Origin of the sequence: Acinetobacter lwoffii (genome assembly GCF_019048525.1) — a bacterium.
GTDB lineage: Bacteria > Pseudomonadota > Gammaproteobacteria > Pseudomonadales > Moraxellaceae > Acinetobacter > Acinetobacter lwoffii_K.
The window spans coordinates 1,038,087-1,153,429 of sequence record NZ_CP077369.1; the positions used below are offsets into that span (position 1 = coordinate 1,038,087).

Below are 115,343 nucleotides of genomic sequence, written 5' to 3' on the forward strand. Positions count from 1 at the left end.
AGTGCAAAAAAAAGTATTTTAAACGTCAAGTTATGTCGGTGATTGGTCAATTCATCACAACATTAAGAAACACAGCAGTCGATTGTCTAAATATTCAAAATCATCAGGTACAAGCTAAATACCTAACAAGCCGCTGCATAGCGGCGTTCAAAGATAGATTCAATCTCTTCAAAGCAGCGGTCACGTGGCACATCATGATGCAGACGTGCATAAAAATTCACTTCATTTTCCAGAATGTGAAGAAAGTCCTCATAGTCTTTTTGGAAAAAATCCAGGTCGAGCAAATCGTTACGGCGTGCCTGATGACAGCGATACTTTTCAATAAATTTCAGTAGATGTTTTTGGATATGCGTGTTGGTATGGTAAATCAGATAAGTGGCTGCCGAACCACAATCTAGGCAGCCTTGTTCCAGATAGATTTCTTCATTGTTGAACCAGCAACATTGCAGGGTAAAAAATGCCCGAATCGCTTCGGTGCCTAAAGTATTCATATCATCTGCCTCTTTCCGGGATTGATTTTATTAATTGATAATTATTCTCAATTATTGTGCGGCAATTTTGGGCTTATAGCTAGGTCTAGCGTACCGGCCCGTTCTATCCTTGTTTTTTTCAGACTAAGCCGTTTTTATGATCAATTCATGACAGTAGAAATTTTTTTAAACGGCTATAACCGAAAAGCCCTGTCTTAAACAGGGCTTTTTCTATTCGTCTTATTCATCCAGACCAGGCCACTGGCGTTGCTCAAAGGCACTATCCCAGAATAACCATTCCAGACGGGCCGCATGCGTATAAGCTGCATGCATTTTTTCTAGTGTATCGGCATCAACACGCGCCGCAACACGGTCAACGGTCGCAATCACATTCCGCACCGCAGTGTGGAATTCTTCTCCTGAATAGGTATCCACCCAAGCCTGATACGGATTATTCGGCGCAGAGTTGTCGACAATATCTTTACCAACTTCGGCATAAATCCAGAAACAAGGCAGCAACGAGGCTAGCACCACCGGGTAGCTTTCTGACCAGGCGGTCGAAGTCAGATAAGAAGTATAGTGATGACATGCCAGCGTCAACGGTGTCTGCTCAAATTGCTCTTTGCTAATGCCAAAATCTTGCATAAAGCCATCATGCAGGCTACGTTCCACCACAATCGCAATTTTGGCTGCCTCGGCAAACTGGATTACATCGTCCGCTTCAAAAGCTTTGGCGGCACACACGGCCAGTGCACGGCCATAGGCCAGTAAATAATGCGCATCCTGAATCACATAATGACTAAAGGCTTCACGGCTTAAAGTACCTTGCGCCAGTTGCTGATTAAAGGGCAGGGCCAGGGTCTTCTGATAAAGTCCGAGATTACGTTGCCATACCTCTTGTGAAAAACTCATGCTGAAAATCCTTTGCAGTTCAAGTTAAACCATGCGGCACTATAGCAAAGATCGGGCTGTTTAAAAGATCGGCAAATTTTAAAAACAGAAAATAAGATAAAACAGCTCAGGAAGTGCTTTGGTTTATGCGCTAAAAGTTTCATAATTAGCTTAACTTTTCCTATTCGTATAGCTGCTCTCTCGCAGCCATACATTTATTTAATTTATCCAAGGTCGTTGTGTATGTTGAAACATTTTGGTTTCTCGATTGCATTTTCGATCGTGTGTCTTGGTTTGTCTGCGTATTGGGGTTATACCCATGGTCCTGACGCAGGCCTGCAAACCATGCTCACAGCGCTGACCATTACCGCTATTCTGGCGATTATGGAAGTGTCGTTGTCCTTTGATAACGCGGTTGTCAATGCCTCAGTCCTACGGGGTTGGGATCATTTCTGGAAAATGCTGTTCCTGACAGTCGGTATTCTGATTGCAGTTTTCGGGATGCGTTTGATCTTCCCGGTGGTCATTGTTGCAGTGACTGCAGACCTGGGCTTTATGGAAGTGGTACGTCTGGCCCTGAATGATCCGAAAGAATATTCAGCACGTTTAATGGCACATCATCCTGAGATTGCTGCTTTTGGTGGTGCTTTCCTGTTGATGGTGTTCCTGAACTTCTTCCTGGATGAAGAAAAAGACACGCACTGGTTCAGACGGGTGGAACGCCGTCTGTCTAATCTGGCCAATGTGCCGGCAATGTCGGTGTTTATCGCACTGGTAGCCTTGTTAATCATGGCAGCCAATGTCGATGAAGCTAAGCGTCTGGCAGTGACTATGGCGGGGATCTGGGGCATCGTGATTTATATCGGGGTGCAGGTCCTGAGCCATATGCTCGGTGGTGAACCGGAAGTCGATGAAGAAGGCAATGCCATTCGTCATGATGAAAATGGCGTACCGACGGGTGTGGTGAAAGCCGGTATTGGTGGTTTCCTCTATCTAGAAGTCCTGGATGCCTCTTTCAGTTTTGATGGCGTGATCGGTGCCTTTGCGATTACCTCAGACGTGGTCATCATCATGCTGGGTCTGGCAATTGGTGCGATCTTTGTCCGTTCAATGACGATTTATCTGGTTGAGCAGGGCACATTGGATGCCTATATCTATCTGGAACATGGTGCGCATTATGCCATCGGTGCACTGGCTTTCATTATGATTGCCAGCGGAACCGGTCTGCATGTGCCAGAAGTGGTAACCGGTCTGATCGGTGTAGCCTTTATTGTCTGGGCAGTATTTGCCTCGATTCAATACAAAAAGCGTCAGGCGGCTTTAGACAAATAAAGCGCTGTTCCTGAATAAAAAGCGTAGCTCCGGCTGCGCTTTTTTGTTTTTAGATTGGCATCATCTTTATTTCAAATAAAATTCATGTCTTATTAATGAGCTGAATGTCCTATAATCTGGGCTCCAGATTAATTAACCCAATCGCCATAATTTATGATGAATGCTTTAGAACGTCGTTCAACCTTTGCCCTGAGCAGTATTTTTGCACTGCGCATGCTGGGGTTGTTTATGATTATCCCGGTGTTTTCTGTGGCAGGGCAGGCATATCAATATGCAACACCTGCACTGATCGGTTTGGCGGTCGGGGTCTATGGTCTGACCCAGGCTTTATTGCAGATTCCATTCAGCCTGATTGCCGACCGTTACAGCCGTAAGCCACTGGTGGTTTTAGGGCTGCTACTATTTGCGCTGGGCGGTGCAATTGCGGCCATGTCGGACACCATTTATGGCGTGATTATCGGCCGAGCGATCGCCGGTGGTGGTGCAGTATCTGCTGTGGTGATGGCGTTGCTGGCAGATGTCACCCGTGAAGAAAACCGCATGAAAGCCATGGCGATAATGGGCATGAGTATCGGCCTGTCTTTTGTGGTGGCCTTTAGTCTGGGGCCTTGGCTGACGGGTCTGGTTGGCATCTCGGGATTATTCTGGGTGACTACGGTGATGGGCCTGGCGGCGATTGCCATGCTGTTGATGGTGCCTAAAGTCACGCGGCATCATAAAAACTTTCAGCAAGGCTATCTGGCACAGTTGAAACAGGTAATCAAAATCGGAGATCTGAATCGTCTGCATGTGTCGGTTTTTACCCTGCATTTATTGCTCACCGCGATGTTTATCTATGTACCTTCGCAGCTGATCGAATTTGCTGATCTGCCACTGTCCAGTCATGGCTGGGTATATTTGCCGCTGTTGGTGCTGAGCCTGTTTTTTGCTTTTCCAAGTATTATCCTGGCAGAAAAATACCACAAAATGCGCGCGATTTTTCTGGTGGCCATTACTGGCATTATTCTGGGTTTGATAGTGATGGCATTTGGTTTTGAATCAAAATATGTCTTGCTGATTGGCCTAGGGCTGTTCTTCATTGCCTTTAATGTCATGGAGGCTCTGTTGCCGTCTTGGTTGTCGAAAGCGGCACCGATCCAGTCCAAAGCCACCGCGATGGGCGTAAATGCCAGCAGCCAGTTTTTAGGTGCTTTCTTTGGCGGTATGATTGGCGGACAATTATTACTGCTGAACAATACCTCGATGGGCTGGAGTATCCTGACAGGGATCGCGATAATCTGGCTGCTGATGAGTTTTGGCCTGGCTCAGCCACGCTATCTGTCATCACTGGTGTTGCGTTTGCCGGAAAGCAGACAAACTGACGAATGGACTTCTCAGCTTTTGGCGATTCGTGGTATTGAAGAGGTCGTGGTGATGTCTGAACAGCAAGTTGCCTATGTAAAAGTCGATAAAAAGCAGATTGATGATGCTTCGCGACAACAATTAACGCACTTGTTGGGTAAAGAGGTAGCCATTTAAGCATAACTCTTATAAAGTAAAATACAGAAATATATAGGAAGTAAACGGCAAATGCGTGGTGTAAATAAAGTTATTTTAGTGGGTACTTTGGGTAAAGATCCGGAAACCAAAACTTTTGCAAATGGTGGCTCTCTCACTCAATTCTCGATCGCAACCAGCGATTCGTGGACAGATAAAAGTACCGGTGAACGTAAAGAACAAACGGAATGGCACCGTATCGTGTTGCATAACCGTTTAGGTGAAATTGCGCAGCAATATCTTCGTAAAGGTTCAAAAGTATATATTGAAGGTTCATTACGTACCCGTCAGTGGACTGACCAGAATGGTCAGGAACGCTATACGACGGAAATTCGTGGTGAACAAATGCAGATGCTAGACTCTAGCCGTCCTCAAAATGATCAGGGCGAGAGCAGCTTTAACCAGCCACGCTTTAATAACAATAATCAGGCGAACAACAACCAGGGCGGTTATGGCAATAACCCGCAATCAGGTTATGGTTCAGCACCACAGCAAGGCGGTTTTAACAACAACCAGGGCGGCGGTTATGGCAACAATAACCCGAGTGGTTTTGCGCCAAAATCTGCACCTGCTCCAACAGCAGCACCTGCAGCAGATCTAGATGATGACCTTCCATTTTGATCTAGAACGGTAAATCATCATTAAAACCCACCTGAATGCGGTGGGTTTTTTATGTCTTGAAGATTGGTATTGAGTTTGCATAAAGCCCGACTTATTAGAAGAATCATAAGTGTTAAAGCATTATCTTGCTTTTGATCAGCACAACTCTGCATCGAGAAAATAAATGAGATTAACAATACTAATAGAAATTAATGATCTAAAAAAGCGATCATTTTTATAAAAACTTGCGGTTTTACCTATTTTGAAATTTTTCGTATTCTAGCTTCACAAGATAAGCAATCCCAGAAATAAGCCAGAGGAAATATCTCATGAGTTTAATCAATACTGAAATCAAATCATTCAATGCAACTGCTTACCACAATGGTCAGTTCATCGAAGTTTCTGAGCAAGACCTGAAAGGAAAATGGTCAGTGGTGTTTTTCTATCCTGCAGATTTCACCTTTGTTTGTCCAACTGAATTAGGCGATCTTGCTGATCAGTATGCTGAATTCCAGAAAATGGGTGTAGAAATCTATGGCGTGTCTACCGATACTCATTTCACCCATAAAGCTTGGCATGATACCTCTGACGTGATTGGTAAAATCCAGTATCCATTGATTGGTGATCCAACCTGGACTTTGTCTAAAAACTTCGAAGTATTGATTGAAGCTGAAGGTCTGGCAGATCGTGGTACTTTCGTGATTGATCCAGAAGGTAAAATCCAGATCATTGAAATCAACGCGGGTGGTATTGGCCGTGATGCACAAGAGCTTCTTCGTAAAGTGAAAGCTGCACAATATGTACATGCGCACCCAGGTGAAGTTTGTCCGGCAAAATGGAAAGAAGGTGAAGCAACACTAGCGCCGTCAATCGACCTGGTGGGTAAAATCTAATTCAAACCTAGTTCTTTGAAGCAAAAAATCCAGCACAAGTTGCTGGATTTTTTATTTTTTTAGTTTAGAGATTTATGAATTCTAGACAAAAACATCATGCCATTTGATTTCTATTTGAGAACAAAATGAGAATTGAGGAATTGCACTCTATGCTTTTTAAGCGGCTTATGCGAGGCAATCAAGTAAGCGCAATACCATGCTGAATGATTGACTAGGCCTGAAAACAAAGAAGCCTCTGCTTTCGCAGAGGCTTTTATTTTATAAGGCGCTGTAGTTTCTTGTCGTTTTAAACAATTTTCGCATAAACGCATCTGAATGGAACCGGATGAATTTATGGTTTTCTTATGCTGCGAATCATAGGTATTTAAAAAGTATTTGTCAACCAAGGATTATAAAAATGGTTAATTAAATTATTTGTTTTTAAAGCGAATTTTCAAGTTTTTAGATAAAAATATGAATAAAATCTTAGATTTGATGGAATTTTAACTAAGTCAGAAAAATGAATAAAAAGCAGGTGAAATTGAACAAAAAGGCCTTTACGAAAAACATATATTCTGGAAGATTTTAATAACCTGTTTGATTGGCGCATGGTACATAATTTCTGTAGTTTTTCAATGACGGATGATCAGTTTGGATATCGCAGTAATTGGTAGTGGCATGGCCGGACTGGCTACAGCCAGAATTCTCCAGGACGCAGGGCATCACATCACGATTTTTGAAGCACTTCCAGGTCGCGGCATGGACAGTCATAGCCTTGAATTTGAAGGGGGCCTGATTGACGCACCTTTACGTGTGATGAACCCCTATCTGTGGAAAAACACCCTGAGTCTAGCCACACATCTGGGCATTAAAACTTATCCGGTGCGGACCTATATGGCCTGCAGCTGGTTATTTGAAGATAAAACTGAAACCTGGCTGACCACATCGCGCAGCCGAATTGGCAATATCCCGATCATCAATAACCGGAAAGGCCTGCAACAATATGGCTGGCGTCTGGTCAAAGGCCTGTTGCAGTTAAAAGTTGCATTGACCAAATTCTTTAAATCGAAAAATCAGGACATCAGCCTGGCAGAATTTATCAATCGTAACGAGATTGAAGAAGTGTTCTGGCACGGTGCGGTGATGCCGGTGCTATATACCATCTGTACCTGCAATCCGAAAACCATTGGTGAATGGCCAGCTAAACCGTTGTTAATTTTTCTGCGTCAATTAACCGATGGCGATGCGTTACTGCGTCTGCAAGGCGGTACACCAGCGTTGGTCGATAAGCTGATTGAAGGCATTCAAATTGAAGACGGTTCAGCAATTACACTGGTACAAGAGCAGGGCGATCAGGTCAAAGTTGAAAATGCGGCCGGTTATTCAAAACTGTTTGACCGGGTGATTGTCGCGACACCGACCACCAAAATTGAGGAGTTCCTGGATCCGGTACAATTCGCCAGTGAAATTGAATTATTGAAGAAATTCAAATTCGAACAAGGCGAACTGGTGATTCATACCGATGCCAGCGTAATGCCGCCAAAACGTAAAGACTGGGCCGTACTCAGCTATATGATGGACCGTAAATTTACTCGTCAGCAATTTACCGTGTGGCTTAACTCGATTGAACCTTCTCTGGTCGGCAAGTCGGCCGTATTTCAGACCTGGCGTCCGGTAACCGAGATTGATCCGAAAAAAGTGATCAAATCGGTGATGCTAACGCGTGCAGTGGTCGATGCCAATACCGTAGCACTGAATAAGGAATTGCAGCAACGTCATCTGGATGCCAATCGTAAAGTCTTCTTCTGCGGTTCATGGTCATGTGACGGTTTGCCAATTCTGGAATCGGCAGTGACCTCAGCGATGAAAATTGCGGAAATTTTTGGTGCACCTTTACCATTTGAGGGTTTAAAACCTGTGGTCGAGGTTGCACCGCAACTGGGTTATTAATCCATGCAATGGCTTCAGGCACTGCGTCAGCGTCTTCCCCAGCACAAGTATGCAATTGATGCCGCTGTGTTGGGCGATCATGCGCAATTTCCCTGGAGCAATTTAGGGTATTGGCAAGCAGGTCAGCAGGATTATACGGCTGCCTGTCGTATGCTCACCGATCACCTTGCACAAACTGTAAATTTAAATTCAAAAGATAAACTGCTGGATTTAGGCTGCGGTCAGGGTGCAAGTTTGCTGTACTGGCAACAACACTATCAGGTGCAATATCTGGCGGGGGTTGAGCTGCAGGCTGCCTGTGTGGCTAATATTCAGCAACATTTGCCAGAACTGAATGCCATTTATCAGGCGTCATTTTTGCGTTTAAAAGAATTGCCATTTTCCCAGCGTTTTGATGTGGTGCTGTGTCTGGATGCGGCTTATCACAGTCCTGTGCCTTTATTCTTGGAGCAGATCCGTAGTGTTTTAAATTCAAATGCGCGGATTGGTTTTCATCATCTGGTTTTGTCCGAGCGCTGGGAAAATTTAAATGCCTTACAACGGCGTAAATATCAGTTTTTATTGAAATCTGCTGATGTGAATTTAAAAGATTTAATGACAGTGGGGGCACTGTTTGCCTGTCTGGATCGTTTTGAATTTAAAAATATCCAGATTCAGGATCTGTCCGAGCCGGTATTTTCCGGCTTCGCTGATTACGTGCAAAAAACTTTGAATTCAAAAGCATCAAATGATCAGGTTCAAGGCTCAAAACTGGATCATTTTAAAATTCAGATGACAGCGAAACTATGCCGAAAATTATATCAGGAAGGGATCATGAGATATGTGCAAGTGACGGCACAATCGAAGCACTAGAAAGTGTAAGAAGACTCAGCTGAAAATACCAAAACCCAGAAACATCAAAGCCTCACTAAAAAGCGAGGCTAAGATATGGTGCCGGCACACGGATTCGAACTGTGGACCTACTGATTACAAGTCAGTTGCTCTACCAACTGAGCTATGCCGGCATGGTGGAGTGCATTTTACAGATTTTTTTTGGCCACGCAAGCCAAAAAATAACCGTTCAATCAGTTTCGGCAGGATTTGTTTATTTTGACCAGATGGATGAAAAGTTCTGTTTTTGACTATGTGCAAAGAAATGGCCCATATGTGAAGATATGGGCGAGGGTGAAAGCACAGGAATGGTTATGGATATGAGTCGGTTATACGGTTTATCTGTTTTTCAGGATGCGATCTAATTCTTGTGCACATTCCTCTAAAGTAAAGGCCATATCAAACTGCATTTGAGGTTTGAGTTCTTGAGCGAGGCTTCTCCACTGTTCGATGAGTCTCAAGGCTTTTTGAATTTTATGTTTATTGATGTCCTTGGCAATGGTTGGGGTATAACCGCCACGTTTTGCATTTTTAATCTGTTTGGCATAGTTTGCGCTGTTATTCATGTTCACTCTCCGAATAGCAGTGTATCTATTTTTAACTTCAAATTTGAATGGCTCGGTTTACTTGGTTATTTCTTTCTATCCTGTGGTTTTTATTCTCCTTTTAGTTAATTTATAAGCAACATAACATAGCTTTGATGACAATAAAATTAAGCTATTTCTGTGCCAGTTTTTTGTTTGAACACATAAATAAAAACCTGAAATGAATGGCGTACAGAAACTACACAATTCATCAGTTTTTTGGTTGATGAAAAATGAAGATTTTTAAAAATAGAATTGAGCGTAAGTGTTGTGTTGCAAAAGATTTTTATGAACGAGGACTGGTATTAATTCAATGCCTTTGCCTAAGGCGATAGATAATAATATTTTAAGATCTAAGCAGATAATTTTTTTTACTGATGGGATGATGGATAAAATTAAATATAAAAAAACCCGAATCATGTGATTCGGGTTTTTAAATTCTGGCGGTGAGAGAGGGATTCGAACCCTCGAAACGCTATAAACGTTTACACACTTTCCAGGCGTGCTCCTTCAGCCACTCGGACACCTCACCATAGGCCGAGGATAATAGCGAAAAAAACCAGCTGTGCCAAGCTGAAACAATTGATTTGCGGAAAAACTTTTAATGCGGTGCTATGATTCGCAAAAATGCTTGTTAAAAACGAAGACAATATATGCAAAGCACTGCACAAAAGGCGGCTCTCCCGGTGATTACACTGGCTGCGCTTGGGGTCGTTTTCGGAGATATTGGTACCAGTCCGCTCTATGCACTGCGCCAATGCTTCCTCACCGCACATCTCGCCATTAGCGAAGCTTCTGTACTCGGTATCCTGTCCCTGATTTTCTGGTGCATGATGCTTACCATCAGCTTTAAATATGTCATGGTAATCATGCGTGCTGATAACAACGGCGAAGGCGGGATCATGTCACTGTTGGCATTAAACCTGCGTACCACACGAATCTCTGATCAAAAGAAAATATTCCTGATTGCTTTGGGCTTTGTCGGCGCATCGTTATTTTTCGGTGACGGGATTATTACCCCGGCAATCTCCGTGCTCTCAGCCATTGAAGGCCTGAGTATTGCCACACCCATTTTCAATCAGTGGCTGGTGCCTTTATCCATCGGGATTTTGGCCGGGCTGTTTATGGTTCAGCGACACGGCACAGCCACGATGGGCAAGTTTTTTGGACCTTTAACCATGCTCTGGTTTTTGTCGATTGGCGGTTTTGGTTTGTGGAGCATCATCCAGACCCCGTTTGTACTCTGGATGGTGAATCCCTACTGGGCCTATCATTTTGTGGTCGATCAGCCCTATGTGGCTTTTCTGACCATGGGGGCGGTGATTCTGACCATGACTGGGGGTGAAGCGATTTATGCCGATATGGGGCATTTTGGCCGTCTGCCGATTCGTCTGGCCTGGTTCATTATCGTCTTGCCATGTTTATTACTGAATTATGCCGGGCAAGGCGCCTTGTTACTGCGTAGTCCTGAAGCACTGGCGAATCCTTTCTATATGCTGCTGCCAGACTGGGCCTTGTTCCCGATGATTGGACTGGCGACTGCAGCGGCGGTGATTGCCTCACAGGCGGTCATTACTGGGGTATTTTCTATGGTCAATCAGGCCATTCAATTGCGTTATTTGCCGCGCCTGTCAGTCAAGCATACCTCTGCATTGGAGCGCGGCCAGATTTATCTGCCTTTTATTAACTGGATGCTGTTTATCTCGGTGCTGATCCTGATTTTACTGTTTGAAAATAGTGCCAATCTGGCCAGTGCTTATGGCGTTGCGGTGACCATGACTATGCTCTGCGGCACCATTTTGATTTCGATTCTAGCCTATGGTTTCTGGCGTTGGCCGGTCTGGAAAGTAGCTTTATTTGCTGTACCATTCCTGGCACTGGATTTGGTTTTTGTGGCCTCAACGTCCTTGAAAATCGCTTCGGGTGGCTGGGTGCCGATTCTGATTGGCGCGGTACTGTTTATGATTCTCATGACTTGGAAAGATGGGCGTGCGTTGGTACTGAACCGTTTGGAACAGGATGCCTTGCCGATTGATCTGTTTATTAAAAGTATTTCGATGGGGGAAGGCACCAAATTTGTGCCAGGCGATGCCATTTTCCTGACCGGCACACCAAATATTGTTCCGCATGCCATGTTGCATAATATTAAGCACAATAAGGTCTTGCATGAACGCAATATCATGTTGACGGTGATTACCCGGGATATTCCTTTTGTCGACAGACAGGACCGAATTGAACTGGAAAAACTGAGTGAGCATTTTTACCGGGTGTTTATCTATTATGGTTTTAAGGATCAGCCGAATATTCCGGAAGCTTTACAACAGGCCTATGAGCAATGGGATTTTGAATATGACCTGATGCAGATCAGTTTCTTTATTTCACGTGAACGGATTATGCATACTGTGGGTGAGGGCATGGCACCGTGGCGGGAAAAGCTGTTTATTTCTATGCAGCGCAATACCAGTCCGGTCAGTGATTTCTATCAGATTCCACCCAACCGTGTGGTCGAGCTGGGCACCCAGATTCAGATGTAAATAAAATAAAAAAGCATAAAAAAACCAGAGGCATACTCTGGTTTTTTTATGGGAGAAACAATAAATAAATGAGCTTCAGATTATTGCTCAAGTTCTACCGCAGCTGCTGGCATTTCAGGTGCAGCATTCAAAGGTTCTTCCATCAGTACTGGCTCTGCATCAGATTGAGCCGCAATTTCAGTCTGTTCATTGCTGACGTCTGCTTCAGTCAAAGCTGCTTGTTGCTGTGCTTCAGGCATCGGTTGTTCTGAGGCAATAGCTGCTTGCTGTTGCTCTTCAGACATTGCTGGTACGGCAGCTTGTTGTTCTTCTAGTGCTGGTTGTGTTTGAGGCATCGTCATAGACGTGCTGGCTTCTACTTCTGATTCAGTGGCTGGTTCAACCAGATTGGCCGGCAACTCTGATTCATTCATACCTGGTTCTGTGACAGGTGGTTGAGGGGAAACAGTGCCTGAATTTGGTGCCTGAGTCGTCGCTGGATCGTTGGGCATCGGTGCCTGTGTATTTGGCATGGCTGGTTGCGGTGCTGCTGTGCGCGGATCGACCAGACGGATCTGACCAGAATTCACCAAGCTTTCTAAAGAGGCTTCCTGACCATTCACCTTGGTACTGATTTTAGCTTTAGACAAGCTTTCAAGTGTTTCACCTGGTTGAACCGGTGGCTCGGCAAATGCAGCTACGCTGATCACACTTGTGACACACTTGTGAATAATCCTAAACCTAATGCTTTAGAGAGTTTGGAATTCATGATTGACACCATTGCTAATAATTGTACGAATTGAGATAGGCCGTTAGCTTTACACACTCAATCCATTGGGCCAAACAAAGCTACGCAAACACAGAGAAACCTCATTTAAAAAGAAATAAAATTAGACAGTTTGTTACAACTACCTAGGGTTTTAGATAGTTATTGTTTATTTAGTAAACGAATGGTAGAGCCAAGATATACTTCACTTATACAGCTTGTTAAGCTCGGTCAAAATCTGTATTGATCTAAAAGTACGTGTAAGAATGGCCAAGAAGCAGCGTAAATCCAAGAACTCTTTTTTTCAGTTTTTAAATGATAATAGTATTAAAGTCATTCTGGGCGTGGTGGCTTCGAGCAGCTTCGCCATCGCTTTTGGCCAGGAAAAAATCAGTCAGTGGGTGTCACTATCCTCTTCCAGCAATTCTGCCTGTCTGAACCAGTTTTATCGGGATGTGCCGCCATATTTGATAAAAGACAGTCTAAAAAAAGACAGCTATTCACTGTGTTTTAATGGCTTTAATGTCGGTTATTCCGGGGTATCTAAAACGCCACTTTGGGTTGCAGAAGCCTTAACGCCAGCACGCTTAAGCCAGAAAATTCCCCGTGAAGATAATTTTCATGAAGAAGATCGGGTCAGTGCGAAGCATCGTGCCACATTGGCAGATTATCGCGGTTCGGGTTATGACCGCGGTCATATGGCGCCGAATGCGGATATGCCTAACAAGGCTGCGCAGTCTGACAGTTTTTCATTGGCCAATATGGTGCCGCAAGCGCCCAAGAATAATCAGCAGGTCTGGCGTGAGCTGGAAGAGGCCACCCGTGCTATTGTGACCAAGCAGAAACAGGATGTTTATGTGGTGACCGGACCGGTCTTTGCCGGGAAGAAGCTGAAAACCATTGGCAATGGCGTGATTGTGCCGACCGCGGTCTATAAGGCGGTTTATATGCCGAAAACCGGTGCTATTGGTGCTTACTATGCACCGAATGACAATTCACTCAAAGTACGTATTGTCAGTGTCTGCTATCTGGAAGAACAGCTTGGAATTAACCTGTTCCCGCAGCTTACCGAAGAACAGAAACGCAATACCTATAAGCTGCCACTGACCGGAAATGCCGTAAAAGCCAACCAGAAAATTGAATACTCTAATTGGGATGCAGAAAGCCAGTGTGCCGAAGAGGTTTCCGAAGAAAACCTGCAGGCACTGCAACGCGAGTTTAAGTCTTCCGGTTCAGGCAGCTCGACCTCCTCAGCGACTGGCGGTGCGATAGACAATGCAACGCAAGATGCCATTGTGAAACAGCTGATTGATGCCTTGTTGCAATATATTTTGCAGCTGTTGAAATAAGCTTGCTGAAAAAACCGGGATTCGGGTAGCATCGACATCAGACGTTCATGGAAAAATAACAAAGACAGGTAGAAGAGGATATGTTTAAAGCATTTGAAAATGGCAGTGAATCCCATGCCATTCATGATCTGACTTTGGAAAATGATCTGGACTGTGTCAGTCTGTATGGCAACTTGCAAATCACCAAGGATCAGCAGGGACTGAAAGTGGCCAAAGCCTTGCAGGCTTTTCTGAATGATGTGGTACAACAACTTGAAAACACGCCGGACTTGCCAGAAAAAATTCAGCGTGATGATATGGATGAAATTGAAAATCCATTTTTATAAGCGTTTTTAAACGCGATGATCTGCATGTTCCATGTAAAACATGCAGAAAAACAGAATCTAGAAATCATGGCTTTTTAGAGGGTTTTTATTAAAAAGCCTAATTTTTTTGCTCCCGCAATATCTCCAAACACCAGCCAGAACGTGCCGAGTAATTCGGCAAGATATCTATCCATATTTTAAGTCCTTATTCTTATATTGATCATCAGGTCATAGGGGTAAGAGATTTAAATCATCAATGCTGCTTGAAGCCCGTATATCAAACCAACATACTGGTGGTTTAAGCAGCTGACATATTCTGTTGACGCCACTGCTGCGGCGTCAGTCGGGTCCATTGCTTAAACGCACGCTGAAATGCACTCTGTTCAGAATAACCGAGTAACATTGCGGTTTCTTGCAAGCTCAAGTGTGGATCTTTCAGGTATTGCATGGCCATCATGCAGCGGATTTCCTGCATCCGTTGCTGGTAGGTTTTGCCCTGTTTCTGCAAATGGCGCTGTAACTGGCGCACTGAAAAATTCATCTGCTCGGCAATATGTTCAATCTGGAACAGGTTTTTTTGCAGGCCAATCAGAATCGCCTGCTGTAATTTCTGGTCAATCTGGGTGGAATTGGGAATTGCTCCAGTAAAGCTTCCGCTTGTTGCTTGAGCAGCTTCTGTAAGGTCTGATCTCCCTGTTTTAAGGGCGTAGACAGTTCGCTGACAGGCAGCAAGACTTGGTTCTTGGCTTGGCCGAAACGAACCTTACAGCGAAAATACTGTTCATACAGCGCAATATTTTTAGGTGCTAGATGCTGAAAATGTACTTCGTACAGATGCAGATGATGGCTATCCAGAATATTTGATTTCATGAATTCAGTCATCAGCGCAATTGCGATTTCATCGGTCAATTGAGTATTGAGCTGAAACGGGACTTCGATCCAGCCAATCGAAAAATAATTGCCTTCTCCCTGAACCTGTAGCGGGCTGCCATCATAAATCAGGCGATGATAATCATGATAGCGCATGAAGGCTTCACCCAAGGTCTCACTTGAGAGTGCCAGATAGCCAATAATACCAAGGTGTTTAGCTTCAACCAGTTGGGCGATTTCCAGGCCTAAAGCTGGTCGTTGCAGCTGTTGATCAAGTGTTGTTAACAGATCACGCCATAGAGCGAAATCAAAGCGTTCCAGATTTTGAATGGCCAATAATTTCTCAGGGACTTCAAGCTGTTTCAACTGATAATAGTCCAAAAGTAAATGTCCTAAACCACCGTATACTGAACCTACGTAGTTTTTTAGAACCAGCATTTTTAATTCTTTTATTTTGTCGTATTTTGTCAATCATATTGAATATTTTGGTCAATTTCTAGTCTTTTATTTAGCCTATATTAAAAATAGACCAAGAGGTAAAAGATTATGTGGAAAGGTTTTCTGGCAGGACTTGTCGTCGCAAATGGATTTGAATGGTTTGCGCATAAATATGTATTGCATGGTGTTCACCGGCCGGGACAGAGCCGTTATAGTCCGGTACCCGAGAGTATGCGCTCACACTGGGAGCATCACCGGATTGTGCGAAAAACGGAATTTTCCGATTTCGGCTATGTAGAAGGACTGGATAACTGGCGTACCCGCAATGAAATTGCCTCACTGGCAGTGGTCGCGACCGTCTTTGGACTCAGTTTTTATCCCTTCTCCAAAGGCATGTCACTGGCCGCCCTATATAGTGCAGGCAACTATTATTATTTACATCGCCGGGCGCATCTGGAACCGGAATGGGCCAAAAAGAAATTGCCCTGGCATTATGATCATCATATGAATAGTAATCAGGATGCCAACTGGTGTGTGACCAAGCCTTGGTTTGACTATCTGCTCGGTACCCGGGTGATTTCCTCGGCAGATTTGCAGGAACAGAATCCTTTAGGTCTGAGCTTGCCTGCCCCGATCTCGAAAAAACTGAACCGCTGGGCAGCACAATATTTTCTGGTTAAATCGGCCGATGCTTTCTCTGAAATGACGAAAAATACTGCAAAAAATATGGCAATGAAGCAGTTAAATACGTAGGTCGTGGAATAAGACAGGGCTTTGTCGTGATTTGTCAATAAAATACGATTGTATTGTCAATATTGTCCTGCGGATTTCACTTATAGTTGCTCACGTCGGTGAGCAAAGCCTTATACTGATGATGTTTCTGGGGGGGATGAGTTCTTTTGAATACCAAGTGCTGTAGTCTTATCTTGGTTTTATAAGGAGTCGAAAGACTCCTTTTTTTTGTCCCGTATTTGCTGTGTTGTTTTATTTAAGGCATAAAAAAAGAGTGTTTATAAAAACACTCTTTAATTAAATCATCATCTAAAACGGCTTAAAGGCGCATTTCAATACCTTGGGCTGCCATATAGGCTTTGGCTTCCGGAATGGTGTGCTGGCCAAAATGGAAAATTGAAGCTGCCAGTACTGCATCAGCACCACCATGGATAATGCCGTCCGCCAAATGCTGTAAATTACCCACACCACCAGAAGCAATCGTCGGTACCGTGACGCGGTCATTGATGGCACGCATCAGGGCAATGTCGTAACCGGCTTTGGTGCCATCGGCATCCATCGAAGTAATCAGTAATTCACCTGCGCCGAAGTCAGCCATTTTCACAGCCCATTCAATCGCATCAATCCCGGTTTCTTTACGGCCACCGTGGGTGAAAATTTCCCATTTGTGGTCGCCAGTTTTTTTGGCATCAATTGCAACAACGATACACTGTGCGCCAAAGCGTTGAGACGCTTCCTGCACAAACTCGGGATTATAAATCGCAGCCGAGTTGATGCTGACTTTGTCTGCACCGGCATTGAGTAATAGACGGATATCTTCGACTTTACGTACACCGCCACCGACAGTCAGAGGTACAAAAACCGATTCAGCCATGCGTTCTACTGTGCGGTAAGTCGTGTCGCGTCCATGATGTGTAGCGGTAATATCAAGGAAAGTAATTTCATCGGCACCTTGTTCATTATAACGGCGCGCCACTTCGACCGGGTCACCCGCATCACGAATATCAAGGAACTGGACACCCTTGACCACGCGGCCGTTATCCACGTCCAGACAAGGAATAATACGTTTAGCTAGCATAAATTTTTCCAATTATTACAGCCGATTATGAAACTCACCCACGCAAGCGCTACACCTTGGCAGATGGAAACGGTATTCTAGCAAAATTATGTAAGTTTTTTCGCAGGTTTTCTATGTCGGTTTATACCACTTTGACTTTAAAGGAAGTTCAGGATTTTGCAGCGCCTTATGGTTTAAAGGCGATTGATCTGATTCCCATTCAAGGCGGTATTCAAAATACCAACTATTTTTTAGTCTGCGAAGATCAGCAATATGTGTTGACGGTGTTTGAAGATATGGATGAGCAGGCGGCAGGTGAACTGGTTCCTGTGCTGGAACATCTGGGTCGGGCCGGGTTGGCCGTTCCCGTGCCTTTGTCGCATTCAGGCAAGGCCATTCACAGCATTAAAGATAAACCGGCACAGATTGCACCACGCCTGATGGGTGAACATCCGATGCCATCTACCATCGCGCAAGTTGAAGCGATTGCTGTGGCTCAGGCGAAAATGCATGTGGCTCTCAAAGACTTTAACCTGCAACGTAATTTCGTCCGTGATCATGCATATTGGCTAGCCGTTTCTCAAGAGATCAAACCGAGCTTGAGTCCGGCAGATAAAGTCTTGCTCGGCAAATTATTAGGTTTATATGAGGCGTTGACGGCGGTATATCCAGACCGTCCACGCGGTTTCATTCATTCAGATCTGTTCCGTGACAATACCTTATTTGAAGGCGATCAGCTGAATGGTATTCTGGATTTTTATGAGCTAAATAAAGATGAATGGCTGTTTGATATTGCTATTACGTTAAATGACTTCTGTACCGAATATCCTGACGTGGTCTTGAACGAAGAAAAAGCGATTGCCTTTTTAAATGCCTATGAAATGATTCGTCCTTTAACCAGTGATGAACGCGCTTGTCTGGAATTGTATCTGGCTATGGCAGCAGGACGGTTCTGGATGATGCGCCTGCAGGTGGCTCAGCGTAATGCAGCATTAGGCCGGACCGGCGAAGATATTTTGCAAAAAAATCCGGACGAAATGCGTAATATGCTAATTGAACGCTTAAAATTCGTCACCGCTTAAACAAACAGATTAAAAAGGATAGGGGATATGCGCGATCAGGGACGTTTGGTGGAATGGTTTGATGATCAGGGTTATGGTTTTATCCAGCCTAGTGATCCGGCCAAAGATCGCGTATTTCTGCATATCAAGGACTTTGCCAAGCCTGACCCACGTCCAATCGTGGGCTGTGCGCTGGATTATCTGGTGATTCTGGATAAACGCGGCCGTTATCGTGCGCAGCAGGTGATGTACCTGAAAGCAGTACAAGCCAAAAGTCTGCAAGCAAAATTCAAACCCTCCAAGCCACAGCAGACACAGAAATTACAGCCGATGCAGATTGCCTGTGTGGCCTATATTCTTTTACTGGTGGCTTTGACCTTGGGTGGTTTACTGAGTGGACTGGTGTTGTTGCTGGTCAGCCTGATGAATGCGCTCAGCTACTGGCTTTATGCCCAAGACAAAGAAGCAGCCCAGTTGGGCAACCGTCGTATTCCGGAAAATACTCTGCATCTGGTGGCTTTCTTGGGCGGCTGGCCAGCAGCATGGTTGGCACAGCAGAAATTACGGCATAAAACACAAAAACAACCTTTCCGGCAGATATATTTTTGTACCATAGCCTTTAACATCATTTTGATTCTATGGCTGATTTCCCCGTTGAATAGTTTAAATATCTAGGGGAAGTACCAGGAGGGGACGTGAACTATTCCATTGATAAAGACTCAAACCGCACACTGACTTTTGCACTGTACATTTTATATATTATGGCCATTTTTAGTGCTGGCCTGCTGGCTGTCGTGGCGTTGATCATTAACTATGTGAAACGGCGCGATGTGCGCGGTTCCATCTTTGAAAGCCATTTTACCTGGCAGATCCGCAGTTTCTGGTGGTATCTGTTCTGGAATATCGTCGCCTTTATTCCATTTTTCTTTTTGTTCTTTACCGGTGAAGATCCTAACCTGTTTGCAGGGGTCGCATTTGGTGCATCCGCGTTCTGTTTAGTGGTGGTGGTTTTGGCCTGGATCTGGATTGTGTATCGGGCGATTCGCGGCATCATGCGCTTAAATGACAATAGACCGATGTATAGCAAATAATTTTAGCCGTATTTCCCTAGAGAAAAAAATCCCTCTTTTTTAAGGGGGATTTAGCGGAATTAAGAAAGATCTTGCTTTAATTCTTCTGTGGGTTCTTTTCTTAAAAACTTTGGTTTCCATTCACTGGCAATCACGCCAAGCACCACCATCAATCCACCGACTAGCGCGAGTGCAGGTAGCCGTTCTCCGGCCAGACGGCCAAACAGGGCTGCCCATACCGGTTCGCCGGCATAGATAATTGCTGCCTGTGATGGATCGACCATGCGCTGCGCCCAGTTCATCACCAGTTGGATCAAGGCACTGGCAATGCCTAAACCGACTAAAATTCCTGCCAGATGCCAGTGAAATCCAGGTAACTGAGATTCACCTAAAACAGGTGCGATCATGAAGCAGAACAGGGATGCAAAAATCAGTTGCAGCACCGTGACCCGGCGGACATTCACCTGCTCGGCAAAATGGCTGATAAAAATAATCTCCAGTGCAATCGCAATCGAACCGAGCAAAGTCAGGGTTTGCCCGAAACTGAGCTGAATCGCAGCAAAACCATTTCCTGTCAAAAACACCAGACCGATAAAGGCAAACAGCGCTCCGATCCAGGTCATGACATGCGGTTTTTTACGGAACATGAGCCAGAGCAGGATCGGAACCAGCGGAACATACAAGGCCGTTAAAAAAGCCGACTCACTGCTGCTGATGGTCTGCAAACCCACAGTTTGGGTGCCGTAGCCAATGGCGATCATGATGCCAATCACCGCGCCAGCGAACACTTCTTTCAGGTTCATGCCTTTTAGCGACTTCAGTGAAATTAGGGTGACAGCAAGCGCTGCCGCAGCAAAGCGCAGGCCGACAAACATAATCGGACTGCTAAAATTTAGCCCGTATTGCACAGTAATAAAACTGCCGCCCCAGATAATGGTGATCAGGATCAGGGCGAGTTGCGGTGCTTTTACCATCCAGCCGGAGTGATTTTTGGAAATAAGTGTAGACATGCCAGGAGATCAGAAAATTAAAAAAATAAAAAAGAGGTCCGAAGACCTCTTTTACAGCAGACTTAATTATAGCGCCTGTTGCTCATCTAGCAATAACTGTGCTTCACGCAAGCTTAATGTACCTTCGTAAATCGCACGGCCGGTAATTGCACCTAAAATACCCAGTTGATCTTTCAGGTTACGTACATCATCCAGATTGGTCACGCCGCCTGAAGCAATCACAGGCAAACCTGAGTATTGTGCCAGATTCACGGTTTGCTCAATATTCACACCCTGCATCATGCCATCACGTGCGATGTCCGTATAGACAATGCTCGACACGCCCGCATCGGCAAAACGTTTCGCCAGGTCAGTAGCCTTGACATCAGTCACATTGGCCCAGCCATCTGTTGCCACCATACCATTCATGGCATCAATACCCACAATAATGTGGCCAGCAAACTTTTGACATGCTTCTTCAACAAATTCAGGATCCTGAACTGCTTTGGTGCCAATAATCACAAAAGAAACACCGGCTTGCAGATAATGCTCGATGGTTTCCAGAGAACGGATACCCCCACCAATCTGGATCGGCAAATCAGGCTGAGATCGGACAATGGCTTCAACCACTGGCTTATGGATTGGTGTACCTGCGAAAGCACCGTTTAAATCTACTAAATGCAAGCGGCGAGCGCCTTCATTTACCCAATGCTGTGCTGTTGCGACCGGATCGTCTGAAAATACGGTATCGTCTTCCATACGACCTTGCTTTAAACGGACACATTTGCCATCTTTCAGGTCAATTGCAGGGATGATCAGCATGCTTTCGCTCCTTGCTTAATCTTTAGAATGAATTTGAGTGAGTTCATCTTAGCAAATAAAGTCGAATTTTCTAACTCTTAAACGGTATGAATAAAGAAAACCTGTGCGCAGACAGGTAGCAGTGAGGTCATTTATTTTAATGGATTTAATGATTCGTTTCTTAAATAGAGATCAGATTTTCTACAACGGGTTGTGTACTAAGGGGGTCGATAATCGAAGCTGTAAGATCTGCTAAAGTCACAACCACCTTACCGACCGCGCTCATCATGGCTTTCATGTGTACATGAAGTTGCCAAAACTAGCAGGTCACGCAAGTGCTTAAGCCGTCGATGAAGGACGGATTCTCAATTTCAATGAAGTATTGGGAATCTCTTTGGGTAAAAGATCCCGCCGCAACAATTCTTCAAATACCAGCACGGGCGCGTAGGCATCTGCGGCTGCATAATCAATCTGTGCCGGGCTGAGCTTCTTGCTGGCCCAGTTCGAGGTACTAATCCGTTTAGATTTAGGAAAATTTACTTGAAACAACAACGCCATGGCATTTTTTAATCCGACCGGATTATTTAAACCAAAAGCTTTAAAACATTTGGACAGTTCAATCACACTATTCAGTTCAATGCCTTTTTTACGGAACAGGTGCGCATCATTTTTCAGGCCAAAACCGACCTTGATCTGCTCGCGACTGGCAAAAATCGGCGTGAGAAATGTCCAGATCGCCGGACTCATTTGAAATAAATAGGCTTTGTCTAAAGTCGCCAGCTGAATCAGGTGTGGCCCAGTCGAGACTTCACCGACTTTAAAGGTGGGCTTGGATTCAGAATCGAAACCCAGGACTGCATGGCTTTTTAGTTCCTGTTCAAGAGTATGACAGTGTTCCAGGCGATTAATCACCTGAATCTGTTGCATCGGAAGATTTTGAAATACAGGAAAGGCCTGAATTTGTTCTTTGCTTGGTAAAGTGTCCAGCCGCTGTTCCATACGCATTAATCATGAAATGAATACGTTCAGCTTAATCATTTTCCTAGCGCTAGGCAAAAATAAAGCCTATAAAGAATGAGCTTTATGCAAAATTTAAACAGGATTAATCAGTGTGATAGCTACTCTGTTCCATCTGCGCCTGTTGAGCACGCGTCACATAGTCTTGATAAGCTGGGATTGCAATCGCGGCTAAAATACCGATTGGAAAAATAAGTACATAAATCAATCCCAACACCTTTTCCCAAGCTTTGGTGGTACGTCGCGGGCCGTATTGATTGCTTCTGTCATCACCTTTGGCAAAAATCAGATAAAGGATAAAAATCAGATTGAGTAGCGGAACCAAGATCAGCAGCGATAACCATCCAGTATGATTGCGGTCATGTAGACGGCGAATAGTAAAAACAAAACTAAAATAAAGCATGACCAAGTAAGCGAGTCCGATGAGAACAGTTGCAACCATGGATGAGCCTGCCAAGGCAGAGCTATCCATAAATAGGCCAGGTGAAAAAGCTGCAATGATCCCAATGATGATCAGGAGCGAAAAGGTCATTAGCATGTTCCAGCCGAGATAAGACAAGCGGCCAAAACGACCATTTGGGCTTAAAGCTGATTCATTGCTTGGATAGTGTGGATTCATTATTGTATTTCCCCTGAGTTTAATTATTTTTAAATATAATGAGTTACTTCAACATTATAACAATTTTAATGACTAAAAAATAGTCAGAATCACTAGCAGTGAACTAATCTAAATGAATAAAAAAGCCCGCAATCTGCGAGCTTTTTAGGCGAAAGGAAAATCAGATTTTCCAGTCCACAAAGTTTTTCAATAACTGTAAACCGGCGGTATGGCTCTTTTCCGGATGGAACTGAGTGGCAAACAGGTTTTCTTTATGAATTGCAGTACAAAACTCGATGCCATAGGTACAAGTAGCTGCCACCAAGTCTGAATCTTGTGGCTCTACATAGTAGCTATGTACAAAGTAGAAACGTGCATCCTGTTCGATATTGTTCCACATCGGATGCTCTGGATCAGCCTGATGCACCTGGTTCCAGCCCATATGCGGCACTTTTAAGCCCGCCATTTCCGGAAAATGCTTAACCGCACCTTCGAAAATACCCAGTGCATCGGTACCACCATTCTCTTCAGAATGTTGCATCAAGGCTTGCATACCGACACAAATAGCCAGTACCGGCTTGTTAAACACGGCATTGCGTACCACTTCATCAATGCCGGCTTCGTGCATGCCTTGCATGCAGTCACGCATGGCACCTACACCCGGAAAGACAATCTTGTCTGCCTGAGCAATCAGTTTTGGATCATTGGTGACATCCACTGTGGCACCGACATGTTCTAACGCTTTTGCCGCAGAGTGCAAATTTCCCATGCCATAATCAAGAAGGGCAATACGGGTCATTACAGTGTACCTTTGGTTGAAGCTACCGTATTGGCAGCACGTGGATCCACTTCACAGGCCATACGCAGCGCACGCGCAAATGCTTTAAATACGCTTTCGATCTGGTGATGGCTGTTTTTGCCTTTCAGGTTGTCGATATGTACCGTCATCAAGGAATGGTTCACAAAGCCCTGGAAAAATTCAGAGAATAAATCCACATCAAAACGGCCGATCATGGCACGGGTAAATGGAATATCCATAAACAGACCCGGACGGCCAGACAGATCCACCACGACACGGCTTAAAGACTCATCGAGTGGCGCATAGAAATGACCATAGCGTTTCAGGCCTTTTTTATCACCTAGTGCTTGCGCGAAAGCCTGACCCAGCGTAATACCGCAGTCTTCCACAGTATGATGGTCATCGATTTCCAAGTCGCCATCACAATGAATATCAATATCAAACCGGCCATGACGCTTGATTTGATCAATCATATGATCTAAAAAGGGAATACCCGTGTTTAAGGTGCCTTGACCAGTACCGTCGAGATTCAAACGAACTCGAATTTTGGTTTCGTTGGTATTTCTTACCACTTCACTGATACGATCTGTCATAGACACGTTCCTCAAATACGTCAAAATGATTGATGTAGAAAATATTTTCGCCGTGACGAAGTCACCGCATATTAGATTGCTCAGGAGGGTTTATCAATGCCTATCACCGTACATGCTTATACTTCTTTAGAAAATGACGAAGTGCGCAGCCAGCTTGAGCGACTGTATGACACGAGCCCTGAATTTAGTGACGGGGCAGATGCCATGGAACAACTAGAGCAAAACCTTGCACAGTATACCTCAGTTTATAGCGCAGAATTTAATAGCAAAATTATTGGGGCAATCTGGTGCACCGGACAGGGTGAAAGCCGGATTCTGGAAAATATCGTCGTACATCCGGCCAACCGTGGTCGTGGCGTTGCAGAAAGGCTGGTGAGCGAAGTTTGCCGCATGGAAGAAGAAAAAGGCGTGAAAAACTTTGTGCCGGGCTGTGGGGCCATTCATCGTTGTCTGGCCAATCTAGAAAAAATCTGAAAATCGATCAACCATAAGCAGCCATTAGGCTGCTTTTTTATGTAAATAAGCGCTTAAATCTGTTTTATTGCTGAGGTCTTTGGTAAACACTGTTCGATTTTTGACTCAAATTGACGCGAGTTGATGGAAAAGTAAACATTTAACGAAAATTATTCTCTCTGCTCTTGACGATTTCAAGCCGAAACTGTTTAATACGCGACATCGGCGTGATAGCTCAGTAGGTAGAGCAACGGATTGAAAATCCGTGTGTCCCCAGTTCGATCCTGGGTCTCGCCACCATATTTAAAAACGATTTCAAAGTTTTCAATCCCTGATCCCATCAGGGATTTTTTTTAGGCCAAAAATCAGCCACTCAAATATTTTTTTCATAATTTTGATTGACTAATGAGGCCAGATACGGCTTAATACACCGCATCGGCGTGATAGCTCAGTAGGTAGAGCAACGGATTGAAAATCCGTGTGTCCCCAGTTCGATCCTGGGTCTCGCCACCATATTCGAAAAAACCTCAAACAGTGTTTGAGGTTTTTTTTCGCCTGTCACTTTGTCATTCAGCTGAAAACAGTGGTTTTGCCTCACTATCTGGTGTTCAGGCGATGAGTCTGTGCTCTGCTATTTCCGGGATGATTCACATGAGTTGCCATTCATCTGAGCAAGCATGAGTTATCCAAGTAATCAATGTAATCTAGTAGATAAGAATATTGGAAATTGACTGGATCATCATCAGTTGCAGTATTTGGGCCATCAATAATAGGGGAAAGGCAGATCAATGAATATCATGAAAATGTCTATATTCGGACTCATGCTCGGTGTTTACAGCATCGGAGCACAAGCCGAGGACGAGCAAGCGGTTGTGACTCTGCCCACTATGACCGTGATGGCTGAACCTGAAATGAGTAATGAAACCGGCTATGTGCCTTTTGTACAGGAAGAAAAGAATCTGCGCGCCTTACAGCATCAGGTGATTCGTGGAACCCGGGATGCAGAGAATTTCATGGTTAATCCCGAGATGGTGGCAAACCTCGAGATCCAGCCCATAAAAGCACCTGATTTAGATTCACTGTCACCGGCACTACAGCGGTATGTGCTGACCATTGCCCAAGGACTGCAATCCAGTGATCCAACCCAGGGGCTGTATACCATTCTGGAGAATTTTGGCATTGATCGGAGTAATAGCATGCAGCCAGATCGCAATATGAAGATCCAGATCAATCTGGACAGGGTGAATATCGACCTGCTTGAAAATCACCTGAATTTACCGCCTGTTATGCAATTACCGAGGCAGCCCTGAAATACTGTTCAATACTACCTATCCATCCCCGCCAGTCGGGGATTTTTTATTGCTTGAATTTACGGTAAAAGGAGCATTAATTTCTAATCGCCCGCTTAAAACCAGCTCGAAATATGCGCCAGTAATCAGGCTGACATGACCGTGTATCAATCCTCACAGTAATGCTGATCATATTTACACAAGTTTAAGGAACAATAAGGTCTCTCCCCCTGAAATGATGATGCGGAGGTTTTCCTTATGCGTCCCCTTAGCACAACTTTCCTTGTATTAATAAGCCTGTTTTCTTTGCTGCATCTGGTCAATGCGCATGCCGCCCCAGAGTCAGTCACTTTACCGACACTGACCGTGATGGCAGATCGTGAATTGCGTGAAGAAACGGAATTCATGCTGCCGCTGCAAGAACAATCCAGCCAGAAAAAGGCGTTAAAGATGCGAATGATGAAGATTGAACGTGAATTGCAGGACTACTCGGTCAATGCTGATTTCGCGGGTGATCTCGACATTCTACTGAGCAGCAATCCGGCACGACTGGATAGCCTGCCACCGGGGCTGCAACAGTATGTACAGGCCATCGCAGATGGTTTGCGCTCTGCTGACCCACGTGATGGGATTTATCTGATGCTGGTGCCATTTGGCATTAACCGTGATGCAACATCAGTTCAGGCTGCCCGAGAACAGTTCAACCTGAATAATATTGACCGGACGCTGCTGAATGAATGGTGTTCGGCGAACGGTTGCTAGATAAAGTCAAACGATTCAGCGCGAGCTTAAAACAGGATTTCGATCTGATTTCCTTTTGGAACAGTCCGTGCCTTTGCATAGGGGTTTTGTATAGAAGAATTGATTTATGCTTAAAAAATAAGCATATTGATAAAAAGGAAATCTATACATAACCTGCAGCAGGGGAGCATGTGCATGCCGCGTGTTTTTATGATTGTAGCCGCTGTGACACTGGCAATTTTTATTGGGCTGTTTTATCAGAATTCAGTTCAGCAAAAACATCAGGCCGAGCTGCTCGAATATGAAACTGTGCTTGAAGAAAAAACCGAGAGTATTGCGCAGCAGGCACAGGACTGGTCTAAACCGATTCAGATTGAACTTGAGGATGACCGTCTGGATGGTGACTATGCCATCATGGCTGAATTTATGCTGGGGCAATTGCGCGACAGTGCCGAGGAACGTAATCAGTATCTACGCGACTTAAAAGCCGCCAACTGGCAGAATTTTCTGAATATCGACCGCTTGGCTAAGGATCAGGCACAAGGCTATAAAGAAACTGAAGCCATGCTCAAGCAAGTCCATCAAATTGTGAATAGCTATCAGCAGAAAATCCAGCAGCGCGATGCCGAGCTGATCGACAAGGCACAGCAACTGGATATTAAGAACCGTTATCGCCAGCAACTGAGCCTGACCCTGAAAGACAGTCAGCAAAATAGTAATGCACATGTCATTTTTGAAATTGAAAAACAGACGCTGGCCAAGGCTGATGCCTTATTTGCAGTACTGAAAAAGCATAAATGGCAAAAGAAAAATAACACCTTTATGTTCTATGACGATAAAGCCGTGCAAGAGTTTAATGCGCTGTATAAAGAAATGCTGCACCTGAATAAACAGACGGAACGAGTGGCGAGCGCTAACCAGAAAGAGGTTGAAAACAAGTTGTAGCCTGACTGAGATGACAGGATTGCCATAGGACTGTCATCTGCTGTTCAAACTCGCTTGCTAAATTGAAAGGGTCGCACAGATCACGACATAACATTTAAGCAGGTGAGTCATGCAAACAATTCAGGTTTTTGCTGATATTCAGCAGGTGTACGGTGAGTTTGTCGCAAATAAAACATGTCCAAAATTACAAAGGATGAATAACGGGGACAAGAACCGGTTGTTCTTGGATCAATATTTCACGCTGATCGAGGACTGGCACTATACCGAACAGATTGTGATTCAGTTCAATCAGCAGTATTTCAGTCTGGATCTGGGGAGCGCACCGGATTTTATGGATCAGGATAAATACATCAACTGGCTAAAGTCGGAACTGCTGCATTAATCAAGTCATCAAATTCCTGATTGATATACAACCGAGCTGTTTCAAGAGAGGCAGCTTTTTTATTTTGATAGAAAACTGGTATTGATCTTGCTGTTGCATCGGCACAGCGCGAACAGGCGCTGATTCCAATTCCGATTTGAACAGGCTATGCTGAATTAATTACTGCTGCCAAAAGAATGGCAGGCGGAGCATGGATGATATGGAGGGCAAAAATTATGCAACAGTTGAGATGTTATAAGGAACTTCCAGTCTGGAACCAGCAGAGTATTCCCCAGGGCTTTAAGAATCAGCACAATACTAAAGCCGGCACCTGGGCGAAACTGACAGTATTAAAAGGTGAGCTGCGTTTTGCCATGCTGGAAGAATCTGGTGCAGTGCAATCCGAGCATGTGTTTACACCAGAGCAGCAACCGCCATTTATTGAGCCTGAGGCCTGGCACAAAATTGTCTCTGCCAGTGAAGATGTCGAATGTCAGTTACGTTTTTACTGCCAGCCTGAGGATTACTTTATCAAGAAATATCAGTTAAATCCTACCCATTCTGAAGTGCTGGCAGCGATGCCCTATTTAAAAGGTGGCCGTGCGCTGGACGTCGGCTGCGGTACAGGGCGTAATGCGCTTTATTTGAGCCAGAACGGCTTTAATGTCGATGCCTGGGATGTCAACGAAAACAGTTTGCAGACTTTAAGACAGATCGTGCAGACTGAGCAGATTGATCATGTGCAAGTACAGCGCCGCGACCTTAACACGGATACCAACATTGCAGGCCAATATGACTTTATCTACTGTACCGTGGTGATGATGTTTCTTGAGGCGAAAACCATTCCACCGCTTATTGCACAGATGCAGCAGGCGACCGTGCCAGGTGGCTATAACCTGATTGTCTGTGCCATGGATACGCCAGATATTCCGGCACAAGTCGATTTTCCATTTGCTTTTCAGCCGGGGGAGTTGCGAGGGTATTATGAGGGCTGGCATATTGTGAAATATAATGAAAATGTCGGTGAGCTGTATCGTGTCGATGAGCAGGGTCAGCGGATTAAACAGCACTTTGCCACCATGCTGGCGCAGAAGGTTGAATAGAAGATTGAGGATTTTTTTAAATTCTTGAGCTTAAATGAGACTACATAAAACAAAAAAAAGATGTCAGGCTGACATCTTTTTTTATGCTTTTAAAAAGCTTAAGCCGCTTTTTTAAACCAAGAGAACCAGCCTTTTTTCTCGGCTTTTACTTCTGCTTTTTCAGCAGTAGCGTCTTTGGTTTCTACTGCTTCAGTTTTCGCAGCTTCAACGTGTTGTTCTGCTGTAGCTTGAGCCGTTTCTACTTGAGTTGTCGCTTCTGCTTTTACTGCTTTAGCTTTAGTTTCAGCCGCTTGTTGAGTTGCAGCAACAGTCGCTTGAGCAGCTTCAACTTTCGCTTGTGCAGGTGCAGCAGCTTCTTTGGCAACAGTTTGGGTTGTTTTAGTTACAACAATTGCTGGTGTAACTTGAGCTTCAGTTGCCATTGCAGATGCAGAAGTCGCTACGATTGCAGTTGCGATCATTGTTTTAAGCATGTTCATATAAACCCTTTTAAGGAAATAGGAAAAAGAGGCTTGATCATACGCTTATAAAATTTAAGTGATTCATAATCAAGATTTAAGTGACTGAAAAATAAACCAATTTTACAAATAGATAACATTTTAATTTAAATAAAAAAAGCTCCGAAGAGCTTTAACTAACGACATAAAGTTTAGGTCTAGGTTTAGATTCTTCAAATTTATCTATTGAATAAAATGTTAGATCATTGAAATCTGAACGAGAAATGCCGATTCCATCTAGCATTTTAGAAATACTAAAACCATCTTGAGTGGCTAAAGTTTTTAAAATTTTTGAGTAAAACAGAGATTGATCACCATAAGTTGGATCAGGTTCATTCAAATGATATCCAAAAGAATTTATACGAATTGAGTTGTTTTTATAAATCCAATCAGAAATCAAATCTAATTTATGGCAACGATAATTCACAGCTTTAAGTGAGACACGCCAATATTTTTTATACTCAATCATAGATTGAATACTTAAATTTTTTGGTAAATTACTGGTAAAGCCTTCATAAGGCATCAGAAATTCTGAAGCGAATTGATCTGCTTCACTTTCTTTTGTTCGATTGTATTCGGCATTATCATCTTTGTGCAGAATCATATGACCAAGTTCATGAGCAGCGTCAAAGCGTTGTCTTTCAAATGATTTAAAATCATTTAAGAATATAAAAGGATTGCCACTTTGTTCATCAAAAAAAGAAAGTGCATCCATTTGTTTTATATCAAAAGGTAGGCGAAAGACGCGAAAACCCTTTAGCTCAAGTAGCGCAATAATATTATTAACGGGTTGGATGCCTAATCCCCAAAAACCTCTTAAATTATTTGCAACACTTGATGGATAGTCTGGGTGATTAGATTCAAAAATTTCAAGATCAGGGAAACTAAATTTAGGAAGAGTTAATTTACTCTCAAAGTAAAGGTTAATTTTTTTTGCTAACAGAATATAGGCTTCATTTGCATTTCTATATTCAGCCTTAATTCTAGCTGCTGACCTATAAAAAATGTCGGACGAATTGACTAATTCGAGATTATCGTCCGCTAAAAAAAAGCTAGCAGGCAAACCCAATTTTTCAGTTATTTGCTGAAAATCTTCACAACTAATAGGATATTTTCCATCTGTTAAAATTTTACGAATTTTAGGCTCAGAGCAACCTAAAAGATTAGCAAAATCTTTATTGGACAAGCGTCGCAAATCCTTCGCAACCTTTAATCTAGTTCGATCAATTACTTGCATTTCCTCTAGCCGGCTTTCAAGTTAATAGGTAAATCCTCTTCAGTGATTGTACTAGATGTAGTGAGATCAGGACTAGGTTTTCTTAACTTTGGATTAAAATCATTATTAGGATTTTGATTGTTTAGTATGAGTCTAATTAAATAATTTTTAACTAAAAATTTATCTTTTCCTGACTCTTTCACAATTGTATAAGATGTTGGAAAGGCTAATTCTATTTTTATTTGAGATCTATCATCTTGAAGGTAGCGAATGTCTTTTCTTGAGGGATAAAAACATATCCAAGTTTTAAATAAGTCTTTATCAGTATAAGAGCCATAATTCTTATGAACTTTATCTTTAGTCTTTATTCCTTTAGGGGAGGCAGTAGTTAGTTGTGAGTCACTATATCCTAGTGCATGATTAGCAGAAGCAAAAAGAATAATTTTCTTTTCTTCGTCTGAAACTAAACATCTTTGACCATCTATATTTTTGAATTGCCAATTTGTATTAAGGGACCTTTTTAACGCCAGCCCGATAGCCTGTTTGAAGTCACCAGAACGTGACACAAACTTCATATCATTATTTTCATCTTTTAATTCAAAAGCATTATCGATAATTTCCAAAGCATTAAATAGCAAGTTGCAATCAAAAAATCCAAGCTCATTTGCTTTTTCATGTGCCTGATCATTTTCAAAGAATTGTGTATTGAAATTTTCTTGCTCTTCTTGAGAAAAAAGTTCACGATTTGACAAATTTTAACCCTCATATTTTTGTTTAATATCATTTTTATAACATGAAGGTAGGCATTAATATATTTAAATCAATTGTTTGAATCTTTTGCTTACAAAAAACCCCGCAATAAGCGGGGTTTCTTTTGATCTCGGTATTTAATTAAGCATTAAACACGTTCGATCACTGTTGCAATACCTTGACCAAGGCCAATACACATCGTCGCAAGACCAATTTGCGTATCTTGTTGCTCCATTACGTTCAACAATGTTGTTGTGATACGCGCACCAGAACAACCCAATGGGTGACCCAATGCAATCGCGCCACCGTTATGGTTCACGATGTCTTGCTTGTCATAAATGCCTAAGCCTTTAAGAACAGACAGACCTTGTGCAGCAAATGCTTCGTTCAATTCAAAAGTCTGAATATCAGCAATTGACAGGCCAGCACGTTTCAACGCTTTTTGCGTTGCTGGAACCGGACCATAACCCATGATCGCCGCATCACAGCCTGCAACCGCCATAGAGCGAATTACAGCACGTGGCTTAAGACCTAAAGCTTGAGCACGTTCAGCAGACATTAGCAACATTGCAGAAGCACCATCAGACAATGCTGAAGAAGTCGCTGCAGTTACTGTACCGCCTTTCGGATCGAAGACTGGACGCAAAGATTTGAACGATTCAAGGTTCGCATCCGGACGGATCACTTCATCGATATCACACAGGATTTTGTAGCCATCTGCATTATGACCTTCAATGCCAACGATCTCGTTCTGGAACAGACCGTTTTCAGTCGCAGCCCAGGCACGGCGATGTGATTCCACACCGAACGCATCCTGTTCTTCACGACTAATGCCGTTCATACGACCCAGCATTTCAGCAGTCAGACCCATCATGTTCGACGCTTTAGCATAATGCTTAGACGCTTCAGGGTTCAGGTCGATGCCGTGCATCATGCCCACATGGCCCATGTGCTCAACACCACCGATGATGAAGATATCACCTTGGTTCGTCGCAATTTGCGCAGCCGCAGTGTGAATCGCCTGCATAGACGAGCCACAAAGACGGTTCACCGTTTGACCTGCAACAGTTTTCGGCAGGTCTGCCAGTAATGCGATATTACGGGCAATGTTCATACCTTGTTCTAGGGTTTGGTTCACACAGCCCCAGATTACGTCTTCAACTTCATGCGGGTCGAATTCGTTACGTACCAATAGGGCACGGACAAGCTCAGCAGACATCGAGTCGGCACGTACATTGCGGAACATACCGTTTTTGGTTTTACCCATTGCTGAACGTACGCCATCAACGATGACAACGTCACGTGGATTTAAAGTAGCCATTCACGTTGCTCCTTAACCGTAGAATTTTTTGTTGTTAGCAGCCATTTCGCGCAACATTTCTGGCGCTTCATAAGCTTTACCAAGGTGCGCATACTTATTGCAAAGCGCAACATACTCAGCTACACCGGTTTGATCGATGTAACGGCATGGACCACCACGGAATGGAGGGAAACCAACACCCATGATCATCGCCATATCTGCTTCAGCAGCAGTGGCTACAATGTTGTCTTCCAGGCAACGAACCGTTTCGTTACAGAAAGCCAGCATCATGCGGTCAATGATTTCCTGAGCGTCAAATTCACGTTTTTCCGCAGTTGCAACAGAGGCCACAAGCTCATACGCAGTTGGATCAACTACTTTGGCTTTTTTGCCTTTACGGTCAAGTTCATACTTGTAGAAACCAACGTCGTTCTTTTGACCCAGACGGTTGTTTTCGTACATCACCTGAATCGAACCTTTGAAATCAGGTTTCATACGATCCGGGAAGCCTTCAGCCATCACTTCTGCACCGTGTACGCCAGTGTCGATCCCGACAACGTCCATCAGGTAAGCAGGGCCCATTGGCCAGCCGAATTTTTCCATGACTTTATCGATTTGCTGGAAGTCAGCACCATCTTTAAGCAACAGGTCAAATGCACCGAAGTAAGGGAACAATACGCGGTTCACCAGGAAGCCCGGGCAGTCATTCACCACGATTGGTGTTTTACCCATTTTCTGAGCAAGCACCACAGTTGTTGCAATCGCTTCATCAGAAGTCTTCGCACCACGAATCACTTCAACCAGTGGCATCATGTGTACCGGGTTAAAGAAGTGCATGCCCACGAAGTTTTCAGGACGTTCCAGATTTTCAGCCAGACGCGTGATTGAAATCGTAGAAGTATTAGATGCAATGATCGTGTTTTCACGAACTTTCGCTTCAGTTTCTTTCAGTACGATGCCTTTGACTTTTGGATTTTCAGTCACGGCTTCGATCACGATGTCCACTTCTTTAAACTCGTCATAGCTTAAAGTTGGACGGATGCGAGCAAGAGTTTCACCCATTTGAGCAGGCTTCATCTTCTTACGTTCAACTTGTTTGGTCAGTAAACCGTTGGCTTCTTTCATGCCCAAAGCAAGTTGCGGGTTACCGATGTCTTTCATGATGATCGGTGTGCCTTTGCTTGCCGCCTGGTAAGCAATACCACCACCCATGATACCTGCGCCGAGAACAGCCGCCTGGTTCACTGGATGCGCACCTTTTTCATAGCGCTTCGAGGTTTTTTTCACGATCTGGTCATTCAGGAACAAACCGATCAAGGCACCTGCTTGTGGTGTTACCGCTGCTTTGGCAAAGCCTTCAGCTTCCGCTTTCAGCGCGTCATCACGATGCAGGCTCGCACCGGCTTGTAATGAATCAAGTAATAATTTTGGCGCAGGGTATTGAGCCGGATTAGCTTTTGCCAGAACCATGCCTTTCGATGAGTTAAACGCCATCATCTGTTCGATCGGGCTGAGTTTAACTGGATCGAGTTTTTCCTGACGCTTGGTTTTCCAGTCTAAACGGCCATGAATCGCCTGTTTTACCAGATCAAGTGCAGCATCTTGTAGCTTGTCAGCATGAACGACAGCATCGACTGCGCCGTCTTTCAGTGCGGCAGCAGGCTTTTTAGGATTGGCCATTGCCATCCATTCTACCGCGTTGTCGATACCGATCAGACGGCTTAAACGTACTGTACCACCGAAGCCCGGGAAGATCCCCAGCTTGATTTCAGGCAGGCCCACTTGCGCCTGCTCTGACATGACACGGTAGTCACACACCAGGCACATTTCGAAACCGCCACCGAGTGCCATGCCATTAATGGCGGCCACTTTAGGAATGTCGAGGTCTTCGAAGCTGTTAAAAATTTCATGTACTGGCATTGCCCAGTCAACAATCGCTTGTTCACCCTGAGCAAAGTTGTCGCCGAATTCAGTGATATCAGCACCTACAATAAATGTAGATTTGCCTGAAGTCACAATCAGACCTTGAATATCGGCATGGGAGACGGCTTCGATAGCAGCCTTGAAATCTTCAATCGTTGCACGGTTGAATTTGTTAACGGACTCACCTTGTAAGTCAAAGCGGAATTCTGCAATCCCGTCCTCAAGCATTTGGACGGTAATGGCATTGCCAGCGTGGATCATGCCCTGATCTCCTTTATTTTGGAGGACTTCTAAGTTGATGTTGTGAAGCAAGTGCGCATGTCCCGCGCACTTTTTGACTTCGCTAATCTTACGATAACTATATCCAAAAAGAACATAACAAGTTGTATCAAGCCGTGACGCAATGGTCATCAATTTCTGCCGGCTTGATCCGACCGGTTATAATTTTTCCTTTCAGTTTCTTATAGCCCGATGAACCAAAGATTCTGTTTCAATTCATTATTTTTTATCAATCAGCCTGATAGATATGGAGCAGGGTGACTGATTTTCAAGGTGTATTTCTAGCGGAGTTTTGTCAATTCAGTCAATTTCTATCCTTGAACTTGCCATTTTTAGCCTCGAAGTATGCTGAGCGCAGGGCTTTCAGGTCTTTGCTGATAGTATTTAATCAGCACAAATAACAGTGTATTAGATCATTTGAGTTACTGAACTTTTCTGATGAGATCGAAAATGGGAACGATCCTGTCGATGTGTGATTTAAAATAATTTCCATCCTGCCGGGTTGAATCCCTGTCATCTGCTATGGAATTGTTTATGATGATCTTGCACTTAGATATGGGGGATATCGATGCACGTATTTCGTTCTAAAAAAGACTGGTGGCTGCTGGCTTTTGTGATTTGTATGAGTGGCCTGCTGCTGCAACTGCTGCTAACCATGCAGGCCAAAGGGACCATGCAGCAATATCCGCTGCACACTGCGGTTTATATCCTGACCATTCTTATTCTATGGTGGCCGCTCTGGAGTACGCGCTATGTGGTAGACAATGGGGTGTTGACCATAAAAAGCCTGTGGTTAAGCTGGAAGATTCCGTTAAGTGAAATCCAATCCATTCAGCCCACAGACCACTCTATCATTGCGCCAGCCTTATCCTTAAAGCGTCTGCGGATTGACTATACGGAAGGCGGCGTGCAGAAATTTATATTGGTTTCACCCAAAGATCAAACTGCTTTTATACAGGTGCTTCAGCCGAATAAAAACTGATATCGAGTCTGCCTTAGTTAAGCTTTTGCTTGCTCAGGCAGAACCACCAGCTGTCCATCGACACAGTCCAGATGCAGACTGAACTGCTCAGGCTGGTTTAAAAAATACAGCGCCAGAATCGGCTCCAGTTCGGTACGCATCTTGCGGCCCAAATGTCGGGCGCCGTAACGAATATCATGGTCCTGATAGAAATAGGCTTTGGCTGAAGCGCTTAAATGCACGCTGCGTTGCTGATGTTGCAAGTGCTTGTTCAGTTTATCCAGTTCAATTTCGACCAGACGTGGCAGGGCATCATGCTGTACCGCCTGATAATGCAGGCTGCGGTCAATCCGGTTCAGAAATTCAGGGTCGAATTTACGCTGCATGACTTTTTCAATGATGCGCTGGGTGGGAACGCGCTTCAGACACAGTGCCTGCATTTTCTCAGGCAGATAGCTGAGTTTGTCCAGATATTGCTGCGCCGCCTGTGCCCCGACATTGCTGGTCATAAAGATCATGCAGTTGCGAAAATCGATAGTTTTAGTGCCCGCTTTCAAGGTCAGCCGGCCAGTATCCAGCACGTTCATCAAGCCGCGAATCACTTCGTTACTGGCTTTTTCCAGCTCATCAAACAGCATGATGCCGGGACGGGTATGACTGCCGGCAATCGCAGTTTCATCAAACAGGCTGTGACCTTCCTTTGATCCCACATAACCGGGCGGTGCGCCGGTCAAAGCCGCCGCATAATGTTCCTGTGCCAGAGTATTCATATCAATCCGGCAAAAGGCATCCGGGCGGCCATAGATCGCATCGGCAATCAGACGCACGGTTTCTGTTTTACCGACGCCAGTAGGGCCCAGCATCAAGGTAACCGACAAAGGGCGATCCGGACTGGAAAAATCTGCCTTGACCACATGCAACATTTTTTCAATTTCATTCAGGGCTGCATCCTGCCCAATAATCCGTTCACGTAGCAGTTGCATTACCTTACTCGGCTCGAAATGAAAACGCGGTTTACCAATCAGGCGAGCACGTTCAGACGGGTGATGGGTGGAGGTGGAGGGTTGAACAATATGAATGCCCGATTGCTGCAGGGTCATGCGAATCATCTCAAAACTAGACTTTTTGAGCATAACAAAGTTAAAGGTTGAAACTTATAGCTTTTAACAATCAGTTTATGTCGTGAGGATTATAGATTGGGGGGATAACCCGACAGGAACTTTAAGATTAAGTGGCAGCTTCAGGGGAATTTTGTGTTTTTGCTTGAAAATGACGCAACAATCATCACATATATCTGCAGATTGTAGGTGAAAAATAGGCTTTAGGTGAACGAAAACGCACGCCCCCATATTGAAAAAATCCTGGCGAATATGACCAGCCTGCCCGGGGTCTACCGGATGTATGGCAAAGACGGTGAATTATTGTATGTGGGTAAAGCCAAAAACCTGAAAAACCGGGTCTCCAGCTATTTTGTCAAAACGCTGGATCATCCCAAAACCCAGGCCTTGGTGGCACGGATTTATGATATCCAGACCCTGGTGGTACGTTCTGAAACTGAAGCCTTGTTGCTGGAACAGAACCTGATCAAGCTGCATCATCCGCCCTATAACATCATGCTGCGTGATGACAAATCTTATGTCTATATTTTTGTTTCGGCAGATAAACCCTATCCGCGTTTAGCCAGTGGGCGCGGCAAGGGCAAGCACCAGGTGGGCAAGTTTTTTGGACCTTATCCGAGTGCGTATACCGCCCGGGATACTCTGGTGGTGCTACAAAAACTGTTCAATGTGCGTTCCTGTGAAAACAGTTTTTTTGCCAACCGGACCCGGCCATGTCTGCAATACCAGATCAAACGCTGCTCTGCGCCCTGTGTCGGATTTATTTCTCCGGAAGACTATAAGGCAGATGTCGATAACTCGATCCGATTTTTGCAGGGCGATACCAAGGAGCTGAATCAGGAACTGATCGCAAAAATGGAAGCGGCCGCTGAAGCGCTGGAATTTGAAAAAGCAGTGTTCTATCGTGACCGGATGGCATTGTTAAGAGACGTACAGTCGCAGCAGGCGATCTATAAGCTCAAAGGCGAAGCCGATATCCTGTCGATTGCCTATCAGGCCGGGGTGACCTGTGTGCAGATCATGCATGTGCGCAATGGTAAAATGCTAGGTGGAAAAAGTTATTTCCCGGATATGCTTAGTGATGACCTAGGGCAGATGCTGGCCGATTTTATTGCCAATTTTTATTTTCAGGTAGCCGATGAAATCCCGGCTGAACTGATTGTCAATCTGGAAGTGGCTGACCGTAAAGAACTGGAAGCGGCACTGTCGCAGCATTTTGGCAAGAAAATCCAGATCAAGTCCAAAGTCCGCGAAACCCGCGCCGAATGGCTGGAACTGGCGCAGATGAATGTACAGCACGCGATTCAGGGCAAGCTGGCCAATCATATAGAATTAAATGAGCGTTTTCATCAGTTGGAGCAGGTGGTCGGCCGTCCTGTAGATCGGATTGAGTGTTTCGATATTTCGCATACTATGGGTGAAGATACCGTGGCCTCCTGTGTGGTCTTTGATAGTGGGGGCGCGCGCAAGCGCGACTATCGCCAGTTTTCCATTCATGATATTCAGGCAGGTGATGACTATGCCGCCATGCGTCAGGCGCTGACCCGTCGTTATAAGAAAGCCCTGTTACCGGACTTGCTGCTGATTGATGGTGGCAAGGGGCAATTGCATATGGCGATGGAAGTCATGCAGGAACTAGGCTTAGAGGCCTTTATGGTCGGTGTGTCCAAAGGTGAGGGACGTAAGCCCGGTCTGGAAACCCTGCACTTTACCGATGGCAGTAAAATTCAATTACCGGAGGATCATAAGGCGCTGCATCTGATTCAGCAGGTACGTGATGAAGCACACCGCTTTGCGATTACCAAGCATCGTGCTAAACGTGACAAGAAACGAGGTTCATCAGTGCTGGAAGTTATTCCGGGGCTCGGACCAAAACGCCGTCGGGATTTGCTGACCCATTTTGGCGGGATTCAGGGCGTACTGAAAGCCTCAGAAAGAGATCTGCAACTGGTACCGGGACTGGGTTCAGTCATGGCCCGGATGATTTATAAAGTGCTGCATGAATGACGCGTGGCTTAAATGCAAGGGCCAAAGTGCGCATTGACGCTTGGGTCACGTGACATTCACAACCTGAAGAATTTTGCCGAATATACTGAGCATCAAGACTTACTGAGGGATCAACATGTCTTTGCATGCACTTTATGCACAAATTGCCGAACAGGAATGGGTAGAGTTTCCACAGGGATGGTTACAGGGTCGTACTCTGTATGGTGGTCTGGCTGCCGCGATGATGATGCAAAAAGCCGTCACTCACATCAATGATCCGGCCAAGCATTTGCTGAGTTGCAGTGTGACCTTTGTCGGCCCGATTCAGCAAGCCAAAGTACGACTGAGTGCCGAAATCCTGCGGCAGGGCAAGTCGGTGACCACGATTGAAGTGCGCTTATGGCAGGACGACGCGGTGCAAAGTATTCTGATTGCCAGTTTTGGTATTTCCCGTGATTCAGAGATTCAGGTAAAGCAACAAGTTCAGGCACCCGACTATGCTGCGCCAGAGCAGCTGTTTCAGATTCCTGTTGGCTATGGTATGCCAGACTGTTATGACCATTTCGAAGTAGCCTGGGCGGATGTCAATCTACCTTGTAGTGCCAGTCCTCGTCCGGACTTTGGTGGCTGGTGCCGGTTTCATCCTGAAAAGCATCACAACCGTGAATTTCTGGTCGCAGACTTGATGGCTATTTTTGATATCTGGCCACCTGGGGTGTTGCCGATGTTTAAAAACATGGCGCCTGCGAGTAGTCTGACCTGGACAGTGACCTATGTGCATCCGGTTCAACATCAATTGCATGATTGGTTTAAATATAAAGTATTTACCGACTATGCTGCGGATGGTTATGCGACGGAGCATGCCTATCTCTGGGATGCCGAAAATCGCCTGATTGCGATGGCAAGACAAACAGTGACGGTGTTTGCCTAGTGACACTGCAAGTCAATTCGTATAAAGTGAAGCCTATTAATGATGGATCAAACCTCTAAAAAAGTGTGCATTTTCATCGTACATGAGGGGAAAAATTGGCGGTGTCTATGACTACAGGTCGTATCCTGAATATTCCAAATATCTTGACCTTGGCGCGTATCGCTCTTATTCCGGTATTTTTATTGGTGGCTTACTGGCCACCTGCAATGGGCTTTGATGCCCATAACCCCGACATGACGCGGCATATTATTTTGACCACGATTTTTGTGGTGGCTGCAGTAACGGACTGGTTTGATGGCTATCTGGCACGTACATTAAACCAGACTTCTGCTTTTGGACGTTTTCTCGACCCAGTTGCAGATAAATTGATGGTCGCAGCTGCACTGATTGTGCTGGTGCAATGGCAGCCTTCCATGTCGATGGCTTTTGCTGCGATTGTGATTATTTCGCGTGAAATTACTGTGTCAGCCTTACGTGAGTGGATGGCAGAGTTGGGTGCACGGACCAATGTTGCGGTTTCAACGGTGGGGAAATACAAAACTGCTTTCCAGATGATCGCCATCACCGTATTTCTGTTAAATTGGCCACCGCTGGAAATGCTGGCCTATGCCTTGCTATACACCGCAGTGGTACTCACCTTATGGTCGATGTTCATTTATCTGAAAGCGGCTTGGCCATATCTGAAACAGCCTTAATCGAAATGAAAAGAGAAGCTCCTTGAAAGGGGGCTTTTTTTATGCGCTTAAATTATCAAGCCAATCGGCAAATTGCAGGCAAAAAAATACCCAGCCTTTGGGGGAAGAACTGGGATGAAATCGGGGTATTTGTTGCTTATTATTATAGTTATTCAAAGATATCTCATCTTCTTAGGGATCATTATAGAGAGACAGTTTTTTTTAATCATGTGGCTTCTTGTAGCAGAATGTTGTGTTTTGTGATTACTCTGTATATTACTTTTACAATCTATTATTTTGATACAAATCTGAATGTTTTTCAGCAGGATAGTGGCTGACTAGATAAACGAAATAGAATAAGTAAAAATCTGTTTTTGTGCTCTAAGTGTGAGTTAGTAAGATTTGTTAGAATTAGTCAAAAAATCCCTTGAGATAGGGGATAGATTTATGCCTACGCGGACTTTATCTTTGTCTCGTGTAACAAAAGAAAAGTAGGGCTTTAATGTGAAAAGCTTCTGTATGGGGAGCTCTTTACATTCAAAACTACGTGCTTAGCTGGTCTTGAGTAATGTTTAGAACAACACATAAAAAAGAATCTCCAAAGTTGGAGATTCTTTTAGATTAAAGTCTACGCGGACTTCGTCCTTGTCTTACGTAAAAAAGAAAAGCAGTGCTTTCTTTTTTACTCAGGCTTCAGCCCTTCGGCTTTTTCTAGGGATGCATCATTGTTAAAGAACTTTTCACGCTGTTCTTCAAGAAACTTTTTCGCATCTGCTTCAAACACGTTCAAACGCTTTTCATTAATTAGCGTAGTCTGGTGTTTTAGCCATTCTTGCCAAGCCTGTTTAGACACGGTGTCAAACAATTCCTGACCCTTTGGCCCCGGGAATGGAGCAAAGTCTAAACCTTCCATGTCCGCCTGATACTTACGGCAAAAAACTTGTCGAGACATATCCATACTCCAAAATTATGCGTAAAGTTGTTCCAAACGCGCATGTGCACGCTCAATGGCTGCTTTCACTTGAGCAGGCGCGGTGCCACCAATGTGATTACGGGCATTCACCGAAGCTTCAAGAGTTAGGGCTTTTTCAAATACGTCTGCTTGAATCAGGTCAGAGAACTGTTGCAGTTGTTCGAGTGTCAATTCAGACAGGTCTTTAGATTCTTGTACACCGAGTGCAACCGCCTTACCTACAATCTCGTGCGCATCACGGAATGCAACGCCGTTTTTCACCAGGTAATCAGCTAGGTCAGTCGCAGTTGAGAAACCACGCAGTGCTGCTTCGCGCATTTCAGCAATGTTTGGAACCAGTGCAGGAATCATGTCAGCAAATGCCATGAGTGAACCACGAACTGTATCGATCGCATCGAACAATGGCTCTTTATCTTCCTGATTGTCTTTGTTATAGGCTAGAGGCTGGCCTTTCATTAAAGTCAGCAGGCTCATCAAATCGCCATAGACACGGCCGGTTTTACCACGTACCAGTTCAGGCACATCCGGATTTTTCTTCTGCGGCATGATTGAAGAGCCAGTACAGAAGCGATCTGGAATATTCACGAATTTGAACTGTGCAGATGTCCATAGAATCAGTTCTTCAGACATACGTGATAAATGCATCATAATTAAAGATGCAGCGGCATTAAATTCAATCGCAAAGTCACGATCCGATACTGCATCCAGCGAGTTTTCAGCAACAGCTTCAAAACCTAGCAGTTCAGCAGTATAAGCACGGTCGATTGGATAAGTAGTACCTGCAAGTGCAGCAGAACCAAGCGGCATACGGTTGACACGCTTACGGCAATCAATCAGACGTTCTGAATCGCGTACCAGCATTTCAAACCAAGCCATTAGATGATGACCAAAAGTCACTGGCTGAGCGGTTTGCAAGTGGGTGAAGCCTGGCATGATGGTATCGGTGTTTTTAGCCGCTAAGCTTAAAATACCTTTTTGTAATTTTTTCAGTAATTCCAGGATGCTATCGATTTCATCGCGTACATAAAGACGGATATCTGTAGCCACCTGGTCATTACGGCTACGACCGGTATGCAGTTTCTTGCCAGTAATGCCGATACGTTGAGTCAGGCGTGACTCAATGTTCATGTGGACATCTTCTAAATCAATGCGCCATTCAAAGTTGCCTGCTTCAATATCGGCTTGAATCGCTGTCAGACCTTCAATAATGTCATCGCGTTCTTGCGTGGTCAGTACGCCCACTTTTGCCAGCATGGTTGCATGGGCAATCGAGCCTGCAATATCTTGTTTATAAAAACGTTGGTCAAATTGAACAGATGCTGTAAATTCAGCAACAAAAGCATCAGTCGCTTCAGAGAAACGACCGCCCCACATACCCGAAGTCTGGGCGTGTGATGGATTAGAGGAATTAGAAGATGTGGTCATGTCGGCTCAATCAGATTAAAAGCAGTAGAACGAAAAAGAGTATAACAAATTCAAAGCCCATTGCCGAAGTCACATCTGCTCAATCTTTTACATCGATAAACGAACAGACGCAAAATTCCTATTTTTTTAGCCAGATCGGCAATCTACGCTATTTGCTGGAACTGTTTGCTGGCGGCAATATTCTGGCCATGATTCTGGCGCTTGCAGAAGCGCAATCCTGGCAGGCTTTGAATGGAATGCACCTGCTGCAATATATCCTGTATATCAACTGGGTACTGTTATGTTTTGCAGCACTGGTCGAGCTGTTCCATCAAGCCTTTCAACGTATGGGAATCAAACTGGCTTTGATTTCTGGATTTCTGCTGTTACAGGCAATTGTACTGCTCACTACGGTGAACCTGAATATCTTGATATATTTTGGACAGAATTTTAATTTTCAGGATTTAAACCTGGCGATTGCGCTGGATCGGGTCGGACTCCATTTAAGTCTGGGAATTTTGCTGGGAACTTTCTGTTTTCGCTATCTTTATTTGCGTGAGCAATGGGAGCAGCAGCAGCATAGTGAGTTGAATGCTAGGATTCAGGCCATGCAGGCACGGATTCAGCCGCATTTTTTGTTTAACAGCATGAACAGTGTGATCAGCCTGATCAGTATCAATCCGGATAAAGCCGAGCACATGCTGCTGAATTTGTCACGGTTATTTCGTGCCAGTTTTCAGGAATTAAAACTGGTCAGCCTGCAGGAGGAAATTGATCTGTGCCAGCGCTATCTGGAGATTGAGCAGATCCGTCTAGGTGAGCGTTTGCAGGTCGAATGGAAGTTAGAAAACAAAGACTTATACTCACAAGTTCAAATTCCATTATTAACTTTACAACCCTTGCTAGAAAATAGTATTTTCCATGGAGTTGAAAAAATTCTTACAAAGAGTACCATAAGCATATTGGTTGAAATATTGCAAAATCAAATTAATATCATCATAACGAACCCTTATGCACAGGATAATAAAACTTTAAAAAAGGGACATGGTATTGCAATAGAAAATGTCAGACAGCGTCTGCAAGCTTATTATGGACCCAGTGTGACTTTTCAAACCTTTGCCGGCGAAGGGATGTTTACGACGGTAGTGCGATATCAATATAAATAAAAATAAATCAAAGAAATCGCAGTTAGCTTTATCATTCATCTGATGATGTTAACTGGGTAAGGAGGAGAAATGGACATCCTGATTTGTGATGATGAGCCTTTGGCCGTCGAGCGTTTATCACGTTTGGTCTCTCAACTGGGGCATGATGTGGTGGCGACAGCAAGCCATGGTCGTCAAGCGATTGATCTGGCTCACCAATACGAACCCGATGTCATCCTATTAGATATTCAAATGCCTGAAATGAATGGACTGGCTTGTGCGCAACATTTGCGTCAACTGGATCCAATGCCGGCCATTGTCTTTTGTACGGCCTATGACCAACATGCGCTGGATGCATTTAAATCAAATGCCGAAGGCTACTTGCTTAAACCGGTGATGCAACAGGAATTGGCACAGGTTTTAGAGCACTTAACTAAACTTACCCAAGCTCAAATGAGCCAACTAAAACAAAAAGAAAATATGGACGAAATCAATATCAGCCGCCAGCAGATTGCGGCAAAGACCTATCGTGGTGTCGAATTGGTGCCAGTTGAAAATATCTATTATTTTCTGGCGGATCAGAAATATGTCACTGTGCGTCATAAAAACGGTAGTGTATTGATTGATGAAACCTTAAAGGAGTTAGAGCAGGAGTTTGGGAACCAGTTTATCCGGATTCATCGTAATGCCTTGATCTCGGTGCATTATCTGGATGGTCTGGAAGTGGTGAGTTCTGGTCAGTATCAGGTACGTTGTCGTGAGCTGGACGATCGTTTGGCGGTTAGTCGGCGACATTTACCGTTTTTACGAGATCGGATTCAAAAGCTTTAGCAGGGGATGAATGAGAGCATTGAGTTGAAACTTGTATAAATTCACTTGCATTTTCAAGTGAGCAGGTTAAGTTTAGACTATTGTTCTCATTTACTGTTATTGAAATTTATGAAGACCCTAAAAATTGCAACTCGACAAAGTCCACTTGCGCTTTGGCAAGCGGAACACATCCGTGCGCGCCTACAAGATTTGCACGCTGGTTTGCAGGTCGAGTTAGTCACTTTTGTTACACAGGGCGATAAAATTCTAGATACACCACTGGCTAAAATTGGTGGAAAAGGACTGTTTGTAAAAGAATTGGAAGCCGCTTTACTGGATGGTCGTGCAGATCTGGCTGTGCATTCCATGAAAGATGTCCCGATGGCCTTGCCCGAAGGTCTGAGTCTGGCAGTGATCTGTGAACGTGAAGATCCCTTAGATGCCTTTGTGTCGAATACCTACACTAGTTTTGAAGAATTGCCACAAGGCGCCAAAGTCGGAACCTCAAGCTTGCGCCGTAAAACCCAGATTTTAAAACAGCGTCCAGATCTGGACATTATCGATTTACGCGGTAATGTCGGCACACGTTTATCTAAACTGGATGCAGGCCAGTATGATGCGATTATTCTGGCCAGTGCCGGTTTAAAACGCTTGGGTCTGGCAGAACGTATTCGTCATACTCTGACGCCTGAAGTCAGTCTGCCGGCCGTGGGTCAAGGGGCATTGGGACTGGAATGCCGTACTCATGATCAGACGGTGCTGGACGTGATTCAGCCACTCCTGCATGCGGATACAGATGCGTGTGTACGTGCCGAACGTGCCTTTAATGCCTATCTAGAAGGCGGATGTCAGGTGCCGATTGCTGGTTATGCCACGCTCAAAGAGGGTGTGATTTCAATCGAAGGTCGTGTGGGCAGTGTCGATGGAACAGTTTTGCTCCGGGCACAGCATACTGGCAAAATGGCAGCTGCGGAGCAATTGGGTGTAGAGCTGGCAAAAGACCTGCTTGATCAAGGTGCTGGCGAGTTGCTGAAAGCACTCTATTCACACTGATGTTATTGATTAATACTCGCCCCAGTGATCGTGCTGCAGGCTTGACTCAACAGTTACAGGCAGCACAGGTGTCTGTTCTGGAATTGCCCTTGCTCGAACTGCATGCCATGCCTTATTCCGATGAGCTGTCGATTTTGTATCAGCAGCTGGAGCAGGCACAGATTATTGTGGTGGTCAGTCCGACGGCCGCTCAGATTGGCATGCAATATTTACAACAGGCGGGTATTAAGCTCTCGGCCTTGGCGCAGGTGCATTGGGTGTCAGTGGGAAAAGCCACTGAACAGGCACTGGCGAGCTATGGCATTCATAGTCATGTGCCTGAGGTCGAAACTTCGGAAGGCATGCTGCAATTGCCTGTGTTGAAGCAACTGGCTTCTGGTTCAGGTGTGGCTTTCTGGCGCGGAGAAGGTGGTCGTCAATTTATGATGGATCATTTACGTGCCAGCAATATTAAAGTTTTAAACTTTATTTTGTACCGGCGGCAATGTCCTAAAACGACGGCAACGATTTTGGCAGAGAATTTGGCGCTGCTTAAGACACAGCAGCGTTTTGCAGTGCTAATCACCAGTGAGGCAAGTTGGTTAAACTGGCTGATACTCTTGCAGAGGAATGCGGAGTTTATACAGCAAGCCTGTTATTTGGTTTTGGGGCCACGTTTGGCCACTATTCTTGGGGAATATCAACAGCAGCATCAGGCAAGTTTTCAATTCGTACAAGTCGATGATTTAGAGGCAAATACGATCTTGCAGAAAATGAGGCTGATATTAGGGAACGCATGAAGAAACTATTCATTGTAGTGTTCATCTTGAGTATGGCGTGGCTCATCAAGCTTAGCTATGACTTTCATGTTCTGAATACAGCACAGACTGAATTCAATCAAAGCATCAATCAGTTACAGCAGCAAAATGCCAATCTCAATGATCAGTTCGTGGCTTTAAAACGCCAGATTTCTGCTCAGCAGGAAAGTGCTAGGGCTACTTCAGCAAAAGCGCCAGTAAGTGAAGCGGTAGCTAATGAAACACAGAATGATATTGCCTTAGTACAGCAACATCTGGATCTGATCGAATTTGCACTGCAACAGCAACAATACGCCACTGCGATTGAGAAATTAAATCAGTTATCCAATGAGCTGGATGATTATATTTTAGCGCCTGCCTTGGTCAGTAGTTTGCAGCAAGTAATTGCAAAAGATCAGGACATGCTGAAAAAATTCGTGAACAGCCGATTAGTGCAGCAAAATAAAGTAAAAGAAGTTTTGGTGCAGATGGATACTGAAATTGAAAAAGAAATTCGGACACCATATCGTCAGCGTCCAGAAACTCAACGCTCTTTCTGGCAGCGCTGGGTTCAGATTGAATCCGCAGATCAGCCAAGCATAGTCTTGATGCAACGGCATCTGGTACTGAAAGAGGCCCAATTGCGCTTGCTCATCGCACAAAATACCTTGCAAAAAGACCAATCCGTCGCTTTTCAGCAAGCACTGAATGCCGTGATTGAAGTCTTGGAGCAATTGCCGGATGCACAGAGCCAAAAATGGATTCAGCAATTGAATCAAATTAAGGCCACCCCGATTACTCCGATTCCATTATTAAACACACGCACCCTAGTGGGCTAATTGCTTATGAAACAGATTCTGCTGGCCTATTTATTTGTCTGCTTACTTGGCATTGCGGTGCTGAGTATCCTGAGTTATGGACATGGGGCTGGCTATGTCTATCTGTATTGGCGCGAGTGGCAGTTACAAACCACCCTCTGGTTTTTGGCCGCATCCTTGGTCAGTGTAAGTTTTTTGATGCATTGCATCTGGTATGCGATCAAGCAGTATCGCAGCCGTGAACAGCGTAAAACTGAAACAGTCTTTAGTTTTTCCCGCTTGCACCCTTATGAACAATTGGCAGTCATCTGGTTATTAAACGCTGCTCAGGATCAGCGGGATTTTATTCAGCAGTCTTTCACCAAGTCGGGTTTACTCAAGCATATTATTGATGCACGTTTATCTTGGGGACAACAGCAATATACCCATGCATTAACTGCTTTAAACCAATCCAATCCCATGGCATTTGAATTGGCAGAATTGCAACGGATTGAAATTTATTTATCACAACAGCAAGGTGAACAAGCACTTACCCATTTGGAGTTTTTAAATCAGCATGAATTATCACCTTGGTTAATGCAGGTTAAAACAGCCTATGAGCAGCGCCTTGTTGCATTATGGGGAGTATTTGCCATGCAGTTTCCCTGGTTATATTTACGCTCGACTCAATATGGGCATTTAGACCAAGAAGTAAAAAAATCATGGCTGGAACAATTATTACTGGCCTATGACCAAGCCACACAGGACGATTTATTTTATTTACAGCAACGTTATTTAGATTTAAAACCTCAGATATTTGATCGTGACTATTCGGTCAAATTATTATGGTTGAAATTATTATTTAGAATGCCAGAAATGAGTGCCGAGCATGAAGTGCTTGCGATTCATTTAATGGAACAGCAATTTAATCAGGATGTCTTTTATTTGTGGTTCCAGCAACAGTTATTGCGGCAAAATCCAGATTATGATGCGATTGCACAACAGATTTCGCACTGGGAAGCCAAATATCCGGCATTACCGATTTTAAGCTTTGCGAAATGGCATGTGTTGCAAGCTACAGGCTATACAGATCAAGCTCAGCAATTGCTCGACTTATATCCGGATGATATCCGGATGAGTTATTTAAGAATTAAAGCTGCCTTACAAGATCGGGAGGACTTGCTACAGCAGTTAAATGCAGTATTTGAATCGAATGTAAACTTTATAGAAATTAAGACTTGAGAATAATGATGTCAGAATTAAAACAATATCCAGTTATTTATGAACAAACAGTTGCATGGGGCGATATGGATGCCTTTGGACATGTCAATAATGCCATGTATTACCGTTATGTCGAAAGTGCACGTCTAGCTTATTTAACCCAATTAGAAATTCTCACTGAATCGGTATCTACCGTAGTGGCATCCAATCAGTGCCGTTATTTAAAACCCGTGGTTTTTCCTGATCATTTAAAAGTGGCAGCACGTATTGAAGAAATTCGAAATAGTGCAGTTAGAATGCAATATCTATTATGGAGTGAAAAACAGCAAAGTATTGTTGCTACTTCAGAAGCAGTGATTGTCTGTGTCGATAAAAAGACCATGCAGAAAACAGAAATTCCGGAACATATTCGCGAAAAAATCAAAGCACTTGAATTAAGCGTTCAACATGAAATTTAAAAATGAATGAAGCATTTTATTTTGTAATTTTTTTTAAACTTTATTGTTATTGCTTTAAGGTTTTATATTGAATGTTTTATTTAATATAAATATGATGGGTCTATTATTTAATAAAATGAATAATATTATTTTTCGGAGAGCATTATGCCAGATATTACGCATTTATCAGTAGAAGAGTTAAAACGTTTACAAGCAGAAGCAGAATCGCTGATTGCTTCAAAAAAAGATCAAGAAATTGAAGACGCTTATCAGCAAATCTTGGCAGTTGCTGAGAAAGTGGGTATGACGGTTGAACAGTTACTTGAATTTGGTGCATCTAAGCGTAAGAAATCGTCACGTAAGTCGGTTGAACCGCGTTACCGTAGCAAAAGCAATCCGGACGATACCTGGACTGGCCGTGGTAAACAGCCGCGCTGGTTGGTGGCTGAATTGGAAAAAGGCGCAAAGCTGGACGATTTCCTGATCTAAGCCTTCATTTGATCTGGTCATTAGGCTGTCATACAGACAGTCTATGATCATTAAACCAAGCATACCTGCTTGGTTTTTTTATATCTATGAATTGGCGTTGGCAGAAAAGTGTGCATAATGTGTGGGTATAAGGGGAAAATTATAAATGGGGGATTTGGACTTGAGCGATTGGTCGTGGTGGGGATGAGCAGTAAACCGAAAACTTTAAGATGGTTGATCCTTGCTCTTGTTGCATTTTTTATTTTTGTCGTATTACAAGTGCCAGCAGCCTGGTTAATTTCAAAATTTTATAAAAATAACCAGACGTTGCATAATGTAAACGGAAATATCTGGCAGGGAAGTGCGGACTGGAAAAAAGGCAATCTTCGGGGCAGTCTGAACTGGAAAGTACGGCCGCTGGATTTGCTGTTGCTGCGAGTTGGAGCACATATGGATTTGCATAGTGGCAATACCCAGCTTTCCGGGATCATGGCCTATGGTCTGAATAAATCTTTAATTGTCAAAAATCTTGAAGGGCAGGTCGCGCCTGAAACCTTAAAAAAAGTTGCAGACTGGCAATGGCCGAGTACTGCGATTCAGTTTAAAGATCTGGATTTTAAATATAAAAAAGATCAGGGCTTTAGTCAGGTGGCCGGGCAAATGCAATGGGTGGGTGGTGAGCTGATTTATACCTTTGCCCAGCGTCAGGAACGCATGAATGTACCCGCCATGACTGGACAACTCGCAGATGAAAGCGGACAGCTGTTAATTGGTGTTCGGGATAGTCGCGATCAACGTATGCTGAATATCAAGCTTGATCCGAGTCTGATGCTGGATATCCAGCTCACCCAACGCTTTTTAATGAATGCGCCTTCCTATGAAGGTAAAGCCGGATTAGATACCTATGTGATCAGTACCCGCCAACCCTTAATGGGAGGCTTGAATTGATGACAGTTTCTCTGAATGATTTAAAAAATATTGAACTGAAACAGCTCAATCGTGCTGCACCTGTGGTTTTGTTACTGCTCATCCTGTATCTATGCTGGAAGCTGGCGGCTTTGTTCTGGTTGCTGATAGCTCCACCCCAGGCCATGCAGCTGGATCGGGTTGAACTGGGTTCGCAACAGCCGCAAATTCCGAATATCGGTGCATTTTCGCTGTTTCAGGCAGTTGGGCAGTCTGCGGGTGTGGTTGAAACCGCCAATATCATTTTACAAGGGGTGATGGTCGCCAGTCCAAGTTATAACTCTTCTGCGGTACTGAAAATCAATGATCAGGTCGATCGTTACCGTGTCGGGGAAATGTTGGCCAATAGCGGTTTTGAGTTGGCTGAAGTGCATTGGGATCGGGTTATTTTGCGTCGATCCACAGGTGCTACTCAGGAAATCTTATTCAAAGGTCTGGAAAATGGCTTGAATCAGCCGATTGTGCCGGAAACATCAGCATCTTCAAGTTCAATGCCTGCTATGCCTTCTAATAGTGGTATGCCTGAGCAGCCTTCGCCACAGAATGAAATTGGTCGGGCCATCCAGCAGATGCAGGAAAACAAAGACCAGTATTTACAGAATATGGGGGTGAGTGCAGCAGATGGTAGTTATGAAGTGACTTCACGGACGCCGGCTGCACTGCGTAATCGCCTGGGTTTAAGACCGGGCGACCGGATTTTGTCTTTAAATGGCCAGACGCTGAGCCAGGGACAGACCGAAGCACAATTACTGGAACAGGCCCGACGTGAAGGTCAGGTCAAACTCGAAATAAAACGTGGTGATCAGGTGATGACCATACAACAAGATTTGAAGTGATGTGTCATCACGCATAGGGTTAGGAAACACGAAAGTTTATGGCTTTATTTAATAATAATCGATCAGCATGGGCATTCTGTGTGGCCGCACCGTTAATGGCTATGGTCAGTACGGCGAGTTATGCACAAACCTGGAAAATCAACCTTCGAGATGCTGACTTAACTGCATTCATTAATGAAGTGGCCGATATTACCGGCAAAAACTTCGCAGTCGATCCGCGGGTACGTGGCAACGTGACGGTCATCTCCAATAAAGCCCTGAATAAAAATGAAGTCTATGACCTGTTTTTAGGCGTACTGAATGTCAATGGTGTGGTGGCGATTCCTTCGGGTAACACCATCAAGCTGGTTCCGGACAGCAATGTCAAAAGCTCAGGCATTCCCTATGATGCCAGAAGCCGTGCCAGTGGTGACCAGATTGTGACCCGAGTGTTGTGGCTGGAAAATACCAATCCGAATGACTTGATTCCTGCATTACGTCCTTTAATGCCGCAGTTTGCCCATTTGGCGGCGGTGCCGGGTACGAATGCCTTAATTGTGTCGGATCGTGCCAGCAATATTTACCAGCTGGAAACCATTATTCGTAATCTGGATGGCACCGGTCAAAATGATATTGAAGCGGTCAGTTTACAATCCAGTCAGGCCGAAGAAATGATTGGACTGATCGAGTCCATGACTGCCACCGGTGGAGCTAAAGATGTCCGCGGTTCACGGGTGCGGGTGATTGCAGATACTCGTACCAACCGGATCATCATCAAAGGTGATCCCACGACGCGCAAACGGGTGCGTCAAGTGATCGAAACTCTGGATGTGCCGGCTGCGGATCGTTTGGGCGGTTTAAAAGTTTTTCGTCTGAAATATGCCAGTGCCAAAAATCTTGCGGAAATCTTGCAGGGGCTGGTGAGCGGGCAGGCGGTGAACAGTAGTAATTCAAATTCAGGTAGCACAACCTCGACCTCGTCTTCACTCAGTTCCAGCAGCAATTTAAATAACAACAATACCAGTACGGGTTCGAGTAGCAACACCTCTTCAGGCATTCAGCTGAATACCGGCATGAATAATGAGCAGGGCGGAATTACCAGTTTTAATGGTAATGGCGTCAGTATTATTGCCGATACCACGCAAAATTCTCTGGTGGTGAAAGCGGATCCACAACTGATGCGAGAAATTGAATCAGCAATTGACCAGCTGGATATCCGTCGTCAACAGGTGCTGATCGAAGCCGCGATTATTGAAGTGGAAGGAACCGATGCGGATCAACTCGGTGTGCAATGGGCCTTGGGTGATATCAGCAGTGGGATTGGGCTGGTGAACTTCGATAATTTTGGGACTAGTCTGAAAAATATTGCGGCCGGTTATCTCACCGGTGGTGGTGCAGGTGCTGCAAGTGCCGTGGGCGCGGGCAGTTCACTGGTACTCGGTGATTATCGTGAAGGCAGTGATGGTTCCCGTCGTCTGTATGGTGCGATGATTCAGGCACTCAAAGAAACCACTAAATCCAACCTGTTGTCTACGCCGTCGATTGTGACCATGGATAATGAAGAAGCTTATATTGTGGTGGGTGAAAACGTACCTTTTGTGACAGGCTCAGTGTCTACAGGTGCTGCTGGAGTTGCTAATCCCTATACCACCATTGAACGCAAGGATGTCGGGGTCACTTTAAAGGTGGTCCCGCATATTGGCGAAGATGGTACGGTACGCCTGGAAGTGGAACAGGAAGTTTCTGATGTCAAGGCCAGTAAAGGGCAGGCACAGGATCTGGTCACCAGCAAGCGAGCGATCAAAACCTCAATTCTGGCCGAACATGGACAAACCATTGTCCTTGGTGGTTTGATCTCAGATAACACCAGTTATGGGCGTCAGGCTGTACCTGGTCTGGGTGCGATTCCAGGCTTGGGACGTTTATTCCGTTCAGAAGGTAAGTCCAATCAGAAGCGTAACCTGCTGATTTTTATCCATCCAACCATTGTAGGCGATAAAAATGCAGTGCGTAAACTGACCCAACAACGCTATAGTCAGCTATATAGTCTGCAACTCGCACTCGATTCGGACGGGAACTTTGCCAAGCTGCCAGAAAGTGTTGAAGATGTGTATCAACAGCGAATTCCAGTATCCAGAACGCCATTGCAAAACTCGACTTATCAAACTGTGCCGACCGCACCCGTTCAGGCGCAGCCAGCCAATGTAGTTGTTACGCCGGTAGCGATAGAACCAGTGATTCAGCGACAAGTGGTAGAACCCGTCCAACAGGTAGAAAAAAGTAAAAATACCGTTACAACAACCACACTTAGACCCAAAAGCTAAGTCATTCGCATTTGCAGACAGCATGTTATGATAATGTCAAAGAGAACAGAGAAGTAACTTTCATGACTTGGAAAATACACGCGATTACAGGCGACTTAACAGGACAGGAAATTAGCATTGACCGTGACATGCTGGTGGGGCGTCATCAGGCGGCAGATATCGTGTTACAGGCTGCGGAAATCTCCCGTAAACATGCGGCATTTTTACTAAAGGATGATGCGCTCTGGGTGCAGGATTTGGGTTCATCGAATGGCACTTTCGTCAATGATGTGCAGATTGCGCAAGAAACCTTATTAAAGCAGGATGACATTGTTCAGTTTGCCAGCTTGAAATTTTCAGTAATGGCGCCTGCGGCTGCAGTAGAGGTTCCAGCAGAAATTGAAGCAACGGCAGAAAAAGTCGTGGAACAGGTCGAAGTCGCTGAGCCTACACCTGCACAGCAAATGAATGATCAGGGAATGCCGGAACTGAAACATCGTGATGCTACGGTACAATTAACCCGTGATGGCATGCCAACCAATGTCGGTATTCCAAAACCGGCACCTATTCCGGAAGGCGTGGACATTAATGCGGTAAAACCAGAGCCTACCCCAATTCCGGTTGAGCAGCCTGTATCACGTGTAGAACAGGAAAAAGAAACCCAGAAAAATGTATCTGTAGGTTTGATTTCAGTGATTGTGCTGATTATTTTGGCAATTATGGCTTGGTTGTTGTTCAAATAAGCTGATGATTGGTTACAATCAAGGCATGCATAGCGCATGCCTTTTTTGTGGCTGCGCACATTATAAAAGAGGGTCGGGATGTCTATTGCACAATTAGAAAAGCGTGAACTGATCTTGTTTGATCTGGATGGTACCTTGGTGGATTCAGCACATGATCTGTATCGCGCCATGAATATGAGCCTGAATGTGCTGCAATTGCCTCTGGTAACTGAAGAGCAGGTACGGACCTGGATAGGTAAGGGCACGTCGATATTCTGTGAAAGTGTACTCCAGCATCTGGTGGGTGAAGTCACACCGGCACAGCATCAGGAACTCTTAACGACTTTTCTGGATATCTATAATGTCGATCCCTGCGTCGATACCGTTCCTTTTCCGGGAATCCTGAAATTTCTGGACTGGGCTAAAGCCCAAGGTAAAACCCTGATTTGTGTGACCAATAAGCCTGAACTTCCTGCCCGCAGTATCTTAGATACCTTGGATATGGCTCATTATTTTGCCGATACCATTGGTGGTGACCGTTTTACTGAACGTAAACCGCACCCACGCCAGTTGCTGCACTGTGTTGAACATTATGGCGTAAGTAAAGAACAGGTTTTGCTTATTGGAGATTCTTCCAATGATGTCGAAGCTGCGCGCCGCGCCGGGATTGATTGTGTTGTAGTCAGCTATGGCTATAATCATGGTGAAAATATTGCAGATTGTCAGCCACAGCAGATTGTGGATGATCTTAGAGAATTACTTGCCTAATACGCGTACTAAGGAAAGAAAATGAATAGTTGTAAGGTTTTTCGATGGCGTCGCTCAGTTCAATTCTATTTACATACTGAGTAACCCTAATTTAAAGAGAAAAACCGCATGACCACTCAAGCACAATTCCAGCAACTTGCTGCGCAAGGCTATAACCTCATTCCTGTTTATCGTCAGCGTCTGGCAGATACCGATACACCACTTTCTATTTTTGCTCGGCTTAAACAGCATCAGCAGGCTTATTTATTCGAGTCTGTAGAAGGTGGTGAGAACTGGGCACGCTATTCGATTATTGGACTAGGTGAATCCACGGTATTTTCCTGCAATGCAGGCGAGTTGACGGTACAGCACGCAGATGATTCGATTGAAAAGCAGCACTGTGCGGACCCATTTCAATATATTCGCGACTTTCAGGCGCAATTTAAGGTGCCAACCCAGGCAGAATTACCGGACCTACCGAGTTTTACTGGTGGATTAGTCGGTTACTTTGGTTATGACGCGGTGCGTTATATCGAACCGAAATTAAAAAATGTGCCGGAAGCGGATCCGGTCGGCTTGCCAGATATCTGGATGATGCTCTCTAAAACAGTGATTGTATTTGATAACCTGAAAGATACCTTGTTCTTAATTGTACATGCGGATGCCACTGCCCCGGGTTCTTATGAAAAAGCACATGAACAATTAAATGAATTGGAAAATATTCTGGCCACGCCCATCAGCCTTAAAGCTGAAAAACATACGCCGCCACATTTTGAGTCCCTCACCGGACATGACAACTTCATTGCTTCGGTGGAAAAGGTCAAAGAGTATATTCGTGCTGGAGATGTAATGCAGGTCGTACCCGGGCACCGGATGGTGTCTGACTTCGACGGTGACCCGCTACAGGTGTATCGTGCGCTGCGTCATCTCAATCCATCGCCGTATTTGTTCCTGGTGCAAGGGCAGACCTTGGAAAATAACACGCCATTCCATATTGTCGGCTCTTCTCCTGAAATTCTGTCCCGTCTGGAAAATGGTATTGCCACAGTTCGTCCATTAGCGGGAACCCGTCCACGTGGCAAAACCAAAGAAGAAGATCTGGCACTTGAGCAGGACTTACTCTCTGACGAAAAAGAAATTGCTGAACATGTCATGCTGATTGATCTGGGACGTAATGATGTGGGACGCATTGCAAAAATTGGCAAAGTGCAGGTAACTGATCAAATGGTGATCGAACGTTATTCACATGTGATGCATATTGTCTCCAATGTGCAGGGTGAAGTACGTGATGATGTCGATGCTCTGGACGTTTTTAAGGCAACTTTCCCCGCAGGCACACTTTCAGGCGCGCCAAAAATCCGTGCCATGGAAATTATTGATGAAGTTGAGCCGGTAAAACGTGGAATTTTCGGTGGCGCTGTTGGTTATTTAGGCTGGCATGGCGAAATGGACATGTCGATTGCGATTCGTACCTGTATCATTCGCGAAAATAAGGTCTATGTGCAGGCCGGAGCAGGGCTAGTTGCCGACTCAAATCCTGAATCTGAGTGGAATGAAACCCAAATAAAAGCTCGCGCAGTGATCAAAGCGGTTGAATTATCATCAAATGGTTTGATTTTATGAGTTTTTGACGTTTTTTTTGAAAAAAACACTTGCAAGGATTCTGAGTTTTGCTAAACTGCACACCGTTCCGATACGAAACGTACGAAACACTAAGAAACGCCGGCATAGCTCAGTTGGTAGAGCAACTGACTTGTAATCAGTAGGTCCACAGTTCGAATCCGTGTGCCGGCACCATCTTAGGGGTTTGGTAGTGTGAAGTAAAGAACAGCACTGATGTAAGTGTAAAAAATGGTGAGGTTCCCGAGCGGTCAAAGGGGGCGGACTGTAACTCCGCTACGAAAGTTTCGAAGGTTCGAATCCTTCCCTCACCACCAATTTTAAGACTTCAATAAGTGGTTTGTACCAACATCGTGCGGGAGTAGCTCAGTTGGTAGAGCGGTAGCCTTCCAAGCTACATGTCGCGAGTTCGACCCTCGTCTCCCGCTCCATTGAAGTACTAATATTTGCTCTTATAGCTCAGTGGTAGAGCACTCCCTTGGTAAGGGAGAGGTCTCGAGTTCAAATCTCGATAAGAGCTCCAGATTACAGTTTAGCAACTTTGTTGCAAAGAAATTCCAAAAGCAGGCTATTTAGTCTGCTTTTCAAGTATTTGGTGTTCGGTTTTTTTTAAACGATATGTCGGAGCTGGGTTTTACTCAGAATTGTGTTCGACGTAAACGAGGAAGATTAACATGGCTAAGGCTAAGTTTGAACGTAATAAGCCACACGTTAACGTGGGCACAATTGGTCACGTTGACCATGGTAAAACAACTTTAACGGCTGCAATTGCAACTGTATGTGCGAAGAAATTCGGTGGCGAAGCGAAAGACTACGCTGCAATCGACTCTGCACCAGAAGAAAAAGCACGTGGTATTACAATTAATACTTCACACGTAGAATACGATTCTCCAACTCGTCACTACGCTCACGTAGATTGCCCGGGCCACGCCGATTATGTTAAAAACATGATTACTGGTGCTGCTCAGATGGACGGCGCGATCCTTGTATGTGCTGCGACTGATGGTCCTATGCCACAGACTCGTGAACACATCCTGCTTTCTCGTCAGGTAGGTGTACCTTACATCGTTGTATTCTTGAACAAATGCGACCTTGTAGACGATGAAGAGCTTCTTGAGCTAGTTGAAATGGAAGTTCGTGAACTTCTTTCTACTTACGACTTCCCGGGTGATGACACTCCAGTGATCCGTGGTTCTGCTCTTCTTGCGCTTAACGGTGATGACAGCCAATACGGCGAGCCAGCGGTAGTTGCGCTTGTTGAAGCACTTGACTCTTACATTCCAGAGCCAGAGCGTGCAATTGACCTTCCATTCCTTATGCCAATTGAAGACGTATTCTCAATCTCTGGTCGTGGTACAGTAGTAACTGGCCGTGTAGAGACTGGTATCGTTAAAGTAGGTGAGTCTGTAGAAATCGTTGGTATCCGTGATACTCAAACTACTACAGTAACCGGCGTAGAAATGTTCCGTAAGCTTCTTGACGAAGGTCGTGCGGGCGAGAACTGTGGTGTTCTTCTTCGTGGTACTAAGCGTGAAGACGTACAACGTGGTCAAGTATTGACTAAACCAGGTGCGATCAAGCCACACACTAAATTCGATGCGGAAGTATATGTACTTTCTAAAGAAGAAGGTGGTCGTCACACTCCATTCCTTAACGGTTACCGTCCACAGTTCTACTTCCGTACTACGGACGTAACTGGTGCGATCGCGCTTAAAGAAGGCGTGGAAATGGTTATGCCTGGTGACAACGTTGAGATGTCAGTAGAGCTAATCCACCCGATCGCAATGGACCCAGGTCTACGTTTTGCGATCCGTGAAGGTGGTCGTACAGTTGGTGCTGGTGTAGTTGCTAAAGTAACTGCATAATCATAGAATAAGACAAGCAGGTTGGAGCTTAGGCTCCAACTTGTTGTTTTGCAGGTCAGTAGTTCAATTGGTAGAGCGTCGGTCTCCAAAACCGAATGTTGGGGGTTCGAGTCCCTCCTGACCTGCCAAGTTTCTAAAAAGACGCTTGATGTCGGCAAAATTGGTCATATAATAAGTCGCGAAACCTACGACGAGTACAAAAATGTCGAATGAAAAATCACGCGACGCATTAGGCGAAGCGGTAATTCCTCAAAGAAATAATCCTGCAGTAGATGTAAGTTCTGGTTCTCCATTAGACATGGTTCTATGGGTTATCGCCTTGATTTTATTGGTTGGTGCAATGATGGTAAACCAATATTTACCAGCGTACTGGGCACCTGCGAATGATATTTGGGTGCGCGTTGGGGTGATTTTGGCTTGTATCGTTGCAGCATTCGGTTTATTATACGCCACCCATCAAGGCAAAGGCTTTATTCGTCTGCTAAAAGATGCACGAATTGAGTTGCGTCGAGTGACCTGGCCTACCAAGCAAGAGACGATGTCCACATCTTGGCAAGTTCTTGTTGTAGTCGTAATTGCATCCATCTTATTGTGGTGTTTTGACTATATTTTAGGCTGGTTAATGAAGTTTATTATCGGGTAAGAGAGCTATGAAACGTTGGTACATTATTCATGCCTATTCAGGTTATGAAAAACAAGTGATGCGTTCGCTTAATGATCGAATCCAGCGTAGCGCTGTTGCCGATAGCTTTGGTGAAGTCCTTGTTCCTACCGAAGAAGTGGTAGAAATGAAGGATGGCAAGAAGCGTAAATCAGAGCGTAAGTTCTTTCCTGGCTATGTCCTAGTCGAAATGGAAATGAACGATGATACTTGGCACATTGTTAAAGAATGTCCAAAAGTTTTAGGTTTTATTGGTGGTACGGCTGAAAAACCGGCACCGATTACGCAAAAAGAAGCAGATGCGATTCTTGCGCGTGTACGTAATACTGGTGAAGCGCCTCGTCCTAAGACGATGTTTGAACCAGGCGAAGAATTACTCGTGGTTGACGGTCCATTCACTGACTTTAAAGGTGTGGTGGAAGAAGTTCAATACGAAAAGTCACGTTTAACGCTGACCATTAATGTATTTAACCGACCAACTCAAGTTGAATTGGAATTTCGTCAAGTCGAAAAATCAGTCTAATTTGTATGGGTTGAAAACGCCTGACTTATTTATAAGTCAGGCATTGTTGTTGTAACGGTATCGTTACTTGAAATCATTGGGGAGCCTTCACCGGCGTTTGCACCCAGAGGTAATTTGAAATGGCTAAGAAGATTGACGGCTATATCAAGCTGCAAGTTCCAGCTGGTAAAGCGAATCCATCTCCACCGATTGGTCCTGCACTAGGTCAACGTGGTGTGAACATCATGGCATTCTGTAAAGAATTCAATGCTGCTACACAAAAAGTTGAAGCTGGTCTGCCAATTCCAGTCGTGATCACTGTGTACAACGACAAGTCGTTCACATTCATCATGAAAACTCCACCTGCTGCTGTTCTTCTTAAGAAAGCTGCTGGTATCCAGAAGGGTTCAGCTGTACCTAACAAAACTAAAGTTGGTAAGTTGACTCGTGCTCAAATCGAAGAAATCGCGACTACTAAAGAACCAGATTTGACTGGTGCTGATTTAGACGCACGTGTACGTACCATTGCTGGTTCTGCGCGTTCTATGGGCTTGGAAGTGGAGCTTTAAGACATGGCTAAATTAACTAAACGTCAAAAAGCGATTGTAGCTGCTGTAGAAGCACACAAAGTTTACACGCTAGAAGAAGCTGTTGCAGTTTTAGAGAGCCTTCCAGCTCCTAAATTCAAAGAATCTCTAGATATCGCGGTAAACCTAGGTGTTGATCCTCGTAAGTCTGACCAGGTTGTTCGTGGTGCGACTACACTTCCTGCAGGTACTGGTAAAACTGTACGTGTAGCTGTATTCGCTCAAGGCGCTGCTGCTGAAGCTGCTAAAGCTGAAGGTGCAGACGTTGTTGGTTTCGACGATCTTGCTGAAAGCATCCAAGCGGGTAACCTTGACTTTGACGTAGTAATTGCTGCTCCAGATGCAATGCGCGTTGTAGGTAAACTTGGTACGATCCTTGGTCCACGTGGCTTAATGCCAAACCCTAAAGTGGGTACTGTAACTCCTGACGTTGCTACTGCAGTTAAAAATGCAAAAGCTGGTCAAGCACGTTACCGCGTAGACAAAGCTGGTATTATCCACGCTGCGATCGGTCAAGTAGGTTTTGAGGCTGCTGCTGTTCGTCAAAACGTTGAAGCACTTGTTGCTGACTTGAAGCGTTTGAAACCTGCTACGTCTAAAGGCGTATACATTCAAAAGATCACTTTGAGCTCAACTATGGGTCCTGGTTTGATCGTTGATGTAGCAAACGTTTCTAAATAAGTCTCGACTTATTACAGAATTTTAAAGCCCTGAGTAAAATTTGAAGCAGTGCTTCAAATTTTACGCAAGAAACGCTCCGTCGTATTTTGCAAACTTAGGCAAACTTTGAATTGATAAATGAAAATTTATCAGCGTCAAAGACCGCGGGCGAGGGGAGTTTTATGCTTCTCTCTTAATAGTCCAGCCTGCGTAGACGCGGTGGTGTGATTTGTTCATCCTCCGCGTGTGAGTCCAGTGATGGTCTTGCGAATTGGGAGTGTACTTCGCGTAAGTACATAAATCACCGTTAGGAGGTTTTACAATGGCTCTTCTTATCGAAGGCAAAAAACAGATCGTAGCTGAAGTAGCTGAAGTTGCTTCTACTGCATTTGCTGCTGTTGTTGCTGACTACCAAGGTTTGACTGTAGAGCAGTTAACTACTCTACGTGTTGAAGCGCGTAAACTTGGTGTTACTACACGTATCGTTCGTAACACTTTGGCTAAACGTGCTCTTCAAGATACTCAATTCAATATCTTGAACGACAACCTTGTTGGCCCAACAATCTTAGCTTTCTCGAATTCTGAAGACGACATGGGTGCTGCTGCACGTTTGTTCGAAGAATTCGCTAAAACTAATAAAGCATTTGAACTTAAAGCTGCTGCATTTGATGGCAAACTTTATCAAGGTGCAGAAGTTAGCGTAATCGCGAATCTTCCGAACCAAGAGAAAGCGCTTACTATGCTTGCAAACGTTCTTCAAGCTCCTATTTCGAAATTGGGCCGCTTACTTACAGCGCTTCAAGAGAAAAACGAGTCAGAAGCTGCTTAAGCTCAAACTTAAACACACATCATTCAATACCCATTTGGAGTTAATCTCATGGCTTTAACAAACGAAGAAATCCTAAACGCAGTTGCTGAAAAAACTGTTCTTGAACTTGTTGAACTTATCTCTGCTTTCGAAGAGAAATTCAATGTATCTGCTGCTGCTGTAGCTGTTGCTGCTGGCCCTGCTGCTGCTGCTGCTGAAGAACAAACTGAATTCAATGTTGAATTGACTTCTTTCGGCGCTAACAAAGTTGCTGTAATTAAAGCAGTTCGTGAAGCGACTGGCCTTGGCTTGAAAGAAGCTAAAGACATGGTTGAAGGCGCTCCTGCAGTTCTTAAAGAAGGCGTTTCTAAAGAAGAAGGCGAAGAGCTTAAGAAGAAACTTGAAGAAGCTGGTGCTACAGTTACTCTTAAGTAATTTCTTAAGGGAGCCGGTTTTTTATAATCGGCTCCAAAAATTGGCTGATGGCTCTTGGGTCATCAGCCTTTTTGCGTTACAATAATCGGCTCGATTTTTGTTTGCATGATATAAAAATCATACAAATTGAAAATAAACATAATGAACAAACGTTTACCAATATTTTTCATTAAAAAATATTGATAAGCGTTTTAATACCACTAAAAATTGCAGCATTTGTAAAGAGTGGTGGCCATATCGGCCAGCGTAATTCCTTCTGAGCCCGTTCTGCAGGCGGGCTTGGTTTACACTTTCCGAGGACTCCAGATGGCATACTCATATACCGAAAAGAAACGGATCCGTAAGAATTTTGGTAAATTGCCTAGCGTCATGGATGCTCCGTACTTGCTCGCGATTCAAGTCGACTCGTACAGAACATTCTTACAAGATGGCAAATCACCAAAAAACCGCGAAGATATCGGTCTCCAAGCCGCATTTCGTTCAGTTTTTCCTATTGAAAGTTATTCTGGCAATGCTGCTTTAGAATTTGTTGAGTATAGTCTTGGTAAGCCTGAGTTTGATGTACGCGAATGTATCCTTCGTGGCTCAACTTATGCAGCACCAATGCGTGTAAAAATTCGTTTGATCCTGAAAGATCGTGAAACGAAGTCAATTAAAGACGTACGTGAACAAGAAGTCTATATGGGCGAAATGCCATTAATGACGGATAACGGTACCTTTGTAATTAACGGTACCGAGCGTGTGATCGTGTCACAATTACACCGTTCACCAGGCGTATTCTTTGACCACGATAAAGGCAAGACTCACTCAAGTGGTAAAGTCCTTTATTCAGCGCGTATCATTCCTTACCGTGGTTCATGGTTAGACTTTGAATTCGATGCCAAAGACCTCGTCTATGTACGTATTGACCGTCGTCGTAAATTGCTTGCGACTGTGGTGCTTCGTGCCTTGGGTTACAGCAACGAAAACATTCTCGACATGTTCTACGAGAAAGTACCTGTGTATCTTGACATGGGTAGCTACCAGATCGACCTGGTGCCTGAACGTCTGCGTGGCGAAATGGCACAGTTTGACATCCTGGACAAGGATGGCAAGGCAATTGTTGAGCAAGGTAAACGTATCAATGCGCGTCATGTACGTCAAATGGAAGCTTCAGGTCTTGAAAAACTTGCAGTGCCAGATGAGTACCTATATGAGCGTATCACTGCTGAAGACATCCCATTAAAAGATGGTGATGTGATTGCAGCCAATACTGTATTAAGCCATGAAATCATGGTGAAAATTGCAGAAGGCGGCGTGAAACAGTTCAATATTCTGTTCACTAATGATATCGACCGCGGTTCATTCGTTGCAGATTCTCTACGTGCAGATACAACGAGCAATCGTGAAGAAGCATTGGTAGAAATCTACAAAGTGATGCGTCCGGGCGAGCCACCAACAAAAGAAGCTGCTGAAAACTTATTCAACAACTTGTTCTTCTCTTCTGAACGTTATGACTTGTCTCCAGTGGGTCGTATGAAGTTCAACCGTCGTTTGGGTCGTCCTTACGAAGTGGGTACAGACCAGAAATCACGTGAAGTTGAAGGCATTCTCTCGAACGAAGATATCACTGATGTATTAAAAACATTAGTTGAAATCCGTAACGGTAAAGGTGAAGTCGACGATATCGATCACTTGGGTAACCGTCGTGTTCGTTCTGTTGGTGAAATGACAGAAAACCAATTCCGTGTAGGTCTGGTTCGTGTAGAACGTGCTGTTAAAGAGCGTTTATCACAAGCTGAAACTGACAACCTGTCTCCACAAGATTTGATCAATGCGAAGCCTGTTGCTGCTGCAATCAAAGAATTCTTTGGTTCAAGCCAGTTGTCTCAGTTTATGGACCAAAACAACCCGTTATCTGAGATTACGCACAAACGTCGTGTTTCTGCGCTTGGTCCCGGCGGTTTGACGCGTGAACGTGCAGGCTTTGAAGTACGTGACGTACATCAAACTCACTACGGTCGTGTATGTCCAATTGAAACACCGGAAGGTCCAAACATTGGTTTGATCAACTCGCTTTCTGTTTATGCGAAATGTAATAACTTCGGTTTCCTGGAAACCCCATACCGTAAGGTTGTTGATGGTCGTGTAACAGATGAAGTTGAATACCTGTCTGCGATTGAAGAAGTAGGCACTGTCATTGCACAGGCCGATTCTGCAATGGATAAAGACGGTAACTTAACAGAAGAGTTTGTATCTGTTCGTCATCAAGGTGACTTCGTACGTATTCCTCCTGAAAAAGTAACGCATATGGATGTATCTGCTCAGCAGGTCGTATCTGTAGCAGCGTCACTGATTCCATTCCTAGAACACGATGATGCCAACCGTGCATTAATGGGTTCGAACATGCAACGTCAGGCAGTTCCGACGTTGATCGCTGACAAGCCGCTTGTTGGTACCGGTATGGAAGCGAACGTAGCACATGACTCAGGTGTATGTGTGATCGCTCAGCGTGGTGGTCGTATCGAGTTTGTTGATGCGTCTCGTGTGGTTATTCGTGTGAATGAAGACGAAATGATCGCAGGTGAAGCAGGTGTAGATATCTACAACCTGATCAAATACACCCGTTCGAACCAGAACACTTGTATCAACCAGAAAGTTCTTGTGAACCTGGGCGATAAAGTAGGTCGTGGTGATGTACTGGCTGATGGTCCATCAACAGATGGCGGTGAGCTGGCATTGGGTCAAAACATGCGCGTTGCGTTTATGACCTGGAATGGTTACAACTACGAAGACTCGATCTTACTTTCTGAACGTGTACTTCAAGAAGACCGTTTAACGTCTATTCATATCCAGGAATTGTCATGTGTTGCACGTGATACCAAACTGGGTGCGGAAGAAATCACTGCTGATATTCCGAACGTAGGTGAAGCTGCTCTGTCTAAACTGGACGAGTCAGGTATCGTTTACATCGGTGCTGAAGTAACTGCTGGCGATATCCTTGTTGGTAAAGTAACCCCTAAAGGTGAAACACAGCTTACTCCGGAAGAAAAATTGCTACGTGCAATCTTCGGTGAAAAAGCGGCTGACGTAAAAGACTCATCTTTACGTGTTCCATCAGGTACTAAAGGTACTGTGATTGACGTTCAAGTGTTTACACGTGACGGTCTTGAAAAAGACGAACGTGCTCAAGCAATTGAAAAAGCGCAATTGGATGCATACCGTAAAGACTTGAAAGAAGAATTCAAAATCTTCGAAGAAGCTGCACGTGAACGTGTAATCCGCCTACTGAATGGCCAAGAGTCGAATGGTGGCGGTACAACTAAACGTGGCGACAAACTGTCTGAAGACGTGTTGTCTGGTTTAGAGCTTGTTGATCTTCTTGAAATTCAACCAGTTGACGAAGCAATTGCTGAACGTTTAACTCAAATTCAAGTGTTCTTGAAAGAGAAGAGCTTCGAAATTGACGAGAAATTTGCTGAGAAAAAACGCAAACTTTCTACAGGCGATGAACTGACGACTGGCGTATTGAAAGTAGTTAAAGTTTATCTTGCTGTGAAACGTCGCATCCAGCCTGGTGATAAGATGGCGGGTCGTCACGGTAACAAAGGTGTTGTATCAAACATCTTGCCAGTAGAAGACATGCCACATGATGCCAACGGTGTACCTGTTGATATCGTATTGAACCCGCTGGGCGTACCATCGCGTATGAACGTGGGTCAGATTCTTGAAACTCACTTGGGTATGGCGGCGAAAGGTCTTGGCGATCAAATCGACAAGATGATGAAAGAGCAACGTACTGTACTTGAGCTTCGTGATTTCCTAGACAAGATTTACAACAAAGTTGGTGGCGAGCAAGAAGATCTTGATAGCTTGACTGATGAAGAAATCTTGAAACTTTCTGGCAACTTGCGTGCTGGTGTACCTTTGGCTACTCCTGTATTCGATGGTGCTGAAGAAGGTCAGATCAAAGAGTTGTTACAACTTGCAGGCCTGTCTAGTACTGGTCAGACCGTATTATATGATGGTCGTACTGGTGAGCGTTTCGACCGTCCGGTAACTGTTGGTTACATGTACATGCTGAAACTGAACCACTTGGTGGATGACAAGATGCATGCGCGTTCAACTGGTTCTTACTCTCTAGTTACGCAACAGCCGCTTGGTGGTAAAGCACAATTCGGTGGTCAGCGTTTCGGTGAGATGGAAGTCTGGGCACTAGAAGCTTACGGTGCAGCATATACGCTACAAGAAATGCTGACTGTGAAATCGGATGACGTTGAAGGCCGTACCCGTATCTACAAGAACATTGTAGATGGCAACCATTATATGGACCCGGGCATGCCTGAATCGTTCAACGTATTGACCAAAGAGATCCGTTCTTTAGGTATCAACATTGAACTGAAAAATGGTGACTAAGAATCTCCATTAAATCTCCCCAAACCCCTCTTTGATAAAGAGGGGCTTCCCCCTTAACAAAGGGGGATTGAGGGGGATTCTTGGGATTCCCAATTCAGTTAAAAAACAATATTTGTGACCCAGTTGTTGAGTGAAAATCTCCACAACACACGGAGAAAAAAATTGAAAGACTTGCTCGATATCATGCGCAAAAAGACGGATTCAGACGGTCATGCTCCAGTAGAGTTTGACCGCATCCGTATTGGTCTTGCGTCACCAGAAATGATTAAGTCATGGTCTCACGGTGAAGTTAAAAAGCCAGAAACCATTAACTATCGTACGTTCAAGCCTGAACGTGATGGTTTGTTCTGTGCCAAAATCTTTGGTCCAGTGAAAGATTACGAATGCTTGTGTGGTAAATACAAGCGTATGAAATACAAAGGCGTCATTTGTGAAAAATGTGGCGTTGAAGTAACAACTGCGAAAGTTCGTCGTGAACGTATGGGTCACATCGAGCTAGCATCTCCAGTTGCACACATCTGGTTCTTGAAATCATTGCCTAGCCGTATCGGTCTATTATTAGACATGACGCTACGTGATATTGAACGTGTATTGTATTTCGAATCTTATGTAGTGACCGATCCGGGTATGACTCCATTTGAGAAATACCAGCTTCTAAACGATGAAGAATACTTCAATGCATTAGAAGAACACGGTGATGAATTCACAGCGAAAATGGGTGCTGAAGCGGTTCAAGACTTGTTGAAAGACATCGATCTTGAAGCTGAAATTGCGCGTCTTCGTGAAGAAATTCCTGTTACAACTTCAGAAACCAAGCTGAAAAAAGCGTCTAAGCGTTTGAAGTTGATGGAAGCATTCAACGATTCGAACAACAAGCCAGAATGGATGGTGTTAACTGTACTTCCAGTTCTTCCACCAGATCTACGTCCGCTTGTACCACTTGAAGGTGGTCGTTTCGCGACTTCTGACCTGAACGATCTTTATCGTCGTGTGATCAACCGTAACAACCGTTTGAAGCGTCTTCTTGACCTTGCAGCGCCAGACATCATCGTACGTAACGAAAAACGTATGTTACAAGAGTCTGTAGATGCATTGCTGGATAACGGTCGTCGTGGTCGTGCAATTACCGGTTCGAACAAGCGTCCGCTTAAATCTTTGGCAGACATGATCAAAGGTAAGCAAGGTCGTTTCCGTCAAAACTTACTTGGTAAGCGTGTTGACTACTCTGGTCGTTCGGTAATTACTGTTGGTCCAAACCTGCGTTTGCATCAATGTGGTCTTCCGAAGAAAATGGCACTTGAACTGTTCAAGCCATTCATTTTCGCGAAACTACAAGCTTCTGGTCAAGCAACTACCATTAAAGCTGCGAAGAAAATGGTTGAGCGTGAAACCCCAGAAGTTTGGGACGTTCTTGCTCACGTGATTCGTCAACATCCAGTAATGTTGAACCGTGCGCCAACACTTCACCGTCTGGGTCTTCAAGCATTTGAACCGATCCTGATCGAAGGTAAAGCGATCCGTCTACACCCACTCGTATGTGCTGCGTTTAACGCCGACTTCGATGGTGACCAAATGGCGGTACACGTACCATTAACACTTGAAGCTCAGCTTGAAGCTCGTGCGTTAATGATGTCGACGAATAACATCTTGTCTCCAGCGAATGGTGAGCCAATCATCGTACCGTCTCAGGACGTTGTCTTGGGCTTGTATTACATCACGCGTGATGCAATCAATGCCAAAGGTGAAGGCATGGTGTTCGCGGATACTCACGAAGTAAACCGTGCACTGGCAACAGGTCAGGTTGATCTACACGCTCGCGTTAAAGCACGTGTACACCAGACTGTCATCGACGAAGACGGTAACCGTGAACAGCAAACCATTATTGTAGATACGACGCCTGGTCGCTGCCTGCTTTGGGAAGTTGTACCTGAAGGGATGGATTTCCAGCAAATTAACGTTGAGATGACCAAGAAAAACATCTCGAAGTTAATTAACTCTTGCTACCGTAAATTGGGTCTGAAAGATACTGTTATCTTCGCTGACCAATTGATGTACTTGGGCTTCCGTCAGGCGACGCGTTCAGGTGTATCTGTCGGTATGGAAGACATGGTTATTCCACCGCAAAAACAAGCAATTATTGGTAAAGCGGAAGCTGAAGTTCGTGAAATCGAACAACAGTTCGAACAAGGTTTCGTAACTGCCGGCGAACGTTATAACAAAGTGGTCGATATTTGGGCACGTACCAATGACCAGGTTGCTAAAGCGATGATGGACAACTTGTCTTTCACTACTGTGAAGAACAAACAGGGTGAAGACGAGAAGCAAAAATCATTCAACTCGATCTACATGATGTCTGACTCGGGTGCCCGTGGTTCGGCAGCTCAGATTCGTCAGTTGGCGGGTATGCGTGGTTTGATGGCGAAGCCGGATGGCTCGATCATTGAAACCCCAATTAAAGCGAACTTCCGTGAAGGTTTGACCGTACTTCAGTACTTCATCTCGACACACGGTGCGCGTAAAGGTTTGGCCGATACAGCACTGAAAACTGCGAACTCGGGTTACTTGACTCGTCGTTTGGTAGACGTTGCGCAGGACTTGGTTATTACCGAGCCAGATTGTGGTACTTATGACGGTCTGGTAATGACTCCGTTCATTCAAGGTGGCGATGTCATCGAAAACCTGGGTGCACGAGTATTGGGTCGTGTGGTTGCTGAAGATGTGAAACGTGTAGGTACAGACGAAGTTCTGCTTCCACGTAATACGTTAATTGACGAGAAACTGGCAACGTTTATCGAAAGCCAAGGTGTCGACGAAATTAAAGTACGTTCAGTCGTGAACTGTGCGTCTACCTTCGGTGTATGTGCGAAATGTTACGGTCGTGACCTAGCACGCGGTCACCAGGTGAACCCGGGTGAGTCTGTTGGTGTAATGGCAGCTCAATCGATTGGTGAGCCAGGTACACAGTTAACAATGCGTACCTTCCACGTCGGTGGTGCTGCGAGCCGAACTTCTGCTGCAAACAGTGTACAAGTTCGTAACCAAGGTACAGTACGTTTCCACAACGTGAAAACAGTACAACATGCCAAAGGTCATTTGGTGTCGACTTCACGTTCAGGTGAAATCGGTATTGCGGATGATTTAGGTCGTGAGCGCGAGCGCTATAAACTGCCTTACGGTGCGTCTATCTTGCTGAAAGATGGCGAAGCTGTAGAAGCAGGCGGTATTGTGGCGACTTGGGATCCGCATACACATCCATTGGTAACAGAAGTTGCTGGTAAAGTACGTTTCAGCCAGATTGCTGATGGCGTGACGGTTACTTCTAAAACTGATGATGCAACAGGTATGTCAACCATCGAAATCTTGCCAGTGACTTCACGTCCTGCGTCAGGTAAAGATTTGCGTCCTGCTGTTGTGTTAGACACAGTAGATGGTGGTGAACAGTTCTACTTCCTGCCACAGAATACGATTCTTTCTGTTCGCGATGGCGAAACGATTGGTGTCGGTGATGTCATCGGTCGTGTACCACAAGAAACTTCACGTACCCGTGATATTACCGGTGGTCTGCCGCGTGTAGCTGACTTGTTCGAAGCACGTAAGCCGAAAGAGCATGCAATCCTTGCAGAAGTGTCGGGTGTTGTAAGCTTTGGTAAAGAGACCAAAGGTAAGAACCGTCTGGTGATTACGCCGGATGATGGCTCTGAGATTTATGAAGAGCTGATTCCGAAATGGCGTACCATTAACGTGTTCGAAGGCGAACATGTGAACCGTGGTGAAACTATTTCTGATGGTCCACAGAACCCGCACGATATCTTACGTTTGAAAGGCGAAGTTGCGCTTACAAACTACATCGTGAACGAAGTTCAGGACGTATACCGTCTGCAAGGTGTAAAAATCAACGACAAGCATATTGAAGTCATCGTACGTCAAATGCTGCGTAAAGTTGATATCACTGATGGTGGCGATACCAGCTTCATCAAAGGCGAACAAGTGGATTACATCCGCGTTGTTCAAGAAAACCAAGCAGTTCTTGCACAAAACAAGTTCCCTGCGAAGTTTGAACGTCAATTGATGGGTATTACCAAAGCATCGCTTTCTACTGACTCGTTCATCTCTGCTGCATCGTTCCAGGAAACCACGCGTGTGTTAACTGAAGCGGCTGTAACAGGTAAAGAAGATGATTTACGCGGTTTGAAAGAGAATGTGGTTGTAGGTCGTCTGATCCCAGCGGGTACAGGTTTGGCTTACCACCTGGAGCGTCGTCGTCAAGAAGCAGAAGCTGCAGAATTTGAACTGCACAATGACTTCTCTGATGTAGACCAAGCTCTAAGCCAAGCATTTAACGAAGAATTCTAATTCGAGTTAAAGTTGAGAAAAGAGACGCCTTCGGGCGTCTTTTTTTTGTCTGAAATTTATAAATAGGACATCTTGAACAGAAGAATAATCCATTGATATTTACAAAACTCAGCAGGAATACCGAGAGAAGTAACACGCTACAGATTTTAGTTTCATAAAATGAAGATAAGCTTAATTAAAGCAAGACAGGAAGGCCAAGGTCATGAAAAAATTAATGGGTGTTATGGCAGTTGCCACTCTTTCCACCTTTATGTTGGCGGGTTGTGAAAGTATGTCTGCCAATGAGCAACGGATCGGTGCTGCGGCCCTTGGTGGTGCAGTCGGTGGTGGTGTCGGTAATAAAGTCGGCGGTGGCGTTGGTGCAGCTGTAGGTGGTGGTGCCGGTGCTGCAGTGGGTAGTAAATCCCAAGGCGGTTCAAACCGTAATGCGACCTATAGTGGTGTAGGTGGTGCTGTTGGTTCCGCAGTGGGTAAAAGCATCTTCGGTGGTAATGCGGGTGCTGCAATCGGTGGCGCAATCGGTGGTGGTGCCGGTGCTGCGATTGAACAGGATAACCGTCGTCGTTAAGTCGAAAGTCACTTCAGATTCATCTAGATTTAAAAGCGCCAATGTGGCGCTTTTATCTTATTTAGGAGCGTTAATTTTCCCTTTGCTCTGTTTACGCCGGATATATACTGTTTTTTCTACTTCGGCAATTCTGACCCCGGCTTCATCATAAATATTCAGCTGATAATGTCGATACACTGGCGCATTATCGGCTGCCAGATTGATAATCGTGGCAATTTCTTCAGCAGAAATCCGAATGTCCGCCACCACTGTGCCGCGACCCGGTGCCAAAAACTGAATGCTGGCGCCTTTATCCCAGACCAGGTATTTCGGTCCCAAATGATGCATCAGCAATAACATATAAAAGGGATCGACCATTGAATACAGGCTGCCACCAAAATGCACACCGACAATATTCTGGTTCTTACGGGTCAGCGGCATTTTGACCCGAACGTGATAATTATTAAAATCAATCTTATCAATTTCAATGCCTGCACCACGATAAGGGGCATAGCGGTTCAGAATAAATTTTGAAACCAGAGGCAGTTTTTGAATTTTCTGGAATAGGCTCATACTGACATTCTTTTTGCGGCTGTGATTATGCATACTAGAGCAACAAAAATGCGCTGGCATTGATCAATCATGCCGATTTATAAACTAAGTGGTCAATAACAAAAACAGGATCAAAAGATGGAAATGCACATGCAATGGGTCGATACCACGGATCAGCAGCGTCTTTGTGTCAAAACTTATGGACAATCCGAACAACCGGCATTGGTGCTGGTTCACGGCTATCCCGATCATCAGGCAGTTTGGGAGCCAGCCATTGCTCATTTGAGTCAGGATTACTTTGTTGTGACTTATGATGTCCGTGGTGCAGGTGAGTCCAGTATTCCCAAAAAAATCTCCGATTACCGCTTGGCCCGTTTAAGTCAGGATCTGGAAGAGGTGGTGAACGAAATATTGCCGAATCGTGCTTTTCATCTGGCCGCGCATGACTGGGGTTCAATTCAGTCCTGGGAATCCGTCACCGGTCCACGCTTTAAAGGACGAATTCTGTCTTATAGCACCTTGTCTGGGCCATGTCTGGATCATGCCGCTTTCTGGATGCGTGAACAGTTCCAGCAAAACAAAGCAAAATTCTTAAAGCAAATGAGTAAGTCTTGGTATATCGCGATGTTTCAGTTGCCTTTAGTGGCGCCATTGGCCTGGAATTTTTTTAATCCGCAGCGTTGGGCCAAGATCGTGCAGCAAATAGAAAGACGGGATGATCTGCCACTCAACCCGCATATTGTCAAAGATGGAAAATATGGTGTGAACCTGTATCGGGCCAATTTTTTGCCACGTTTGACTCAACCACGGCAGCGTTTCGCCATCTGTCCGGTACAGGCGATTGTGCTGAAATATGACCAGTTTGTCGGGCCAGATCTGGTTGATGAAATGTCAAAATGGGTGGATGATTTCTCGAAAGTAGAACTGGCTGCCAATCACTGGGCGATCCTGAGTCAACCGGAGCAAGTGGCTCAATTGATTGATGAGTTTATTCAGCGTAAATCTGCTGACATTCATTGACAGGCCACTCCGCGAAACATGACCCGACCAGAAAAAAGTGGCGGAATTTTTATCCGTATTTTCTGATAAAATAGCCGCTTTCTCTCTATTCCGATTCATTATGTTCGCAATTCTTGCTGCTATTGGAGTCATGTTCGGACTCTCGTTGGCACGTGTACCTGTGGTTTTTGCCCTGGTCATTGGTGCTGTTACAGGTGGTTTATTGGCAGGTCTAGGCCTGCAGGGAACCTTGGACGCGTTTAACAATGGCTTGGGTGGTGGTGCTAAAATTGCCTTGGCTTATGGTATTTTAGGTGCATTTGCTTTGGCTCTGGCACGTTCGGGTTTACCGGATTTGCTAGCCTATAAAATGATCAGTACCTTAAAAGGTGAGGCCGATTTTAAAGCGCAAAACCGGGTGAAATATCTGATCTTTTTCACAGTCGCCATTGCTGCCGTGTTCTCGCAGAACGTTATTCCCGTGCATATTGCCTTTATTCCGGTACTGATTCCGCCACTATTGGCTGTATTTAACCACTTAAAGCTCGACCGTCGTGTGATTGCCTGTTTGCTGACCTTTGGTCTGGTAGGCACCTATATGCTGATTCCGGTCGGTTTTGGTGCCATCTTCCTGAATGACATTCTGGGTCATAACATCAATACCTTTGGTAAACCATACGGATTTGAAATTAGCTATGACCAGATTCCATCTGCGATGGCAATTCCAGTATTCGGGATGTTTGTAGGCTTATTGGTGGCGATCTTTATTAGCTATCGCAAACCACGTCAATATCAAGATATTCATGTCCAGGAACAGCAAAGTATTTCTGCTGAATTGGGTGTGGCTGAGCAGGTTAAACCGCAGATTGCCAAATTTACCATCTGGATGGCAGGTCTTGCAGTTATTGCCACATTGGCGGTACAGCTTTATTCAGATTCGATGATTCTGGCCGGTCTGGTCGGTGTCGCGATCCTGAGTTGTGCCGGCATTTTCAAATGGAAAGAAGCCGATGATGTGATCATTACTGGTATGCGCATGATGGCGCTGGTTGGCTTTATCATGATTGCAGCACAAGGCTTTGCCGCGGTGATTGAAGCGACTAATCAGGTACCAACCTTGGTTGAAGCATCAGTGAACTGGATTGGTGATAGTCAGGCACTGGCCGCATTTCTGATGCTGTTGATTGGTTTGCTAATTACCCTAGGCATTGGTTCGTCTTTCTCAACCATTCCCATTCTAGCGATTATTTATGTACCGCTGTGTATCCAGTTCGGTTTTAGCCCTGCGGCGACCATTGCGATTATCGGAACTGCAGCAGCTTTGGGTGATGCCGGTTCTCCAGCTTCGGATTCAACTTTAGGCCCAACTTCTGGTCTGAATATGGATGGTCAGCATGATCATATGAAGGATAGTGTGATTCCAACCTTCATTCACTTTAATATTCCGTTAATGATTTTTGGCTGGATTGCAGCCATGGTTCTGTAAGTCAATTTCAATCTGCTCTGATATCTATTGGAGCAGATTCATCTGGATTTAAAATAAATAATAAGATGTATTTAAAATATATGTTTAAATAAAAATTAATATAAACCTGATTATTTTACTCTGAATAAAGCCATATTTATCTGATTAATATACTTGGTATTTAAAACCAACCAATTCAGTAAATTTAAAATAAATAACTTTTTAAATCAATATTTTAAATAATAATTTAAAATTAGTTTTATAATCCTTATTGCATATTATTTTCCCTCGTGTTTATTATTAATTAAGATTTATTTTCTTAATAATTATTCTTCCTGTGGGGTATTTTAAAATGTTAAAGCAAGCTGCTCTAATTGCATTAATGGGTCTTTCTGCATCTGCGATGGCAGGTCAATGGCAGGTGAAAGTTGGTGCCAGTTCTTTAGCACCATCAAGTGACACTGAAATTGCACCAGGTTTAGTCGTAGAAGCGGATCAAGAATATGGTTTTACGCCATCGGTTGAATACTTTTTTAATGACAATATCTCTGCAGAACTTTTATTAGCTACGCCATTTAATCACGACATTTCTGCTCAGGGTCTAGGGAAAATTGCCAAGATTAAGCATCTTCCACCCACAATTACCGCTAAATATAACTTTAAAAATGCAACACGTTTTACGCCATATATTGGTGTAGGTGGCACAGCTTTTATTGCTTGGGATGAAGAAGGTCTGGCTAAAGATGTGAAAGAGGAATTTGGTTTGGCAGGTCAGGTTGGCTTTAATTATCAGCCAGCCGATGCCAAAAACTGGGGAGTATTTGCTGACGTGCGCTATGCAGATTTGAGTCCTGAAGTGACTTTAGATGATGCTGATAATACTAAATTCGACTTGAATATTGATCCTTGGGTTTACACGATCGGTTATAGCTACAAGTTCTAAATTCTAGTCTTGCTTAATAAAAAAGCCTCATCTTGAATGAGGCCTTTTTTTTCAAAATAACAACGATTTATAACTTATTGAAATTGAGCAGATTGGCAATGTTCAACTATATTAAAACGAATAAAGTAAATATTAATTGAATACGACCTAATAATTGAATAATAAGGAAGATCAGCATGAAGTTTTTAAGCCAAGGTATTGTGATCTTCTTCAGCCTGCTGGCAGGGTCTGCCTATGCGGCAAGTTTTGATTGTCAGAAAGCTGAAACCGTGACAGAGAAAGAGATTTGTGAACATCGTCTGCTCAATGATGCCGATGTCAAGATGAGCACCAGCTATCATATTTTGCGCCGTATGGTGCCTATGGGAACCCGCTCGGTGATCCAGCGCGATCAGGTGAAATGGCTACAGTTTCGTGACCGCTGTCAGGAATCTGTGTCTTGTCTGAGTCAGGTTTATAATATGCGCCAGCAGCAAATAGACCTGCAATTTCAACGTATTTATAAGCTTGGGCCTTATTAGGACTTAAACCTAAGCCTTTACAAATCCAAGTCATTTTAGATCAAGAGATCCTTTATAAAATATCTTGAGAAAAAATATACAACTGGCTATTGAAAATTTAGTAACTCACTCCATTCATATAGGCAACAGTATTGACCTGTATTTAAAATAAAAGGAGTGATTAATGAGCGAGTCTAGCGCACAAAAACATAGTTTCCAGGCTGAAGTGGCTCAGTTACTACATCTCGTGACCCATTCGCTTTATTCAAACCCTGAAATTTTCCTGCGCGAATTGATCTCGAATGCCTCAGATGCATGCGACAAATTACGTTTTGAAGGGATTAACCATCCTGAATTTTATGAAAATGATCCTGATCTGCGCGTTCGTGTCAGTCTGGATGCAGACAATAAAACCATTACCATTTCAGACAACGGGATTGGCTTAAGCGAGCAGGAAGCTATTGATAATTTAGGGACTATTGCCAAATCAGGCACCAAAGACTTTATGTCCAAACTGACCGGCGATCAAAAAGCCGATGCTCAATTGATTGGCCAGTTTGGTGTCGGTTTCTATTCCGGCTTTATTGTGGCTGACAAGATTACGGTAGAATCGCGTCGTGCCGGCACAGATGTCTCTGAAGGCGTACGCTGGATCAGTGGAGGAACCGGTGAGTTCGAAGTTGAACAGATCACGAAACAAGGACGTGGTACTGATATTATTCTGCATCTGCGTGACGATGCGCTGGATTATCTGCAAAGCTATAAAGTGAAGCAGATTATCAATAAATATTCAGACCACATCAGCCTGCCAATCCAGATGCAAAAAGAAGTCTGGCAGGAAGAAGAAGCGGCTGAAGGCGAAACCTCTAAAGGCGGCCAGTATGTCAAAACTGATGAGTGGGAAGTCATTAACTCGGCCAGCGCATTATGGACTCGTAACAAGTCTGAAATCACTGAAGAGCAGTATGTCGAGTTCTACAAGAACTTGAGCCATGATTTCGCAGCGCCATTGGCCTGGGCGCATAACCGGGTTGAAGGCAGCACTGAATATACCCAGTTATTATATATTCCAAGTAAAGCGCCACATGATATTTTCACCCGTGAATCCAAAGCGGGTATCAAACTGTATGTGAAACGTGTGTTCATTATGGATGATGCGGATAACCTGATTCCAAACTACCTGCGCTTTGTGCAAGGTGTGGTGGACAGTGCCGATCTGCCATTGAACGTGAGCCGTGAATTACTGCAAGAAAGCCGTGATGTAAAAACCATCCGTGAAGGCAATACCCGCCGTATCCTGACCATTTTGGATAATCTGGCTAAATCTGAAGATGAAAAAGATCAGGCAAATTTCAAGACCTTCTATCAGGAATTTGCTTCAGTATTGAAAGAAGGTCTGGGCGAAGATTTCAGTAACCGTGAACGTATCTTAAAACTGCTGCGTTATGCGACGTCGACCAATGATGAAGTCAGCACATCATTGGCAGACTATAAAGCACGTATGAAAGATGGGCAGAAAGCCATTTATTATGTGACTGCAGATAGTCTGAATGCTGCGAAAAATTCACCACAACTGGAACTGTTCAAGAAAAAAGGCATTGAAGTTCTGTTGATGACCGAACGCGTGGATGAATGGGCGATGAACTTCGTGAATGAGTTCGATGGTACGCCTTTGCAAAACGTGTCTAAGGGTGCGGTTGACTTAGGTGACCTTCAGGATGCAGAAGAGAAGAAAGCCCTTGAAGAAGCCGCAGCCCAGTTTAAACCGGTGGTGGATAAGTTGACGGATTCATTAAAAGACAAGACCAAAGAAGTGCGGGTGACGACGCGTCTGGTCGATTCTCCGGCTTGTCTGGTGACTGGCGAAGGTGAATTGTCTCCACAGCTGATTCGTATGCTGAAAGATGCGGGTCAACCTGTGCCAGATATCAAGCCGATTCTGGAAATTAACCCGGGACATCCGTTGGTGAAAAAACTGGATGGCTCAGCGCAGTTTGATGATCTGGCCAATGTGATCTTCGACCAAGCGGTGATTGCAGAAGGTGGATTACCAGAAAATCCTGCTGAATATGTCAAGCGAATTAATAGCTTGTTGCTTGCTTAACTGCTGATGTGTTGAATGAGAAAATCCCTCTTCGGAGGGATTTTTTATGCCTGCTTCATTTTTCATTTCTAGAAATGATCTGGAAAAACGATAGAGAGAATAAAAAAATCCCTGCGGATTTTAAATCTGAATTTTAAATTAATACTGGTTTTTTGATTTATAATTACGATCATTAAGTAAGGAGAGAGAATGTTATGAAATCTAAGCTGATGATCAGTATGGGCGCTGTAATCCTGATGTCGATGAGCCAAGTTAGTCTAGCGGCACCTGCTGCAGAAAAAATGGTACGCACAGATCGAATCAGTTTTTATAAAGTTGCGAAAGTAGAGGCAGCAAAACTACAACGTGTGCAACATAGCGATCGTATTCGCTTCAATATGCCAGTGATGGAGCAACCTTCATTACAGCAAAAACGAGTGCTACGCAGTGATCGTATTATCCTGAATAAAACCAGCTAATACTTACCGCGCTGATTGCCTCAGTAATATTGAAAAAAGCCCATGAATGATGGGCTTTTATATTTTCTACCATCATTCAGTTTAAAATAACGCTTCTAAACGTACCAAAGCCCCAACATAGTGATCACGATCCTCGCGATGATCATTCAAATAGTTCAGGTCAGTCTGGACAAAAAACCATTCACGTAAAAAAGGTTGTCTCCAGGACACATAAGGGCCCCAGCGATTAAGACGCAGATCCTTGTCATTCAGATAACCACCGGTATAAATGCCGTAACTGAAACGGTTGTCCTGAAAAAACTGATGTTGCCTAAAGGTGTAGTTGTCCCAAGTGAGATCATCGTCTTGATCATCGGCATAAGTCAGACTGAGCTGATTAGAGAAAAAGGCCTGATTGGGACGGGCATGAATCAGTTCCAGGTTGGTCCGTAAATAGTTTTCGCTTTGAATACCATAGCGATAAATCTGTTCGGCATGAAAAGAGTAGTCATTTTCTAGTGTCCAATCTTTACTGGCTTTGACACGCAGGTAAATATCATCTCCAGAACGTAAGCCCAGATCCAGATCGGTTTCAAAAGGAATACGATCTGACCATTCAGACCAACGTAAGGCAAAAGAGCTGTTATCTTCACGGGCACGTTTAGTATCCAGACGCTTATTTCCGGAAGTGGCAGGATTTTCATTGGTAATCGCGACATTGCTGTCTAATTCATTGTCCAGACTGTCATCACCAAACACCACACTCAGCTTTTGTTCCAAGGTCGGAAGCTTGATCTTGCCGCGGATTCGGGGCTTAATCTCATAGCCTTCATATTCATCCCAGCGATTATCTAGAATGATCCGTAATGTAGCTGCAGCTGGCTGATCCGGATCGCTTTCACCAAACCAGTTATCAATTTTATGCGCAGTACGATCGGCCCATTCGCGGATGCCTTTCTGCTTTTGATCCGCCCATGAATAATTTTCTGTCTCTAGCGTGGATGGAACAATGGCGACATTTGATTGCTCCGGCAGAACCGTGGGTGTTGCATCGATCAAACGTGGAATCTGATCCAGCAAGCCTGATCGGCTTGGCTCTATATTCGTTGGACTGACAGGAGCAGTTGTGACTGAATTGGCCCAAGACATGCTACCACTCATTCCTAAGCCCAGAGAGAGCAGTAAAATTTGAGTAACCCTGTTTATTTGCATGAGATATTTGTTGCTCTTGTATTCTTATATTCAGCTGTAGTTTTCTAAAAAACGGCCTTAAAAAGCAAGTTAAAGCTACAAAATAACAGCAATTATTCAATCATTTGAGCCTGAATTTCCCGATAAAGCTCTAATACCCGAATGGGTTGTGGCATTGTTAAAATAATATTGTGAATATTCTGCCAATTTAGCTGTTTGTCGCGTTGCAGCAAGATGTATGGATAGGCCAGCTCATCCTCTGCGAGAGAGATGCGTTTTTCACCATGAATCACTCGGATTTTTTGATGTTCCTGTAGCAAAAGCACTGGGGTAGAAAAATCCGCAGCAGCTTCTTTAAACGAGATAAATTTCTGCTTTTGAATGGACTGTGCGGGTATAAATGGATGGTAATCTGGCTGTGTCCAGACTGTTTCAGCCTGCTGCAAGTAAGCCGTTGAAAAAAACTCGAGTTGCATGAACCTGGTGCTTATAACAGACCACGCCAGTGATTTAATCGCAGCAGCCTGATGTTGATGATGGCTCAGCCAATGTTGAATACAATAGTGAGCCTGCAACTGACTCGGTACCCCTAAGAGCATCAGATATTTAACAAACTGACCTTGCAGATTCAATTGCTCAACCAAATAAACCTGACGTGCCTGCCAGTTATCTTCTGCCGCATAATATAAGACAATATCCAGATAAACAGGGTGTTGTTCGACATCGGATTCTAGTTCTAAAGCACAGAGCCGCTGGATATTAGTTTCTTCTAAACCTAAAGGGTGTACATGAGCGTTTAGTTTGCCCAGTTGGATCTGTACAGGGAATTGAATCAATTCGGAGACTGTGATCTGTTCTTGCTGAATTGTCGTTTCAGTTTTTAACTGAGGATTTAACGCCTCGCGTTCAATTTGTATCTGATTGGTTGACTCATCTGAGCGATTTAATTCTAGTGCATGAATTCTTACGCGCGGCCGTCCCCGATGATATTTGGTTGTTTCCATAGAATTGCAGCTGGTTTCAGCTTCGTGTAAGGATAAGGCAGGAACGATCAAGGGTGGATCCTGTTTCAGGCAAGAAAACCGCTGCTGTTGTTGTAACAGCCAGATATAACAGTGTTGCAGTTCAGCCCATTGGCTGTGCAGGGCAGGAGCTTGGGGAGCCGGAATCAGCCAGATTTGCCAGCCACGTTCAGGATGATGTAAAACTGCCCAGCCTGAATCCGGATGGGCATACAATGCTTGTTCCAGCGCCAAGATTTCGGTGAAATAGCCACGAAAGCTTAAATGATAAGACGTGTTAGCAGAAAATTGGTAGGTGACAAGTTCAGGCTGAGTGCGAACTTTAAATGCTGAAATCTGGGTTTTGAAAATAGGTTCATCACACAGATTAAAAATATCGCGTATTCTTTTTTTAGAACGGGCAATTTCATATAAAGGCAGGACTTTATGCTCCAGTTGCTGCGCCAGTCCATGTAGTTCTTTAATTAAGTGTGCTTTTTCTAAAGCATTCATTTTTTGATCTCTAGAGATGTTTCAGTACTTTATCCAGGGTTTGTGCCAGTACGAGGTTAACCGCCAGCTCGACCAGTCTGTATTCAGCAGAATTTGAGTCGGTATAGCTTTCTGCCATCTCAATTAAATAATCAATAGAAACGGAATGAGGCGGAATTTTGCCCTGTACCAATGCCTGAAGTTCATGCATAAAAAATTTTCTTATCATTGATCTATTTATATTGCTGCAATTATAAGCAGAGATCACATAAAATAGTGATCTATTTTGAGTATTTTATAAACAAATTTTTTAATTAAAAGTGATAAAAATCAATAGAAAAAATGAGAGTAGGAAATAGTCGATATTTTTTTAGAGTCGTGCATCTTTCACACTGAATGTGTTCAATATGATCAAAAAAAACAGGCTGAATCAATCAGCCTGTTTTAATGAAAAACAGCTTTGCATTAAGCCGTTTTTTCAGTTACCACAGTCGCAGCATCTGTATTTACTGTTTCCGCAGGTGCTTTAGTCGCTGGAAAGTCTGGCAGATGAACCACTTGCGCCATTTGTGCAGACGCTTGAACAGAAAAAGCCATAACGGTTGCTGCGAAAGCAAATTTAAGAGCATTCATAGGATGACCTTTAATATCAGAGTGTTCAATGACTTGAACAGAGGAGAATATTTAAACCTAATTCGGGTGAAATAATAGCAAATAAGACTTAATAGAAAATGATAGATTCGGCAAATTCAGGCAGTAAATTTTAGATAAATTACTCTACAAAACAATAAATTAGTATATTTACTCTAGTTTGATTTTTATGGTTTTACAGGGCTTTATACTTTATTTTAGCGATGAAAATCTGGACTTAATCGAGTGTTAAAATAAAAGGTCATGTGTTTTTGATCTGCCAATTTAAAACTAAATTTCGAGCTTTGTTCAATCCATGTAAGTTTTTGCTATCGCTTGTTTACGGGCTGCTGCAATCTTCTGAGAATGGACTAAGATGGAATTCCATTCATTTTCATGCTGAGAGTTTTATTATGGCAATTGCAAAAGTGGTAGAAGTCAATTCAAGCAGCAATAAAAGCTTTGAAGATGCGATTCAAACGGGCATTCAAAAAGTCACAGAAACGGTCAAAAATGTACAAGGTGCTTGGATCAATGAACAGAAGGTTGTCATTAAAGAAAATAAAATCACGGAATATCGTGTCAATTTAAAAATTAGTTTTCTGGTTGATTAAGTGAATGCCATTCAATAACAAATAAAAAACCCCATTTGAAATGGGGTTTTTTATTGAACGTTGCTTTATTTAGCTTGGTCTGGGGTGTCACACGTTTCTGTTGAGCACTGTGCTGCCTGACTATTGGTTGATGTATCGAGCGCTTTTTCAAATACTTGCAAGAAAACTTCTTTAGGTTGCGCGCCTGCCAATGCCACACGTTGATCAAAAACAAAGAAAGGCACACCAGTCACTTTGAGTTGTTCGTGTGCGACTTCCTGATCGAATTTGACAAAGTCGGCATATTCTTCCGAATCCAACAGGTCATCGACTTCGACCGGATTCAGGCCAATACGCGCTGCGACATCTTCCAGTGTTTCACGTTCTCCAATCGCCAGACCTTGGGTCATATAGCTATAGAAGAACGCTTCCTGTGCTTCATTGCCCAAACCTTTGCTTTGCGCCAGGTGAATCAGGCGATGCGCATTAAAGGTATTGCCTGAATTGGCACCTTCCCAGTTAAATTCAATACCTTCGGCTTTGGCCATTTCAGCAATATTGCGCTGCATCTCTTCGACTTCTGCCACGGTGCGGCCATATTTTTGCGCCAGACGCTCAGAGTTGGAGACTTCCTGACGTACCGGTGCTTCAGGATCGAGCTGGAAACTGTGCCAATGTACTTCTAGCTCAATACCTGCTTCTTGTGCAGCAGCTTCTAAACGTTTTTTACCAATATAGCAGAAGGGGCAAACCACATCTGACCAGATATCTACGCGCATGTCATGTCTCTAATTTTGCTCTTGTGTTCAAGTATGAGGGTGAAGAATCAGAATTTAAAGCCCTTGAGCATCAGAAGTGTATTTCTACAGCAGATCGGCAGGATAAATAAAAGAAGAAAGAGTAGGTGATAGCCAGATGGCTTCCTTAATATAATCAGGTTCTGACTATTCAAAAAAAATATAAAAATGCCATAAAAAAACGCCCCGTAGGGCGTTTTGTGAATGCAGTCAATTATGCAGTTTTTACTGCAGCTTCAACAGCAAGCATGTGACCATTTTCTTCGAAGTTTGAGTGCCAAGAAAGCGCTTCACGAAGAAGATGAGGGGTATGGCCGCCTTTTGCACATGCACGGTCAAAGTAATCATTCAACGCATCGCGGTACATTGGGTGCGCACAGTTATCAATTACTGCACGTGCACGCTCACGCGGAGCCAAACCACGAAGATCCGCAAGACCTTGTTCAGTCACTAGGATATCAACATCATGTTCTGCGTGGTCGATATGTGAAGCAAACGGCACTACAGAAGAGATGTCGCCACCTTTCGCGATTGATTTGGTTACGAAGATCGCCAAGTGGGCATTACGTGCGAAGTCACCTGAACCACCAATACCGTTCATCATTTTGGTACCACATACGTGAGTTGAGTTCACGTTACCGTAAATATCAAACTCAAGTGCAGTGTTGATGCCGATAATACCTAAACGACGTACCAGTTCAGGATGGTTTGAAATTTCCTGTGGACGTAATACCAGTTTGTCTTTGTATTGTTCTAGGTTGTTAAATACTTTCTCGCCGTACTTAGCAGAAAGCGTAATAGAAGAACCTGAAGCAAACTTCATTTTACCGGCATCGATCAATTCAAACGTACAGTCTTGTAGTACTTCTGAGTACATGATCAAGTCTTCGAAGTTTGAATCTTTCAGACCCGTCAATACGGCGTTTGCAATTGAACCGATCCCTGCTTGAAGAGGTCCGAGGTTTTTCGGTAGACGGTCTTCAGCTACTTCTTTTTCAAAGAAAGCGATCAAATGGTTGGCAATGCTTTGAGTCTCATCATCTGGTGCAGTTACAGTAGATGGAGAGTCGTGCAATTCGCTGTTAAATACGATACCAACAATTTTAGATGGATCGATATTGATCGCATGCGTACCAATACGCTCATCAACTTGAGTCAATGGAATCGCTTGACGCGTTGGACGATACGTCGGGATGTAGATATCGTGCAAGCCTTCAAATGCCGGGCTTAAATTCGTATTGATTTCTACAATCACTTTTTCAGCAAAAATCGCAAAGCTTGCAGAGTTACCAACAGATGTTGTTGGAATGATGCCGCCATCTTCAGTAATTGCTACGGCTTCGATGATCGCAACGTCTGGTTTTTTCAACTGCAGGTTACGCATTTGCTCAACAGTTTCAGACAAGTGCTGGTCAATGAACATCACTTCGCCGTTGTTGATCGCTTTACGTAAAGTATTGTCTACCTGGAACGGTAAACGACGTGCCAATACACCAGCTTCAGTCAGTTGTTTGTCTAGATCGTTCCCTAGTGATGCACCAGTAATTAACGTGATCTTTAATGGGTTTGCTTTTGCCTGTTGAACTAAAGCTAAAGGAACCGCCTTCGCTTCACCAGCGCGAGTAAAGCCACTCATGCCCACAGTCATGCCATCTTGGATGAATTCAGCCGCTTGTTCAGGGCTGATGACTTTGTTGTGTAGGGAGGCTAAACGGATACGATCTAAAGACATTTTAACTCTCATTAATTCTTAAACTATGATACGGATTGTACCGCTCAAAAAATGTATTGTGCATAGGTGTTAGGCTAAGGTCTAATTTTTTAGCTAAATGTAGGTATAATAAAAAATGATGATTTTTAAATGATTGAATTCGTGAACTATAAAATGAATTGTATAGAAAAACTAAAAAGTCATTTGTTGAATTACTGATCACTTATTAAAAGTGCTCAGTCAAAGTTTGGCGAATTTTATCGAGTGTAGTGGCTGGGGGAAGTGTCTCAGGATTCGCCTGATTCACGGGTAGTGAAATGATAGCTTCCAGCCCACCTTCAGGACGATTATGAATACGCAATTGGCCATGGTGAATATCGACAATCCGTTTCACAATGGCCAGTCCTAAGCCACTGCCTTGTACTGTTCGTGCCGAATTGCCCCGAACAAAAGGCTGCATCAAGGCTTCAATCTGATCTTCCGGGATGCCTTCGCCATGGTCTGCGACACAAATCAACAGTTGATCTTCTTCAACATGCGCAGAAAGCTCAATTGGTTCTGAACCATAACGTTTTGAGTTGTTGATCAGATTGCCGATCAGTCTTTTTAGTGACATGCTGCGCGCCTGAATGGTCGGTATATCTTGTGGTGTAAATCGGATATCTAGCGGTTTAAACTGCTTGACCAGTTCCTGTAGCAGTACATTGACATTGGTGTCCTGCGGTTCTTCATCGGAACCATCGCGCATATAGGAAATGAACTGATCCAGAATCGCGTCCATATCTTCGACATCATAAATCAGGCCTTCTTTGAGAAAGTCTTCATCTGGCATCATTTCGGCACTGAGGCGGATTCGGGTTAAGGGCGTGCGCAAGTCATGTGAAATGCCGGCCAGCATGATTCGGCGTTCCCGCTCGGTCTGGTCCAGCGTATAAATCATCTGATTAAAGGCATGATTGACCTGACGGATTTCCAGTGGACCATGATTGGTATCTAGATAGGGTGCTGAGCCGATTCGGCTATAACTGTTGGCGGCATTCTGCAAACGGCGTAAAGGACGGTTGAGCTGACGCACCAAGGTCAAAATAATGATGCCGACAATAATCGGCGTGCCAAGCAACCAGCCCAAAATCAGTTCATTGCTATAATTGGCATAAGTCTTTAAAGGTTCCTGTACCCAGTGACCATTCATTTCAGGAGTCTGGATCCAGATACGTGGACTCGGCTTAAACTGGAAATAGACTGTGGCTTGTTCGATGCGTAACTCTTTGGCGAGTTTGGTTTCGATCTGTCGGGTAAAAAATTCGGCAATCAGCTTTTCACGGACAGTGGGATATTCTGCCGGATTAGTAACGTATTCAATGCCGACCCGGTTTTTTAGCCAGTCATCGATATCGACTTCCTGCTGTTTATGATACAGGCGCAGATCGGGATTATTAAGAATTTCCAGTTCCATGGCCAGATAACGCGCATGTTGCTGGATTTCAGGTAAAAACAGGGTACGCCAAAAGAACCACAAGGACATGAACAGGCTAAAACAGACCACAAAAACCACCAGTACCGTGGTACGCATGGCAGCAGAACGCGGCTTGATCTTGTCGAGAAAGCGTTCCCCGCGGGTACGCTTTTTTTCCGAGTAGCTGACAAAATCGGTAAATTTTTGTGGATCGATGGGGTCGAGTTTCACACCAGCTCCCTGTTGGCATTTTCCAAATTGAGCAGTAATAATAATTTGTAATGGAATCTTACTGCTTGAACCTTCGATGGAAGGAGCTTGTTGTGTTACTTTTTTTGAAAAAGTAACCAAAAAACTTTGCCATTCGCTGAACTCGCGCATTTGTATACGAGCCTTTAAAGAAGGGGAGGCTCAGACAGCAGCGAATGGCTTTTAGGGACAATAAATTGGGGTAATCTTTTATCCTAATAAGTTTTTCTTTATTCAGCACCATCTGGAACAAAGACATAACCCACACCCCATACAGTCTGGATATAACGTGCACGCGCTGGGTTTTCTTCCACTAAACGGCGTAAACGTGACACCTGAACATCAATTGAACGTTCCATGGCACCCCATTCACGGCCACGCGCCAGATTCATCAGCTTGTCGCGGGTTAATGGTTCGCGTGGATGTTGAACCAGTGCTTTCAGTACCGCAAACTCACCAGTAGTGAGCGTTACCACTTGGCCTTCACGGGTCAGAGTGCGGGTAGAGAGATCTAGCGACCATGGGCCAAAAGAAACCACTTCCATCTGTTGGCTTGGTGCACCCGGCACTTCACGTACCTGACGGCGCAATACCGCACGAATACGTGCCAGCAGCTCATTCGGGTTAAACGGTTTAGGCAAGTAATCATCGGCACCTGCTTCTAAACCGGCAATACGATCCGAGTCGCTACCACGAGCGGTGAGCATAATGATAGGCGTATCGATATTGGATTGGCGTAAACGACGACAGATACTCAAGCCATCTTCGACCGGAAGCATAAAGTCGAGCACGATCAGAGAAAACAGTTCCCGCTGTAAAAGTCGATCCATCTGCGTGGCATCATGTGCAGTTTTAACCACAAAGCCTTTATCTTCGAGAAAACGCTGTAATAAGGTACGCAGACGAACATCATCATCAACCACCAGGATCCGTTCGACCCGGTCCGTTTCGGTATGTACGGCATCGGCTTTTTCAGCAGGTACAACTAAACTCATGAGATGCTCCTTTATTCTTTATTGTCGTCATAAACAAAAATCAAATAGGCTTTGAGTATACGATTCATTGATATTAATTGACTATGCTCTAAAGCACCAAATATTGCAGTTAAAATCAAGACATAGATACTAAATATATACATCTAAATGAGCAAAAAATACGATTTTAAGCTGGATAAAAAGCAAAGTTCATACAAACTTTATCGGGAAAAGCTGAAAACTGTGGCACTTCATAATATAAAGATGAGGTAAATTAATAAAAACAATGGTGGATTTTATAGACCCGGTCTTTATAATCATGCCATTTAGTACTTATCCTTGTGGGATCAAACACGATGACTGACTTAGTTCAGCAGTTGGCAAAAGAACTTGCCGTACGTCCAAATCAAGTTGAGGCTGCCATCAAGCTTATTGATGAAGGTGCCAGTGTTCCTTTTATTGCACGTTACCGTAAAGAAGTAACGCAAGGCTTAGACGATACGCAACTACGTCAACTCGATACGCGTTTATCATACTTGCGTGATTTGTATGAGCGCCGTGAAAAGGTGATTGAATCACTCAAAGAACAAGATAAATTATCTGATGATTTATTGGCGCGTGTGAATGCGGCCGAAACCAAAAATGCATTAGAAGAAATTTACGCGCCGTACCGCCCAAAACGTACCAGTAAATCATTCAAGGCCAAAGAAGCCGGTTTAGGCCCGATTGCCGAAAAAATCTTTAATGAAGCCGTTGATCCAGCTGAAGCTTTGGCGGGCTTTAGCCATGAAGATTATCCAGATACTGAAAGCCAGCTTGATGCGATCCAGCACATCCTGATTGATGACTGGGCACAAAATATCGCACTGACCACTGAACTTAAAGCGACATTTGCAAAAACTGCCGTGCTGAAAAGTTTAGTTGCAAGTGATGAGAAAAAAGAAGTCGGTAAAAAATTCCGTGATTATTTCGATTTCTCTGAAAACTTGAATAAAGTGCCTTCACACCGTTTATTGGCGATGCTGCGTGGCCGTCAGGAAAACGTTTTAGGCCTGAAAGTTGATGGCGAAGATGATGCCCCGTTGGCGCGTATTGAAACTGAATACAATCTTGAAACTGTTCAGCCACAAGCTCGTCAGGATTTCTTGAAGCAAACTGCAAAATTGTTCTGGCTCGGTAAAGTTCGTCCAACGATTGAACATTCATTGCTGACTGAAAAACGTCTGGCTGCTGAAACAGAAGCGATGAACGTCTTTGCTGAAAACCTGCGTCATTTACTGCTGTCTGCACCTGCAGGCGCACGTACCACTTTGGGCGTGGACCCAGGTATCCGTACTGGTGTGAAACTGGCGGTGGTGAACGAGTCTGGTGATGTACTGGCACATAGTACGATTTATCCATTTGCGCCAAAAGATGATAAAGATGGTTCATTAACTGAACTTGCACGTTTATGCCGCGAGTTCAATGTTGACCTGATCGCGATTGGTAATGGTACTGCAAGCCGTGAAACTGAAGCTTTAGTTGCTGAAATGATGGCTGCGAACAGTGATCTGAAAATGACGCGTGTTTCTGTATCTGAAGCAGGTGCATCGGTGTATTCAGCATCTGAACTAGCTTCACAGGAACTGCCTGAACTAGATGTATCTATTCGTGGTGCGGTATCGATTGCACGCCGTTTACAAGATCCACTAGCAGAACTGGTGAAAATCGATCCGAAATCGATTGGTGTGGGTCAGTATCAACATGACGTGAACCAGACCGGTCTGGCGAAAACCTTGGAAGCGGTCGTTGAAGACTGTGTGAACTCAGTGGGTGTGGATGTAAATACTGCATCAGCAGCAATTCTGGGTTATATCGCGGGTCTGAATAAATCGATCGCACAGCAAATTGTGGAATTCCGTAAGGAAAATGGTCGTTTTGACAATCGTCAGTCTTTGAAAAAAGTACCACGTTTAGGCGAGCGTACTTTTGAGCAGGCTGCGGGCTTCTTGCGTATTCAAGATGGTACAGAACCACTGGATGCGTCTGCAGTTCACCCTGAGTCATATGCTTTGGTGAGCAAAATTGTTGAAGCAAAAGCAACGACTGTAAAAGACATCATTGGCAATACTGAAATCATTCGCCAAGTGAATGCAGAAGAATTTGCAGACGAGAAATTCGGTCTGCCGACAATTCAAGACGTATTGGCTGAACTGGAAAAACCGGGCCGTGACCCGCGTCCAGAATTCCGCACTGCTAAATTCCGTGATGACATTACTGAAGTTGCGCAATTGTCTGAAGGCATGCAGCTGGAAGGTGTAGTCACTAACGTGACTAACTTCGGTGCATTTGTCGATGTGGGTGTGCATCAAGACGGTTTGGTACATATTTCTGAACTTGCCAATGAATTTGTCGCTGATCCGCATAAAGTGGTGAAACCGGGTCAAATCGTACAAGTCCGTGTTTTGAATGTGGATGCTGAACGTAACCGCGTGAATCTGTCGATGCGTCCTGAAGGTTCTGAAGCGCCGGCGAAAGCACCACGTCAGCCACGTCGCGAGAACAATGAGCCACGTGGTGAACGTAAGCCTCAGGGTAAACGTCCACAGCAAGGACGTCCGCAAGGTGATCGCCCTGAGGGTAAGAAACCTCAAGCGGCTAAACCACAAGAGCAAAAAATTGGTGGTTTGGGTGCATTGCTATTGCAAGCAGGGATTAAAGGTTCTAAATAATTTTTAGATATCTTTAATTTAAAAAAACCTCCCGATCGGGAGGTTTTTTATTGGATCATTATGAGTTAATCATCGGAACAATCCAGCTAGTAACAATTAATAAAATACCGAGATGCCCCAGTTTTCGTGTCACATAGACCAGCTTAGACGGTGGCTGTTCCAGTCTTTTTGCATATTCTTCCATGCTAATGCCGGGCTTGCCTTTACTGGTAAATAAAAACACCGCCAGGTCGATACAGATCAGAATCGTACCGATATCAGCGACCAGTTCCATCAGGACAAAATCCTGGCTATACAGCGACATGCTGACGCTATAAATCAGATAAATGGCAAAGGCCAGACACAGGTATTGCAGGACAACTAAAAACTTCTGCATAAATCTCAACAGTTCACAAAATTAAAGCAATTATACAAATAATCGGGCAGCTACGGCCAATTACAAGGTCTGCATTACCTCAGCAAAATTCTGCTTCTCGACCAGTTCCAGAAATTCATCGCCCAGACGCTGACTTTCCGCAATACATTGCTTCCAGAGCTGAATGCGTTGGGCCTGGTCCAAACCTTTTAAGTTAAAGTCTTTACGGTCAGGCAAACGACCCAAAGGCAAACTTTGCAGATATTGCTGCGAGGGAGAAAGCAGCAAAGTTCGTGCCTGATTTTCCGGATTTGAGGTACGTTTAAATAACTTGTCAAACCAGCCGGGGGTAATGCTATCGGTAAAATGTGGATACAGCACAATACCTTTGCTCTGAAAGGGCAGGTCAATGTGATAGTCAATCAGGCCACCATCGCGATAATAACCCTGCGGCGCATCCGGAATATTGTTCACCGCTGCCATCACCCCGGGAATAGACGCTGAAGCCATCAACCAGGACAACACACTCTGTTCGGTTAGTGCATGATAATGCGTGGTAAATCCATCTTCAGCGATTTTAAACTGTTCACCGATATTGGGCTGGCTGATCACACGTTGCATGAAATAACGGCTGTGCCGGCGCGCGACTGCGGTCGTTCCAAGAATTCCAGCCACAGAAGCCAGCAACGGCAATGCCTTGTCACTCTGGAAAATATGTTGGGCTTTAATTGAAATGACTGCGAGATGATAATCTGGATGATTGACCAGATCGTTTTCTTTGCCTTGTACCAGATCCAGCAGCATGCCACGGCAAACTTCGCTGACATCCTGACGGGTCATTTTTTTATGAAAATAGAGGTTGGTATAGAGTTCAGCCAAGCGTTCGGTTCCCTGTTGAGCACCATGTGCAGCCATACTGGCAAAGCGCCAACTACCAATCGAAGAACCCACCAAAGTTCTACGCTGAGGTGCACGTGGAAAAAACTCACCAAAAATCGCCTGATCCAGTCCCTGGATACCGATACCTTTGGGGCCACCTGCAGCACCAGGTACAATATCGACTTGTTCGGGTTGCAAACCTTGTTGCAGAATCAGCTCACGTGCCAGATGGCCGGCACGAATCGTCAGAGCAGGCGCACGTTTTTGTAAAATCTGTACCATGGTTGAACCTATACTAGCCAAATGTGTGCTTATTTTAAGCGATAGGTCTTAGGACCCAATGGCAAGATATGTCCTAAGGTGACTTTGGAGTCATGCGATGCCCAGAAAATAAAAAACCTGAACAGTGTCAGGTTTTTTTAAAAGCTCATTTAGTTATTTCGCAATCCGCCAGACGGCCAGTACACTCGCCAGTACAATCAGAATCACCGACACAAACCACGGTGAAATAATCGCAATTGCCAGCAGAATGGCCATGACGCTGCCAAACATCCAGCTACGCTTCTGTTGATGTTCCATTTGCAGGCGCATGCTTTGTAATTCATTGAGCTGTTTGGCATGCCAGGCCGACTGATTTTTTAAACCGTTTAAGCTGTCGATCATCAGGGTCGGTAAATCCTGTGCCCCTAAAAGTAGATCCGGGATTTTCTGTCCCAGTTCTTTCAGGTTCTTTTGCGGATTCATCTGGGCCTTGATCCAGTCCGTCAGAATTGGTTTGGCCAGACTCCAGATATCCAGTTCCGGATAAAGATCGGTTCCCAGACCTTCGACATGGACTAATGTTTTTAGTAACAACATTAATTGAGGTGGAATTTCCAGATGGAAACGACGCGCGATATCCATGACTTCAATCAGAATGCCGGCAAAGTCCAGTTCATGCATCGGTTTTGAGACCATTGGCCCCACACTGCGGCGCATTTCACGAGCCAACGCATCCTGATCAGTTCCCGGTGGAATCCAGCCGGCCTGATGCACCACCTGAATCAGCTGCATAAAGTCGCTGTTCATGACCGCCAGTAGCATGCGTGCTACGGTCATCTGGTCATGCTTGGACAGCTCGCCCATAATCGCGCAGTCCAGCGCAATAAAACGCGGATTGGCCGGATTGATGGTTTCTACAAAGACGTTGCCCGGATGCATATCGGCATGGAAAAAATTATCGCGGAACACTTGAGTAAAGAAGATGGTCAGGCCTTTACGCGCCAGATCGGCACGATCCATGCCCAACCGGTCAAAGGTCGCGATATCTGAAATTGGTACCCCGGTAATACGCTCGGCCACCAGAACATCTTTGCTGTCCATGTAAATTTCCGGCACATACATCATGCTCGAGCCGGTAAAATGATGGCGCATGCGGCGGGTATTATCGGCTTCCAGCGTCAGATCCAGCTCATTCAGAATGATCTGTCGATAATCCTGAATGATTTCCGATAAATGTAGGGCACGTGCTGCTTCCAGACGTTTTTCCAGAAATTGACCGAGCCATTCCAGAATTTCAAAATCCTGCAAAATCTGCTGGCGAATATTCGGACGGGTGACTTTGACCACGACTTCACGGCCATCATGCAGGGCAGCCGTATGTACCTGTGCAATCGAAGCCGCTGCCAGTGGCTGGGTATCGAAACGCGCGAACAGGGTATTTACATCAGCTTTCAGGGATTCCTGAATGCGCATCTTGGCCACGTCATTATCAAATGGCTTGACCCGGTCTTGCAGCAACACCAGTTGCTGTAAAACTTCAGGTGGAATCAGGTCACGACGGGTCGAGAGTAGCTGGCCAAGCTTGATCGCTAACGGCCCCATTTCTTCTAAAGCCAGTTTCAGCTTGAGCGGATTTTTACGTTCACGACTGGACCAGGCGGCCGGATGCATCCGGATGAGGGACAGCACATGCCGGGATTTTTCTGGTAATTCTTCCGCAGGAAACAACGTGTCGAGTCGATAGTGCGCGGCGATGCGCCAAAGTTCGAGTAAACGTGAAACATGCGGAATCATAAAGTTGTGTACCTAGTCTTGAGTAGAATTGTTTGAGGCATCGATTTGAGCCTGAAGCTGCTGGATTTTTGCTTCAACCCGATCTAAATTTTGATTCAGGATACGGGTGTCCTGATTCAGGTCATCCATTTGCCAGCGGGGGGCAAACAGACCGCTGTCTTCTTTTAAGGCATCTTCGGCAAAAAATAATTGACTTTGCAGGGTGCGTTTTAGCTGCTTGGGCAGCAGTTGCAATTTACCAATTTCATGCGCCAGTGTCGGGCCAACCCAGGGGCTTAAATGCGCCGCCAGATCCAGTTCCGCCTGTTGCATGATGCGCTGGATTTCCTGCAATAATTTGTAGTCGCCTTGCAATGGAATATTGCCGACTTCATCGGAAAGCAGCAGCTTGAGTAATTCCACCACATTGCTGACCTGCAAGGTTGCTGTCGCTTCGGTGATTGTCGCGGAACTTGCGTCAAATGGACGTTGTTCAAAGACCGAAGGTGTTTCGGTATGACCGGTTGCCGTTGGTTCCAGACGAACTTTGCCTTCATCAAAAAACACATCAACCGAAAGCTGCGGCGAGGCAATCACCACCCGCAGCATTTTACCGGACAGGGCATTCAGCTGGATGCGAGTAATGGCGTCCAGATCAAGAACATGATGAATCACGCGTTCAACAGCACCGAGTGCCAGAATTGACCACATAGGCAAGGAACCTTAAAGTTTGAAACCGCGGTGAACCGCAACAATCCCGCCAGTCAGGTTGTGATAGTCACAATTCTGGAAGCCGGCATTTTCCATCATGCCTTTCAGGGTGCGCTGATCTGGATGCATACGGATCGATTCAGCTAGGTATTTATAGCTTTCTGCATCATTGGCAATGATTTTACCCATGATTGGCAATGCCGTGAACGAATAAAGGTCATACAGCTTGGAGAATGGCTCAAACACTGGTTTAGAGAATTCCAGAACCAATAAACGGCCACCTGGCTTAAGGACACGATACATTGCAGCAAGTGCAGCATCTTTATCGGTCACGTTACGTAGACCAAAAGAAATCGTTAAAAGATCGAAGCTGTTGTCTGCAAATGGTTCTAAGGTTTCGGCATTGGCCAGAACGAAATCGACATTGGTACAGCCCGCATCAATCAGACGGTCACGACCGACATTCAGCATCGATTCGTTAATATCAGACAGTACCACATGACCTGTCGGACCAACTTCACGGCTAAAGACTTTAGCCAAGTCGCCAGTACCACCCGCGATATCCAGCACATGCTGGCCACGGCGTACACCTGACATATTGATTGCAAAACGCTTCCACAGGCGATGAATACCAAAAGACATCAAGTCATTCATGATGTCGTATTTGCTCGCTACAGAGTGGAACACTTCTGCGACTTTCTGGGCTTTTTCTTCGCTGTTTACAGTTTGATAGCCGAAGTGCGTGGTTGAGCCGACGTTACCCGTATTGGCACCGCGTGGCAGATTATATTTGGGCACAGTACCCGTCACAGGCGTGTCAGTCAGACGTTGTTCTAAAGATTGTTGCTGACCTTGCGGGGTGCCTTGTGGAAGGGGTTCAGTTAAGAATGGGCTCACTTTGTCTGTCTGTTGTGCCGACTCGGGGGTAGGGGTAGGCGTTGTATTTTCATTCGACATTGGAGTCACTCCTAACATATCAATCGGGTTAATCTTGCATTGTCTGCATCATGACAGATTCTAAAGGCTTATTCAGCAATCATGATGCAATTGTTATGAATAATATACAGAAAAATTCACGCTTGGCAGAAATACTCATCGGGTATTTACTGAAACGGTAGCGGATCGCCAGAATGTACTTTCTCGATAATCTGGCGTTCGGTGGCAGTGAACGTGCGTACAAATTTTTCTGCCGATTTGAGTGGCTTCATGGCCAGAAAACCATCCTGCATAAATTCATACATTACCTGAAAGTTATATTTATTCGCCGCGCCCTTACACATTTTAAAGGCGGTATAGACCACAAATGAACGCATGTATTTATCCAGACTCATACCGAGCTGATCCAGCAGAGCCAACTGTTTCAGGCGTGCTTCACCCTGATCCAGCTTCAAATAGGTCAGGCGCATCATCTCGTCAGTCAGCGGTTCATGTGGATGATAATCCTGTAATAACTGAATTGCGACCTGTTCATCGAGCTGTACCGCCAGAATAGCCAGCTCTACACCTGAGGTGCCGGTTTTAATGGCATTTTCCGGAATAACTTTTTCTGCTTTATGCGCATATTTCATCAGCCGGGCAATCTGTTCTGCCAGCGCATCAAAGTCAGCGCCGCCGTAGAGACGGTTCAGGAAATACTCCGACATCAACAGGTTTTGTTTTTCAGCAAAATGGGCGCGATGGGTGCGCTGCATGCGGACTTTCTGCCAGGCCTGCACATCCTGTAAACGGCTTAAAATGTCAGGCCGGGTGTGATAAGCCAGTTGATAATAATGCGCTAACAGATCATCGAGTACGGCAAGTTTGGACATGAGGCTTCAATTATCATTGGAGGATGCAAGAATCTTAGAGGCTGCCGGACAATCCTGCTATGACAAATTGAACAGAGATCGGGCATTTGTATGTCAATCTGTTGTTTAAATAGCCAATTTAATCGTGTGAAAAACGTTGCCAGAGCTATTTTTGCGCTGAAACTCCTCGCTATACTGCAAACAGAATAAAAGATCAGGGTTGAAGATGCGTATGGAACAACCACAATTTCAGTTAATGGATGAAGATCAGCTGTCTGTCGAGCTGATTGATGCCCAATATAATTTAAAAAAGACCCGGGGCCAGAAAAATGCCAAAAGTCTGGTGATTCTGGTGAATGGCATTGAACTGGCCGGCAAGGGTGAAGCGGTTAAACAGTTACGTGAATGGGTCGATCCGCGCTATTTGCGTGTGAAAGCCGATAAGCCTCAGCTAGCCGGCCCGAAGCAGACCTTGTGGCAACCTTATGCACGTTTTATTCCTGCCGAAGGCCAGATCATGGTGCTGTTTGGCAACTGGTACAGCGATCTTCTCGGCAGTGCCATGCAAGCTGAAAGCCCGCTGAGTGATGCACAGTTTGATGAATATCTGCAAGAGATGCAGGCCTTTGAACAGGACCTGAAAAATAACCATGTCGATGTGATCAAGGTCTGGTTTGACCTGTCCTGGAAAGTCTTGCAAAAACGTCTGGATGCCATGGATCCGAGTGAAACTCACTGGCATCAACTGCATGGTCTGGACTGGCGCAATCGCAAAGAATATGACACCTTGCAGCGCCTGCGTCAGCGCTTTACCGAGGACTGGTTCATTATTGATGGCGAAGATGAGCAGCAGCGCGACCAGCAATTTGCCCAGTATATCCTGAGTGCCTTGAAACATTGTCCGGATCATCCTGCCAGAGCCAAGGGAAGATGGAAACAGGCCAAGATTCCCGAGCAGTTAAAACATCCTTCCAAGACTCAAGCCCAGCCAGAAGATTACAAACCGGAACTAAAAAAATTAACCGCGAAGGTCGCCAAAGCCATGCGTTCCGATTCGCGTAATGTGGTGATTCTGTTTGAAGGTATGGATGCTGCCGGCAAGGGCGGCGCGATCAAGCGGATTGTCAAAAAACTTGATCCACGTGAATATGAAATTCATACCATTGCTGCACCAGAAAGATTTGAGCTGAGCCGTCCCTATTTATGGCGCTTCTGGACCAAGCTGCAAACCGATGATGATATCTGTATTTTTGACCGTTCCTGGTATGGGCGGGTATTGGTAGAACGGGTAGAAGAGTTTTCCAGTCCGGCCGCATGGCAGCGAGCTTATGCGGAAATTAACCGTTTTGAACAGAGCCTGGTCAAGCATCAAACGGTGATTGTGAAAATCTGGCTGGCCATTTCTAAAGAGGAACAGGCAGCACGGTTCAAGGCGCGTGAAGATACACCACATAAGCGTTTTAAAATTACTGAAGAAGACTGGCGTAACCGGGAACGCTGGGATGATTATCTGAAAGCGGCAGCCGATATGTTTGAACATACTTCGACTGAGGAAGCGCCTTGGCACATTATCGCGTCTGATGATAAACATACCGCACGGGTCGAAGTATTAAAGGCTATTTTAAAACAGCTTCAGGCAGAATAATCTGCCTGAAGTAAGAGTGTCTAGAGGGCTGCAAAAATTCAGCTCACCCGGATTTTAACCTTGCGCCACCTGTTTTTGCTGGATATTTTTAGCTGCACGGTAGCATTCCTCTACATGTGCTTCAGCAATCTTTTTCATGACAAAATAGCCCAGACTTGCCGCCACCAGTTGGCCGCCCAGCGGAATGAATTTTGTGACTTGCTTTGTGATCACTTTCGCTGCAACATTGTTCAAAGATTTTTTAACTGCCGTACGTGCGACCACCAGACCAGAAAATTCTACGCCGCGTTTACGCAACTCATTCCAGTGCACCTGACGGGTTTTTGGATCATAGACACTGATCTGGTCAGGCGCCAGGCCGAAGCGGGCATTGATCTCGGGAATCAATTGCGACAAGATACCGATATCAATGACCACGTCCATAAACGGCACTGGAATAACCGCAGCACCGGCAGAATAATAGGCGCGTTTTTTGGTGAGTTCCAGGCACTCGGCGCGGATTTGTTCTAAATCTAGGCTCGGATCGAGACGTTCAGGAATTTTATCTAATTTCATGGGCACTACCTAAGCTCTATGTTGTTTTTTTCTATTCAAGCATCTTTAAGATGCTTTTTTCAAAGAAATTTTTCGACTGAAGTGTGGTTTTAAAGTGTCATAGAGCGCTCGGGATGTATAGTAAATAATCTTTATCGTTTTGTAGTAAAAACCACATTCAGCAGTTCAGGGGAACCAATGGCCATTCATGTTATTCAGAGTCAACGTATTGATGTGCTTTTGGATAGTATGCTGCGTATTGTCAACCAGACTGCCCGGAATCCATTTGAGGTGTTACAAACCCGGCACTTTATTGTGCCATCTCCGGCAGTAGAAACTTGGCTGACCCAGAAAATTGCCGAGAAAAAAGGCATTAGCGCCAATACCCAGTTTCATCACCGGATTCGCGCCTTTCAATGGACTTCCTATCAGTGGGTATTGAATGCGCCTAAAGAAGTGGAGCAGGTCCGTGAAGCCAATATTCCGCGCATTATCATCAAATGGCGCGTGTTTCAGGCGCTACGAAAATGCATTCTGCCTGAACAGATTCCTTTAGACGTCGATCATCCGCTGTATTCTATTGTGAAGCGGATTTATGACAGTGCTGACCGGCTGGAGCAGGGTACAGAGAAGCAGCTGAAAAAACAGAGCATGCTGTACTGGGTAGCCGAGCAGGTGTCGCGTTTGTTTAGCCATTATATGGATTATCGCGGTTATTGCGCGCGTAACTGTCCTCCAAACAACTGTGGTTGTCCGAGTAACTGGTTAGAGTCCTGGGGGCAGGATATTGCGCTCGATATCGAGCAAATGATCTATAGCCCCAAAGATGAAAATGGTCATGAGATGCAGGTGGCGGATTTTGTCAAGATTCAGGCGCGTGAACTGGAAGCTTGGCAACGCTGGTTGTGGCAGCATGTATTTCAGGATGATTATGCCAAAATCCTGGAGATTGAACGCCTGTATTGGGAGCGGCTGGAGAATGCAGAAACCCGCGCCCAGGCTCTAAAACGACTGCCGGCCCAGATTGTGGTATTTAGCCTGCTGGAACTGCCACCCAGCCAGCTGGATTTTTTACGCCGTTTGGGGCAATACATTGATATCTATATTTTTCACTTCAACCCCTCGCAGGAATACTGGGCCGACAGTGTCGATCCGGACTGGAAAGCCAGGTTTGATTTGCAGCGGGAAGAGCGCTTTATTCAGCGTTTTGAAAAGACCCGTCAACGTAAACCGAATGATGCGGAAATAAAAGACTTCAGGATCAAGCAGCTGAACTTTAATGCCGAAGACCGGGAATCGCGGCATCCGCTCCTGACCCGATTCGGCAAGCAGGCACGGGATCATTTTTCTCTACTCTCTAAACTGTCTTCGGGGGAAGAGGGTCTCTGGGCCGATGTCTTTGTCGATGAATATCAGGACAGGCTGCTGGCCAAAATCCAGTCGGATATCCTGTATTTATTGGAACCTGAACAGCATCAATATGCTTTAAGCCCTGATGATGATTCGGTACAGATTCATGTCTGTCATTCTTCATTACGTCAGCTGGAAGTCCTCAAAGAACAGCTGATTCACTGGCTGGCTCAAGATACGAATGACGTGCCGCGTCAGCCGAGTGATATTCTGGTGTTGACGCCAAGTTTGAAAGAACTCGAACCGGCAATTCGTAGTGTCTTTGCGCCACCACCGCGTGAGCGCGAAACCGGCAGCAAACGCCTGCAGAAAGATAACCTGTATTTACCGATCCAGATTGCCGGGGTGTCGCGTCTGGATGTCAGTAATGCCTGGCGCGCGGTACTGGGCCGGATTCAGTGGGTACGGCGCCGTTTCAGTATTGAGGACTTCGCCGACTGGCTCAGCCTGAATGCCACCCAGCAGTATTATGGTCTGGACTATAGTCAGGTAGAACGGATGTTGCAGTTGCTGACAGATGCTGGCTTCAAGCGTGGACTGGACCAGCAGCATTTACAGCAAAGCCTGAGCGCAGGCGATGAGGATTACCGGTTTAGCTTTAAATTCGCGCTGGACCGTCTGGCGTTGGGTCTGGCGATTCCTGAACATACCCTGTTTCAGGACACCTTGAGTTATGCCAAGGTTCTGACCAGTGATTTTCCGCTGATATCCACCCTGATCCGGATTTATCAGGATCTGGTGCAGCGCCGTGACTGGCTGACTTTGCATGAAACTGGACAACGCACGCCGGTAAAAACCTGGCTGGAATATCTGCGTGCTGATCTGAATGAATTTCGTGATGCCGGGGTAGAATCACTCAAAACTGTTGCCGAGATTATCGACAAGCAAATGCGGATGCTGACCTTGGCCGATTATCATGATCAGGATGATCCACATGCCAGTCAGGAGCTGGTGGCACTCAGTCTGCCTCTGCCTTATGTGCTGGAAGAAATTCAGAATACCCTGGAGATGCAGCTGGATCAGGCCGAACCGACTGGACAGATTACTTTTAGCCAGATTGGGCAGATCCGGCCATTGCCTTATAAACTGGTGGTGATGCTGAATCTGGATAGCGGTAAATTTCCGAGCCGCAATCAACAGGTTCCGTTTGACCTGATGCGCAGCCTGAAGCCGCAACTTGGTGACCGTTCCCGTCTGGATGACGAGCAGGGCGCTTTTCTGGATGCCTTGCTGCTGGCACAGGAAAATCTATGGCTGTTCTATAATGGCTTTGATCTGGAGGATGGTGAGGCTCGCGATCCATCCACTGCCTTGCAGGAACTGGTTCAGCATATCGCGCTGATCTGCCAGTCTGAACAGCCGGATGCCGAAATCGATCCGATGGTGGATATTCATGGTCTATCGGTCGCTCAACATATTCGGCAGCTTTATCATGTGCATCCCTTGCAGCCTTTTGATCCGGCCGGATTTGCAGATATGCAGACACCACGGTTTCAGGATCAGTGGTTTGCGGTAGCAGAGTATATCCGCAGCGCCGAAGGCAAACGCAGCAGCTGGATCAATGCACATTATCCGGCACTAGAACAAAAAGAAATCCGGGTACTCAAAGGCGATGAATGGATCCGCGATATGATTTTCCCGGCACGTCTATTCCTGAAAAGTGTCGGGGTTTCCACGATTCGCTATGCCGATTTGCCGAGTTCCCGGGAACCCCTATTACTGAACAAGCTGGAACAGTATCAGGTACGGGATTTCCTGTTACAACAAGAGCAGGAGATTGAGCCAAACCTGATGCTAGACCGTTTGCCGGTGGGCAAAACCCAGCAAGCCACCTGGCTGGGCAGCCAGCAGGAACAGCAGTTATTGCAAGAACGTTTGCTACAGTTGGGCAAAGAACTGACGCCAGTCACCCAACAATCCCTGCAGTTCAGTCCTGAACTGATCATTCATATAAACGTGCCTCAGGTTCCACACAGCAGCTACTGGCTGAGTATGCAATCCTCTTCGGCCTCGGAAAAACGCCGTGCCCAGATCTGGCTGGAGTATCTGCTATGGCTGGCTTACTTGAATGACGATGCACGCTCACCAGAACTGGAGCGCATTGTCATTTTCAGTAATAAAACCCTGAAGTTTTCTGGCTTGAGTTCGAGCAAGGCACATGAGTATTTGCAGCTCTGGTTAAAGGCGTGGGAAATTGGTCAACAGCAGCCGCTGGTCTTGCCGGCAGAATTACTGATGAAAAAAGAGTGGCAGTGGGCCGAGAATGAACAGGGTAAAATGACCATTGTGGAAATGCAGGAATTGTTGGAAGCCTGGAACAACAGTTATAGTCCTAAAACAGCTAAGCCATTGACTTCGAATGAATCTAGTGTCTTGCATCAGGATTGGCAATTTATTTTGCAAGATCAGGATCCGGATCTGGCCTTGCAAAACTGCTGTCATGATTTTGCCCATGGCCTGTATGCACCAATTCATCAACATCTGGAATGGGTGAAATAGCCGTATGACTTTCTTAAAGCAGCAGACGCAAACAGCCATTTCTACCAATCCGATTCAGGACATGAAGTTTCGGGGCCTACACTGGATTGAAGCCTCGGCAGGCACCGGCAAGACCTATACGCTATCCAGTCTGATGGTGCGGATTTTTCTGGACCAGTATTATCCGCATCAGGTGATTGCGACCACATTTACCCGTAAGGCCACGGCTGAACTGAAAAACCGGGTACGGCTTCGCGTCGAGGAAACGCTGGCTTATATCCAGCGTCATCAGCAGCTCAATTCAGTTGAAATCGCAGCAAAAATCCAGAATGAAACCGATCCTTTATTTCAGCAGGTACTGAAAGATTATGGTTCACGGCTGGATTATGCCCGTCGCCGTTTACGTCTGGTGTTGAACCAGCTGGATGAACTGTTTGTCGGCACCCTGGACAGCTTTAGCCAGAAACTGTTACGTGAATTTGCCTTTGAAAGTGGCAAGATTGAACGTGCAGAACTGACCGAAGATCAAGATCTGTATATCCAGCAGCTGATTCATGATGTGCTGCGTGACTGGATCCAGCAGCAGCCGCAATATATGGTCAATCATCTGTATGTCCAGAATCTGCTGAAACCGGTGGAGCATTATACCGGGCTGGTGCGTGATGCCCTGAATTTCAGCAAGCAGCATTTTCGGAAGATCGAACCGGCTGAATGTGACCTGAACAAATTGGAAGCCTGCATCAGTCAATTAGTGAATATTCAGGAGCATGATCTTGCCGTCATGCGGCGTTATTGTCAGGAAAGTCCGAAGTATTTTCACAAGAGTTTTTTGACCAAGTTAACCGAAATTTGTGAAAACTTTATGACCTGGAGCGCAGCCCTGAAAACTCAAGGAACAATGAGTTTCTTTGATGCTGAATTGCAGCCGATTTTACTGAATCTGTGCCATTTGCGCCGCAAGAAAACCGATTTCCAGCCGACCACTCAGGTCTTTAACAAAAGCTGTCCGGATGCAGAGCAGCAGCTGATTTTGCAACATAGTCTGATCGTGGCAATTGATGCGCTGTGTGAGGTCAAACAGTATCTGGATGAGCAGCTGCAACAGCTTACGACCTATCTGGAATTTCATATTATTCAAAGTGTGCAGACCCGTTTGCCACAAACCTTGCAGCAGCAGGGTGAAACCACTTTTTCCCAGCAAATTCGTACATTGGCGGAAGCATTGCAAGGCCAGCAGGGACAGCGTTTTGCCCAGTTTGTACAGGCACGTTATCCGCTGATTCTGGTCGATGAATTTCAGGACACCAATCAGGATCAGGATGATTTGCTGGCCAAGATCTGGCGTGATGCCAACCGGGTGCAGTCCGGCTGCATGATTATGGTCGGTGATCCGAAACAGGCAATTTACGGTTTCCGTGGCGGCGATATGCTCACCTATAACAAGGCACATGCCGATGTGCTGCATAAACAGGGCCGCGAATATACCCTGATGCAGAACCATCGGTCAGTCAAACCACTCGTAGAAGTGGTTGATGCGCTGTTCCAGCGGCAAATGGATTTTGGCGAACAGGTGCAGTACACCTTGATTCAGGCCGGTAGTCGCCCGCATCCAGATCTGGTCGATATGGGCAGGATCAACCCGCAGCCTTTACGATGGATTCAGCTAGGTGAATCGGACCTGGAGGCAGACCAGGTGGCCTGGAAAATCCGTGCATTGCTGAATCAGTCTGCCCAGCAGCAACTGTACTTTCAGCAGCAAGAGCATCAGCAAAGCCTGAGCGCAGATGATATTGCCGTGTTGGGATTTGGGCATTTTGCTCTGGAACAGGTGAAGCAGCGTCTGCAGCGTATGGGCATTCCCTGCTATAAAGAATCCAAACAGAGCGTGTTTGCCAGTCCCATCGCTCAGGATGTCGCGGCCGTATTGACGGCGATTATGGATCCTTTCAATGAGGCCAAGGTCAAGCGGGCTTTACTAACCCGTCTGCTGGGCTTCAATCTGAAAAAACTGATTGATTTGCAAAGCCAGAGTGAAGGCCTCAGTCGCTATATTGCGGATCTGGATATAATTCGGGAAATGTGGTTTGAGAAAGGCTTTTTGACCGCCTGGAATTATGCACTGAACCTGTTTCAGGTCTGGACCAATCTGGTGGCCAGTCAAAGTCTGGACAATGAGCGGGTGGTGGTCAATCTGCGCCATCTGACCGAGATGCTGAGCCAGCAGAGTGAATATTATCAGGGGGCGCAAAAACTCTATCACTGGTATTTGCGCCAGCTTCAGTCACCTTCAGGCAAGGACAGCGAAAAAGAACGCAAGCTGTCTGGGGATCATGGGGTGCAGCTGATGACCATTCATGCCTCCAAAGGGCTGGAATTTAAAGTGGTGTTTTTATTGGGAGCAGATGCTGCTTTTGATGTGAATAAAGGCAATCTGAATTTTTCCCTGTCTGCGCCTGAACAGGACAACATCCTGGAACAATCCCGGGTGATTGCAGTCAATCACAAGAATTTGCATGAGCAGGCGATTCTGCAGAATGCAGCGCGTAATGCTGCCGAAAACCACCGGCTCTGGTATGTGGCGCTGACCCGTGCCAGTCACCGGGTATATGCCATGCTGCAGGACCAGAACGCACAGTCCGATTCCGGGCTGGCCTTCTGGCGTGGTCAGGGAGATCAACTGTTTCAACATGCTTTAAGTCTGGTCGAGCAGCCGCTGTCTCAGGAACCACCGCGTCTGGTCGAGCAGTCGAGCCATCATCAGGTCGACATGCGGGCGCAACCTTTGCCAGAGCGGCAGTTTTATCCGCGAACCAAAACCAGTTTTACGGCTTTGTCACAGCATCAGCTACATGGACATATCTTGCAGGATGACCTAGTCATGGCTTCAGAACAGCCCGATAGTGCCGCCGATGAAATTCATTTTACCGGTCTGGAAGAACAGCCAGCAGCCGTGCCCTTAGACTGGATTAGGCTGAATTTTCCTAAAGGTACAGTGGCCGGAACTTTCTTGCACAGCATTTTTGAACATATCGATTTTCAGGACAGCAGTTACTGGAATCTGGAAATCCGGCGCCGTTTTAAAAATACCGCACCGCAAATCTGGCAGGAACTGAAAGAAAAATTTGAACAGGCTTTTCATATACGTAGTGTACTGGAACAGGCCTTTTCCCTGCATTATCAGGCCGCTGTGGTGAATCTGCGAACCCTGTTTCAGGCCACAGCTCAGGCAGATTTCAAAGCCGAGGAATTGCGTCATAGTATGCAGCGCGTATTGTCCAGCCTGAACTATAAGTTATTGACCGGAATTCGCCTGCATGACCAAAGCAAAGCTTATCGCCAGCAATGGCAGCAGCTGTTTCACTCGGCACAACAGCTCGATCGTTCGGGTCTGCTAGAATTTTTAGGTCAGTTTCAGGTGTATTTCGATGGGCTGGAGGATGACTCCTTTATCCAGTTTTTTGAACAGGAAGTGGCCCAGCTCACACGCTCTGCAAGCACTGAATCGCTGAATGTGGACAGTATTTTCCAGACTGCTTTTGATGGCTTGCTGGACGAGATTACAGAAGATATTTTGCTGAACCTGATGCATGACTGGGTGCGTGATATTCTTATTACCCCGATTCAGGCAGATTTTGCTTTGGCGCAGCTGGAGGCTAAACAGTATCTGTCAGAATTTCCTTTTTATCTGTCCTTGACCGATGCCCCTTTGCAGATTCGGCAAATCCATCAGCTGTTTCTCGAACATGACATGGTCATGAGCGATTTTAATGAAGCCAAATCGGCGCGGTATCTGACCGGTTCCATCGATCTGGTGTATTTCGATGGTCAGCGCTACCATATTGCCGATTATAAAAGTAACTTCCTCGGACCTGATCAGCAGCACTATAGTGCTGAGGCAATTCAGCAGAATATGAGCCAGTCCAGTTACTGGTTGCAGGCCGCTTTGTATCTGGTGGCGCTGCATCGGTACCTGAGTGCCAATATGCAGGGTTATTCGATTCAGCAGCAATTGGGCGGCGCGACCTATCTGTATTTGCGCGGGATGAATGGACAGGCGCAGCAAGGGGCTTATCATTGGCAACCGAGCCTGGAATTCATAGAAAAACTGGATCAAATATTGGGCTATTTTGAGCAGAAAAAATCAGCATGATTTTGCAGTTTTATAAAATATATAAAGATTAAACAGAAAATTATCCTGTGGATAACTTTGAGGATAACTGTGTGGAAAATGAGCAGAATCACGTGTCGCAGCAAGACTCCAATTTAATGGCCTGGATTGACTATTTGTGTCAGCCGCCGTTTAGTACGGCTACATTTGATCCGGCAGCAAAATTCTTGATCCAGCAACTGCTTGAGGCGATACAGGCAGGGGATAGCTGTATCGAAGTTGATCCTCAGCAGGTTGCCCTATTACATAATCTGGTTCTAGACCGCCGTCAGCAAAGTACAGGAATTGCACCATTTATTTGTGCAGATCAGCATTTATATCTGTACCGCTATTGGCAACTGGAACAGGCGGTAGCCTCACATATTGCTCGGATTAAAGCCCAACCGGTTGCCGCTATTGATTTATCCGAACGTGATCGCAATTTATTGTCAGATCCACAGCAAAAATTGGCACTGGAAATGGTTGCGCGGCAGGCGCTGAATATTATTAGCGGCGGTCCGGGTACCGGTAAAACCTATACCTTGGCGCATATGATTGCGGTCCTGCATGAAGCCTTGCCAAATATCCGGATTGCCATGGCAGCACCTACCGGAAAGGCCGCACAGCGCATGAAAGAAGCACTGCAAAAAGCCTTGCATAGTGAAGCGTTACAAGAGTTTGAGCTAGAACAATTAAAACAGTTACAACCGGTCACCCTGCATCGCTTATTGGGTCTGGGCACTCGCGGACAGCCACGCTTTCATGCCAAGCAGCCTCTGCCTTATGATGTGATCGTGGTCGACGAAGCCTCGATGCTGGATTTAAACCTGTCACAGATGTTACTGGCCTCCGTACCGTCTCATGCACGGCTGATTTTACTCGGTGATGCAGATCAGCTGGCCTCTGTGGATGTGGGAACGGTATTGGCAGATTTACAGCAAGTAGCGACTCTGGAAGATAACCGGGTCAATTTAATCACCACGCGGCGTTTTGCGACTGGGGCCAAGATTGGCGCAATGGCGGAGTTTATCCAGCAGAATCATGAGCCTTCTCACGTCTTGCAGAAATTTGAGCAACAGATTCTAGCAGCCAGTGAGTTACAGGCGATCGATTTGGATCAGGTTGAGATCGACCATTTGCAGCTGCAGTACCTGCTCGCTGGCGCCGAACAGACCGCGCATAACTTGAATCAGTATTATGACCAGCTGATGTATGGTTATCAGGCTTATATACAGGCCATAAAAACAGAACGAAACTCAGCTGATTTTGAGCAGTATGTGCAACAGGTAGTCAAAACTTTTGATGATTACCGGATTTTAACAGCAATCCGTTCTGGTGATCTGGGGCTGCTCAAGATCAACCTGCAGATTGAGCAACGCTTTTTAGCAGCCCAAGGGCAGTTGAAACAGGGCGACTGGTATGTCGGACGCCCCGTCATGATGAGTTATAACGACTATCAGTTGGGGCTGTCCAATGGTGATATTGGCATCTGTTTTTTACGTGAGCAATCTGGTCAGCACCAGTTTGAAGTGTATTTTCCGAGTTTAGAAAAATGGGTGTTAGCCACCCGTTTACCTAAAAGTATTGAAACTGCTTTTGCACTGACCATTCACAAATCTCAAGGTTCAGAATTTTCCCATACCGCAGTGGTGCTGGATCAATATGCAAAAAATTTATTGAGCAAAGAGTTGATTTATACTGCAATTACTCGAGCCAAAAAAGTGGTCAGTTTATTGGTAGATTATGATGCTTTTACACAAGCACTTTGTGTCAGAACCACCCGGAAAAGTGGTTTGAGCCAAAAAATCATTGAAAAATCTAGTAATTTAATTGGCAAAAATAATCAAATCTTGTAGGTAAAAGCTTACAAGGATTCAGGAAATTGACGCATAGAGCTTTTGCTCGGTTTTTGAGAAGATTGGTTCTACAAAATAACTCAACACGGAAAGTTGAGCATAATCGTATAATGATAATAATAATGTCGGTAGACAGCGAACTTACAGTGAAGTAAGTGAAAGAGGAAACTTACAGCCGCTAAGCCTTGTAGTTTTGGGAGAGACTACAAGGCTTTTTTATATCCTGATTTTTTTATAGGAAGCTTGCTGGATTTTTATCCTAATTTCTTAGCAAAAATTTTCAGCCCTAGCCAGTAAACTTAAGTAAATAGCGTTAAATAAAACGAGAGCTATGTAACATTATGCAAATTTTCACCCTGTGATGTACGAAATGGCTTACAGCAAAATGAGGCAAATACCTCTATTTGTCTGGTGGGAATATGGCAAAATCTACCACACAAGGAAGATGATTTTTCAACAGGATGTTTGAAAATAATAATAAGCGTAAAACGCCATAATAATAAAATAAATAATAATGATAAGAGAAAGAACTACAGCGCCAAAAAGCCCGAGTTTACTCGGGCTTTTTTTTATCCATTTTCTATGGGGAGTAGCTGAAGATTCAAGCGAGCTAAAGGGTTTGCGGGCTTTTCAAAGGAGTTTCTATATTTAATTTATTCTGGATTTATTTCATTAAAATAATGCAAAACCTGAATCTTTAAGGAACAAGAGTCATCGGATCTGAGCTGTATCAATGAGCAACCAAAACCATGCAAAAATCTGGATCTATTTTTGCAATTTGATGCGTTTTCCCTTAAAATATGCAACTTGCTGTAGTGATGCACGGCAGTCAAGGTTTTGAATTCTCATCACTTTGATTTTTATCAAAATATACAAGCATCTCGGAGAAATCGAATGGCTTTAACTAACGCAGATCGCGCAGAGATCATGGCTAAATTCGCTCGCGCTGAAAACGACACTGGTTCACCAGAAGTTCAAGTAGCTCTTTTAACTGCTCAAATCAATGACTTACAAGGTCACTTCAAAGAGCACAAACACGACCACCATAGCCGTCGCGGTCTAATCCGTATGGTTAACCAACGTCGTAAACTACTTGACTACCTTAACGGTAAAGACCACGGTCGTTATGTAGCATTGATCGGTGCTTTAGGTTTACGTCGTTAATTCGATTTAAACTTTATTTTCGGGTGTATTGCATGCTTTGTGCTGTATTACTGAAAACTAAAGTCGGCTTAGCTTTGCGCTGAGCCAGTGGAAGGGGCGAATGTTTCGCTCCTTCTTTGTGTTTAAAAATAGTATTTAATCTGGTGAGGTCGGCTTCTAAGCTTTGTCATTTACTCGTCCATATGGTCATGAATGCCAAACCTTAGGGGTCTCCACTAGAATAATTGTTCACAAGAACTAGGAAAAAATAAAACATGTCAATGTTTAATATTATTCGTAAAGAATTCCAATTCGGTCAGCACAACGTTATCTTGGAAACAGGTCGTGTTGCCCGTCAGGCAAACACTGTTGTGATCACCATGGGCGGCGTACAAGTACTTGTTGCTGTTGTGGCACAGCCTAAAGCAAAAGCAGGTCAAGACTTCTTCCCATTGACTGTAAACTATCAAGAAAAGCAATATGCTGCTGGTCGTATCCCGGGTGGTTATGGCAAGCGTGAAGGCCGTCAGTCTGAAGCTGAAACTTTGATTTCACGTCTGATTGACCGTCCAATTCGTCCATTGTTCCCAGAAGGTTACTTCAACGAAATTCAAGTAACAGCCACTGTTATTTCTTCTGACAAAACGATGGATGCTGACATTGCTGCAATGTTAGGTACATCTGCTGCATTGTCTATCGCTGGTACACCTTTCCGTGGTCCAATTGGTGGCGCACGTGTGGGTTTAATCAACGGTGAATACATCCTGAACCCGAACCTTGAACAACTTAAAGAGTCTGATCTTGATCTTGTCGTTGCAGGTACGGAATCTGCAGTACTGATGGTTGAATCTGAAGCGAAAGAGCTTTCAGAAGACCAAATGCTGGGCGCTGTATTGTTCGGTCATGACGAAATGCAAATTGCGATCCAGGCGATCAAAGAATTTGCTGCAGCTGCAGGCGCGGTTGAGTCAACTTGGGTTGCTCCAGTTAAAAACGAAGAACTTCTTGGTAAATTGAAAGAAGCATTCGAAGCGAAAATCTCTGAAGCTTACACGATTGCAGTGAAACAAGACCGTTATGCGGCACTTGACGCGCTTTATGCAGAAGCAGTGGCACAGTTCGTTCCTGAAAATGACGAAACGGGCATTGCAGAAGAAGTAAATGAGCTGTTCGAAGACCTTAAATACCGTACTGTACGTGACAACATCCTGTCTGGTAAGCCACGTATCGATGGTCGTGATACCAAAACTGTTCGTGCAATCGACGTACAAGTAGGCGTATTGGATCGTGCTCACGGTTCTGCATTGTTCACACGTGGTGAAACTCAGGCCTTGGTCACAACGACTTTGGGTAATACACGTGATGCCTTGATGGTTGATACCCTTGCTGGTACCAAAACTGACAACTTCATGTTGCACTATAACTTCCCTGCATACTCTGTAGGTGAAACAGGTCGTGAATCTGGTCCTAAGCGTCGTGAGATTGGTCATGGTCGTCTGGCACGTCGTGGTGTTCAAGCTGTACTTCCTGCGGCTGACCGCTTCCCGTATGTGATCCGTATCGTATCTGACATCACTGAATCTAACGGTTCGTCTTCAATGGCATCTGTATGTGGTGCATCACTTTCTCTTATGGATGCCGGTGTTCCACTTAAAGCACCAGTTGCAGGTATTGCGATGGGTCTAGTGAAAGAAGGCGAGCGTTTCGCAGTTCTTTCTGACATCTTGGGTGATGAAGATCACTTGGGCGACATGGACTTTAAAGTAGCGGGTTCTGCAAACGGTATTACTGCGCTACAAATGGACATCAAGATCGAAGGCATCACTGAAGAGATCATGGAATCTGCATTGAACCAGGCTTATGCGGGTCGTATGCACATCTTGAATGAGATGAACCAGGTGATTTCACGTGCGCGTCCTGAAATTTCGATGCACGCACCGACATTCCAGGTGATCAACATCAACCCGGATAAAATCCGTGATGTGATCGGTAAAGGCGGCGCGACCATTCGTGCGATCACTGAAGAAACTAAAGCAGCGATCGATATCGAAGATAACGGTACAGTTCGCGTATTTGGTGAAACTAAAGCGGCTGCGCAAGCTGCAGTTGCCAAGATCCAGGCACTTACTGCTGAAATCGAGCCAGGTACAATTTATACAGGTAAAGTGATTCGTATCGTTGAATTCGGTGCGTTCGTAAATATCCTGCCAGGTACTGATGGCTTGCTTCACATCTCTCAAATCTCAAACGAACGTATTGCGAACGTGGCAGATGTATTGAAAGAAGGTCAAGAAGTGAAAGTACAGGTTGCGGATGTTGATAACCGTGGCCGTATCAAATTGACGATGAAAGACATCGAACAAGTTTAATTCTTAAAATATTCACATGGGAAAACTCATGTGAATAACAACAAAAAAGCCCTGAGATTGGTCAAAGTGTTTACTTTGGCTGGCTCAGGGCTTTTTTTATGCCTTCAATAAGATTCTGCTACGCAAATAAAGACTGATTGGATTGCTTAAGTCTTCGGCTCGGCTCATAATTTTAAGACGGATAGATGGGGAAGGCCTAGCTCTATCCTGCAACAACAAAAAGCAGAATTGTGAATAGAGAATTGTCTTAATGCAGGTTTATTATTTTTACCAACATCCGACCGAACATCATATTTTTGTACAAAAAGAGCCTATTGCTCAAGCCGAACCTGAATTTATCTGGATCGACTATACCCGGGCAGATGTGGTTAATCGGGCTGAGACTTGGCAAAAAGAAATAGAACAGCAGACCCATTTATACCTAAACGAATTGCATGTAAACGATATTCTTAATTTAGAACATCCTTGTGTATTTGATAGCATGGATGACTATGAGTTGCTTATTTTTCGCAAGCTGATTACCCCGGATGATGACATCGAGAGCGGTGAGCAGGCGCTGGAACAGCATGAAAAAGTATTTGGTCTGGCGACTACTCCGATTAGTTTTATCATGACTCCTCAAGTGCTGATTACAGTACGTGAGCAAGGCAATAAAGCAATAAAAAATTATATTTCCCGTATTGAAACCCATGTGATCCGTTCCACTCAGGAACAAAATAAGTCACGAAAACTCCCGATGACCCCGCTGGATTTATCGTTACGTTTGCTGAATAGCATGGTGGATGGTTATTTGGATTTACGTGTGCCTTTAACCCGACGGGTTGAATTCTGGCAACAGGAGTTATTACAGGGGCATCGCCGCTTTACTAAATGGAACCAGTTATTGCAAGAAAGCATATCTTTTCAACAAGTGGAAAATCTCTGTGAAGAGCAAATTGATACCTTGCAAGAACTGCGAGATGAAATTATCGATAATTATCCACACTTGAAAGGCAAGAAGAAGTCGGAACGGCAGGATATTATGCTGGTCCGAATGAATGACCTGGTCAGCCATGTAGAGCGCATCCAAAAACACACTGTTCGTTTGCGTGCCTCGATTCAGGCGGCTATCGACCTGCATTTTTCAGCCATTGCCAATCAGACCAATGAAAATATGCGCATCTTGGCGATAATTACCGCTATTTTTGCACCGCTGACCTTATTGACCGGGATTTACGGGATGAACTTTGAATTTATTCCGGGGGCGAAATCTCCTGTCGGGTTCTGGAGTATGTTAATGATCATGTTCATTAGCACGGTATTGCTGGTGTATTATTTCTATCGCAGACATCTGGTCGGCCGAGGGGAGCGCAGTGTGATTGATCTACTGGCACAACAGCATAAGAATCAACACGTGAATCTGTTCTGGTTCCTGGACTATGAGCCGATTAAGCAATCAGTGAAAGAGACCATGAAAGAAGTTGAAAAGCTGACCAAATTAAAATAGAGCTACCTTTATCAATCGATATTTATAAAAGTTGTCCTATTTTTCAAGCACACGTAGATCAGTGGACTTCAATTTTAGATTAGCTCTGTAGAAATCAACACTCTGTTCTGCTGATCACTCAACTTGAGCTGTTCGAGTCAGTATTTTATAGATTTCATCTTTTAATTTCAGTTTTTTACGCTTGATCGCCTCAATATCATTGTTGATATGATTGACTGGATCAAGTTCAAGCTGGCTGATTTCTTTGTCCAGCTCATTATGTTCCTCGAATAACTTGGCAAAATAGGGATTTTCCTCGCGAAGTTGCACAATCAAGTCGCGGTATTCGGGAAACATGTATTTGATTTTCTTATTGCAATCTTTGGTTTTCATAGGGATTCTTATACTCTAATCATAAAATTAAATATAAATATGTTCTGATCTGCACTTGAAAATGCAGATCGACAGAACATGAAAATGATTTACTTGAAGTGCAAGTGTTTGACCTCGCGGCGTAACTCCTGCACCTCATCAATGAGGTCGAGCATCATAGCAACGGCGCTAAATGAGGCATCAAAATCACGTTGCAGGCGATAGGCGCGTTGTGCACGCGAGATATCTTCGCCGAGGAAAGTGCTGGTCGGGGTTGTGGAACGATTGGGTAAAATTCCATGTTCAATTAACTGCATGACCCATTCGGGGCTTTGTCCACATGCTTCTGCAAAGTGGATCAAGTCAAATGAACGATCGTCCATAATTTCTGAGGGGGTATAACCGTGGGAAAAACTTTCTTGGTACTGAATCGTAGTCATGGGTTTACTCCTTAAACAGCCAAGTGTGCAAAATCCGGAGAGTGGGAAGGTGCTAAAATAGAACGCTTTCCAACCCTTGGACCTGCAGACTCAGAGTGATGGCTCAAATGATCATGAGTGAAGAGTCGGGATGTGCTGGTAGTTGATGAATCAGTCGGTCTGACCGGATCTTTATCAGCAGCATGCGAGGCAAAGAAGGTTAAAGCTGAAGTGGTTTTTATAATTTTATGTGTTATCGACAAAGCGTATTCAATCACTTTCCTGTGTTGAATAGAGGGTGCCATATCAGGGCTGCAAAGCAGACCAAAGGGCAAAATTGAACGAGGCTGAAGATTGATCATCATAAATGGATAAAAAATAACCGTCTTCGATCCATTATTATGACTTTACTTGCCCCAAAACAGTTTTTATTTGTACCTTATTGTTTCAAATCATGACAAAGAAAAAAGCCCCTGATATAGGGGCTTTGAAAATCTTTCTGAAATTAATATTTTACCCAGGTTACACTGCGGCCAATTACCGATACCCCCACATAACCACGCAAGGTCAGACGTTTACCATTAGCACTTAAGCGTGCTTTACCTTTGTAAACTTTGCCACTGATCGGATCAAGCACTTTGCCATCATGGTATTCACGTGGCTTTTTCGGATCTGCCTTAAAATCCCAGATAAACGGCAGGCCTAGAAAAGGCTTGTTCTTAAGCTGACCTGGACATTTATGACAAATTCCCATTTTTTCTGCGCCAGGCAAGCTGCGTGTTTCGACAATCACTCCTTCATAACTGCCATCTGCTTTCTTGCGAATTTCCACATCCGCACGAGAATAACCAGACTGATCATCGATGGTTTTCCATTTACCCAATAACGGATCTTCATAGGCAAAGGCCAGGCTAGAGACTGCGGCCAAACTTATCCCCATTAGTAGAGTATTCAATAATTTTCTCATAACATACCTGTTAAATTGATGATGTATTCATTTTAGAATTATTGCTCTAATTTATTTTAAAAGCATAATTAAATCAAGAGCATGAACTGTGCGGTCTTTCTCATAATTTTTTGAAAATGATGAATATTCAGGTTTTGTTAGTGTGAATAATCTTATAATTTAAAAGGGATTCTTAGATTGGATTTACAGGAGAGTTTGATTCAGGAGGTAGACAGGTTTTCTACTGTAGGGGAGAATACGCTTTGTTGAGCTCAGTCACCTAGATTTTAAAACATAAAAAAAGCATTCCTGGGAATGCTTTTAAACT

At 44.7% G+C, this 115,343-nt stretch carries 100 protein-coding genes, 9 tRNA genes and 2 pseudogenes; 70 read left to right on the forward strand and 41 right to left on the reverse strand.

What is annotated here, in order from left to right:
- Window positions 1-122 precede the first annotated feature (122 nt).
- Window positions 123-491 carry a hypothetical protein gene (locus I6L24_RS04800; RefSeq protein ID WP_005105375.1) on the reverse strand — a complete coding sequence of 123 codons (369 nt, stop codon included), beginning with the start codon at window positions 489-491 and terminating at the stop codon, window positions 123-125.
- A gap of 219 nt (window positions 492-710) precedes the next feature.
- On the reverse strand, window positions 711-1,382 hold the full coding sequence (gene tenA, locus I6L24_RS04805) for a thiaminase II (RefSeq protein ID WP_004729210.1): 672 nt from the start codon (window positions 1,380-1,382) through the stop codon (window positions 711-713).
- Window positions 1,383-1,604: 222 nt separating this feature from the next.
- Here tenA and I6L24_RS04810 point away from each other — a divergent pair, with 222 nt between their 5' ends.
- The 6 genes from I6L24_RS04810 (at window position 1,605) to I6L24_RS04835 (ending at window position 8,503) form a co-directional block, all read left to right on the forward strand.
- Entirely contained in the window at window positions 1,605-2,693 is a 1,089-nt protein-coding gene (locus I6L24_RS04810; RefSeq protein ID WP_004647275.1) for a DUF475 domain-containing protein, read from the forward strand.
- Between the two features lie 153 nt (window positions 2,694-2,846).
- Complete coding sequence (locus I6L24_RS04815) at window positions 2,847-4,211, forward strand: MFS transporter (RefSeq protein WP_017398000.1); 1,365 nt, start codon at window positions 2,847-2,849, stop codon at window positions 4,209-4,211.
- 51 nt (window positions 4,212-4,262) lie between these two features.
- Window positions 4,263-4,850: a single-stranded DNA-binding protein gene (ssb, locus tag I6L24_RS04820; RefSeq protein ID WP_004281391.1), complete on the forward strand. Its 588-nt coding sequence runs from the start codon at window positions 4,263-4,265 to the stop codon at window positions 4,848-4,850.
- A gap of 308 nt (window positions 4,851-5,158) precedes the next feature.
- Window positions 5,159-5,722: an alkyl hydroperoxide reductase subunit C gene (ahpC, locus tag I6L24_RS04825; RefSeq protein ID WP_005105379.1), complete on the forward strand. Its 564-nt coding sequence runs from the start codon at window positions 5,159-5,161 to the stop codon at window positions 5,720-5,722.
- Between the two features lie 621 nt (window positions 5,723-6,343).
- The gene (locus I6L24_RS04830) at window positions 6,344-7,651 is read left to right on the forward strand and encodes an FAD-dependent oxidoreductase (RefSeq protein ID WP_005105380.1); all 1,308 of its coding nucleotides are present in this window, start codon (window positions 6,344-6,346) and stop codon (window positions 7,649-7,651) included.
- A 3-nt stretch (window positions 7,652-7,654) separates the two neighbouring features.
- The gene (locus I6L24_RS04835; RefSeq protein ID WP_086044219.1) at window positions 7,655-8,503 is read left to right on the forward strand and encodes an SAM-dependent methyltransferase; all 849 of its coding nucleotides are present in this window, start codon (window positions 7,655-7,657) and stop codon (window positions 8,501-8,503) included.
- A 76-nt stretch (window positions 8,504-8,579) separates the two neighbouring features.
- Here I6L24_RS04835 and I6L24_RS04840 read toward each other — a convergent pair.
- The 3 genes from I6L24_RS04840 to I6L24_RS04850 form a co-directional block, all read right to left on the reverse strand.
- Window positions 8,580-8,655 (reverse strand) — tRNA-Thr (locus I6L24_RS04840).
- A gap of 204 nt (window positions 8,656-8,859) precedes the next feature.
- Complete coding sequence (locus I6L24_RS04845) at window positions 8,860-9,087, reverse strand: hypothetical protein (RefSeq protein WP_004647282.1); 228 nt, start codon at window positions 9,085-9,087, stop codon at window positions 8,860-8,862.
- A 459-nt stretch (window positions 9,088-9,546) separates the two neighbouring features.
- Window positions 9,547-9,637: transfer RNA gene (locus I6L24_RS04850), tRNA-Ser, on the reverse strand.
- A gap of 121 nt (window positions 9,638-9,758) precedes the next feature.
- Between I6L24_RS04850 and I6L24_RS04855 the strand changes: the two genes are divergently transcribed.
- Window positions 9,759-11,639: a potassium transporter Kup gene (locus I6L24_RS04855; protein WP_086044218.1), complete on the forward strand. Its 1,881-nt coding sequence runs from the start codon at window positions 9,759-9,761 to the stop codon at window positions 11,637-11,639.
- Window positions 11,640-11,719: 80 nt separating this feature from the next.
- Here the strand turns inward: I6L24_RS04855 and I6L24_RS04860 are convergent.
- Window positions 11,720-12,387 (reverse strand): annotated as a pseudogene (locus tag I6L24_RS04860) (superantigen-like protein SSL4).
- 263 nt (window positions 12,388-12,650) lie between these two features.
- On the opposite strand from I6L24_RS04860, the gene I6L24_RS04865 reads away from it, so the two are divergent.
- Together I6L24_RS04865 and I6L24_RS04870 are read left to right on the forward strand one after the other, a co-directional pair.
- Window positions 12,651-13,733 (forward strand): DNA/RNA non-specific endonuclease, encoded by a 1,083-nt coding sequence (locus I6L24_RS04865; protein ID WP_086044217.1) that lies wholly within the window; start codon window positions 12,651-12,653, stop codon window positions 13,731-13,733.
- 80 nt (window positions 13,734-13,813) lie between these two features.
- On the forward strand, window positions 13,814-14,059 hold the full coding sequence (locus I6L24_RS04870) for a hypothetical protein (RefSeq protein ID WP_004729221.1): 246 nt from the start codon (window positions 13,814-13,816) through the stop codon (window positions 14,057-14,059).
- Window positions 14,060-14,336: 277 nt separating this feature from the next.
- On the opposite strand, the pseudogene I6L24_RS04875 reads toward I6L24_RS04870, so the two are convergent.
- A pseudogene (locus I6L24_RS04875) lies at window positions 14,337-15,346 on the reverse strand (AraC family transcriptional regulator).
- A gap of 108 nt (window positions 15,347-15,454) precedes the next feature.
- On the opposite strand from I6L24_RS04875, the gene I6L24_RS04880 reads away from it, so the two are divergent.
- A complete protein-coding gene (locus I6L24_RS04880; protein ID WP_086044216.1) occupies window positions 15,455-16,099 on the forward strand; it encodes a sterol desaturase family protein in 645 nt (214 codons plus the stop codon).
- A 298-nt stretch (window positions 16,100-16,397) separates the two neighbouring features.
- Here the strand turns inward: I6L24_RS04880 and hisF are convergent, their stop codons facing one another.
- Window positions 16,398-17,156 (reverse strand): imidazole glycerol phosphate synthase subunit HisF, encoded by a 759-nt coding sequence (gene hisF / locus I6L24_RS04885; protein WP_004647284.1) that lies wholly within the window; start codon window positions 17,154-17,156, stop codon window positions 16,398-16,400.
- Window positions 17,157-17,269: 113 nt separating this feature from the next.
- Between hisF and I6L24_RS04890 the strand changes: the two genes are divergently transcribed.
- From I6L24_RS04890 to I6L24_RS04900, 3 genes are read left to right on the forward strand one after another with little or no spacing between them, the layout of a single operon-like run.
- Window positions 17,270-18,217 carry a homoserine kinase gene (locus I6L24_RS04890; protein ID WP_086044215.1) on the forward strand — a complete coding sequence of 316 codons (948 nt, stop codon included), beginning with the start codon at window positions 17,270-17,272 and terminating at the stop codon, window positions 18,215-18,217.
- Window positions 18,218-18,244: 27 nt separating this feature from the next.
- Window positions 18,245-18,871, forward strand: coding sequence for a DUF1294 domain-containing protein (locus I6L24_RS04895; protein WP_086044214.1), 627 nt, complete (start codon window positions 18,245-18,247; stop codon window positions 18,869-18,871).
- Between the two features lie 20 nt (window positions 18,872-18,891).
- Window positions 18,892-19,287 carry a DUF4870 family protein gene (locus I6L24_RS04900; protein ID WP_216986484.1) on the forward strand — a complete coding sequence of 132 codons (396 nt, stop codon included), beginning with the start codon at window positions 18,892-18,894 and terminating at the stop codon, window positions 19,285-19,287.
- A 59-nt stretch (window positions 19,288-19,346) separates the two neighbouring features.
- On the opposite strand, the gene I6L24_RS04905 is transcribed toward I6L24_RS04900, so the two are convergent.
- The 6 genes from I6L24_RS04905 to hisB form a co-directional block, all read right to left on the reverse strand.
- Window positions 19,347-20,276: a DMT family transporter gene (locus tag I6L24_RS04905; RefSeq protein ID WP_086044212.1), complete on the reverse strand. Its 930-nt coding sequence runs from the start codon at window positions 20,274-20,276 to the stop codon at window positions 19,347-19,349.
- Window positions 20,277-20,342: 66 nt separating this feature from the next.
- Entirely contained in the window at window positions 20,343-21,077 is a 735-nt protein-coding gene (hisA, locus tag I6L24_RS04910; RefSeq protein ID WP_086044211.1) for a 1-(5-phosphoribosyl)-5-[(5-phosphoribosylamino)methylideneamino]imidazole-4-carboxamide isomerase, read from the reverse strand.
- Between the two features lie 318 nt (window positions 21,078-21,395).
- Window positions 21,396-22,055 (reverse strand): 3'-5' exonuclease, encoded by a 660-nt coding sequence (locus tag I6L24_RS04915; protein WP_086044919.1) that lies wholly within the window; start codon window positions 22,053-22,055, stop codon window positions 21,396-21,398.
- A 103-nt stretch (window positions 22,056-22,158) separates the two neighbouring features.
- Entirely contained in the window at window positions 22,159-22,692 is a 534-nt protein-coding gene (locus tag I6L24_RS04920; RefSeq protein WP_005173134.1) for a DUF805 domain-containing protein, read from the reverse strand.
- A gap of 160 nt (window positions 22,693-22,852) precedes the next feature.
- A complete protein-coding gene (hisH, locus tag I6L24_RS04925; protein WP_086044210.1) occupies window positions 22,853-23,470 on the reverse strand; it encodes an imidazole glycerol phosphate synthase subunit HisH in 618 nt (205 codons plus the stop codon).
- Window positions 23,470-24,063, reverse strand: coding sequence for an imidazoleglycerol-phosphate dehydratase HisB (hisB, locus tag I6L24_RS04930; RefSeq protein WP_005250418.1), 594 nt, complete (start codon window positions 24,061-24,063; stop codon window positions 23,470-23,472). Before hisB ends, hisH begins: the two co-directional genes overlap by 1 nt.
- 96 nt (window positions 24,064-24,159) lie before the next feature.
- Here hisB and I6L24_RS04935 point away from each other — a divergent pair, with 96 nt between their 5' ends.
- The 8 genes from I6L24_RS04935 (at window position 24,160) to tehB (ending at window position 28,955) form a co-directional block, all read left to right on the forward strand.
- Window positions 24,160-24,537 (forward strand): GNAT family N-acetyltransferase, encoded by a 378-nt coding sequence (locus I6L24_RS04935; RefSeq protein ID WP_004278652.1) that lies wholly within the window; start codon window positions 24,160-24,162, stop codon window positions 24,535-24,537.
- Between the two features lie 203 nt (window positions 24,538-24,740).
- Window positions 24,741-24,816, forward strand: a tRNA-Phe gene (locus I6L24_RS04940).
- Window positions 24,817-24,953: 137 nt separating this feature from the next.
- Window positions 24,954-25,029, forward strand: a tRNA-Phe gene (locus tag I6L24_RS04945).
- 275 nt (window positions 25,030-25,304) lie between these two features.
- Window positions 25,305-25,826: a hypothetical protein gene (locus tag I6L24_RS04950; protein WP_005250420.1), complete on the forward strand. Its 522-nt coding sequence runs from the start codon at window positions 25,305-25,307 to the stop codon at window positions 25,824-25,826.
- 237 nt (window positions 25,827-26,063) lie between these two features.
- A complete protein-coding gene (locus I6L24_RS04955; RefSeq protein WP_086044209.1) occupies window positions 26,064-26,567 on the forward strand; it encodes a hypothetical protein in 504 nt (167 codons plus the stop codon).
- 174 nt (window positions 26,568-26,741) lie between these two features.
- On the forward strand, window positions 26,742-27,491 hold the full coding sequence (locus I6L24_RS04960) for a hypothetical protein (protein ID WP_005108098.1): 750 nt from the start codon (window positions 26,742-26,744) through the stop codon (window positions 27,489-27,491).
- Window positions 27,492-27,600: 109 nt separating this feature from the next.
- Window positions 27,601-27,873, forward strand: a complete 273-nt coding sequence (locus tag I6L24_RS04965; RefSeq protein WP_004278649.1) for a hypothetical protein — start codon at window positions 27,601-27,603, stop codon at window positions 27,871-27,873.
- Between the two features lie 215 nt (window positions 27,874-28,088).
- Entirely contained in the window at window positions 28,089-28,955 is an 867-nt protein-coding gene (gene tehB / locus I6L24_RS04970; protein ID WP_086044208.1) for an SAM-dependent methyltransferase TehB, read from the forward strand.
- A gap of 98 nt (window positions 28,956-29,053) precedes the next feature.
- On the opposite strand, the gene I6L24_RS04975 is transcribed toward tehB, so the two are convergent.
- The 5 genes from I6L24_RS04975 to fadB form a co-directional block, all read right to left on the reverse strand.
- Complete coding sequence (locus I6L24_RS04975; protein ID WP_216986485.1) at window positions 29,054-29,434, reverse strand: hypothetical protein; 381 nt, start codon at window positions 29,432-29,434, stop codon at window positions 29,054-29,056.
- Between the two features lie 151 nt (window positions 29,435-29,585).
- Window positions 29,586-30,689 carry an XRE family transcriptional regulator gene (locus tag I6L24_RS04980; RefSeq protein ID WP_004729258.1) on the reverse strand — a complete coding sequence of 368 codons (1,104 nt, stop codon included), beginning with the start codon at window positions 30,687-30,689 and terminating at the stop codon, window positions 29,586-29,588.
- Window positions 30,690-30,694: 5 nt separating this feature from the next.
- Complete coding sequence (locus I6L24_RS04985) at window positions 30,695-31,420, reverse strand: hypothetical protein (RefSeq protein WP_004729261.1); 726 nt, start codon at window positions 31,418-31,420, stop codon at window positions 30,695-30,697.
- 146 nt (window positions 31,421-31,566) lie between these two features.
- Window positions 31,567-32,739: an acetyl-CoA C-acyltransferase FadA gene (gene fadA / locus I6L24_RS04990; RefSeq protein WP_004729264.1), complete on the reverse strand. Its 1,173-nt coding sequence runs from the start codon at window positions 32,737-32,739 to the stop codon at window positions 31,567-31,569.
- A gap of 12 nt (window positions 32,740-32,751) precedes the next feature.
- Entirely contained in the window at window positions 32,752-34,902 is a 2,151-nt protein-coding gene (gene fadB / locus I6L24_RS04995) for a fatty acid oxidation complex subunit alpha FadB (protein WP_005250438.1), read from the reverse strand.
- A 586-nt stretch (window positions 34,903-35,488) separates the two neighbouring features.
- On the opposite strand from fadB, the gene I6L24_RS05000 reads away from it, so the two are divergent.
- The gene (locus tag I6L24_RS05000) at window positions 35,489-35,902 is read left to right on the forward strand and encodes a PH domain-containing protein (protein ID WP_005250440.1); all 414 of its coding nucleotides are present in this window, start codon (window positions 35,489-35,491) and stop codon (window positions 35,900-35,902) included.
- A gap of 17 nt (window positions 35,903-35,919) precedes the next feature.
- On the opposite strand, the gene I6L24_RS05005 is transcribed toward I6L24_RS05000, so the two are convergent.
- A complete protein-coding gene (locus I6L24_RS05005) occupies window positions 35,920-36,981 on the reverse strand; it encodes an AAA family ATPase (RefSeq protein WP_005250442.1) in 1,062 nt (353 codons plus the stop codon).
- A gap of 225 nt (window positions 36,982-37,206) precedes the next feature.
- On the opposite strand from I6L24_RS05005, the gene uvrC reads away from it, so the two are divergent.
- The 4 genes from uvrC to I6L24_RS05025 all read left to right on the forward strand — a co-directional run bounded on the left by uvrC (window position 37,207) and on the right by I6L24_RS05025 (window position 40,928).
- Entirely contained in the window at window positions 37,207-39,006 is a 1,800-nt protein-coding gene (gene uvrC, locus I6L24_RS05010; RefSeq protein ID WP_005250444.1) for an excinuclease ABC subunit UvrC, read from the forward strand.
- Window positions 39,007-39,121: 115 nt separating this feature from the next.
- Window positions 39,122-39,916 carry a thioesterase family protein gene (locus I6L24_RS05015; RefSeq protein WP_086044207.1) on the forward strand — a complete coding sequence of 265 codons (795 nt, stop codon included), beginning with the start codon at window positions 39,122-39,124 and terminating at the stop codon, window positions 39,914-39,916.
- Window positions 39,917-40,023: 107 nt separating this feature from the next.
- Window positions 40,024-40,611, forward strand: a complete 588-nt coding sequence (pgsA, locus tag I6L24_RS05020; RefSeq protein ID WP_016806864.1) for a CDP-diacylglycerol--glycerol-3-phosphate 3-phosphatidyltransferase — start codon at window positions 40,024-40,026, stop codon at window positions 40,609-40,611.
- Between the two features lie 41 nt (window positions 40,612-40,652).
- Window positions 40,653-40,928, forward strand: a complete 276-nt coding sequence (locus I6L24_RS05025) for a hypothetical protein (RefSeq protein WP_086044206.1) — start codon at window positions 40,653-40,655, stop codon at window positions 40,926-40,928.
- Between the two features lie 344 nt (window positions 40,929-41,272).
- On the opposite strand, the gene I6L24_RS05030 is transcribed toward I6L24_RS05025, so the two are convergent.
- Together I6L24_RS05030 and argH are read right to left on the reverse strand one after the other, a co-directional pair.
- Window positions 41,273-41,542 carry an oxidative damage protection protein gene (locus I6L24_RS05030; protein WP_004278636.1) on the reverse strand — a complete coding sequence of 90 codons (270 nt, stop codon included), beginning with the start codon at window positions 41,540-41,542 and terminating at the stop codon, window positions 41,273-41,275.
- A 15-nt stretch (window positions 41,543-41,557) separates the two neighbouring features.
- Window positions 41,558-42,988 carry an argininosuccinate lyase gene (argH, locus tag I6L24_RS05035; RefSeq protein WP_171501402.1) on the reverse strand — a complete coding sequence of 477 codons (1,431 nt, stop codon included), beginning with the start codon at window positions 42,986-42,988 and terminating at the stop codon, window positions 41,558-41,560.
- Between argH and I6L24_RS05040 the strand changes: the two genes are divergently transcribed.
- The 29 genes from I6L24_RS05040 to I6L24_RS05180 all read left to right on the forward strand — a co-directional run bounded on the left by I6L24_RS05040 (window position 42,979) and on the right by I6L24_RS05180 (window position 71,681).
- Window positions 42,979-44,133, forward strand: a complete 1,155-nt coding sequence (locus tag I6L24_RS05040) for a sensor histidine kinase (RefSeq protein WP_005245810.1) — start codon at window positions 42,979-42,981, stop codon at window positions 44,131-44,133. The genes argH and I6L24_RS05040 overlap by 10 nt on opposite strands.
- A 69-nt stretch (window positions 44,134-44,202) precedes the next feature.
- A complete protein-coding gene (locus tag I6L24_RS05045; RefSeq protein WP_004278633.1) occupies window positions 44,203-44,943 on the forward strand; it encodes a LytR/AlgR family response regulator transcription factor in 741 nt (246 codons plus the stop codon).
- A 108-nt stretch (window positions 44,944-45,051) separates the two neighbouring features.
- Window positions 45,052-45,975, forward strand: coding sequence for a hydroxymethylbilane synthase (gene hemC / locus I6L24_RS05050; RefSeq protein ID WP_216986486.1), 924 nt, complete (start codon window positions 45,052-45,054; stop codon window positions 45,973-45,975).
- Window positions 45,975-46,754 carry a uroporphyrinogen-III synthase gene (locus I6L24_RS05055; protein WP_216986487.1) on the forward strand — a complete coding sequence of 260 codons (780 nt, stop codon included), beginning with the start codon at window positions 45,975-45,977 and terminating at the stop codon, window positions 46,752-46,754. The genes hemC and I6L24_RS05055 overlap by 1 nt, the downstream gene beginning before the upstream one ends.
- Window positions 46,751-47,590: a hypothetical protein gene (locus I6L24_RS05060; RefSeq protein WP_005105429.1), complete on the forward strand. Its 840-nt coding sequence runs from the start codon at window positions 46,751-46,753 to the stop codon at window positions 47,588-47,590. The genes I6L24_RS05055 and I6L24_RS05060 overlap by 4 nt, the downstream gene beginning before the upstream one ends.
- Window positions 47,591-47,596: 6 nt before the next feature.
- Complete coding sequence (locus I6L24_RS05065) at window positions 47,597-48,790, forward strand: hypothetical protein (RefSeq protein WP_005250450.1); 1,194 nt, start codon at window positions 47,597-47,599, stop codon at window positions 48,788-48,790.
- An 8-nt stretch (window positions 48,791-48,798) separates the two neighbouring features.
- Window positions 48,799-49,227 carry an acyl-CoA thioesterase gene (locus I6L24_RS05070; protein ID WP_086044203.1) on the forward strand — a complete coding sequence of 143 codons (429 nt, stop codon included), beginning with the start codon at window positions 48,799-48,801 and terminating at the stop codon, window positions 49,225-49,227.
- A 141-nt stretch (window positions 49,228-49,368) separates the two neighbouring features.
- Window positions 49,369-49,695 carry an H-NS histone family protein gene (locus tag I6L24_RS05075; protein ID WP_026055760.1) on the forward strand — a complete coding sequence of 109 codons (327 nt, stop codon included), beginning with the start codon at window positions 49,369-49,371 and terminating at the stop codon, window positions 49,693-49,695.
- Between the two features lie 183 nt (window positions 49,696-49,878).
- A complete protein-coding gene (gspN, locus tag I6L24_RS05080; RefSeq protein WP_005250453.1) occupies window positions 49,879-50,622 on the forward strand; it encodes a type II secretion system protein N in 744 nt (247 codons plus the stop codon).
- Window positions 50,622-51,476: a type II secretion system protein N gene (locus I6L24_RS05085; RefSeq protein ID WP_086044202.1), complete on the forward strand. Its 855-nt coding sequence runs from the start codon at window positions 50,622-50,624 to the stop codon at window positions 51,474-51,476. The genes gspN and I6L24_RS05085 overlap by 1 nt, the downstream gene beginning before the upstream one ends.
- A gap of 38 nt (window positions 51,477-51,514) precedes the next feature.
- Window positions 51,515-53,779 (forward strand): type II secretion system secretin GspD, encoded by a 2,265-nt coding sequence (gspD, locus tag I6L24_RS05090; RefSeq protein WP_005102817.1) that lies wholly within the window; start codon window positions 51,515-51,517, stop codon window positions 53,777-53,779.
- Window positions 53,780-53,841: 62 nt separating this feature from the next.
- Window positions 53,842-54,501: an FHA domain-containing protein gene (locus I6L24_RS05095; protein ID WP_004729299.1), complete on the forward strand. Its 660-nt coding sequence runs from the start codon at window positions 53,842-53,844 to the stop codon at window positions 54,499-54,501.
- Window positions 54,502-54,579: 78 nt separating this feature from the next.
- The gene (locus I6L24_RS05100) at window positions 54,580-55,248 is read left to right on the forward strand and encodes a phosphoglycolate phosphatase (protein WP_005102820.1); all 669 of its coding nucleotides are present in this window, start codon (window positions 54,580-54,582) and stop codon (window positions 55,246-55,248) included.
- A 108-nt stretch (window positions 55,249-55,356) separates the two neighbouring features.
- Complete coding sequence (trpE, locus tag I6L24_RS05105) at window positions 55,357-56,850, forward strand: anthranilate synthase component I (protein ID WP_216986488.1); 1,494 nt, start codon at window positions 55,357-55,359, stop codon at window positions 56,848-56,850.
- A 98-nt stretch (window positions 56,851-56,948) separates the two neighbouring features.
- A tRNA-Thr gene (locus I6L24_RS05110) sits at window positions 56,949-57,024 on the forward strand.
- A 56-nt stretch (window positions 57,025-57,080) separates the two neighbouring features.
- Window positions 57,081-57,164 (forward strand) — tRNA-Tyr (locus I6L24_RS05115).
- A 38-nt stretch (window positions 57,165-57,202) separates the two neighbouring features.
- Window positions 57,203-57,278 (forward strand) — tRNA-Gly (locus I6L24_RS05120).
- Window positions 57,279-57,295: 17 nt separating this feature from the next.
- Window positions 57,296-57,370: transfer RNA gene (locus I6L24_RS05125), tRNA-Thr, on the forward strand.
- 151 nt (window positions 57,371-57,521) lie between these two features.
- The gene (tuf, locus tag I6L24_RS05130) at window positions 57,522-58,712 is read left to right on the forward strand and encodes an elongation factor Tu (RefSeq protein ID WP_004646112.1); all 1,191 of its coding nucleotides are present in this window, start codon (window positions 57,522-57,524) and stop codon (window positions 58,710-58,712) included.
- A 52-nt stretch (window positions 58,713-58,764) separates the two neighbouring features.
- Window positions 58,765-58,840: transfer RNA gene (locus tag I6L24_RS05135), tRNA-Trp, on the forward strand.
- Between the two features lie 74 nt (window positions 58,841-58,914).
- Window positions 58,915-59,355 (forward strand): preprotein translocase subunit SecE, encoded by a 441-nt coding sequence (secE, locus tag I6L24_RS05140; protein WP_216986489.1) that lies wholly within the window; start codon window positions 58,915-58,917, stop codon window positions 59,353-59,355.
- A gap of 7 nt (window positions 59,356-59,362) precedes the next feature.
- On the forward strand, window positions 59,363-59,896 hold the full coding sequence (gene nusG / locus I6L24_RS05145) for a transcription termination/antitermination protein NusG (RefSeq protein ID WP_004278615.1): 534 nt from the start codon (window positions 59,363-59,365) through the stop codon (window positions 59,894-59,896).
- A 119-nt stretch (window positions 59,897-60,015) separates the two neighbouring features.
- The gene (gene rplK / locus I6L24_RS05150) at window positions 60,016-60,444 is read left to right on the forward strand and encodes a 50S ribosomal protein L11 (protein ID WP_004278614.1); all 429 of its coding nucleotides are present in this window, start codon (window positions 60,016-60,018) and stop codon (window positions 60,442-60,444) included.
- A gap of 3 nt (window positions 60,445-60,447) precedes the next feature.
- Complete coding sequence (rplA, locus tag I6L24_RS05155) at window positions 60,448-61,143, forward strand: 50S ribosomal protein L1 (protein WP_004278613.1); 696 nt, start codon at window positions 60,448-60,450, stop codon at window positions 61,141-61,143.
- A gap of 301 nt (window positions 61,144-61,444) precedes the next feature.
- Entirely contained in the window at window positions 61,445-61,951 is a 507-nt protein-coding gene (gene rplJ / locus I6L24_RS05160; RefSeq protein WP_004278612.1) for a 50S ribosomal protein L10, read from the forward strand.
- Window positions 61,952-61,999: 48 nt separating this feature from the next.
- On the forward strand, window positions 62,000-62,365 hold the full coding sequence (rplL, locus tag I6L24_RS05165) for a 50S ribosomal protein L7/L12 (protein ID WP_004278611.1): 366 nt from the start codon (window positions 62,000-62,002) through the stop codon (window positions 62,363-62,365).
- 306 nt (window positions 62,366-62,671) lie between these two features.
- A complete protein-coding gene (rpoB, locus tag I6L24_RS05170) occupies window positions 62,672-66,760 on the forward strand; it encodes a DNA-directed RNA polymerase subunit beta (protein WP_005102827.1) in 4,089 nt (1,362 codons plus the stop codon).
- 162 nt (window positions 66,761-66,922) lie between these two features.
- Window positions 66,923-71,113, forward strand: a complete 4,191-nt coding sequence (gene rpoC / locus I6L24_RS05175) for a DNA-directed RNA polymerase subunit beta' (protein WP_004278609.1) — start codon at window positions 66,923-66,925, stop codon at window positions 71,111-71,113.
- Between the two features lie 202 nt (window positions 71,114-71,315).
- Window positions 71,316-71,681: a hypothetical protein gene (locus I6L24_RS05180; protein ID WP_005108070.1), complete on the forward strand. Its 366-nt coding sequence runs from the start codon at window positions 71,316-71,318 to the stop codon at window positions 71,679-71,681.
- Between the two features lie 57 nt (window positions 71,682-71,738).
- Here the strand turns inward: I6L24_RS05180 and I6L24_RS05185 are convergent, their stop codons facing one another.
- Window positions 71,739-72,233, reverse strand: a complete 495-nt coding sequence (locus I6L24_RS05185) for a DUF4442 domain-containing protein (RefSeq protein ID WP_216986616.1) — start codon at window positions 72,231-72,233, stop codon at window positions 71,739-71,741.
- A gap of 117 nt (window positions 72,234-72,350) precedes the next feature.
- Between I6L24_RS05185 and I6L24_RS05190 the strand changes: the two genes are divergently transcribed.
- The 6 genes from I6L24_RS05190 to I6L24_RS05215 all read left to right on the forward strand — a co-directional run bounded on the left by I6L24_RS05190 (window position 72,351) and on the right by I6L24_RS05215 (window position 78,681).
- Window positions 72,351-73,232, forward strand: a complete 882-nt coding sequence (locus I6L24_RS05190) for an alpha/beta fold hydrolase (protein WP_005250467.1) — start codon at window positions 72,351-72,353, stop codon at window positions 73,230-73,232.
- Window positions 73,233-73,332: 100 nt separating this feature from the next.
- Entirely contained in the window at window positions 73,333-74,697 is a 1,365-nt protein-coding gene (locus I6L24_RS05195) for a Na+/H+ antiporter family protein (RefSeq protein ID WP_216986490.1), read from the forward strand.
- Between the two features lie 331 nt (window positions 74,698-75,028).
- Window positions 75,029-75,619: an OmpW/AlkL family protein gene (locus tag I6L24_RS05200; RefSeq protein ID WP_005108067.1), complete on the forward strand. Its 591-nt coding sequence runs from the start codon at window positions 75,029-75,031 to the stop codon at window positions 75,617-75,619.
- A 176-nt stretch (window positions 75,620-75,795) separates the two neighbouring features.
- Entirely contained in the window at window positions 75,796-76,140 is a 345-nt protein-coding gene (locus I6L24_RS05205; RefSeq protein ID WP_216986491.1) for a lysozyme inhibitor LprI family protein, read from the forward strand.
- 163 nt (window positions 76,141-76,303) lie between these two features.
- Complete coding sequence (gene htpG, locus I6L24_RS05210; protein ID WP_005102849.1) at window positions 76,304-78,223, forward strand: molecular chaperone HtpG; 1,920 nt, start codon at window positions 76,304-76,306, stop codon at window positions 78,221-78,223.
- A gap of 194 nt (window positions 78,224-78,417) precedes the next feature.
- Window positions 78,418-78,681 carry a hypothetical protein gene (locus tag I6L24_RS05215; protein ID WP_005102851.1) on the forward strand — a complete coding sequence of 88 codons (264 nt, stop codon included), beginning with the start codon at window positions 78,418-78,420 and terminating at the stop codon, window positions 78,679-78,681.
- A gap of 81 nt (window positions 78,682-78,762) precedes the next feature.
- Here I6L24_RS05215 and I6L24_RS05220 read toward each other — a convergent pair whose 3' ends face one another.
- The 4 genes from I6L24_RS05220 to I6L24_RS05235 form a co-directional block, all read right to left on the reverse strand.
- A complete protein-coding gene (locus tag I6L24_RS05220; protein ID WP_216986492.1) occupies window positions 78,763-79,872 on the reverse strand; it encodes a hypothetical protein in 1,110 nt (369 codons plus the stop codon).
- Between the two features lie 92 nt (window positions 79,873-79,964).
- Entirely contained in the window at window positions 79,965-81,365 is a 1,401-nt protein-coding gene (locus I6L24_RS05225) for a hypothetical protein (RefSeq protein ID WP_216986493.1), read from the reverse strand.
- A gap of 10 nt (window positions 81,366-81,375) precedes the next feature.
- Window positions 81,376-81,555: a hypothetical protein gene (locus tag I6L24_RS05230; protein ID WP_005102858.1), complete on the reverse strand. Its 180-nt coding sequence runs from the start codon at window positions 81,553-81,555 to the stop codon at window positions 81,376-81,378.
- Window positions 81,556-81,809: 254 nt separating this feature from the next.
- Window positions 81,810-81,977 carry a hypothetical protein gene (locus I6L24_RS05235; protein WP_005102860.1) on the reverse strand — a complete coding sequence of 56 codons (168 nt, stop codon included), beginning with the start codon at window positions 81,975-81,977 and terminating at the stop codon, window positions 81,810-81,812.
- Between the two features lie 410 nt (window positions 81,978-82,387).
- Between I6L24_RS05235 and I6L24_RS05240 the strand changes: the two genes are divergently transcribed.
- Complete coding sequence (locus I6L24_RS05240; protein ID WP_004278594.1) at window positions 82,388-82,588, forward strand: dodecin family protein; 201 nt, start codon at window positions 82,388-82,390, stop codon at window positions 82,586-82,588.
- Window positions 82,589-82,653: 65 nt separating this feature from the next.
- Here I6L24_RS05240 and I6L24_RS05245 read toward each other — a convergent pair whose 3' ends face one another.
- From I6L24_RS05245 to ompR, 4 genes are all read right to left on the reverse strand, one after another.
- The gene (locus I6L24_RS05245) at window positions 82,654-83,346 is read right to left on the reverse strand and encodes a DsbA family oxidoreductase (protein WP_005102861.1); all 693 of its coding nucleotides are present in this window, start codon (window positions 83,344-83,346) and stop codon (window positions 82,654-82,656) included.
- A gap of 232 nt (window positions 83,347-83,578) precedes the next feature.
- Window positions 83,579-85,096, reverse strand: a complete 1,518-nt coding sequence (locus I6L24_RS05250; protein WP_004647324.1) for an acetyl-CoA hydrolase/transferase family protein — start codon at window positions 85,094-85,096, stop codon at window positions 83,579-83,581.
- 205 nt (window positions 85,097-85,301) lie between these two features.
- The gene (locus tag I6L24_RS05255) at window positions 85,302-86,762 is read right to left on the reverse strand and encodes an ATP-binding protein (protein ID WP_034435905.1); all 1,461 of its coding nucleotides are present in this window, start codon (window positions 86,760-86,762) and stop codon (window positions 85,302-85,304) included.
- 248 nt (window positions 86,763-87,010) lie between these two features.
- Window positions 87,011-87,775: an osmolarity response regulator transcription factor OmpR gene (gene ompR, locus I6L24_RS05260; protein WP_004278590.1), complete on the reverse strand. Its 765-nt coding sequence runs from the start codon at window positions 87,773-87,775 to the stop codon at window positions 87,011-87,013.
- A 335-nt stretch (window positions 87,776-88,110) separates the two neighbouring features.
- Between ompR and I6L24_RS05265 the strand changes: the two genes are divergently transcribed.
- Window positions 88,111-90,465 (forward strand): Tex family protein, encoded by a 2,355-nt coding sequence (locus I6L24_RS05265; protein WP_085064948.1) that lies wholly within the window; start codon window positions 88,111-88,113, stop codon window positions 90,463-90,465.
- 58 nt (window positions 90,466-90,523) lie between these two features.
- On the opposite strand, the gene I6L24_RS05270 is transcribed toward I6L24_RS05265, so the two are convergent.
- From I6L24_RS05270 to I6L24_RS05295, 6 genes are all read right to left on the reverse strand, one after another.
- Window positions 90,524-90,841: a hypothetical protein gene (locus I6L24_RS05270; RefSeq protein WP_004647328.1), complete on the reverse strand. Its 318-nt coding sequence runs from the start codon at window positions 90,839-90,841 to the stop codon at window positions 90,524-90,526.
- A gap of 60 nt (window positions 90,842-90,901) precedes the next feature.
- Entirely contained in the window at window positions 90,902-91,981 is a 1,080-nt protein-coding gene (locus tag I6L24_RS05275; RefSeq protein WP_004647329.1) for a patatin-like phospholipase family protein, read from the reverse strand.
- Window positions 91,982-92,134: 153 nt separating this feature from the next.
- Window positions 92,135-93,754, reverse strand: a complete 1,620-nt coding sequence (locus I6L24_RS05280; RefSeq protein WP_004729335.1) for an ABC1 kinase family protein — start codon at window positions 93,752-93,754, stop codon at window positions 92,135-92,137.
- 12 nt (window positions 93,755-93,766) lie between these two features.
- Window positions 93,767-94,444 carry a ubiquinone biosynthesis accessory factor UbiJ gene (locus I6L24_RS05285; RefSeq protein WP_004647331.1) on the reverse strand — a complete coding sequence of 226 codons (678 nt, stop codon included), beginning with the start codon at window positions 94,442-94,444 and terminating at the stop codon, window positions 93,767-93,769.
- Window positions 94,445-94,456: 12 nt separating this feature from the next.
- Complete coding sequence (gene ubiE / locus I6L24_RS05290; protein WP_004647333.1) at window positions 94,457-95,401, reverse strand: bifunctional demethylmenaquinone methyltransferase/2-methoxy-6-polyprenyl-1,4-benzoquinol methylase UbiE; 945 nt, start codon at window positions 95,399-95,401, stop codon at window positions 94,457-94,459.
- Between the two features lie 146 nt (window positions 95,402-95,547).
- Entirely contained in the window at window positions 95,548-96,252 is a 705-nt protein-coding gene (locus I6L24_RS05295; RefSeq protein WP_004647334.1) for an FFLEELY motif protein, read from the reverse strand.
- 205 nt (window positions 96,253-96,457) lie between these two features.
- On the opposite strand from I6L24_RS05295, the gene pap reads away from it, so the two are divergent.
- Window positions 96,458-97,876, forward strand: coding sequence for a polyphosphate:AMP phosphotransferase (gene pap / locus I6L24_RS05300; RefSeq protein ID WP_005261620.1), 1,419 nt, complete (start codon window positions 96,458-96,460; stop codon window positions 97,874-97,876).
- Between the two features lie 54 nt (window positions 97,877-97,930).
- On the opposite strand, the gene I6L24_RS05305 is transcribed toward pap, so the two are convergent.
- Entirely contained in the window at window positions 97,931-98,431 is a 501-nt protein-coding gene (locus I6L24_RS05305) for a hypothetical protein (RefSeq protein WP_004278581.1), read from the reverse strand.
- A gap of 177 nt (window positions 98,432-98,608) precedes the next feature.
- On the opposite strand from I6L24_RS05305, the gene I6L24_RS05310 reads away from it, so the two are divergent.
- The 6 genes from I6L24_RS05310 to I6L24_RS05335 all read left to right on the forward strand — a co-directional run bounded on the left by I6L24_RS05310 (window position 98,609) and on the right by I6L24_RS05335 (window position 113,299).
- Entirely contained in the window at window positions 98,609-102,319 is a 3,711-nt protein-coding gene (locus I6L24_RS05310; protein WP_216986494.1) for an exodeoxyribonuclease V subunit gamma, read from the forward strand.
- A 4-nt stretch (window positions 102,320-102,323) separates the two neighbouring features.
- Window positions 102,324-106,448: a UvrD-helicase domain-containing protein gene (locus tag I6L24_RS05315; RefSeq protein WP_216986495.1), complete on the forward strand. Its 4,125-nt coding sequence runs from the start codon at window positions 102,324-102,326 to the stop codon at window positions 106,446-106,448.
- 71 nt (window positions 106,449-106,519) lie between these two features.
- On the forward strand, window positions 106,520-108,301 hold the full coding sequence (recD, locus tag I6L24_RS05320) for an exodeoxyribonuclease V subunit alpha (RefSeq protein ID WP_216986617.1): 1,782 nt from the start codon (window positions 106,520-106,522) through the stop codon (window positions 108,299-108,301).
- An 894-nt stretch (window positions 108,302-109,195) separates the two neighbouring features.
- Window positions 109,196-109,465: a 30S ribosomal protein S15 gene (gene rpsO, locus I6L24_RS05325; protein ID WP_004278577.1), complete on the forward strand. Its 270-nt coding sequence runs from the start codon at window positions 109,196-109,198 to the stop codon at window positions 109,463-109,465.
- A gap of 260 nt (window positions 109,466-109,725) precedes the next feature.
- A complete protein-coding gene (gene pnp / locus I6L24_RS05330) occupies window positions 109,726-111,813 on the forward strand; it encodes a polyribonucleotide nucleotidyltransferase (RefSeq protein WP_016806862.1) in 2,088 nt (695 codons plus the stop codon).
- A 250-nt stretch (window positions 111,814-112,063) separates the two neighbouring features.
- Entirely contained in the window at window positions 112,064-113,299 is a 1,236-nt protein-coding gene (locus I6L24_RS05335; protein WP_004647341.1) for a magnesium transporter CorA family protein, read from the forward strand.
- Window positions 113,300-113,413: 114 nt separating this feature from the next.
- Here I6L24_RS05335 and I6L24_RS05340 read toward each other — a convergent pair whose 3' ends face one another.
- The 3 genes from I6L24_RS05340 to I6L24_RS05350 all read right to left on the reverse strand — a co-directional run bounded on the left by I6L24_RS05340 (window position 113,414) and on the right by I6L24_RS05350 (window position 115,036).
- On the reverse strand, window positions 113,414-113,671 hold the full coding sequence (locus tag I6L24_RS05340) for a YdcH family protein (RefSeq protein ID WP_004278574.1): 258 nt from the start codon (window positions 113,669-113,671) through the stop codon (window positions 113,414-113,416).
- 89 nt (window positions 113,672-113,760) lie between these two features.
- Complete coding sequence (locus I6L24_RS05345; RefSeq protein WP_004278573.1) at window positions 113,761-114,090, reverse strand: chaperone modulator CbpM; 330 nt, start codon at window positions 114,088-114,090, stop codon at window positions 113,761-113,763.
- A 484-nt stretch (window positions 114,091-114,574) separates the two neighbouring features.
- Window positions 114,575-115,036 (reverse strand): DUF2147 domain-containing protein, encoded by a 462-nt coding sequence (locus I6L24_RS05350; RefSeq protein WP_005102907.1) that lies wholly within the window; start codon window positions 115,034-115,036, stop codon window positions 114,575-114,577.
- Between the last annotated feature and the right edge of the window lie 307 nt (window positions 115,037-115,343).

What these genes read in the sequence shown, in the direction of transcription:
- I6L24_RS04800 (WP_005105375.1), bottom strand. Translation starts at nt 491, where the DNA reads ATGAATACTTTAGGCACCGAAGCGATTCGGGCATTTTTTACCCTGCAA.
- tenA (WP_004729210.1), bottom strand. Translation starts at nt 1,382, where the DNA reads ATGAGTTTTTCACAAGAGGTATGGCAACGTAATCTCGGACTTTATCAG.
- I6L24_RS04810 (WP_004647275.1), top strand. Translation starts at nt 1,605, where the DNA reads ATGTTGAAACATTTTGGTTTCTCGATTGCATTTTCGATCGTGTGTCTT.
- I6L24_RS04815 (WP_017398000.1), top strand. Translation starts at nt 2,847, where the DNA reads ATGATGAATGCTTTAGAACGTCGTTCAACCTTTGCCCTGAGCAGTATT.
- ssb (WP_004281391.1), top strand. Translation starts at nt 4,263, where the DNA reads ATGCGTGGTGTAAATAAAGTTATTTTAGTGGGTACTTTGGGTAAAGAT.
- ahpC (WP_005105379.1), top strand. Translation starts at nt 5,159, where the DNA reads ATGAGTTTAATCAATACTGAAATCAAATCATTCAATGCAACTGCTTAC.
- I6L24_RS04830 (WP_005105380.1), top strand. Translation starts at nt 6,344, where the DNA reads ATGATCAGTTTGGATATCGCAGTAATTGGTAGTGGCATGGCCGGACTG.
- I6L24_RS04835 (WP_086044219.1), top strand. Translation starts at nt 7,655, where the DNA reads ATGCAATGGCTTCAGGCACTGCGTCAGCGTCTTCCCCAGCACAAGTAT.
- I6L24_RS04845 (WP_004647282.1), bottom strand. Translation starts at nt 9,087, where the DNA reads ATGAATAACAGCGCAAACTATGCCAAACAGATTAAAAATGCAAAACGT.
- I6L24_RS04855 (WP_086044218.1), top strand. Translation starts at nt 9,759, where the DNA reads ATGCAAAGCACTGCACAAAAGGCGGCTCTCCCGGTGATTACACTGGCT.
- I6L24_RS04865 (WP_086044217.1), top strand. Translation starts at nt 12,651, where the DNA reads ATGGCCAAGAAGCAGCGTAAATCCAAGAACTCTTTTTTTCAGTTTTTA.
- I6L24_RS04870 (WP_004729221.1), top strand. Translation starts at nt 13,814, where the DNA reads ATGTTTAAAGCATTTGAAAATGGCAGTGAATCCCATGCCATTCATGAT.
- I6L24_RS04880 (WP_086044216.1), top strand. Translation starts at nt 15,455, where the DNA reads ATGTGGAAAGGTTTTCTGGCAGGACTTGTCGTCGCAAATGGATTTGAA.
- hisF (WP_004647284.1), bottom strand. Translation starts at nt 17,156, where the DNA reads ATGCTAGCTAAACGTATTATTCCTTGTCTGGACGTGGATAACGGCCGC.
- I6L24_RS04890 (WP_086044215.1), top strand. Translation starts at nt 17,270, where the DNA reads ATGTCGGTTTATACCACTTTGACTTTAAAGGAAGTTCAGGATTTTGCA.
- I6L24_RS04895 (WP_086044214.1), top strand. Translation starts at nt 18,245, where the DNA reads ATGCGCGATCAGGGACGTTTGGTGGAATGGTTTGATGATCAGGGTTAT.
- I6L24_RS04905 (WP_086044212.1), bottom strand. Translation starts at nt 20,276, where the DNA reads ATGTCTACACTTATTTCCAAAAATCACTCCGGCTGGATGGTAAAAGCA.
- hisA (WP_086044211.1), bottom strand. Translation starts at nt 21,077, where the DNA reads ATGCTGATCATCCCTGCAATTGACCTGAAAGATGGCAAATGTGTCCGT.
- I6L24_RS04915 (WP_086044919.1), bottom strand. Translation starts at nt 22,055, where the DNA reads ATGGAACAGCGGCTGGACACTTTACCAAGCAAAGAACAAATTCAGGCC.
- I6L24_RS04920 (WP_005173134.1), bottom strand. Translation starts at nt 22,692, where the DNA reads ATGAATCCACACTATCCAAGCAATGAATCAGCTTTAAGCCCAAATGGT.
- hisH (WP_086044210.1), bottom strand. Translation starts at nt 23,470, where the DNA reads ATGACCCGTATTGCCCTTCTTGATTATGGCATGGGAAATTTGCACTCT.
- hisB (WP_005250418.1), bottom strand. Translation starts at nt 24,063, where the DNA reads ATGACAGATCGTATCAGTGAAGTGGTAAGAAATACCAACGAAACCAAA.
- I6L24_RS04935 (WP_004278652.1), top strand. Translation starts at nt 24,160, where the DNA reads ATGCCTATCACCGTACATGCTTATACTTCTTTAGAAAATGACGAAGTG.
- I6L24_RS04950 (WP_005250420.1), top strand. Translation starts at nt 25,305, where the DNA reads ATGAATATCATGAAAATGTCTATATTCGGACTCATGCTCGGTGTTTAC.
- I6L24_RS04955 (WP_086044209.1), top strand. Translation starts at nt 26,064, where the DNA reads ATGCGTCCCCTTAGCACAACTTTCCTTGTATTAATAAGCCTGTTTTCT.
- I6L24_RS04960 (WP_005108098.1), top strand. Translation starts at nt 26,742, where the DNA reads ATGCCGCGTGTTTTTATGATTGTAGCCGCTGTGACACTGGCAATTTTT.
- I6L24_RS04965 (WP_004278649.1), top strand. Translation starts at nt 27,601, where the DNA reads ATGCAAACAATTCAGGTTTTTGCTGATATTCAGCAGGTGTACGGTGAG.
- tehB (WP_086044208.1), top strand. Translation starts at nt 28,089, where the DNA reads ATGCAACAGTTGAGATGTTATAAGGAACTTCCAGTCTGGAACCAGCAG.
- I6L24_RS04975 (WP_216986485.1), bottom strand. Translation starts at nt 29,434, where the DNA reads ATGAACATGCTTAAAACAATGATCGCAACTGCAATCGTAGCGACTTCT.
- I6L24_RS04980 (WP_004729258.1), bottom strand. Translation starts at nt 30,689, where the DNA reads ATGCAAGTAATTGATCGAACTAGATTAAAGGTTGCGAAGGATTTGCGA.
- fadA (WP_004729264.1), bottom strand. Translation starts at nt 32,739, where the DNA reads ATGGCTACTTTAAATCCACGTGACGTTGTCATCGTTGATGGCGTACGT.
- fadB (WP_005250438.1), bottom strand. Translation starts at nt 34,902, where the DNA reads ATGATCCACGCTGGCAATGCCATTACCGTCCAAATGCTTGAGGACGGG.
- I6L24_RS05000 (WP_005250440.1), top strand. Translation starts at nt 35,489, where the DNA reads ATGCACGTATTTCGTTCTAAAAAAGACTGGTGGCTGCTGGCTTTTGTG.
- I6L24_RS05005 (WP_005250442.1), bottom strand. Translation starts at nt 36,981, where the DNA reads ATGACCCTGCAGCAATCGGGCATTCATATTGTTCAACCCTCCACCTCC.
- I6L24_RS05015 (WP_086044207.1), top strand. Translation starts at nt 39,122, where the DNA reads ATGTCTTTGCATGCACTTTATGCACAAATTGCCGAACAGGAATGGGTA.
- pgsA (WP_016806864.1), top strand. Translation starts at nt 40,024, where the DNA reads ATGACTACAGGTCGTATCCTGAATATTCCAAATATCTTGACCTTGGCG.
- I6L24_RS05025 (WP_086044206.1), top strand. Translation starts at nt 40,653, where the DNA reads ATGCGCTTAAATTATCAAGCCAATCGGCAAATTGCAGGCAAAAAAATA.
- I6L24_RS05030 (WP_004278636.1), bottom strand. Translation starts at nt 41,542, where the DNA reads ATGTCTCGACAAGTTTTTTGCCGTAAGTATCAGGCGGACATGGAAGGT.
- I6L24_RS05040 (WP_005245810.1), top strand. Translation starts at nt 42,979, where the DNA reads ATGTGGTCATGTCGGCTCAATCAGATTAAAAGCAGTAGAACGAAAAAG.
- argH (WP_171501402.1), bottom strand. Translation starts at nt 42,988, where the DNA reads ATGACCACATCTTCTAATTCCTCTAATCCATCACACGCCCAGACTTCG.
- I6L24_RS05045 (WP_004278633.1), top strand. Translation starts at nt 44,203, where the DNA reads ATGGACATCCTGATTTGTGATGATGAGCCTTTGGCCGTCGAGCGTTTA.
- hemC (WP_216986486.1), top strand. Translation starts at nt 45,052, where the DNA reads ATGAAGACCCTAAAAATTGCAACTCGACAAAGTCCACTTGCGCTTTGG.
- I6L24_RS05055 (WP_216986487.1), top strand. Translation starts at nt 45,975, where the DNA reads ATGTTATTGATTAATACTCGCCCCAGTGATCGTGCTGCAGGCTTGACT.
- I6L24_RS05060 (WP_005105429.1), top strand. Translation starts at nt 46,751, where the DNA reads ATGAAGAAACTATTCATTGTAGTGTTCATCTTGAGTATGGCGTGGCTC.
- I6L24_RS05065 (WP_005250450.1), top strand. Translation starts at nt 47,597, where the DNA reads ATGAAACAGATTCTGCTGGCCTATTTATTTGTCTGCTTACTTGGCATT.
- I6L24_RS05070 (WP_086044203.1), top strand. Translation starts at nt 48,799, where the DNA reads ATGTCAGAATTAAAACAATATCCAGTTATTTATGAACAAACAGTTGCA.
- gspN (WP_005250453.1), top strand. Translation starts at nt 49,879, where the DNA reads ATGAGCAGTAAACCGAAAACTTTAAGATGGTTGATCCTTGCTCTTGTT.
- I6L24_RS05085 (WP_086044202.1), top strand. Translation starts at nt 50,622, where the DNA reads ATGACAGTTTCTCTGAATGATTTAAAAAATATTGAACTGAAACAGCTC.
- gspD (WP_005102817.1), top strand. Translation starts at nt 51,515, where the DNA reads ATGGCTTTATTTAATAATAATCGATCAGCATGGGCATTCTGTGTGGCC.
- I6L24_RS05095 (WP_004729299.1), top strand. Translation starts at nt 53,842, where the DNA reads ATGACTTGGAAAATACACGCGATTACAGGCGACTTAACAGGACAGGAA.
- I6L24_RS05100 (WP_005102820.1), top strand. Translation starts at nt 54,580, where the DNA reads ATGTCTATTGCACAATTAGAAAAGCGTGAACTGATCTTGTTTGATCTG.
- trpE (WP_216986488.1), top strand. Translation starts at nt 55,357, where the DNA reads ATGACCACTCAAGCACAATTCCAGCAACTTGCTGCGCAAGGCTATAAC.
- tuf (WP_004646112.1), top strand. Translation starts at nt 57,522, where the DNA reads ATGGCTAAGGCTAAGTTTGAACGTAATAAGCCACACGTTAACGTGGGC.
- secE (WP_216986489.1), top strand. Translation starts at nt 58,915, where the DNA reads ATGTCGAATGAAAAATCACGCGACGCATTAGGCGAAGCGGTAATTCCT.
- nusG (WP_004278615.1), top strand. Translation starts at nt 59,363, where the DNA reads ATGAAACGTTGGTACATTATTCATGCCTATTCAGGTTATGAAAAACAA.
- rplK (WP_004278614.1), top strand. Translation starts at nt 60,016, where the DNA reads ATGGCTAAGAAGATTGACGGCTATATCAAGCTGCAAGTTCCAGCTGGT.
- rplA (WP_004278613.1), top strand. Translation starts at nt 60,448, where the DNA reads ATGGCTAAATTAACTAAACGTCAAAAAGCGATTGTAGCTGCTGTAGAA.
- rplJ (WP_004278612.1), top strand. Translation starts at nt 61,445, where the DNA reads ATGGCTCTTCTTATCGAAGGCAAAAAACAGATCGTAGCTGAAGTAGCT.
- rplL (WP_004278611.1), top strand. Translation starts at nt 62,000, where the DNA reads ATGGCTTTAACAAACGAAGAAATCCTAAACGCAGTTGCTGAAAAAACT.
- rpoB (WP_005102827.1), top strand. Translation starts at nt 62,672, where the DNA reads ATGGCATACTCATATACCGAAAAGAAACGGATCCGTAAGAATTTTGGT.
- I6L24_RS05180 (WP_005108070.1), top strand. Translation starts at nt 71,316, where the DNA reads ATGAAAAAATTAATGGGTGTTATGGCAGTTGCCACTCTTTCCACCTTT.
- I6L24_RS05185 (WP_216986616.1), bottom strand. Translation starts at nt 72,233, where the DNA reads ATGAGCCTATTCCAGAAAATTCAAAAACTGCCTCTGGTTTCAAAATTT.
- I6L24_RS05190 (WP_005250467.1), top strand. Translation starts at nt 72,351, where the DNA reads ATGGAAATGCACATGCAATGGGTCGATACCACGGATCAGCAGCGTCTT.
- I6L24_RS05195 (WP_216986490.1), top strand. Translation starts at nt 73,333, where the DNA reads ATGTTCGCAATTCTTGCTGCTATTGGAGTCATGTTCGGACTCTCGTTG.
- I6L24_RS05200 (WP_005108067.1), top strand. Translation starts at nt 75,029, where the DNA reads ATGTTAAAGCAAGCTGCTCTAATTGCATTAATGGGTCTTTCTGCATCT.
- I6L24_RS05205 (WP_216986491.1), top strand. Translation starts at nt 75,796, where the DNA reads ATGAAGTTTTTAAGCCAAGGTATTGTGATCTTCTTCAGCCTGCTGGCA.
- htpG (WP_005102849.1), top strand. Translation starts at nt 76,304, where the DNA reads ATGAGCGAGTCTAGCGCACAAAAACATAGTTTCCAGGCTGAAGTGGCT.
- I6L24_RS05215 (WP_005102851.1), top strand. Translation starts at nt 78,418, where the DNA reads ATGAAATCTAAGCTGATGATCAGTATGGGCGCTGTAATCCTGATGTCG.
- I6L24_RS05220 (WP_216986492.1), bottom strand. Translation starts at nt 79,872, where the DNA reads ATGCAAATAAACAGGGTTACTCAAATTTTACTGCTCTCTCTGGGCTTA.
- I6L24_RS05225 (WP_216986493.1), bottom strand. Translation starts at nt 81,365, where the DNA reads ATGAATGCTTTAGAAAAAGCACACTTAATTAAAGAACTACATGGACTG.
- I6L24_RS05230 (WP_005102858.1), bottom strand. Translation starts at nt 81,555, where the DNA reads ATGCATGAACTTCAGGCATTGGTACAGGGCAAAATTCCGCCTCATTCC.
- I6L24_RS05235 (WP_005102860.1), bottom strand. Translation starts at nt 81,977, where the DNA reads ATGAATGCTCTTAAATTTGCTTTCGCAGCAACCGTTATGGCTTTTTCT.
- I6L24_RS05240 (WP_004278594.1), top strand. Translation starts at nt 82,388, where the DNA reads ATGGCAATTGCAAAAGTGGTAGAAGTCAATTCAAGCAGCAATAAAAGC.
- I6L24_RS05245 (WP_005102861.1), bottom strand. Translation starts at nt 83,346, where the DNA reads ATGCGCGTAGATATCTGGTCAGATGTGGTTTGCCCCTTCTGCTATATT.
- I6L24_RS05250 (WP_004647324.1), bottom strand. Translation starts at nt 85,096, where the DNA reads ATGTCTTTAGATCGTATCCGTTTAGCCTCCCTACACAACAAAGTCATC.
- ompR (WP_004278590.1), bottom strand. Translation starts at nt 87,775, where the DNA reads ATGAGTTTAGTTGTACCTGCTGAAAAAGCCGATGCCGTACATACCGAA.
- I6L24_RS05265 (WP_085064948.1), top strand. Translation starts at nt 88,111, where the DNA reads ATGACTGACTTAGTTCAGCAGTTGGCAAAAGAACTTGCCGTACGTCCA.
- I6L24_RS05270 (WP_004647328.1), bottom strand. Translation starts at nt 90,841, where the DNA reads ATGCAGAAGTTTTTAGTTGTCCTGCAATACCTGTGTCTGGCCTTTGCC.
- I6L24_RS05275 (WP_004647329.1), bottom strand. Translation starts at nt 91,981, where the DNA reads ATGGTACAGATTTTACAAAAACGTGCGCCTGCTCTGACGATTCGTGCC.
- I6L24_RS05280 (WP_004729335.1), bottom strand. Translation starts at nt 93,754, where the DNA reads ATGATTCCGCATGTTTCACGTTTACTCGAACTTTGGCGCATCGCCGCG.
- I6L24_RS05285 (WP_004647331.1), bottom strand. Translation starts at nt 94,444, where the DNA reads ATGTGGTCAATTCTGGCACTCGGTGCTGTTGAACGCGTGATTCATCAT.
- ubiE (WP_004647333.1), bottom strand. Translation starts at nt 95,401, where the DNA reads ATGTCGAATGAAAATACAACGCCTACCCCTACCCCCGAGTCGGCACAA.
- I6L24_RS05295 (WP_004647334.1), bottom strand. Translation starts at nt 96,252, where the DNA reads ATGTCCAAACTTGCCGTACTCGATGATCTGTTAGCGCATTATTATCAA.
- pap (WP_005261620.1), top strand. Translation starts at nt 96,458, where the DNA reads ATGCGTATGGAACAACCACAATTTCAGTTAATGGATGAAGATCAGCTG.
- I6L24_RS05305 (WP_004278581.1), bottom strand. Translation starts at nt 98,431, where the DNA reads ATGAAATTAGATAAAATTCCTGAACGTCTCGATCCGAGCCTAGATTTA.
- I6L24_RS05310 (WP_216986494.1), top strand. Translation starts at nt 98,609, where the DNA reads ATGGCCATTCATGTTATTCAGAGTCAACGTATTGATGTGCTTTTGGAT.
- I6L24_RS05315 (WP_216986495.1), top strand. Translation starts at nt 102,324, where the DNA reads ATGACTTTCTTAAAGCAGCAGACGCAAACAGCCATTTCTACCAATCCG.
- rpsO (WP_004278577.1), top strand. Translation starts at nt 109,196, where the DNA reads ATGGCTTTAACTAACGCAGATCGCGCAGAGATCATGGCTAAATTCGCT.
- pnp (WP_016806862.1), top strand. Translation starts at nt 109,726, where the DNA reads ATGTTTAATATTATTCGTAAAGAATTCCAATTCGGTCAGCACAACGTT.
- I6L24_RS05335 (WP_004647341.1), top strand. Translation starts at nt 112,064, where the DNA reads ATGCAGGTTTATTATTTTTACCAACATCCGACCGAACATCATATTTTT.
- I6L24_RS05340 (WP_004278574.1), bottom strand. Translation starts at nt 113,671, where the DNA reads ATGAAAACCAAAGATTGCAATAAGAAAATCAAATACATGTTTCCCGAA.
- I6L24_RS05345 (WP_004278573.1), bottom strand. Translation starts at nt 114,090, where the DNA reads ATGACTACGATTCAGTACCAAGAAAGTTTTTCCCACGGTTATACCCCC.
- I6L24_RS05350 (WP_005102907.1), bottom strand. Translation starts at nt 115,036, where the DNA reads ATGAGAAAATTATTGAATACTCTACTAATGGGGATAAGTTTGGCCGCA.